Here is a 90,988-nt window from a genome sequence, read left to right as displayed (position 1 = left end):
GGACGTGATGGTGTCGGCAACAACGCTGACAATGACGACGATGGTGATGGGGTTGCTGACGAAGATGACCAGTTTCCATTAGACAAGACGAAAGCTGGCCGTCACACCATTAAACATGAAAGCTATATTGCGTTTAATGAAAACAGCTTTAATGATTTAGACGGAGAACTGAGTGCCTACGTGCTCTTTGCCCAGCATTCCATCATTCCTGCCGGAAACCACATTCAGGGCGACGTTCAACCACACCTAGTCGGGAACCGAAAAACACTCGTTATGGTGAAGCCAGACAAAGTCGCAGGGTCAGGGGACTCGCTGACGATGCAGGTGTTGGACAGAGAGGGTCAGGCGCGTTTATCCATCCCGATGGATTCTCCTCGCTGGCTTCCCCTAATTGCCGGGCAACTGGAAGTGTCTGCAGATTTTGCGTGGAGCGGGAGCATGTCCGATTTTGACCTTCCATCAAGCTTCGACGCGACAGTGCCAGGACAAGCAGCACTGAGTGAACTTGATGAGGCCAAATTTCTGGAAATCTTCGAAACGGCCGATACAGTAAAAGTCTCGACCTACAACGGTGGATGGCGGAGGTCGTTCCACCTGCCGAGCTCCAAGGAGCTGGACGGTAAGAAAATAGTTTTCCAATCATCAGCTGGCTATGATTCAACCATTTTCTATGGCCAATCAAGTGCGCTATTGCGTACCAATACCACAAAGGTTTTTGTCAATTACGCGGGAGTTTGGTTATCTAGCGCGGATGTTGAGCTGACTAAGGTGAAGTATGGTGAAAACTTCTGGTCGGCGTCGATCCCTGCAGAACTTATTAAACCCGGCATGTCTCTTCGTTTCTCCCATGCCGATTCCGACCTGGCTTCAACAACCGGAACGCTCAATGACATTAAAGTGGGTGCGCCAACAGAGGTGTTAATACATACCATTGACGTTGGCATGCTGACAAAAAATCGGGGTGAATTCAGGTTTCAGGATGACGAGGAGCATACCAGACAGTATTTCCACACTATACCAACCAGTCGTTTAGTGGTGTCGATTTATGAGCCGCAGCATTTTAAAGAAATTATGATGGCTGACGGTAGGTTGCTGAAAGATAAAGCGCCAGATAGCGGCGGATGGCATACAGGTTCAATGCGCGAAGTGATAGGAAAAACGCTGATTTCACTTGGCATAAATAACGCAAACTATGGCATTAACGTTTCTGACGTAACGCGGCAGAGGCACCCATACACCGTGGCACAGATGACCGCACACAACACTATCGGTGTATACAAAAATGGACCTGTCGTACACGGCGGCTCTGGTGGATCGGGGATGGTGACACTTGACTACAGTATTGGAAATGAGTGGAGTCATGAGATTGGACATAACTATGACCTCTGGCATTATCCGGGCGGATTTAATGGCTCAGTGCATAGACCCGCTGACCAAGTCAATTCAACGTGGGGCTGGGACAGCGATAACAATATCTTTATGGCAAATTTCCACAAATCTATTGGTGGACAGGCCTGCTATCAGGGACTGTGCCAAGACCCGTTTCTTAGATTTAGATTTGGTGATGATCCAATGGGAGGAGGCTCTCCGCATGTGCCTTCGTTCAATGCTTTCACGCTGCATACGCCTTTTTCCGCCCAGTTCCTTCAGGACTTCCTTGAAGAAAAAGCCGTATTTTCTGAGGCATCATCAACAGGCTTTATGAAGTGGGACAGCGACAGTCAGACCATGCGTGAATGGGAGCATAGGGTGCCAGTTAAAACGTACGCAGTTATCCCTCCGGCTGCCGCAGATGAAGCCTCTGTTGCCCGTAAAATTGCGCGATATGACGGCGTCAGCGTGCACTTTTGGGATGGTAAATGGACTCGACATATTCATATCCCTGCGGCGTCAGCCGAAAATAAAGAAAAAGTCGTTCTGGTTCAGCATTCTGCGGGCTATACCTCCATACTGCATATCAATGGCGGGACCGTTGAACTTAACAAAGGTTTTTCAAAAATATATCAATCAGACGGAAAGACGTGGGCGGAGTTAACCGATGAGCCTGATACAACGAAGCCGCGCAAGCCAATCCGGTTCGGTGTTCCTGTTACTACGCTGGTAGGGTTTTTCGATCCAGACAAGCAGCTTACCAGTTATATTTATCCTGCGTTGCATGGCTCGTATGGCATGGTTTACCCGGAGGATAAATTGTCGACAAGATTGCCCGATGATTGCCACCTTGAAGTGACAACAGCGAGTGGGTTGAAAACGTTTGAACTGGCTCGGTATCGATTGGTTGAAACACAAATGAACCAATTCCAGGTCAACATTGAAACGTCTTCTCAGCCATCAAGAGCAGAGATAATTTGTGGTGGAGAGAGGGTTGCCACGCGACTGTTGAAGATGCCGACAGAAGAGGCAAAAGAAAAGCTCAACACCTACGTGATGCCTAAGCCACAGTAAAAACCCAAAAAATAGCCTGCACCGCGGGCTATTTTCACTCAGAGTAAGGCTGAGCGTAAGGTTACCGGGTCACTTGGGTGGGGCAGTTAAACTGAAGAATAAAAAAGCGAAAACAGTTTTCTTTATTGGGAATTTTTGCGTAAGTAAATTTAAAGGAGGATTCATGCGTTTTATTTATCAAACAACCATCGCGCTACTATTAGCCACGCCCTCAGCAGTCACTTTATCTGATGATTTTATGAAAGACGCGTTGAGTGGTGACCGAATGGTCACCGTATTGGACGTGCACTGTGAGAGTGGTGAGGGCAAAGTCATGGCTGCTGTCATTCAATTCATAGGTGAAGAAAAATATTATGATGAAAAAGGTGAGGCATATGATTCGTTTGAAGAGGCAAGAGAAGCGGCGTGTGAACTGGCTGAGAATATAAAAATATATTAACAATTGCCGACGAAACTCCGAAAGATAAGGCACTTATTGTTCATAAAACGAAAAAAAGATGATGACGTAGATTTATAAAATCATCCCGGTATATGTTTTGTGGCTGTTTATGTCTTTGTCTGTTTTGTTCAGCCTGTCGCGTTCGGCTCGTTGAAAAAACAAAACATACTGATATTGAATATACGGCGATTTATCAAATAGTAAGCGGAACGCTTTCACTGTCGTTGCGTACAACGCCAAACTCTTTTGTCGACATTGTTGGTGACAGGAGTGGTGTTGCAAGATATTACCGGGTGGTATTGGCGAGTGTGAGAGCTGTGGTTAACTGCAAGATAAAAGGCTCTAAGTTTGAAAACGTAGAGCCTTGAGAAGTCGTTTGTTTGATCGTTCAGCCGATTATTTATCCCTTAACTGATCGGCATTAGACCTGAGTCTCTCTTTTACCGCCTAATTATCACGTTTCGGCTTCAACGAAATCAGCCGTCGATTTGCTCCGCTCATGGAGTACAAAGACCACCAATGAAAACGCCATACAAGCAGTCATTACGGTAAATACCGAAGCAAGGGTACCGTCAAAATATTTGCTACTGATATCAACCAGCACTGCCACCAATGCCAATCTGATCGATGTAACTAATGACGAACTGATACCAGTATGCTCTGGACAAGCTTCCATTGAGGCAGAGAAGAAAATACCACCGCATAGACCCGCCCCAACGCCAAAGATAGCCATCAAACCTGTCACCACATAGGCATTTTCCTGCCAAATATCAGGCAGCATATACAGTGCCAAATTAGCGAGTAGAGATATACCAAATCCGACATTTCTCAGCGTTTTTAAGCCTACCCTCTCCATTAACCGACTCGCATTAATGCTTGCCAATACGAATGAGGCAAGAATACCAAATTGGAAAAGAGGGAATACTTCTTTATCAATACCAAAGTGGTTGATGAACACCAGCGACATACTGGAAACAAACACCATATAACTGCCGAATATCATTCCACAAATCAGTGTATTAGCCCAGAAGCTGCCATTTTTTAATACCGTTAAGTAATTACGGGCAACCTGCCCTACCTTTAGTGGCTGACGCTTTTCTTCCGGCAGCGACTCTGGTAAATAAAAATAGCAAATCAGAGCAGTAACCAAACTCAAGACGGCAATAAACAGGAAGTTGTAGTGATAGTTGAACTGGATATTAATCCAACCGCCAAGCATTGGCGCAAAGGCTATCAAACTGACCACTAGAGTACTCAGGTCAGCACACATCTTTGCCGCTTTCTCAGCCTTGAAGAGATCAAAGATGACCGCAGTGCCAATAATAAAGCATGCAGCGCTGCCAAAGCCTTGAATAAACCTCAGGGCAATCAACACCTCAATGTTGGGCGCAATAGTGCAACCAAAACTGGCAAGTACAAACAGAAAATAACCAACATTTAAAACCCTTTTACGGCCAAATGCATCCGAAGCTGGCCCGTAAAATAATGATGCGATACACACGCCAAGAAAGTTAAAGCTCAGAATGCGCTGGACCATTATTTCATCGGTATTAAATGCCGTCATAATGTCTGGAAAAGAAGGCAAGTAAATATCAGTCTCGATAGCCGCTGCCAAAAAGATCATAATCATCAAAAATCGAAAGCCACGCTCTGTGACTGGAGAGTTTTGCATCACATATCCTTTATTTTTATGAGTAACTGAAGTTTCAAATCTTCAGAGTGAACAAGACAACCTATCTGGCTATACCCTAACGTTTGTCGATAGCAATTTTTGAATACCACGCACCGACAAACCTCATAGAAAGGTATGATAGTAAGTGGGTTAGACCAATAATAAGTTGTTTGAATGAAGACACTTACATCAAGCTTCAAAAGATAATGAAACGATGAAGTGTTTTGTCAGCGGGGTGAGTCCAGCTCCAAGAATGCATGAATTATTTGGCATTCCCATTACTTAACCTGACAACTATTAAGCTCTGTGGTTTTTCGATTGAAAAGATGTAAAAGCGAGGCTTTTATAGGACGAGCATTTTACTCGTTTATGTATAGAAAAATCAACAAGCTTATGGGTGTTTTTCTCTGAGAATAGAATATTTTCGAGGGGGGTCTTTTTTCCTCACGTTCAACAAAAATTGCTCGTTCTGGTCAAGACAATCCAGCTCAATATGAAAACACAACATCACAAGTAGTCACTGATACGTGTGCGAATGAAAGCAGCGAGCGAGTCATAATCTTATCGCTCACAATTAAAAGAAAGGCGTTAATTTCTTCTCACCGTCGACAAGGTGAGTCTGATACTGGGTTCAACAGTGCATTCTACGCCGTGTTTATACGAGGATTAACAATCTCCCTCGCTCACTTTTAAATCTGCGACGAACTGCCCGTTACGGTCATAATAGGAATAGCTGAATACAACACCGTTTCGAAGCAACTTTTTGCTTTGTTCTGCGTTACAAACATTATTTAACACAACAGTTTGATACAGGCTGGTGAAACGCGGCACATCAATATCGTCAATCTCATCCTCTATCAGCGTGTGAGTAAGCTGAAGCTCATTAGCCTTGTTGGCAGCGGAGTCAAGTCGCACTTCTTCAGAGATGTTCAAAGGAGTCGTCTGGTTTATCTGATCTGCCGCGAGTTTAACCATCAATGGTATCAACTGCTTTAGGGTGTTTTTCGTCGTGTATCCCTGCGTAAACATACAATAATGTAAATCGTTATAGAGGGTCTGGAATTCGCTGTCTAGCTGACCGTCTTGCCAAAATTCCCGACCGTCCAATTCTTCAATGTAACCATCAACAGATTTATCCCAATGGCAGGTTTTCTGCGCCTGCTCTACCGCATCCATTGCTGCAGGCTCTCCATATACTGTCACCCATGGCGAAGGTTTGGACGCGCAGCCAACAATAACTGCGCAAAATAACGTTAGGCATATATTCTTCAAACAACATCCCTCTGAAACCTTCTGAGCATAAATCAACCCAAAAAATAGGTAATCCAATTCAAATTACGTTTGGAACTATCAGCATCAGTGCAACCTGAAAATCTGATCTCGCCCGCTACGCATTGCTGTCTTCAACGCAACTCGTTAACGCAACTCATTACGGCGCTTTCCTTGTTGAGCTTATTTTGAGCGCTTATTTGTCGGCTTTCTTGGCTGACGTTTTTTTTGCTGGTTGCTGCGCTCAACTTTCTGAACATTTTTACCCGATGGAGTCAGGGACAAGTCATCTTCAAATCCGAGCATATCTACGTAAAAACGATCGTTTTCTGCAGCTTCACGTTTAGCAACGATCCTCTCATTCAAAACACGCAGTTTTTCCATAAATTTGTCTTCTGTTTCCTCTTTACTCGGTATAGCGGAGTCGGTTTGTTGATCTGCGATTGATTTAAGTGCGGCAGTATCACTGTCCAGTCCACTCCCCTCGCTGTTAGCGAGCATGATACTGCTTACCTCAGCGAGTGTTTTCTCAAAAGTGTCCTGCATTCTGTCCAATTGAGTGACGAAATCTTTTCCCGTCATCAGTCGCTGACGGAGCGACTTACTTGACCTCATCAGCGGTTGCATGGAGAGATTACCAGCAAGCCCAACCAAGGTATGACAGTGAGTTGCGGCGTCATCCAGCCGCCCCTCGTTGATTGCATCATTGATCATGTCCTGAGTTTCAACACCAGACTGGAAAAAATCTCCGAGCAACTTAACAAACAATGACTGGTTACCCATCAGGCGGTGGACACCTTTTCGCATATCGACAAACAAGTCTTTCGCGGGTTCTGTTTTATTACCCTCAAGGTTCCTGCGGGCGGCGCTTTTGTCTTCCGTCAAATCGAGATGATCACTTAGCGTCCCCAATAGGGTGTTTACATCAATCGGCTTTCCTACATGCCCATTCATCCCCCACTCAAAGCAACGTTCTTTATCTGCATCATTGTTGTTTGCTGTCACTGCTAATATGGGCAGTGTTTTTGCGTCAACCATGGTCCTGATAATCCGACTTGCTTCATAACCATTCATTACAGGCATTTCCAAATCCATCAATACAGCGTCGTATCTATCTGGGCTATTTTGGACGGCAGTCACGGCTTCCTCACCATTCCCTGCAAAGTCGATCTCAAAGGCATATTCGCTAAGGATCTGATGGATGATTCTCTGATTAATTGGCATATCATCAACCAATAAGATACGGAGACCCGCCCCGTTGATCTCCATGGAGTCAGTCGATAATGCTGCCTTTATGCGAGGATGTTGTGCGGGTAAGTGATTCGCCATGACAGACAGCGCACAGTCGAATATCGAGGATGCTGACAGCGGTTTAATCAACTGAGCGTCTGCAAAATTGAATGGGCAATTTACTTTGCGATTTTGCGTAACAATAATGGGGGGAAAATTGTTTGGATCATCCAGCGATTCCAACCTTTCAATGAGTAACTCGCTATTTTCACCCTGTAAATGTGCATCGAGGAAAATAAGGTCGATATTTGAGGTCTTAGCGCTATCATTGCCGTCCAAATCAAGAAAGGCCAGAACATCGTCATTACTGTCCATACCCACGCAATGAAACGACATGTCTTCCAGCAGTTGCTGGTGAGCGACACGAGAACCCTCATTATCGTTAATCAACAACACCTGTAGACCTGACATATCCACTGAAACGGCACACTCATTACTGTCAATAGAAACGGAGCGTTGCAGTGTGAGATTAAGACTCATGCCTTTACAGCTGTCTTCCTCGATACAAGAAAGCTCACCGCCCATCGTTTGGACCATGTAACTGGTAATGAACATGTTCAATGACTCCGACGGATCGGTCAGTGCAGATCCCACTCTGTTCACTACTTCAAATAGCGTCCCCTCTTCATCATTCAAACAATTTTCCATCATTGAAAAATTCAGTGACACCGAACGCTCATTGATACTTTCAGCATGCACAGAGAGAAACACCGTTTTTTCCCGTGAGCATTTGATTGCTTCAATTAATAAGTTGTAAAGCGTACGGCTGAGCCTTTCAGGGTCGCCGACCAGTGACCGGGGTACTTCAATAGGAATTTGAAATAATAATTCCACCTGATGATCGACCGCTTCCTGTGTTAGCCGTTTGCAGACATTGTCGAGTAACAGATCCAGATCAAACGGTGAGTTACTCAAATATAATTGGTCATTATTAATCTGGACACTGTCGCGCATATTGTTGAGTGATATCTGGAGGCGATTTAGATTCTGCTCAATAGCTTGTATGTAATTGTGCTGATTGGGTGTCAGTGATGACTGGATCAGTTTATGGACGAATGACTGCGTCTCCATGATTGCTGGTGGTGTTTCCTCGGACAATTCTGACAGGGTATGAAAACTGCGACTGATTGCGCTGGTACCACCAGAGGATCCCGAACGGGCGAAAGCATTAACTTTTGCGTACATTTCCTCCGGAAGAATTGGGTACACCATGTAATCGAATGCACCAGCAGCATAAGCCTCTTGCTTGTCTTCGTGAGAGAAGTCGTTGGCAGTAACGATTATCCTCGCGTTACGGCAGGTTTCGTACCGTCTCAGAAGCAAAATATCTCTCATCAGATCTTTATCTTCTTCCAATAAAAAATCGCTTCCGAGAATGAGGATATCGACAGGTAATTGGTTGAGAATAGGCTCCAGCTCTTCTTTCGTTGTCGCTGGACGCAGCCAGAATCCACTGTTCGACAGCACTTGTTGGTGAAAACTAATGTGTGAGAGCTCTGAATCTGCAAGCACGATGACCGGGTCGTTTTTCACCCAATTTCTCATGGTGTGTTCCCTTTTTATCGAAAGTAGCGCACGTAACGTACCGAAATCAAAACAAATATCATGCTTTAAAATTAGTGCCTTTGCGGTCGCTTCGCCAATTACGGCTGTATATTAAACGTGCTGGGCTGATGGTCATTCGCAATGCTGGCGATACGCTGATTCGGAGGGAGCAGGCTTTATTCTGATGACGGGGTTGCAAAAATACGTCTGGCGATTTCACGCGCGTGAATCGTGAGAGGTAAAAAGGAAAGTAACAATAACAATTGAGAGAAGGAGAAGTCTGTGGTGTTGAGGTTAACCACAGACCCTCGTGACAATGCTAGTTAGGCAATGCGATTAAAACCTTGTTCCAGATCTTCGATAAGATCGGTGACATCCTCAAGCCCAATATGCAGTCGAACCAGAGTTCCCTCAAAATCAACAGGGCCAGCGGGCCTGATCGCATTGAGCTCCTCAGGTTGATTGGCAAGAACCAGAGACTCATAGCCTCCCCACGAATACGCCATACTGAAGTGGGTGAAGTTATCCAGATAAGCGCAGTATTCATCATGCGTGAGTCGCTTTTTCAGCACGAATGAAAACAATCCATTACAGCCAAGGAAATCTCTGAGGTAGTGTTCATGACCAGGGCACTCCGGCAAGGCAGGATGGTTCACTCTCTCAACTTCGGGTCGCTCACTGAGCCATTTAGCCACAGCGATACTGTTCTCCTGATGTTGCTTGAGTCGAACGCCGAGAGTACGAAGCCCTCTTGCCGCAACATAAGCCGTGTCTGCATCCACCATCTGACCCATCAGATATGAACGCTCCCTAAGGGTTTCCCAACAACGGGCATTTGCAACGGCAGTCCCTAACATGGCATCTGAGTGGCCCACTATGTATTTGGTGCCTGCCTGTATAGAAATATCGATATCATGTTGCAAGGCAGGGAATAAAATACCAGCCGCCCAGGTGTTATCTATCATGATCACAAGATCTGGCTTTTTAGCCCGTGCTGCTTTGACAATGGCAGGAATGTCAGGCACTTCCATCGTGATTGAACTGGGGGACTCAAGAAAGAGCACCGACGTTGATTCTGTGATTAGGTCAGCCACTTTCTCGCCATCCAATGGTTGGTAGTATGTGGTCGTTACACCGAGATCTCCGAGGATATGCTGGCAAAAGTCCTGAGTGGGTTCATATGCTCCGCCCGTCATCAGAACATTGTCTCCCTGTTTGACAAAAGAGAGGATGGCATTGGATATAGCCGCCGCGCCACAAGGGTAAAGCACACAGCCTGCGCCTCCCTCAAGCTCAACCATTGCATCTTGGAACGAGAAATGCGTCATGGTCCCGCGCCGACCATAAAATAACTCACCGGTGCCTCGCCCAGCTGTTGCCTTTTTTTTCTCTTCGAATGTGTTGAATACAATCGAAGAGGCACGCTGAATTACCCCATTGACAGAGCCATGACAATATTGCTTCCCACGCCCGGCTGAAACCAGAACGGTATCCAGTTTTTCTTTTGACATATTGCCCAATCCTTCAAGCTCTTACTAATCTGAAATGCAGCACCAAGATGACATAAATCACCTTTGGAATACAGCTTGTAAGGATTCAAACGCAGAAAAAACCGCCAGCCATAACCCGTCACACAAAGTTCGTTTTCGTCATGATGTGTTTAATTACGCGCTGTATCTATTTAATGGGTTCAACCGTGAAGCAACCAACGTCGACTCGAGTGACTTTCACCTGAGAGCCTGGAGGAAGAGCGAGTGGACAATGTTTTTGTCCGAGTCGAAGTTTCCAGTTAATACCGGAGTGTTTGACTTCGGCATAGGTATCAGCATCAAGCGCTTTATCCAGCGTAAATGTCAACCCGATAAGATCGCTATGAATATTGTAATTAATTGGACGGCTGGGATGAAAACGACGCAAAGGACGCCATAGCACGAGAGTTAGCGTTAAAGAACTGATTAGGGAGAAGCTGACTACTGCTCCAAACGTTTCGGGCAACAAGCCTCCCCAGATCATTATTCCCGACAAAATGAACGAGATAGCGAGAGCCATAAAAATGACGGTTGAAAAGCTCAACAGCCAGACTTCTATGATGAGGAGTACCATTCCGATGATAACCGCTGACTCAGCAAGGTTGGTCTGTAAATATTCAAAAATCTGCATAATACGTCCCTGTATTTTTTTGAAATAACCTTGAATGTTTAACGACAGATATAAGCTCTGGGATAGTGTCAGATACAACAGAAATGCACGCTGTTATTCGAAATGAAAACAACTCTGGGTAATGCTGAAAATCCAGAATGAGTGAGCTAAATATCAGGTTTAAAAAATTTGTTATTGAATAGACTCTTATACCAGTGGCTGGAAAACGTGATGTGAGCAAGTGATCAACATTTACGTTTGCAATTCGACAATCGCCAAGGTCTATGTCATATGCTGGGACGGAAAGAGTAAATTGAACAGGTCAGTGAGAGGTTAAATTTTCTTTTTATCTAAAATGAAACGGCAGTCGTAAATATGGCATTAATAATATTTGTTTAACCTTGAGCGGTAGTTAATTTTCACCCGGACAAGTGCCTAAGCGATAAATGCTATCCGATAAGATTAAGGGTTAGTGAAATTTTAAACAGTAATTCTCATTTACCAGAGCCAAGCAGCACCGCGGACACCACTTGAATCACCGAACTTGGCTTTTTTTATTGGCGTTTCACATTCATTTCCAAAAACCCATTGGCTGACCTGATGATTCAACCCATCGTAAATGAGTTCAGCTTTAGATATTCCACCACCAAGAACAACAATATCTGGGTCAATAATGTTTACGACACTCGCAATTGCCTTAGCGAGTCTTTGTTGGTAACGCGATACAGAAGCCAATGCTTGCTTATCTCCCTGCTCTGCCAATTGCATAATTGCCTCACCTTTTAATTCTTGACCCGTTATCAAAGTGAAATCTCTCTCAAAACCCGTCCCAGATATAAACGTTTCAATACAGCCTCGTTTACCACAGTAGCAAGGGAATGCGTCGGCATGTTTGATGTCTCCTTCATTTTGCCAGGGCAAGGGGTTATGTCCCCATTCCCCTGAAACAAGGTTAAGCCCGGGATGAATATAATTATTCAGCACAATACCACCTCCGCAACCTGTCCCTAAGATCACGCCAAAGACCATAGGTAGTCCCATTGCAGAGCCATCAACGGATTCAGATACTGTAAAGCAGTTGGCATCGTTGGCGATGCGGACTGGACGGCCTATCAGCCTCTCGAGGTCTTTATCCATTGGCTTTCCAATCAGCCAAACAGAATTAGCATTTTTGACTAAACCCGTCTTAGGAGACAACACACCAGGTATACCAATACCCACGGTACATGTTGCAGATACAGATTTTTCCGCCTCATCAATTAAGGCCGAAATAACATTCAGAGTCGCTAGATAGTCGCCTTTTGGGGTAGGTACTCTTTTTCTGTATATGTCCTCGCCGCTATCATCAAGAACAACTATTTCAATTTTCGTACCGCCTAAATCAATTCCAATTTTCATAACCACCCTGTTTATATCTAGTGTCTTAAAAAAGCGGCTAGCGATAGTAAATACCTAAGTGATTATTTAAAACCGCTGTTTAATTTATGGCTATATTATCGACACCAAGGACTCATGACCAACTTCACAAAAATATGTGAGGTAACGAAAAGTGTTAAATTTACACGACAAACATATGCTATTGGATACGACGTTCTTATGAATTTTCACTTATTTAGCATCACAGGCATAAAAAGCGGGATATAACTCACTTTCTTTTTTGTCAAACCCGTCTATTTTTACTGTGTGAGTAAATTTATCTTAGAGTCCAAGATTCGACGGTATTTTTACATCACGATTAATGACATGGACGAGCAGTTTTTGCGAGACAAAAGGCAAATCCGTGGTAACATCGCTAGGCCTGTTTAATAGAGCAATTTATGCAGCAATTGAATATATACACTTCGTTACACCCTACCTTAGACCTCAAGTTAGTTGTCCTGAAGATATTCGCTACATTTGCCAACATAAGTGATTCATTATTCTGGCTAAACGCGCGTGCGCAAAGAATATATAGTTATTGATTCAGGAGACAACATGTCTAAATCTACTGGTACCGTTAAGTGGTTCAACGAAGAGAAAGGTTTTGGTTTTATTCAACAAGAAAATGGACCTGACGTTTTCGTTCACTTCCGTGCGATCACTGGCGAAGGCTTCAAAACTCTGGCTGAAGGCCAAAAAGTACAATTTGAAGTTGAGCAGGGTCAGAAAGGTCCACAAGCGGCAAACGTAGAAAAGCTACAATAAAGCTATTTCGCAAAATTGCTGACACATTTTAAAGGACGCTTTTGCGTCCTTTTTCCGTTATGGCGCCTATTTTGGTATGTCTTAAGATACAATGAATTTCCCTCTCCTATGTTTATGCCGTCAACAAAAACACTATTTTTATCAGGCTTACCAACGATAGATAAATTTACTTACACGACGGTGGGAATCTGTCTCGAATACTTTGCTTATTGGTTTATCGGGTAGTATGCCAAAAAATTAATTTCTCCCATATGAAATTAATGGCTTATTTTTTGCTTTGATATTTATGAGTAACAAGTCAACAAGCAACTGTGGTTTACTTCAGCCCGCCTATTTTTTGCGGTCAAAACCGTGATCAATGGTTGAAAAAAAGGCGAGGTAAGCTATTTGTTAATAAAGGGAAACTTCGGGAGCGAAGCCATAATGCTTGAGCGCTGTTTAATTGTCGATGATAACGAAATGATAAGAGACACCATAGCAGTTATGGCGACTTCGCTTGGTTTTCAAGAGTCTATCACGGCAACCGATGGCGCTGATGCCATGTCTAAGCTCTTCCATCGCAGCCCAAGCCTTGTTGTGACCGATCTGCAAATGGAACCCATTGACGGACTTGAAATGCTTCGCCTTATCAGAAGCGGCAGGTATGGCCTCAGGCACGATGTTCCTATTATTGTGCTCACCGCAAATGCATCTGAGCAAATCATTGCAGAGTGCATCTCGTTTGATGTAGACGCATTTCTTGTCAAGCCAGTGAGCAAGCAATCGCTTCAAGATCGAATAAATCAACTGTCGAGACAAGCAAAAAATAAGCGTGAGGCAGGGTATTACTTTTCGATGTATCAAACCCAGCCTATAAGAACGAACGGCTTTCAAACCAACGGTAACATTGCGTTTACTGAAGACATGAATCAGTTCGCTAATCAGGGAATGCCTCAACAAGGCATGCCACAGCAAGGTATGCCGCAGCAGCAGGGAATGCCTCAGCAAGGCATGCCACAGCAGCAGGGAATGCCACAGCAAGGTATGCAACAGCAGCAGGGAATGCCTCAACAAGGTATGCAGCAGCAGGGAATGCCTCAACAAGGTATGCCACAGCAACAGGGAATGCCTCAACAAGGCATGCCTCAGCAGCAGGGGATGCCTCAACAAGGCATGCCACAGCAGCAGGGGATGCCTCAACAAGGCATGCCACAGCAGCCTGAACCTCAGGCGCCTCCTGCAATGGAGATTGATGAAGGAAAGCAGTTTATACGCTGGCAAGATAGATTTTCTGTTGGACACGACAGACTTGACGACAGCAATAAAATGCTACTCGGGATCATCAACGAGACCTACCTATTGGTGTGTACCAATGAGCCCAAACGCCCACAATATCAGGAACTGGCCAAACGGTTTAATGACTATGTAAGTAGTCATATCACCATGGAAGAGGATATCTTGGAGGAAACGAACTATCCAAGATTTAAGATTCACTCTGAAATACACAAAAGGCTCATCAAACAAGCCAATCAAGTGTTAATGAAATGTCAGGCAGACCCAAGCTGTTACCCAACAGACTTCTTCAAATTCCTGCGATACTGGTGGGTTAAGCACGTTGTTCAAGAAGACACTAAATACAAAGAGTTTCTCGAATCAACAACGGCTTAATCTATAATTGAAGACCTTAAAGGTCTGAAAATCAAGACAACAAATAAATTCAAACATCTGTTTTATACCAAGAATGCTAAGTGAACCTCACATTTTCGCATTTGCTATGGGAAGCTATTGCATATTGCTCTAACGTTGTAGGTGTTAGAACTAAAAATACAAAATAAACAATAAATAATTTTTATAGAGAGTTTGCTATGCCATCTGTAATTGACTTCCCCAGCCGTTATCGGCAAACAGAGAGCGAGGATGATGAGATCACGGAGATGATTCGTGAAGAACTCAATCATCTGAGTTCAAATCAGTTTATGATTGAAACTATCCTGAGCAGAATGAAACCTTTCATTGAGACACTAGATTACGACCTTGAGTTGGACATAGAAGCCGATGATGAGGAAATGGATAGCATCACTGCTGCAATTCCTCACATTCAGTCATTACAAAGTAGATTTGATGAAGTCATCACTGCTGTGATCTCAGAGCGCATTTTGCATGAGATCCATCGCTTTCATATTGAGCGAGCCAACAAAGTAACTTAATACATTACTCAACCCAGCTTAAAAAGAGCCACATTCTGTGGCTCTTTTTTTATCATTTTAACAACCACTTACGTTAAGTGCTCCTCCTTGTGACGATTTGATCACAGAGGCCTGATTGCAATATTCCCCCGCCCTTTTTGTGGCCAATGAGACTACCATCAACTGAAAGCATTGTTACAAACTTGAAACCTCTTCCACCAGCCCCTACAATACTGTATAAATAAACAGTATTATTTGATTATGCTTAAATTAGTCAGCTCAATACACCCTGCTGTCTGGAAAGGGAGCAGCTTACAAGAGACACCCCGGAGGTTCGTATCAACAGGTATTGACCAACTTGATCAGTATCTGGAAGGAGGTTGGCCTGAATACGGTGCCGTTGAGTGCTGTGTGCCTTTTTTTGGTTTTGGAGAGTTGTCACTTCTGTTGCCCGCCCTGAAAAATGCTCAGAAGAAAGATCACATATCTTTACTGGTCGCGGCCCCTGGCGATCTTCATCCTCTTTGCCTCCACAGAGCAGGACTGGATTTAAGCAAGACTGTATGCATCCAATCAGAGAAAAAAATGAACCTCTGGGCGCTTGAGCAAGCGTTAAAAAGTGGCAGCTGCCAAGCCGCTGTTTATTGGAATCAGGGGCTTTCTTTTAAGCAGGCAAGGAGGCTACAAATTGCCGCATCCGAAAATAATTGTCAGCTATTTCTCATCAGTCTTAACGATGGTTCTCATTCTCTTCCCCTTCCTTTTCGGGCGAGATTATCCCCCGTTGATAACAAAATAAGGTTCGAGGTATTCAAACGACGTGGCAGCCCCTTGCCTCCCGTTTTTATCGAAAGCTCGCGACTGAGGAATAGGCTGGAACAACACCATGATCTGTTCATTAATAGGTATCTAGCCATAAAACCTAATAATGTCTTCAGGTTAAGATGATGATCTGGCTTTATTTACATTTTCCCCAGTTGCTTCTTGATACTCTCTCTTCAGATAACGTCGTTACGGGCCCATTAGCTATATTGACCCCAACCGATAGACTTGTCTGTCAGGCAAACCAAAAAGCCAGAGACACTGGCGTTTTACCGGGTACCGGTCTCGCCACCGCTTCCGCACTCTGTCGCTCACTTACCATATTTGATTATGTGCCTTCCAAAGAAACAAAGAGATTGCATGCGCTGGCGTCAACCCTCTACAACCTGACATCAGATATCCACCTTCACCCACCAAATGGCCTTATTTGTAAAGTTTCCCCAATGCTATTGTTATACGGTTCTGTCGAGCATTATTTAGACAATATTCTTGAACACCTGAAAAGCCAGAATGTAAACGTCAATTACTGCATATCTCACTATCCAGAAACGACCAAATACCTCGCACAAGCGGGAGAAAATTCAATAATCGATGACCCAGCAATCTCTTTATCCCGGTTAAAAACATTAAGCATCAGGCAGATTGGACTGAGTAACAGCCAATTATCAAAGCTTGAAAAAATGGGAGTGAACACGGTAAAGAAGATACTGGAACTTCCTCTAAAAGCTCTTGGCCAGAGGCTTGGTCAAGAGCTGACAAATACGCTTAGAGCCCTATCCAGTAAATCACTCACTACAGGTAATCTTTTTATCCCGCCGGAAAATTTTATTCGTAATGTGGAGTTACTGTATGAGATCGATAACTCTCAGGCTTTACTTTTCCCCATCAAGCGGGTTTTGAACGAGCTTAATGCCTTTCTGAAACTAAGGGATGTATTCGCGTCCTCAGTATTAATCAAATTGGAAAGTGCAGAATCCACGGAGACCAATGTTTACCTCACTTCTGCAACCCCTTGTCAGAAGGCTGAGTTGTGGTGGCACTTGGCACAGATTAAATGCGACCAAATCAAAATCGACTCGCCCATCAGAAAAATCACACTAGTCGCTGACACACTCACCCCTGCACAACATGTAAATTTAGATCTGTTTGACCCTGTTGAAACAAAACAAGACCCTCGCGAGCTTGTGAGTTTACTTCAGGCCAAGCTTGGAGACGAAGCTGTCTTTAGTCTGTCCTTTGATGCCCAACACAAACCCGAGGATACTGTTGTTAAAACACCTCCTCTGCAGTCATTTAATCCTCTTCCTGAAAATGAGTCCCTTATGTTTCGACCCGTGATCATGCATGAAACGCCTTATCCTCTCGACTGTAAACCCAACATCATCGGAGAACCTGAACGAATTTGCCACGGGTGGTGGCAACATGAACATGTTGAACGGGATTACTATGTCGCTCTTAAGCCAAATGGTCAGATTCTCTGGGTTTTCAAAGATAACAACGGCCAATGGTTCCAGCATGGGCTGTTTTCATGATGCAACGAGATGTGACAGCCCTTTCTGAGCAAATGAAATACGCTGAATTACACTGTAAATCGAATTTTAGCTTCCTCACTGGTGCCTCCCACCCCGAAGAGCTTATTTCACAAGCAGAGGAATTGGGCTTCTGTTCACTGGCCCTGACAGATGAATGCTCTTTAGCGGGTATCATCAAAGCGCATACTGAAATAAAAGAAAAACAACTCAACATCAAACTCATTGTGGGCAGCGAGTTTTCCCTTGGTAACCAAAAATTCACCTTACTATGTCCAGACAGACAGGCCTATGCAGAGTTATCAGCATTGATAACCAAAACAAGAATGCGCGCCCCCAAAGGTGAATATCGGCTAGAGCCTGAAGACCTCCGCGACATAAGACGTTGCTTTTGTATTTGGTATCCTGCGAGAACAAAAATTATTGAGAACAGGCCTTTTGCGAATTTCCTTGGCAACATTTTCCACCAGCGCCTTTGGCTGGGAGCCGAACGGCTCTTACTTCCGGCTGAACAAGGTTACATTGACCACATAGAGCAACTGTCCGCAACACTTAACCGCCCTATCGTGTGTTCTAACGATGTCCATTTCCACGATAAACAGCGAAAGCCTGTTCAAGATATTCTTACGGCAATCCGGCTCAGTAAAAAGCTCGAAGAGTGTGGCGTTTTGCTCCATCAAAACAGTGAGCAATGCTTAAAAGCTAAATCAACGCTTGCCAGACTTTATCCTGAACACTGGATAAAAGAGACAATTGCTATTTCAAAACGATGCAGTTTCAACCTCAACACGCTGAAATATGAGTATCCACAAGAGTTGGTTCCCGAAGGTCTCACCGCCAGCGAATATCTCAGAGAATTGGTAGAAAAAGGCAAAAAAATCAGGTTCCCCAACGGCATCAGCACTGAAGTTGAACGCACCATCGAGAAAGAGCTCTTACTGATAAAAGAACAAGAGTATGAATTTTTCTTCATCACTATCTATGACATTGTCCAGTATGCAAAGTCACAAGATATTCTCTATCAAGGAAGGGGATCAGCCGCCAATTCAGTCGTTTGCTTTTGCCTTGAAATATCCGCAGTGAATCCAGATAAAATCAACGTGCTTTTTGAGCGATTTATTTCGAAAGAACGGAATGAACCACCAGATATAGATGTTGATTTTGAACACCAGCGCAGAGAGGAGATCTTTCAGTACATTTACCGTAAATATGGCCGTGAGCGCGCCGCCATAGCCGCTACGGTTATTTGCTACAGGTTCAAAAGCGCATTTCGGGATGTCGCAAGAGCGCTGGGCATTGGTGAACTTCATATCGATCACTATATAAAAAACCTTAATCACAGAGATAAAGGCCTAGACAAACGAGAGCAATTGGAAACACTGGGCATGGATATCCACTCTCCAATCAGTAAGCTGCTATTTCAATTGGTCGACCAAATTCAAGGGTTTCCTCGCCATCTGAGCCAACATGTAGGAGGGTTTGTAATATCTTCCGGCCGTGCATCAATTAGTGCCGATTGAGAATGCGGCAATGCCAAACCGAAGCGTCATCCAGTGGGACAAAGATGATCTTGAATCATTGGGCCTACTAAAAGTCGATATATTGTCGCTCGGTATGCTCACCGCGATCCGCAAATCACTGTCGTATATTGAACAGCTGGAGGGGAAAACCTTATCTATTGCCAGTATTGCTGGAGCGGGTGATGATGAGAAAGTCTACAAACGCCTTCAGAAAGGGGACTCCGTTGGGGTATTTCAAATTGAGTCCCGGGCTCAGATGAATATGCTCCCCAGAATGAGGCCTGAATCTTATTACGATCTTGTTGTACAGATAGCAATTGTCCGGCCGGGTCCTATTCAGGGAGATATGGTTCACCCTTATCTGAGAAGGCGGTGGGGGCAAGAAATCGTGCGCTACCCGTCACCTGAAGTCGAAAAAGTCCTTTCCCGCACATTCGGTGTCCCCATATTTCAAGAACAAGTGATTCAATTGGCTATGGTCGCCGCAGGTTTCACCGGAGGCGAAGCGGATCAACTCAGACGAGCAATGGCGGCCTGGAAACGGAGTGGAAAGCTGACAAAATTTAAAAATAAGCTTGTCGAGGGAATGACTGCCCGAGGATACAGCACAGATTTTGCTGACCGCCTCTTCAGGCAGATTCAGGGGTTTGGCGAATATGGTTTCCCCGAGTCTCACAGTGCCTCTTTCGCCATCCTTGCTTACGTGTCAGCGTGGATTAAAACCTATCATCCTGCTGCATTTTATTGTGGTTTACTTAACAGCCAGCCCATGGGTTTTTATTCCGCCTCCCAGCTTGTTCAGGACGCCAGCAAGCATGGTGTCATTTGTCTTCCTGTGTGTATAAACAAAAGTGAATGGCAACATAAATGTGTCCTCGAGAAGGGTAAAGCAGCAATCAGGCTGGGTTTCAGGATTGTTAAGGGCTTACAGATAGAAAAGATAGAAAAACTCATCATGCATCGTCCCCTGTCTGGGTATGGAAGTGTCGCTGAGTTAAAGACCATAATCAGTAATCAGCAACTTGAAACCCTGGCAAGTGCAAACGTATTTCAGGTATTCAATACCGATAGATACAATGCAAGGTGGCATATTCTTGATGAATGCTCATCTCTGCCCGTTCATGAAAAAACGCCATATTATCAAGACGAGGATAGTATCAGGCTGCCATCACCCACTGAGGGCGAGAATACATTAGAAGACTTTGCTTCAATGGGACTGACACTGGGCCAACACCCAATCGCTCTTTTGGACAAGGCACAGAAGCTCGGTAAACATTGTTTAGCCAAAGATTTGCATAAAGTCAGGCACGGCAGTGTTGTTACTGTTGCAGGCTTGGTGACGTGTCGACAGAGACCGGGAACGGCATCAGGTGTCACCTTCATTACACTGGAAGATCAAAGCGGAAGTATTAATTTAGTGGTTTGGCAATCGACCGCAAGAGCACAAAATACTCCTTTTATTTCTGCCAAGTTGCTTAAGGTAAGAGGTATTCTGGAAAGGCATGGAGATGTGATTCATGTGATTGCAGGAAGATTAACTGATATGACATGGCTTGAGTTCTGACACCTTTCACTTTTGGATAAATTTAAATTCTGAGTATTAACGGAACAATACCCCTGGTACATCGGTACTCGGTGCCCTCCGTACCGCTTTATTTTTTCGGTTAACAGATAATTTCCCATATTTACTACGGCTCCGACGTTATAAAAGAAGATATCTAAAGCACAACAATGGTCAGAAAATTCGCTCTCTTGGTGGTTCACTCAATTACTGGTCATATCTGGTCAAACAAGGCATTTTAATATCTGAAAGCATATGGCTAAAAAATAAATAAACTTAGTGTTTTATCAATTCCAGCCCCTTGTTAATGATTATCCGCTACATCGAACCTCTCCAGCACTTATCCAAATTCAGCTATTTGAATTAAAATAAAGAGTTAAGAGGTGAATATTACAAAATCATACTCTGGATATCAGCATAAAAATGGCGATAACAAATCTCTTTTCATCCTCTGTACTTATCGCTGATGGTTTCAGTGTCGTTGAAGAAGACTGAATATATGCCGATAACGTAAAAAAGAATATTAATTTCAACCGTATCAGATTTGGCTGGGTAAACACTTTTTGTAGGAGTTTTGTCTAGACTGATGCAAAAAATTGAGTTATCCAGTTTGGATAATGTCACATTCGATGGATTTGATTTCACGTTCATTAATGAACATGGCATACCCATTGACGTCCCCAATGGCTTGTTTTTGATTGCCACAGGACAACTTGAAATTCATTTTAACGGATTGCCCGCCCCGCTATTCAAGCTGTTAGATAACTCAGGCATCTCCTCTGAAATATTAATTCAGAGTCTGAGTGTCATTCCCCCCTTTAAATCATCATTATTAGAGCGATATGAAGATGACCTTGTCCAGAGACGTAAAACGTTAGATGAACAGCTTGCGGTAATAGAGCAAAATCAGGCAGAAATGCGCAGTGACCGCTGCCAGAATATAGCAATTTGCGAGCAATTTATCGCAGAGTCAAAACGACAAATCGCCAAGCTCAACAGAGAAATAGAACAGCTTGAACAAAAGACTGAAGATGAAACTAAAGACATAGAGATATCAACGCAGTTAATTATCGAGTCGCTGGCACTGTTTCAATCCGATTTCAGCTACGACCCGGAACGCGCTGAAAAACGCCTATCAGAGAACCTTTAATACAACACCGCTGGAAAAATACAACAAAAAAACAGCCAGCAGAGAAGACATACAGACAGAAAACGCAGAGGACATTCCCGTTATTCTGCCTAACACAGAGATCTCTGGTCTTTATGGGGTATTCACTGTAGTTGGCGGCGTTGCAAAATACACCGAAAATACAGAAGCCATTATCCCCCTCAATCATGGGCAAGTAGTCTCTGAGACCTTTTCAGTCATCGCAAGCAATGGCTCAACCAAGACTTTCAGTTACTCGGTCACTGGCCTTGATGACCCCTGTATCGTAGACGGCGATTTTAACGGAAGTCTTCATGAAAGTGATGCTCACTCACATATAGATGGCGTACTGTCGATCCACGATCCTGACCCTAGTGATAATCCTGTATTCAATGATGTCTCCATGACGGGTTCTTACGGTGAGTTCTCTCTGGTGTCACATCAGTGGACCTATTCACCCGATCCCTTGTTACTGGAAATGCTTGCACAGGATGAAACACAACATGAAAATTTTCAGCTGACTGCCACCGACGGCGCGCAAGTTGAACTCTCCATCGCCCTGACCGGGCAAGATACCCAAACATACCTTCATGGTGAAACGCACGATACGCTGGAAGCGTCAGCAACCATCGCCCACGGAGAAATCCGTGCCTATGACCCTGACAACCCCATTCAACCGACTATCGACGACATCTCACTGCTCGGTCATTACGGGACATTTACCTTATCAAACGCTCCGGATAACCCTGCAGAAAAAGCCTGGGTTTATCAGGTTTATCCAGACAAACTCGTCCCGCTCGGCGGAGAAGAACTGGATACGGATGTCTTCACCGTGGCAGCCTCAGACGGCACGTCGCATCAAATTGCTATGACGGTAACCGGGACTGACGATACGCCCGTTGTCTCAGGCATCTTTTCCAGAGCGACAACAGAAACTGACAGCGATCAGGCGCCCGCTTCTACCTCTGGCACCTTACACATTGCCGATGCCGACCTGACCGATACCCCGAGCTTTGTCGATACCGAAATATCAGGACATTATGGAACATTGGTGTTAACCAACGGTCAGTGGACTTACACACTCGAACCAGACCGCTCAGGCCATCTCACCACGGGCGATTCTGTTACCGATACACTGACATTGATCGCAACCGACGGTACCGAGCAAATTATCACCATCGCCGTCAATGGCACAGATACCACCGCCATCATTCGCGGAGAGAGTCAGTCGACGTTACTGAAACATCACACCTCTGGTAACGGTATCGTCAACCTTTATGATCCAGACGCTGAAACGCAGCCTACCCTGCCCGACAAACAACACGCTGGTAACTTCGGTACACTGACGACCCACACTAGTGGCACCTGGCAGTACTCCGTTGCGCCAGATGATATCAGGCCATTAAATGATAATGAGCAGGCGCAGGATATTTTCACCATCACTGCTTCTGACGGCTCGCAGCATCAGATTGTGATAACAGTAACGGGTGCCGATGACGCGCCCGTCGTCTCTGGTCTTTTTTCCGAATCGGTCACCGAAACCGACAGTGATGAGACTGTCGCCTCGGTCTCTGGCACCCTGAATATCCTTGACCATGACACCGCCGACACACCGACGTTTGACGGAATAACCCAGCCAGGTCAGTACGGCTCTCTCGTCGTTAGCAGTGGTCAGTGGACATATACTCTGGATCGCGATAAATCCGGGCACCTGACAACCGGAGACACCTTACAGGATACCCTCTACCTCTCGGCGACAGACGGCACGCAGCAAATCATCACCATTGATATCACTGGCTCAGATACCACAGCAACGATCAGTGGCGACCGACAATCGATACTGCAAAAGACCGACACAACGGACAGCGGTACAGTTGTCTTTTTTGACCCCGATGCGACAACGCAACCTACTCTGCCAAACCAACAACATGCGGGTATCTATGGCACCCTCACCACCAACAGTGACGGTACATGGCATTATGCTATCAGCCCTGCTTCAGTTGCGACGCTCAACGATAATGAACAGGCACAGGATCCTTTTACCATCACTGCCTCTGACGGCTCGCAGCACCAGATTTTAATAACAGTAACGGGTGATGAAGACGCGCCAGTCGTCTCCGGTCTGTTCAGCGCAGCCACAACCGAAACTGACAGCGATGAAGCCGTCGCCTCAGTATCCGGGAGTTTAGCCATTAGCGATGCTGACAACGGCGATAACCCCAGCTTTGCTGATACCACAGTAAATGGCACCTACGGAGATTTAGTCCTGACTAACGGTCAATGGACGTATACCCTTGACCGCGCAGGTCAGGCGGGTCAGCTCACCACCGGTGATATTGTTAACGATACACTGACCCTGACGGCTACCGATGGGACTGAACAACAAATCACGATCACCATTACGGGTAGCGATACCACTGCGATTATCAGTGGCAACACGCAATCGACACTGCTAAAAACAGAGACTTCAGCCAACGGTACTGTGTATCTGTTTGACCCGGATGCCACGGCCCAGCCCACTCTGCCTAATCTCACTCATGCAGGCACTTATGGTAGCCTCACCACTAACAGCAACGGGTCATGGAACTATGCCGCCAATCCGGCAGCAGTCATCACGCTAGACAATAACGAGGAGGCATTGGATAGTTTCACCATCACTGCCTCTGACGGTTCTCAGCACCAGATAATCATAACGGTGACAGGTGATGAGGACGCCCCTATCATCTCCGGCTTGTTCAGCGCCGCCGTAACAGAAACCGACAGCGATGAGTCTGTCGCCTCAGTCACAGGCTCCTTGACTATCAGCGATGCAGACCGTAGTGATTCACCTGTTTTTACTGATACGACAGTCGTTGGCACCTATGGTGAGTTAGTCCTGACGAATGGAGAATGGGTATACACGCTCGACCGAGATGACTCCGGTCATCTCACCGCCAGTGATACGGTGACGGATGAGCTGACACTGATCGCCACTGATGGTACTGAGCAAGAGATCACTATTACTATCACTGGCACCGATACCACAGCGATCATTACTGGTGAGAGTCAGTCCACACTTCAGAAAACGGATATCACTGCCAGCGGCACCGTCAATCTTCACGACCCAGATGCAATAACACAGCCGACACTGCTGAATCAGCTTTACACCGGTACCTACGGCTCACTCACTACTAACATTGATGGAACATGGAGTTATGTCACCGACCCCATTGCAGTTGCAGCATTAAACGATAACGAGCAAGTGCAGGATGACTTTACCGTCACGGCCTCTGATGGCTTGCAACATCAGATTGTGATGACAGTGACAGGTGATGAAGATGCTTCAGTGTTTAGTGGCTCAATCAGCGGTGCAGTAACTGAAGATAGCCACAACCTGATCGCTCAGGGGCAATTGACGATCACAGATGATGACACTAATGACACACCAAGCTTAATAGATACCTCTCATAACGGGCAATTTGGTGAATTTACCTTCACAAATGGCAACTGGACCTTCACGGCCAACAACAGTGCATTACAGCCTTTAGATCAGGGCCAGTCTGCACAGGATATCTTCACCGTCAATGCGACTGACGGTAACTCAGAGCAGGTGACCATCACATTGACAGGTGTCGAGGACGCGTCATCCGTCGGCGGCACGCATACTGGCTCAATGACTGAAAATGGCCTCGGGCCTTTCTCAATCTCGGCGGAAACAGTCACCTCAGGTACGACAACAACAGGCACAACGTCAAGCCATATCCAAATCGCAGGCGTCCCCTACATACTGACAACTACGTTCAACTATGACGGGCTTGCTGCCCTCTTCAGGGTAGAAAACGATGGGTCACTAATAGAAACTGACCGAATATTTTATGACTCATCCCAAAGCACTGCTGTGACAACATCTTCAGGAGATATCTCAAGTAACGTGCAAAGCTATGGCCTTTCACTCGCCGCCTTGGGTAACGGCGTCACCATGTCGAACATGTATGATGTGGATGGTCAGACGACACTATTTCTCACCTCTCAAAACAACGGTGCTATCTCTGTCTGGCATGTGTCTGACGACGGAGCACTTTCATTCCATGGCGGGAAAACAATCGGTCACTCACAGCCTTCAGTTAACGGTGGAATAGTTAGCGAAAATATTCTTTATGAAGCACCCGATGGCACTTTTTATCTTTACGCTACGCGTCCGCAGAACGACCGTATCGATGTGCTCACTTACAACCCGACAACGGGCGCTATCAACGAAACTGGCTCCACTGTCTCTGCCGGAGACAATACATCCAGTGTGAATTTACTCACACACAACGGTAAAACCTACCTTGTCGCCGCATCAAACAATACGCTCAATGTCTATACCATTGATGACAACAATGGTGGGCTTGCGTTCGAAAGCAGCCACACGCCCAACCTTGGTAACAACCATTCCGTCAATGCGTATCAAAGCAAAAATGGCGATGCTTTCATTGTCGCCAGCGGCGCTGACAGCCAAACTTCACATCTCTATCAACTCGAAAATGACGGTTCAATCACCCAGTTAGACACCATAGATTCTGGCTTTTCATTTCACTCGTCTCCGACAGGAGTTGATAACCATGTGGTCTTTGTGTGTGAGAGCGAATCAGGCGGCGTAGACCTTTTCACCATCGGGGCAAATAATCGATTCCAGCACCTGAAGCACCTCTCAGGCTTTGACAATGATGGCGCTGTGCCGCAGCTGGTTATGTCGGAAAACGGCAATTACTATCTGGTGGATATCAACGGTGTGATCACCTCACAAGCGCTGACCATCACTGATCTCACGCCGCAAGCCACTGGAACACTCACCATTTCAGACGCGGATGATAACGATACACCGACATTTCAGAATACTGACGTCGATGGTACGTATGGCTCCCTATCACTGACAGATGGCACGTGGGTTTATAGCGCAACAGCACACAGCGTTGCGCCTCTGACTGACGGACAAGTGGTTCAAGATACCCTGACGCTCACCGCAACTGATGGTACTCAGCAAGATATCGTCATTACCCTCACTGGCGTTGATTTTAATACGGCAACATCTCTAACCACCCTTGCAGGTGACGGCATTATTAACAGCACGGAGGCCTCGGGTACCGTAAATATTGAAGGTCAGTTTGGCCATGCCATTGCTAGCGATACGGCAGAGTTCGTTGTTAACGGCAGTGTGTTCACTTACACATTCACTGAAACCGACATCCAAAATGGTGGCACGTTTACCATCGCAGTAAGTGGCCAAGATCTCGCTGCGGTTACCACAGCAACACTTATGCTGAAACGAGACGGTCAAACACTGCTTGAGAACGATTATAACTACTCGGTGGACATCGACGCCCCTCAGGCACCCGCAACATCTGTGGCGCTTTCACAAATCGGAAACTCAACAAACACAATTGGTGCCGCTGATCTAAACAATGGCAATATTACCGTCGCTGGCTCCGTTTCCGGCGAGTTTACCACGGGCGATACTGTGACAGTCTCGGTAGGCGGCAGTATTATCGCTACGGGAAATATCGCGTCGAACGGGGCATTTGATTTCTCAGTCGACAACAGTCTGTTGATATCTGACACATCACTGACCGTGACTGTCAATGCCACTGATGTCGCAGGAAATGTCGGCCAAATCACTCATACATCTGCTTACACCTTTACCCTCACAGACTTTCTCAGCATCAATCCAATCAGCGCTGACAACACTATCAACCTATCGGAATCAGGCACAACTCTCCCAATATCCGGTCAGTTCTCACTCGCTCAAGTGGGTGACATTGCTCAAACCACGATTAATGGTCAGCAGTACAGCCATACTTTGACTTCTGAAGACATCTCGAATGGCGGAGTATTCTCTATTGACGTGGCAGGCTCGGCGCTTACTAATAACAATAACCTTACGGTCGAGATCTTCCGAAGTTCACAGAAACTTTTCAGCAAACAACATAGCTACAGTACTGACTTGACGGCCCCCGGAGAGCTTGTCGAAGGCTCACAAGCAATAGCCAACACCTACACATATAACCAACAAATAAAGCCGACTATCGCCAGTTTTTCTGACGGCAGCTATATCGTTGCATGGCAGTCGTATGGGCAAGACGGAGACAGATGGGGAATATACGGACAGCGATACGACGCATCGGGCGCAAAACTGGGTAACGAATTCCAACTGCACAATAACAGCCATAAAGATCAGCAAAGAGTAAAAATCGCCGTTTTCTCTGACGATACATTTATCACGGTTTATGACACCAATGCTGGCAATGACACCAACATCGCGGCCAGAAGGTTCGGTTCAGATGGTACCCCACTAGGTCCTGAGTTCACCATTAATACCAACACCTATGGGTCACAAGCGGAACCGGATATTACAGCACTGGCGAATGATCGCTTTGTTGTCACATGGCGCATCGATGACGGTTCTGGAAATGGTGTTGCTTGCCAATTATTCAACGCCAATGGATCAACGGTTGGCAATGAAGCACTGGTAAACACCTACACAACCAGCGGCCAAAAATGGCCAAAAATTGCACCCTTTTCTGATGGTGGCTACGTCATCACCTGGCAATCTAATAATCAAGATGGTCATAACAAAGGCGTATATGCACAACGCTTTGATCACCTCGGTGACAAAGTCGGTGTTGAAACGCTTGTTAATACCACGACATCAGGTGAGCAAAGCTATCCTGCCGTCACTGTCCTTAATAATGAAAGCTATGTCATCGTATGGCGCGACTATGATACTGCCGCAGGTACCTATGATATTCAGGGGCAGATCTTTCTGTCTGATGGCACCCCCTTAGGCAGCGAGTTCCAGATTAATACCACCACGTCAAACGACAATGACGACGAGCAAATAGACGCCCCTCATATTACTCATTTAAGTGATGGTGGCTTTGCAGTGACATGGTCTGAAATCGCTTATACGTATAGCGGGAGAAATGTTTATCTCCAAAGGTTCTCTGCGTCAGGTGACAAGGTAGGCGATGAAATCGCGGTATCCGAGAGTATAGGTGCACCCCAGTCGTCAGATCCTTACCTGACCACCACAAACAACGGGCAATTATTAGTCACATGGAGCCTTGATACTGGCGGAACTGATGACATCGTTGTCAAAAACTATACCCTATCTACAAGTCTGTCGATAACTGAGGTCGCTGGCGCTGATTTCATTGTTACAGACAACGAGCTTGTCGCTGACAACGTCACCATCAAAGGTAAAGCGATTGGCGAGTTTTCTGATGGAGATGCCGTCACAATCTGGGTCACTGGCACACAGATTAGCACAGGTAACGTTGACGCTAATGGCGACTTCACAACAACAGTACCAATCTCGCGTCTTCTCGACAGCAGCACGTTAACAGTGAAATTGGCGGCATCTGATACGGCAGGCAATGTCAGCTCGATTTCATCAACCGCCGACTACTCTATCGATCATGACAGCTTCCTTACCATTGACTCGGTCACTCCCGATAACATTGTAAATATTGCTGAGTCGCAAGCGACTGTCGCAGTGACAGGTCAGTATTCAATTGCCAGTGCGGGTGATATTGTTGATGTAACCTTGAATGGTAAGACCTACAGCCATACCATTACCACGGCGGAAGCCAATGCAGGTGGGTATTTTACCCTCAGTGTGAATGGCTCTGATTTAGCGGCAGACAATAGCCTGCTAGTCTCTTTGAATCGTGACGGTGCGCAAATTACGTCACGAACAAGCGCTTACACCGTCGATGTTTCCGCACCAACAGCCTTAACAATAGGTAGTGAGCAAACCGCCAACACCCACCTCACAAACAATCAGCTCTACCCAACCTCAGCCTACTTTTCTGACGGCAGTTTTGTTGTGCTGTGGGAATCCGCATTGCAAGACGGTGACGGAATGGGCATTTTCGGCCAGCGTTATGACAACTCTGGCAATAAGCATGGAGGTGAGTTTCAACTCAACACCACAACAACAGACAACCAGTCTGGTGTTTCGCTTACTGTATTTCCTGATGATACATTTATTGCGGCATGGAAATCCGAGCATCCTACCAGTAGCAATGTGACAGAATTTCTTGGTAGAAAATTCGACAGTGATGGCACACCACTCACCGGTGAACTCATCCTTAAATCTTCATCGGAGTCTCAGCATCAACTCCAAATTACTGCCCTGTCAAACAACGGCTATGTGACCACCTGGATATCTGAGGAAAAAAGCAGTACGTATGACATCGTCTCACAGCATTTTGATGCCGATAATAACAAGCAAGGCAGCGAGATTATTGTCTCGTCAGACACAAGCCGCAACCAGTGGGATCCAAAAGTTGCTGTATTCTCTGATGGTGGCTACGTTGTCACATGGTATGCATGGAGTGTGTACGATGGCAGCCACCTAGACTATCGGGTCTTCGCACAACGTTTTGACAGCAGTGGTAACAAACTTGGTGGTGTTGACACCGTACACACCACACACAAAGGGGATAATCACTACCCTGATATCACGGTGTTAAAAGACGACAGTTACGTCATTGTCTGGCAAAGCGAAAACGATCGCTCTAACCCCACAACATACGACATTCATGGTCAACGCTTCTACAAAGACGGCACGCCTTATGGTAGCGAATTTAAAGCCAATGCTGTGACCGCAGACTATGGCCAAAATGAGAAACTACAACGCCCATCAGTCACTGGTTTCAATGACGGTGGCTTTGCTATTGCCTGGGAGTTTAAAGACACCTCACCCGATACCAGCAATATCCACCTACAGCGGTTCTCACCCCTCGGTGAGAAAATCGGTGATGAGTTGACCGTATCGACAGGCGAGGCTGGCTACACGGCACGACCAGACTTATCAAGCCATCCTGATGGCACCGTATTAGTTGCATGGGGCGAAAAAGTTGCTGGCCACGAAGATATTAAGATCAGAACCCTTACCATGACGACACAATTGTCGATCGAGGGTATTGGTAGCAATGATTATATTGTTGATAATGCAGACCTTAGCGCTGGCAATATTCCCGTTACAGGTAAAGCGATTGGCGAGTTTTCTGATGGAGATGCAGTTACTATCTGGGTGGGTGGTACTCAGATTGGTTCAGGCAGCATTGATGCGGCCGGCAATTTCTCTGTTGGTGTGTCAATGTCAGACATCTTGGCACATACCGAGCTATCGGCGAAACTATCTGCCTCAGACACGGCGGGTAACCTAGGTATTATCACAGCCTCCTCTGCTTACTCAATTGATATAAATAGCTTTCTACATATCAACGCGTTAACCACCGATAACACGATCAACATTGCTGAATCACAAGCCAATATCGATATCACTGGTCAATATGTTTTGGCCAAAGCTGGCGACACTGCTGATATCGTGGTGAATGGCAATTCCTACCTCCATACCTTTACCAATGCGGAAGTTGCCGCAGGCGGCAGTTTTTCCATTGCGGTAAGTGGCGCTGATTTGGCTGCCGACAGCGACATTACTGTCTCTGTTTCCAGTGGCGGATCAGAAATTATCAGTCGGACACACCAGTACGACGTAGACCTTTTCTCACCCTCTGTGCTCGGTGTCGGTGAAACAGTCACTGCCAACACGCATTTACCGAGCTTTCAAGGTATACCAACCCTTGAACACTTTTCTGATGGCAGCTATGTGGTAGCGTGGCAGTCTTATGACCAAGACGGCGATGATTATGGTATTTTCGCCCAACATTTCGATGCCAAAGGGAACAAAGTCGGCAGTGAATATCAACTAAACACGTCAACCGTCGATACGCAGTCGGATGTCAGCCTCTCCGTCTTCTCCGACGACACCTTTATTGCGTCTTGGCACAGCTATCACATCGGTGTGTCATCGCCAGACGATGTCATGGGAAGAAAATTCAGTCAGAACGGCACCCCACTTACTGACGAGCTCAATTTCAATGTTTCAACATCAAGTAATTATCAGACTCGGGTGACTGCACTCGCCGATGATAGCTATGTGCTCTCGTGGGAGTCTGCACAAGTTATCAAATCTCAGCGTTTTAATACCGATGACACCAAACTTGGAAATGAAACTACCGTCAGTACGTCATCGACCGCGCGTTATGCCGAGAGTGGAGCCTTCTCTGATGGTGGGTACGTCATCGCTTGGTTTGCGGGCAATGTTGACGGGAATTCTGATGGTATTGTCAAACAGCAGTTTGACAACAATGGTAACAAAGTCGGCAGTGAAACCGTCGTCAACACCCACGTTAGTGGTTCTCAACAATACCCATCCGTTGCCGTGTTAGAGGACGACAGCTATGTGATGGTTTGGTTGAATGACAATCAGTACTCCAACACCTCAGACATTTGCGGCCAACGTTTCAATCGGGATGGTTCAAAAATTGGCACCGAGTTTATCATCAACGCTGAAACCGCTGACGACAACCAAAATGAGGAAGTAAAATACCCTGACGTCACTCCCCTCAGCGATGGCGGCTTTGTTGTGGTATGGGAGTACCTTGAATCCAATATTGATAAAACACATGTCCACGCTCAACGTTTTTCCGCCGATGGGCAAAAAGTGGGTAGCGAGCTGATTGCCTCCCAAAATGCTCCTGAAACCTATAATGCCCGGCCACATATTTCTGCATCGGACAACGGAAAAGTGACCATCGCTTGGGGAGAGTATGTCGATGGCACCAAAGATGTCATGCTCAAAACCTACTCACTGCCCATTACCATAGAGGTTACTCACATAGCGGGCACAGATTTCACCCTCGACAACACGGACAAAACCACAGGCACTGTCACTATCGAAGGAAAAGTTTTTGGCGATTTCTCAGCCAATGACCCCTTCACCCTTTTAACCGGCGGCAATCAGATAGGCTTAGGCAACATAGATGCTCAAGGTAACTTCACCACAACAGTGGCCTTTTCCGACTTAAAAGATCACACAGCTCTGGAAGTCAGTGTGATCGCCACTGATGAATCTGGCAATATCGGCCCATCGTTATCCGAACAGACAGCCTATTCGATTGACCACGACAGCTTCCTCATCATCAATGCAGTGACGGCCGATAATAGCGTCGATATTACCGAATCACAAAGTGCCATCAATATTACCGGGCATTATGCTTTGGCAGAGGCGGGCGACATTATTGAAGTGTCTGCCAATGGCAGCAGTGTTAATCACACCATCACATCTGCTGAAGCTAATGCCGGCGGCTATTTCTCTGTCTCATTAAGTGGTTCAGATGTTTTTGCCGATGGTACGTTAGATGCGAGTATTTCAAGAAACTCTGCGACACTGGCAACGAAAACTCATGTTTACGACAAGGTGCCGATCGTCTCTTCAGTTTCAGATGTCACTGTCGAAGAAGGGCAGGATGCGATATTTACCATCACGTTAAGCAATACTTCGAACAACATTTCACAAATATGGATTGATGCGTGGAATGATTCAGCTGTCGGCGTCCATGACCACGCTGAAAACTTGTATGCCGATTTCAACGACGGACAAGGATGGCAAGACAAGGGGGACTTCACCTATGGTCGGTGGATTGACGTACCCGCTAACATATCGACATTCAGCGTGAAAATACCCACCGTGGATGACAATGTCTATGAAGGTGATGAGAGCTTTACCCTCCGCGCCAATGCGGAAGGTCAGTCTCAAGTCATCGGCACAGCTACGCTAACTGACAATGATTCACCACCGACCCTGCACGGCACTGGCGTGAAGATTCAAAACGGCGTCGAAAACGCGACAAGTCATGGTGAAGGACCCGGTTGGCAATTTACGACCACTCGCCCTTCAGACGAAGATATGAATGTCACTATTGCGTTCAACGATTATTTCTACTCTGGCAGTTTTGGTAACTTTGAGGCAACGCTTTACGCCGAAGACATTGATGGCAACCCTCTTTCTCCTGTTGGTGCTAGCAACGGACTCTGGAACATTGTCAGCTATGCATCAGGCGCTAACTTCTCTGTGACGCTGCCTGCCGGGCATACTGCCCTCCGCGTCTTTCTCAAACCGAAAGAGACAATGTGTTTGAGGGCAACGAGCAAATATTCCCCTTCGCATTTCTCAACGGCTCTCAGGGCAACGGGCAAATGGCCACGCTGAACGATGAGGCTGATAACCCGTTCGTTACATCGCTCACGACGCTCCTTCATCAGGGCGTTGAGGGCGGCGACTGGCCGGGCTGGACAATGAACCTGTCTAATACCTCGAACTCAGATACCGTAATTAGGCTCAATGTTGACGATGCACTTCATCAGTCCACCTTTCTCGATGACTACAGCGGCACTATCGATATTTACACAATGGCAGATGTGAAAATCGGGACCGTGACGCTTGAGCAGAGTAATAACTGGGAGGCTGACGTCGCCGTTCCGGCTGGACACACTGGCTTGAAATTCTACGCCCAACCCACCAACGACGACATTTTTGAAGGCAACGAGACGATAAAGCTCAAGGCGCGAGCGATCCAAACCCAGAGTAGTTATGTTATCTCTGAAGCCGCCTTTTTCAATGACGATGCTGATAAGCCAACAGTGGTATCTGTTTCCGATGTTACGCTTGAAGAAGGACAAGACGCCGCTGTCACTATTACGTTAAGTAACACGTCCACCACAACGACCCGGGTTTTCATCGATGCTAACTCGATCTCGGCCGACGAGGCAACGGACTGGAACAGTAATGATTTGTGGGTGAACTTCGATGGCGCTAACTGGGTGCAGGCACCGGGTGATTTCTATTTGGGAAATTGGATCGACGTGCCCGCCAACATCGCATCTTTTCAGGTGCGGATGGGTACCACAAATAACGATGTCTTTGAAAATAACGAGTCATTCGACATTAAGGTGCGCACTGAACATGAAGCCTCTCTTGCCCAATCAGGCACAGTCACCATTACTGATGTCGATGACACACCAAATGTCACCAGTGTCTCCAGCCACACAGTAAGTGAGGGGAGTTATATAGAACCGATTGCTGTCACTCTCAGTAATGCCTCGACATCTCCGATATCGATTGAGCTAAATCTGGACGGTGGCACCTCATCAGCGGAAGACTGTGATTATACTGGCAATGAATTTTGGATCCGATATAACGGCGGAAGTTGGCAAAAATACGAAAATGATGTGGTTTATGGCTATGTTTTCGACGTGCCTGCAAACGTCGATGCGTTTGAAGCTAAGTTAATAACAATTAATGACAACGTGTATGAAGGTGATGAAAACTTCTACGCGTGGTTTAGGGTTGACGGTGACACGTGGGATAGCGCGACTGACAAAGGCGTAATGACCATTACAGATGCTGACGATACACCGCGTGTTACAACCATCAACACGTTACAATCAGGTTCAGAGTCAAGTTCCCCCGGTTGGACACTCAACCTTTCTAATGCATCGACTACCTCCACTGTCATCCGGCTGAATGTCAACGACAGCCTGCACACCGCAGATATTCTCAGTGATTATTCCGGAAAACTGACTATCTGGAACAGTGCTGGCACTGTCCTCATCGGCGAATTGGTGCTCAATGCAAGTAACGCTTATACCGCAGACATTGCGATCCCAGCACATAACAGTAGCGTGCTGATCTATGCTGAGCCGATCAATGACGATATCTATGAGGGGACGGAAACACTGACCATACAAGCCCGGGCACTTAACAATCAAGCCAGCTACATTACGTCGCAGTCATCCGATATTGACGACAGCGATGACGTACCGAGTGTGACGTCAGTGTCTGACCATACAATTGCTGAAGGTGAGTATGCACAACCGATAAGTGTCACCTTAGGCAATGCGTCAACACAGACAACACGCGTTGAAATCTATCTGGACGATGGTTCGGCGACAGTCGCTGGCGGCGACTTCTCTGAAAGCGAGTTCTGGGTGCGTTTCGGTGGAAGTGGAGGAAGCTGGCAACACCATACTGGCAGCATTGGCAGCGGCTATACAATAGATGTACCAGCCGGTCATTCCTCCTTTGATCTAAGCTTTAAAACACATGACGACAACGTTTATGAAGGCAACGAGACCTTTTCAGTCTGGGCTCGTGTAGAGGGCGATAGCTGGAATTCATCATCAGGTAAAGGCGTTGTTACTATTAGTGATAATGATTCTTCGCCTGTACTGACATCAAACCTCAGTAACATTAACGCATGGGAAGGGCATACTCCTTTCCACACGTTCACAATGAGCAGCCAATCAGCCAACACAACTAATGTCACTCTTGAGTACCAAAACGGCACTGCAAATGCGGGCTACGATTTCAACAGCCAACTCAAGTATCGTGTAAGTGGCACATCCTCATGGTCTAACTATACGTCGTCCGGCATTAACCTTGCGGCCAATAAAAATTCGTTTGATGTATTGGTAGAAACGTATGAAGACAGCCATTACGAAGGCGGAGAAAAATACACCCTCAAAGCGTCGACACAATACCAAAGTGGTTGGGCATCTGCTGGCGTCACCATTTTCGATAATGATGCCGTAACGCGAAACAGCGAGGGGCTCTGGGATCTAAACGGTGTCAAACAGTTACAAATCAGAATGCAAAATCTCTGGAATGGTGGTTGGCCGCGCATGCAAAGTAGCCTTGGCTACTATGTGATGGACAGCAATGGAAATATCATTGATGTCGAGGTAATGATTTCAAGAATTGCCGACTACAATAACGGTAGCAAAAACGTCACCGCCTACGCCAACAATGCGGCATCCATGGGGCTATTTCTGATTCCAGATGGTGCCAATTTAGGTTACGCCACAGGTGATGCATCAATTTCACTGACCAGTGATGGCGCAAAAATAACCCAGGGCAATAAAACTCACTATGTCCTCCTCTCCGAAGGATATAAAAACCATGATGGCTTTGATAATGAGTTGATTTCAGGAACGGAGTCAAAATGGGAAGATATACCCGGCGGGTGGTTTGAACTGCCTTGGCCCCTACCGGCCCTTGGCCCTGATTACGCGGACGTAAGTCTGAACGTTGAGGTGAAAGCGTATGACTTTGTCACACCAGTTGTCATCGACCTCGATGGGGACGGCATTCAGACGTTATCGTCAGATGTTTCACACATTCATTTTGATTTAAACGCCGATGGTGTATCCAGAATCACTGGCTGGGTCAGTAACAGTGACGCGTTTCTCGTGTGGGATAAAAACCGGGATGGCGTAATTAATGATGGCAGTGAAATGTTCGGTGAAGGAACCCTACTCAGCAATGGCGAAAAGGCGCAGGACGGTTTTCAAGCACTTCGAGAGTACGATGTAAATACCGATGGAAAAATTGATATTGCAGATGCAATCTTCCCAAAACTGAATATCTGGATTGATAAAAACACCAACGGAATAACAGATGTTGGAGAGCTTATCTCTCTGGCTGACGCTAATATCGCTTCTCTCAATCTCGCATCTGAAACATCGAATACGATGAATAACGATAACCTCATCAGTTTAACTGGCAGCTACACGACAACTGACGGGGAAAAGTATGAGTATGCTGACGTATGGTTCCGACAAAGCTTATCAGAAATGGCAAATTTCGATAATGACGACATTGTCTCGCCAGATGACGGGATGCCAACTGAATTCGCCCCTCCTGACCTGGAAAAAAATGCGCCAGTCAGCGGGTTTGTACCTGATGATTTCTCTGCCAAGGCAGCGGTAAATGAACAAGAATCTGACACTTTCATCAACGCGACAGAAAGCCCTCGAATGTGGCCATACCCGGCGTTAGAAGAAGAACAGCAGGCGCTGGCGATATTAAATGGTACGACACAATCACGGGGTATACTGCCACCAATAGTCAGTTACTTTGACCCACAAACCGTTCAGACTTCACACCCAGTATTTGAAGGCAAAGCAGCTGCAGGCGCTGAAATTACCCTTGAGCTACTCGATCATCAACTACATACCCAAGCTGATGATAACGGTGAATGGATATTGACATTGCCAATCAATCTCTCGCTGGATGAGGGAGAAAATGGTTACTCGCTATCGATTCAAACAAGGGATGGTTCGCGTGAAATCATTCATGGCAACATACTCTGTGAGAGTGATGATGTCACCAGCACAGAGGGTTCAAGAGAGAATGCAATCCCAGCTTCGCTTGATAAAACGCAATCTACCCACGTACCAAAAGGGGCTGAGATAGTCAGTGATCCCTACCCCCTCTTTTGTGGCGAGGCCGAAGCAGGTGCGACGATCCGGCTTAATATCGTTGATAAACAATATATGACGCGCTCTGACACAGATGGCGACTGGAATATAAAAATACCCTGGACAGAGCCGATATCACCGGGAAACCACGAATATAATGTTGAGATCATGCTCAGTGACGGCAGCACTGACAACCGCTCAGGAATTATCTCGTTTTCAGGTAACCCACCTGAGATTCAACTTGAGCAATCTACACCTTCCAAAGATGTTGCAGATACACACAGTACTGCGCTGCGTGATGCACTCACAGACCAAACAGACTCCCCACTGGATACTGTTTACCTCTCAGCCAATGACACCTACTTCGACACGATGCGTGAACAAGAAAACACGCGCACAGACGACGGCCTCTAATTCACCTTCTCCATCACGAAATTGTTCAGCAGCATACCACGAACCTCAACCTCATTATCCTTGACAACATGAAAGCCCATACGCTCAAAAAATGGTCTGGCGGTTATGCTAACAAGAGAGTGAATTCGTTCAATACCGCGCGCTTCGGCCAATTCAAATATATGATTCATCAATGCATTACCGACTCCCTGCTTCTGGCATTGCCAGTGGCAAAAGAACTGATCAATCAGACCGTCATCCTGAAGATCCGAGTAACCTACAATCACATTCTCAATGGTCGCAACAAAAGGCTGGTTGCGTTTACACATGGCCACTAGCTTATCCACGTCATAGCTCTCCACTGCCCACGCCTCCACTTGCTGTTGACTGTAGTGATGAATACAAACATTGCGTACAGAGTGAAAAAACAACTCGCGCATTTCTATTTCCTCACCCTGTTGGTAAGGCCGGATTTGAATCACTGACATTTCTCTTTCCAAAATATTACTCTCTCGTGTTTCAACGCCGAACTCGGAGAAAAAGCATAGTAGTCGTACAGCAAAACAATGTATAAAAAAACCGCAGCATCAGGTTTGGTGAATCACCGATATCACAGGCGTTATTAGCGAACATTCAGTGATGTATTTATCTAAAAAGCAATTCACTCCGTCGTCTGCTCTAGCTAAGAGGGACATTGACCATTACCATAACAATAGATTTCAAACCAAGCGGAAACATTTATGCCAGAATCATCTTTTCTTTCTCGGGTTCATGATGCCTTACCTGATTTGCACCCAGCAGAGCGAAAACTGGGTGAGCTGGTTCGTGACTTTCCCGGTGAAGTGGCCAGCTATTCAGCCTCGGAACTGGCCAAGCTTGCAGATGTTTCTAATGCCACCGTTAGCCGCTTTGTCCGTCGTCTGGGTTACACCTCTTACGAAGAAGCGCGCCGCGATGCCCGTCTTGAAAAAACGCATGGCTCAAGACGCTTTCTGGCTGCAGTCAGAGACACGGCACCCCGCGATCCGCTAACCTATGCCGACACCGACACACTGAATGTATCCAAAACGATTGAAAGCATTCCTCAAGAGACCGTCGATGATTTAGCAAAGGTGTTGTTGAGCGCCAGAAAGGTGTGGGTGATTGGCTTCAGAGCTGGCGCGCCACTAGCACATTACACCCAGTGGCAACTGTTACAGGTTATAGAGAATATCGTCGCGCTGCCAAATCATGGTCAGACCATGGGGGAACATCTGGCGGGCATACAAAGTAATGATCTGGTCATATTCTTTGGGCTAAGACGCAGGATCTCTCAGTTCGATAACATATTGTCTCGATTAATTTCGTCAGGAGCCAGCCTAGCTCTGATAAGTGACGAAAGTTTACCACTCAACAAAGAAGTAACCTGGCATTTACGCTGTGCAACAGATTCTCCCGGTCCCTTGTTCAGCCATGTAAGTGTAATGGCACTGCTGAATCTTGTGGTCAACCGTACCATTGATTTAGCGGGTGAGTCAGGAAGGCAGAGGTTAGCAGCAATCGAAGCTGCAATGATGCCTTGGATGAACTGTAATCGCCAGTTTCCAATGAAAAATGAATTTCATCGTCAATGTTGATGATGAACAATGTCTATTTGCCATTTTTTATCTCGCCACTGACTGCCTGACTTTATCAAAATAGAGCTTATTTCAATTTTTACAGCGATTTAATTACTTACTCTCCCAGATACTCTCGCCGCTAATGACGCTTCTGAGCAGATTACTACGCATAATTTCTTAGTGAGATGACGTCTCGTTACTAATACTTTTTGACTATTATTTCATCAGTTCTGTTCATGCCCACCTATTTATGAAAATAAAATTTCATTAAAAGTAAAAATTACATAATTATGAAAATTAGTTTTCATAAAGATCGGTTGCGGACACTGATGGAAAATAGCGAGAGCCATTGCTGTCACTTGCGCAACACTTGTTTGAGCCGGGAACAAACCCGGTCTAATTGGGAGGGAAACCAGTGAAAAGAACATATATTGCCAAGGCGGCCCTAGTCGTCTCTTTATTTTCTGGTTCAGTGTTAGCAGAATCTGTTTCGCTGCGGGTGCTTGGACAGCCTGTGGGATCTGGTTTGATTCAACAGAAAAAAGAACAACCATTCTTTGAAATGTTTGCAAAACATTCAGGACTGGACGCCAAGATCACATACCTTCCTGTTGACGTTGCAGGTATACCAGATAACGACGGAATGCGTGTCGTCCGGACAGGTTTGTTCGATATTGTCTCGTTTCGTGGCTCTCAAATAAGCCGGGACGAACCCACCCTGCTTGGGCTCGATTTGGTTGGACTAAACCCCGACTATGAAACAGGAAAAGCCAATGTTGCGGCGTTCCTCCCGACTGTCGACAAAGCCGTTCAAAGCAGATTCAATGCCAAGGTACTCGGTGTTTGGCCAGCGGGACCACAGGTCATTTTCTGCAAACCCAAAATTGACAATCTGAACGCCTTGAAAGGGCTAAAAGTGCGGGTTGGCGATCAAACTGCATCAGCATTTGTGGCTCAGTTCGGTGCCACAGGTGTGCCCATGCCGTTTGGCGAAGTTCAACAGTCGTTGGCAAAAGGCGTTGTGGATTGTGCCATCACGGGTCCCGCCTCTGCCAATTCTGCGGGTTGGCCTGAAGTCACCACAACAGTTCTGCCGATTGCCCTACAGCTGGCAATGAATGGTTACGTCATTAATTTGAACACTTGGAACAAGTTGACGGCAACACAACAAAGCGAACTGCAAAACGCAATGAACAAACTCTCTGATGATATTTGGCACTATTCTGAAGCCCTTTATCAGGATGCTTTGAACTGCAATACCGGTAAAACACCATGTCTTCACGGTAAACCGTATGCGCTTGAAGCAGCGCCAGTCAGCCAAAGTGACTTGAGAGCAGTGTCAGACGCGTTAGTTGGCAGCTCTCTGCCGGGCTGGGCAAAACAATGTAACGCCGTTAATAAAGGGTGTGAAGACGCTTGGATGAACACTATCGGTAAAAGACTGGGGCTTTAAGCCCCCGTTACCGCACATCCAGAGGGGTAGTCTATGAAAACCTACGCGCGTATTTGTTCCGTGATCTTCGGGCTGATGATGATGGCATTATGTATTGTCATCGCCTTAGAAACCATCATTCGTAAGGTATTTAATTACTCACTCGGCGGCGTCGATGAGTTATCAGGTTATGCCATTGCGATTTGTGCGCCGCTTTGCTTTGCCATTGCCGCCATCGAACAAAGTCATATTCGAATTAACCTTTTTCACATGCGAATGCCGAGACTATTGCGGGCAAGCGTCAACTTGATAGCTGCACTATTACTGGCTGGATTGGCATTATATCTCTCTGTATTTACCTGGCGCACGGTTCAGGATACTCAGCTATTTGGTTCTGTCGCCCAGACGCCTTGGATGACCCCATTGATCTGGCCTCAGATTGCGTGGCTTGTCGCCATGCTAACCTTCACGTTCGCTACCTGTTTTCTGGCGTCCAAAGCCGCCTTATTTGCTTTTCAGGGAAACATGGATGGGTTACTGCGCCACTTTGGTCCTGATTCTGTGGAAGATGAACTCGCTGCAGAGCTTTCTGATCTGGAGGAAAGATCATGAGTATGGACGTTATACTCGCGGGTTTTGCCGCAATGTTGTTCTTAATGTTTCTCTCAATGCCTGTTTCGGTGGCGATTTTGGCGGTAGGCGGTATCGGCGGTTACCTCGCATATGGAATGCCCTTGGTTGAAACCATGGGAGGCGTCGTCTGGGGGACTCTGAACAATCCTGTTATGACCGCAATACCCCTGTTTATGTTGCTCGGTGAACTTCTACTCAGAGGCGGTATTGCAGACAAAATGTTCGATGCCTTCGCGGTCTGGCTGGATCGATTACCGGGTGGATTACTCCATACCAATATTGCTACCTGCACCTTATTTTCTGCCACATCAGGCTCCTCAGTCGCCACCGCAGCAACGGTCGGCACCATCGCCTTACCTGCACTTAAGGAGCGTCAGTATCCTGTTCGGCCTGCACTGGGCACATTGGCGGCTGGCGGAACCTTGGGGATCCTGATTCCGCCATCGGTCAATTTGCTGGTATACGGCTCTCTGGCCAATGTTTCAGTGGGACAACTGTTTCTGGCGGGTGTCTTACCCGGATTATTACTAACGGGCTGCTTTATGGTCTATGTTGCCCTCGCATATCCAACAGCGGCTAAGAACACCGTTAAGGTAAAGATCCCGCTAGCGGAGAAACGTGCCCTGCTCCGCCATTTAATCCCGCCCGGTGTCATTTTTGGCATTGTTATGGGGTCTATCTATGGTGGACTGGCAACGCCAACTGAGAGCGCGGCACTTGGCGTGTTGGCTGCCCTTTACTTTGTCTGGAGAAGCGGGCGGCTGAAATGGTCGTTACTTGAACTGTGCTTTGCCCAATCAGCCCGCACAACGGGCATGGTAGTACTGGTGATTGTTTGCGCTCTCTTGCTGAATGTGACGTTATCTATGACTGGCGGCACACAGGCGATCACCCGATGGATCACAGATTTAGGTCTGAGTCAGATATCACTGTTGCTGTTGCTTGTCGTCTTCTACGTGGTGCTGGGCATGTTCATGGATGCGATGTCGATGCTGGTACTCACTGTGCCTATCGCCGTGCCTATGGTCACCGTACTGGGTGTTGATCCCATTTGGTTTGGCGTCTTCATTGTCGTCATGTGCGAAATCGGCCTAATCACACCGCCCGTTGGGATGAACTTATTTGTTGTCCAAGGCGTGCGCAAAGACGGCGGTGATTTTAATGACGTCATCTGGGGCGCGATCCCGTTTGTGATCATCATGGTGTTTTTCGCGGGTCTGCTGATCCTGTTCCCTGATATCGCGATGTTGCTTCCCAATCTGGCGGCGGGGTAAATACTGTGAGCAACTCATCGAATAAATACCGCTTACTGGTTGTCAATCCGAACGCTAACCCTGCCGTGACAAAGCAGGTGCAAGAATCAACCGACAGTGTATTAGGTTCCGATTGGCATGCATTAGCCATCAATCCGGCTCAAAGCCCGTTTTCCATTCAAAGCCAATATGACCGGGAATTGGCGGAGCCCTCTGCAATAGAAATATTAAGGTCAAATCCAGACTATGACGCTTATGTCATGGCATGTTTTGATGATATCGCAGTCAATGCCGGCAGACAATTTCTTGATTCTCCAATCATTAATCCTGTTGACGCCTCCATTGCGATGGCGCGTTTAGTCGCCTCGCGATTTAGTATAGTGACAACGGTCGAGGCCATGGTGCCAGGGATAAGAACACACATTAAGAGGCTAAGGGCCTGTGAGGAATGTACAGTGAGGGCCGCAGGTATCGGTGTTGCTGAGGCGGCAGCCGCAACTGACGAGATTCTCGACACTCTGTATTACACCGTAGAGCAAGCCTGCTCTTCTGACGGTGCCGAGGCCATTATTCTTGGTTCAGGAGGCTTAACCGGAATGGCGGGACTGGTGTCTGAGCGGTTTGGTATTCCTGTCATAGATAGTGTCGAAGCCGCAGTGCTATTGGCAACGGCATTAAAGGGATGCCTGCCAAACTACAGTCGAATATCTACACGCTCTTAATATGAGTGTGCGGCGATTTTCGTCAGCTGAAATGATTGTTTAAACAAAAGCCTCGCCTCTACTGAGGCTTTTGATCCCCCATTGCCACGACAAATCATCTCCATCCTTGAAGACGCAGACAGTAATCTAGTGCTCCTGTATGTGTACCAAAACAGGTATTACTTTGGTTTTGCTCGTGCGTTACTGCAATAATGCGAGGCATTATCCAAAGACAGGGCAAGTTAAAAAGATCTCAGTCACTTACAATTTTAACGCACTGATATGTATGAGAATATGATGTTCCTATCATAGTGCGGCATATAGAACACGCATTAGGGCATCACTGTAAAAAGGTCGCACACACCATCACATGAACGTCATAAGGAACATGATATGTATGGCATGAATCACAAACACAAAATTCTTGTGGTAGAGGATGACGCCATTACCGGGGAAATGACGGTGGACGTGCTCAAAGATGAAGGCTACGACGTCAAACTGGCGACGACAGGGAAAATGGCTGAGCAACATGCCCAACGCTTCGAACCTGATTTGATCCTATTAGATTTAGGCTTGCCTGATATCGATGGTGCCCGCCTTGCTAAACAGCTTAAAAAAAACATCATCACCACCAATGCTCTGATTGTGGTCCTGTCTGCCCGCGACGACGATCTCGATATTGTGCTAGGCCTAGAATCCTACGCCGATGACTATTTGACCAAACCTTACAAACCCAAAATGCTGACGGCGAGATTGAAAGCGGTTCTACGACGTAAGCAGACCCAGAACAATGATCAGGTCATCGTATTAAATGATTGGGAATTGGACCAATCAACACTGTCAGTGAGAATTAGCGATGAGAGCATTGTGTTATCAAAAAATGAGTTCGACATTCTCTACACACTCGCTTCTTACCCCAACCGCATCTATTCCAGAGAACAGATTGTCACCTTGGCAAAAGGGGAAGGCTACCCCATCACCGACCGCGCGATCGATATGAGCATCGCGAGAATCAGAAAGAAGCTGGGCGACGCAGGAAAATATATCGAGACCGTCAGAGGGGCTGGATATCGCCTTTCACTCGCTTAATACAGGCATAGAAAAAGAAAAACAGACATAAAAATACGAGGCCGGGAGACAGCATGAGCATCAAACTAAAGCTCATTATCGGGTTTGCTATTGTATCCATTCTTGCCGCATTGAACGGCTTATGGGGGTTGGTTGAACTCCGGCAAGTCTTGAATACCTTTGATCGCGAAATTCCCAGAGGGATTTCACACCTTAAACATCATGCGGAAATGGACGGGCTCGCTAAAGATATCCGCTTCTATGATGAGGTGCTGTCACAAAGCGTCAGGAACTACGCCTACACTGAAAATCAAGAATGGAAACAGCGCTATCTCACTTATTCCCCGCAGCTCTCGGCAGCCATCAAACAAGCGATTGAGCAGGGTAAAGTCGACAAACAAAGCATTTTCGAACAGTTGGAGAAAACCAATCAGGCACTGGTTGCCGCAGAAACCGATGCGCTGACTTTGATTGATCAAGGAAAGGCATCAGCAGCCATTCGCCTTATCGAGGGCGAGCGCTATCAATCACTCAAACGTCTCTACTCAGATCAATTGGAAGCGTATCACTCCGACCGACAAATGAAACACAGTCAGGCCTTTATCGCGTCCATTGACGAATCGGCGCGAGCAACGCAAACCTTCCGTACTCAACTGCACGTCATCATGAAAGAAGTCACGATTATCGGAATCATTATTTTTGTGATGTCGTTAATCATCGGTCTGCTGATCACTCAGTCTATTGTCAAACCTATTCATCGCTTGTTGCTGCGGATCCAAACGGTAGACGATAGCGCAATCAAAAGATCAGCCCAAAGAAAGTCTGAAAGCGAGACCATTCGATTGCTACACGCTTTCAATCGTATGACAGACAACTTGGTGTCTGCCAACAAACAACTGTCACAATCCAAAGCTGAGTTGGAAGAACGTGTCGCGTTGAGAACTGAGCAGTTGCAACAGGCCAACGCGGCAAAATCGCAGTTTCTTGCTTACATGAGTCATGAAATTCGAACACCGCTCAACGCCATCATTAACCTGTCTTCTCACCTTACCCGCGTTAATCTGCCAATTGAGCATCAAAAGACGGTCAATACCATCAATGAATCCAGTCGACACTTGCTGTCTATTGTCAACGAGGTGCTGGATCTGTCTAAAATTGAATCAAAAAAACTGACCTTACACCCAGTGTATTTTGACCTTCACCTCGCCATGCAGAGCGTCGTCGATACCCTCAAAACGGATGCTGATAACAAAGCTATCGCACTGAATTTTGTTTATCCGGATACTGCCCCCCACTGGGTATATGCTGACAAAGTCAGGGTGAGACAGATCATCATCAATCTCGTCAACAATGGCATCAAATTCACCAAGCATGGCAGTGTTACCCTCACAGTGAGTTACCAAGCACCGGAGCCGTCATCTCACCCAGAGACCGGGACGTTTACCTTTACCGTGCAAGACACCGGGCCGGGTATAAATAACGAGGACCAGAAAAGGTTGTTCGAGAATTTCAAACAACTTCACAACCCGGTTACTCAGCAACACCAAGGGAGTGGTTTGGGACTGGCGATATGTAAAGAATTGGTCACATTAATGAAGGGGAATATTGAGATTGAAAGCCATGTAGGTTTTGGTAGCAAATTCAGATTCTCGCTATCGCTTCCATTGCCACCGCCCGACTATCAAGCGAGCAACCACAATGAGCAGACCGTCATATCGGACCATCTGCGCGGCCGGAAGATCATATTGGCGGAGGATAACCCTACCAACATCGCGGTAGCACAATTGTTTTTTTCTGAACAACAGCTCACCATCACCACGGTAGAAAACGGCCAGGCATTGCTTGATCAACTCAACCGAGAGCAATTCGATATTATACTGGTCGATTTGGAAATGCCGATAATGGATGGACTCACCGCGACCCACCATATCAGAACAGGGAAAGCCGGGCTTACTCACCAGCAGGCCCCCATTGTTGCGCTATCCGCGCACTCGACCAGTGATCATGAGCGACGATGCCAAGAAGCAGGCGTCGATATCTACTTGCCGAAACCTATCGACTTCCCACTGCTTTTTAAAACACTGGAAAACCTGTCTACCCAAACCTCATCCCATTCTGCTTCCACACCATCCAAGATAAAAGATGACGATAAATATGCGCGGCGGATGAAGAAATATCGTGCCCTGTTTTTGGCAGAAATACCGCTTATTGTGTCCGCCTTTGAGCAGTACATATCAAAAGATCAGATGTCGACGGAGCAGTTCACTCAGATCCAAAAAACGGCGCATAAACACAAAAGCTCCAGCGGTCAGTTAGGTTTTAGTGAGGTGTTCGAATACCTTCAACATATTGAACAACAAGCAAAAGAAGAAAATATTCAGGCCGTTAAGCAAACGTATTGTCTGCTGAAAACCGCTCTCAGGCGCGTCGAAGACGAACTCGTCGCCGAAGCCGCCTCACCTTAAACGTACGCAACACCAGTTGATATAAAATGATGATTGAGGTGGTTTGGCACCTCAATTTATAGCGATAACCGCCGTGGCAACATCCAGACCTTTCAGCTCTTTTCGTTATGGTTCTTATCGTTATGGTGCATGTCGTCATGGTCCTCATCTTTTCTGCTTTCATCTCCCTCAGTGCCACTCATACCCTCCCTCATCGCCAATATTTATTTGTCGAAAATTACAAAGTGACAGATGGTTACACGAAGTTATGTGCTTGTGACAGCCCAGTTACCAAGCGGGAATATTCTTTTACCTGAGCAAAACGCAATGACATCCCAATGAGCGGATGTTCGCCTGACAAATATCATTGATAGATGAGAAGGAAAAGCATATGACACGTTTAACTTCGATTGCAGCTGCTACCGGGTTAGCCCTGTTGACCATGACAACTGGCGCGCAAGCAGCCGACATTACACAATATTGCAACGTTAACCAAAAAGCATCGGCATCAGTCATCGGCAGCATTGACCCAGAACTCGAAAACGTTCTCTCTCAATGTTATGCCATTTCACCCGGGAGCTCTGTCGTTTCAGCCCTTACCAGTGAGATGAGCTTTGGCGACAACTTACAGCACATTCAACCAACTAGTCTGACTGTGATTAACTTTGATGACGGCGCGATAACAGTACCGAACCGCCTTAATGACTTATCAGCAAAGGCATTGTCTGCCAAATTGAAAAACAACGAAGTGCTGTTGTTAATCAATGCCGACCCCGCACTGCTTGGTGAACTGACGGGTGTTACGCTTGAGGGTCAAAAATATGCCATGGTACGACACTTTAAAGGTCATCCAATTGTAGAGTTTTTTAATGACGACCCAAGAGACGATACCCTCTCGGTCAATGCACAAGCACAGGATCTCCTGAACACCGAAGACGGAACCGAGATATATAAACCCTATACTGAGGCGGATAACACCCTTTTCGGCGACAACATGGTAGATGAACAACGGCTACCTAATCAGTTGGTCAGAGCCTCACTCAATGATGCTTTTCCACAGATCGAGAGTCGGATAACGACCAGCAGCAACGAAAACAGTTTGCCTGAAAAGCAGGTACACAAAGGGTATGTCACTTTCCATGACTCACGCTCCATAGATGGTGTGCAAACCTTCGATAACAACGTATCAGTAGAATTCACACTTTTAGCGTCACACAATCCCTATAACAAGTACCTTCGTCTTGTCACCATGGGCGCAGGATTTAACCCGACATCAGGGAAAGGGCTTTACAAAGACAACAGCTACGACCGAGGCATGTTCCACAACAACATCAGTCTCTCGATGAAACCCGTTTCAAACAATATGACCCTTGAAACCCACTCGCCGCTCAATGTCAATGGCGCCACGACCTACACCGCCAGTTCAGAAGTTTCTGTGGGAGTTGATGTGTCAGAAAACCCCGGGTTTAGCGCGTCTTACACCATCAGTAAATCGACCAGCGAAAACATCAGTGACTTTGATATCCAAAATCACACCAGTGGTAACCAAGCCAAGTGGGATTACAAATTCAGTCGCACTAAAGATAACAAATTTAATATGTTCTACGACGGTGGCTTTATGAGAAAAGGTAAAGTGTACGGTGTGCCGAATCTGGCAAAATTTAACCTGACGCCAGTTTCTACAGCAGTTTGGCGCATCCCGGGTGGGGACACAGGTCGCAAACAGGTCATCATGAATATGAACGCACAGTATATGCATGCATGGGTAACAGGTAACTGGGCAAGCTTCACTAAACACTGGAAAACCTATGATTTTGGTATTAACCGAGTTCCACAATTCGATTTCAGCAAAGTATCAAGTTAATCCAAATCCTCAAAAGTGAAAATGTGCGCCGCCTCGGCGGTGTACATTTTTGCTCCCCGACAACAACCTTAAACGTAATTAATGCCTCGGATAATAAAGATGCGCTATTGTAGATTTTTAAGATAACGCGAGCGGCAGGTCATATAGGAGATCATAGAAGCGCGGGTAGATGCAATCAGAGAATGAAGAATCACTCTGTAAACTGCGTTGTAGTAGAGAAATGGATTAATTCAGATGTTGGAAGTCGATACCCGGGCGACTAGCGGAGAAAAATACTCTCCAAATCCACTGTGCGATCCTTCCAGAACGATATGTTGAGGTCATCTTCAATCTCTTGAAGATGCGATTCCATCAACCTGATCGATTTTGATTTGTCACCGTCTGCAATTGCCTGAATAATGTTGTGGTGGTCGTGGCAACCACACACCACCTGCCCACCTCTTTGATAAAACGCAATAATCAGCGAGCTTCGCATTATAAGGTCATTCAGCATATCGGTGAGTACCTGATTGCCATTCAAATGGGCAAGCAAGAGATGAAAATCACCCGACAGTTTTATCACGTCACTGCGATTACCTTTACTTCTTGCCAGTTCCTCTTGTTGTACGTGCTGCTCCATCCTGGCAATGTCTGATTTCGTCGCAATACCGACCAGATTCTCAATGATGCCGCGCTCGATCAGTCCTCTCGCAGAGAGCACGTCTTTTGCTTCCTGTAAGGTTGGCTCTGAAACACTAGCCCCTTTATTTTGTGACACAGTCACAACGCGGCGAAGTGCTAAACGTTGAATCGCAGACCTGACATGATTTCGATTAGCTGAAAAAACCTCAACCAGCTGACTTTCTACCAGTCTGGTGCCGGGTGGCAAGCGCTGATCACTGATAGCCCGACTCACTGCCTCAATGATGCGGTTAATCTCTGACTCTTTATGTGATTTACCAAGAACTCCCATTGCGATCCCTTAGATTGGTCATTGGTTAAGAATTGCATACATTCGTTCATCCGCCAACCACTAAATTTTATCACCTTTGATGCGCGCTATAGTAGAGATTGTTTGCACTAATTTGTAGCAGGCATGCCTTATTAACAAGCATTAAAACTGAGTAAACATCTGTTATTAGTGATATTGATTAACTTGGCATATTACCTGCTGTACACGACTTAAGATTGTTAGCAATCTATCTTAGGAGTGAAGTATGAAAGGAAATGTCAGTCTGGTAGGCCTAACAAAAAAGTACGATAGCAGTCTTGCCGTTAGCGATATTAACCTGACAATCGAAGCTGGTCAGTACTGTTGCCTTCTCGGTCCCAGTGGTTGTGGCAAAAGCACCACATTGAGGATGATTGCGGGGCATGAGTCTGTTTCTTCTGGTCAGATTTTGCTCAGTGGCAAAGACGTGACCCACCTTTCACCACGTCAGCGTGGCACCGCAATGATGTTTCAGAACTATGCGCTTTTTCCACACATGACATGTTTGGAAAACGTGGCGTATGGGCTCAAAGTCGCTGGCAAAAACCGAGAGGACAGAACAAAAGCAGCGTTGGATATGCTAGCGTCAGTGGATATGCAGGACCACCAGCATAAAGTTCCCGCTCATCTCTCCGGTGGCCAACAACAGCGTATTGCGCTCGCACGGGCACTGATCTGTCAGCCCGATGTCATTTTGCTTGATGAACCACTCTCAGCTCTCGACCCATTTCTTCGTATCCAGATGCGAAAAGAACTCAAACAAATCCAGCGGCAGCTCGGGCTAACCTTCATTCATGTCACCCACTCTCAGGAGGAGGCTTTTGCTCTGGCAGACATTGCTGTGGTGATGAAGGACGGTGTTATCGAGCAAAGCGGCACACCCAAATCCATCTTCGAGAGGCCCGCATCCGCTTTTGTCGCAGACTTTATCGGCGGACATAATGTTATTTATCCAAGTCTTGCGCTCTCTGACTTCTCCTCCCCTTTTTCCATACGGGCAGACCATATCGAGATCACGCTACCTGACGGGCAAAACAGCGACGAAACGGTCTCGGTGCCCGCAGAAATTATCGATGTAGAGTTTCAGGCCCAGTTCTATTTCGTTGAAGCAGATATTGGCAATGGACAGCGCTGTATGTGCTTTATTCCAGAACACAAACTAAATCCCCTTCTTGTCTCATCCGGCCAGAAAGTCGACCTCAACTGGCGAAGGGATCACATGAACCCTTTCAATATCATCCACTAGCGACCAAGGAAAGGAATATGAAAGACGATAACACGACAAACACAAGCACAGATATCAACGATACAGATGTCAACAGCACAGACGCGCCCAAAAACAAATCACGCCGAAAGTTTATCAAGGGTGCATCTGTCGCAACGGCTGCCGCCGTCAGTAGCAGTATGATCACTGGCTTCCCGATGATTTGGGCACAGAACATCAAAAATATCACGCTGCGTCAGTTCGGTACTGGTGTATCCAATCTCAATGCCATTGCCGAGCAATGTAAAAAAGACTTGGGCTTCAACTTACAGCTCACATCACTGGACTCCGACAGCGTAACGCAACGAGCGGTGACCCAACCCCGTTCTTATGACATTGCAGACATTGAATACTGGATTTGTAAAAAGGTCTTCCCATCCAAAGTATTGCAGCCCCTAAATACCACGAGACTTAAACTGTTCGACAAGATCTCACCACTGTTTATCAATGGAAAGCTGACACCCAGTTCACCAATCGCACAGGGCACAGCACCTCATACCGTCGGCTTTGTTGAAGGAAAAGACTCTACGACGTTCGCCCCGTCACCCACCGACTGGATGACACTGATACCCACTATTTATAATGCTGACACGCTCGGTATCCGCCCTGACCTTATCAATCGCCCAATAAAGAATTGGTCCGACATCATGGATCCGGCATTTAAGGGTAAAGCATCAATATTGAACATTCCCTCTATCGGAATCATGGACGCCGCGATGATCTGTGAGTCCATGGGAGCAGTCTCATACGCCGACAAGGGCAACATGTCTAAAGACGAAATAGATAAAACAATTGCTGTGCTGATCGACGCCAAGAGACAGGGTCAGTTCCGTGCATTTTGGAAGTCGTTCGATGAATCCGTCAACCTGATGGCGTCGGGCGAAGTCGTTATTCAGAGCATGTGGTCGCCCGCTGTGGCTGCTGTTCGCAGCCGCGGTATTCCTTGTGTTTATCAGCCCCTCAAAGAAGGCTACCGCGCGTGGGGAGGCGGACTCGGCCTGGCATCTCATCTTTCTGGCCTTGAGCTCGATGCCGCCTATGAGTACCTGGACTGGTACCTGTCAGGCTGGGTGGGAGCATATCTCAACCGTCAGGGCTATTACAGTGCCGCACCAGAGACATCGAAAGCCTTCATGACAAATGACGAGTGGGGATTCTGGATCGATGGCAAACCGGCCTCATCCGACATCCTGAGCCCGACCGGGCAGCTGATGGAGAAGGCCGGTGCAGTTAGGGATGGCGGCTCTTACTGGGATCGGATGGGCAGTGTTGCTTGCTGGAATTCTGTGATGGATGAAAACAAATACATGATTCGCAAGTGGAATGAATTTATCGTTTCATAAATCACCATTCACAGGCTGGCTAGCCAGCCTGTATATTTTGAGGTTGAACTATGCAATCAGTGAGAACTACAGAGAATAATAGTTACTGGCAAGCAGCTCCTCTCGTTAGTGTATTAATGGCTTTTTTGGTTTTTCCTATTCTGGTTATCGTGGTTGTCAGCTTTTGGGATTACAACGAATTCTCAATTATTCCCGACTTTATCCTTGAGAATTATCAATATCTTCTCACCTCTCACGTCACTTGGCAGGCGTATCTCCAAACTCTGAAATATGCCTTCATTACTTGGCTACTTACGCTGACCATTGGCTTTTTTTGTCGCTTATTATCTGGCTTTTTTTGTGAAAAGTAACAATATGCAAACGATCCTATTCCTCGTTTGCACAATTCCATTCTTAACATCCAACATCATCAGAATGATTTCTTGGATCCCACTCTTGGGCAGAAACGGGCTTATTAACTCAGGACTTCAGTCTGCTGGTATCGTAGACGCTCCATTGGAATGGTTGCTATACAGCGATTTCGCCATCGTTCTAGCGTATGTTCATCTCTACACCATGTTTATGGTCGTCCCTATTTTTAACTGCATGATGCGTATCGATCGCAGTCAGATTGAAGCAGCCATTGATGCAGGGTCGAATAGTGTTCGTATTTTGACTGATATCATCATTCCACTGTGCAAATCCGGCATCATCATTGGCAGTATCTTTATTTTCACTCTCGTGATGGGCGACTTTATCACTGTCAAAGTCATGGGCGGCGGAATAAAAGCGAACATCGCCATCCTGATCTATAACGAAATCTCTCTGCTTCAATATCCTGCAGCTGCAGCTGGGGCCGTCGTATTACTGGTAACCGTTATCACCATGTTGGTCATTTTGCTCCGCTTGGTTGATATCAGAAAGGAAGTCTGACATGAAAATAAAGCACCGAACATTTATTGTTATGACGACTATTTTCTCCATATTTGTGTTGTTCCTTTACGGGCCGACGTTAACCATTGCAATACTGTCTTTTCAAGGAGAACAAGGCGGGCTGACCTTTCCCATGCGCGGGATATCAATGCATTGGTATGGACAACTGTTTGAGAAACAAGCCGTAGGTGATTTTGGCATGGCCTTGGTCAGATCAATAGGACTGGGCTTAGCCGTGATGATATCAACTGTCGTGATCTCATTAATGGCAGGTCTCGCGTTTCGCCGCCATTTCGTCGGAAGCGGGTTGGTATTTTATGTCACTCTTGCCAGTCTTATTATCCCCTCGATCTTGGTCAGTCTCGGTATTGGTCTCATGTTTGATCGACTAGGATGGAACGCTGACTGGTATAGCTCTGGGTTTGGCGCACATATGACATGGACCTTACCATTTGGCTTATTGATCATGTTTGCCGTATTCAATCGGTTCAACCCACATTATGAAATGGCATCGGACGATCTCGGAGCCTCGCAATGGCAGACTTTCCGCTTCATTCTTTTGCCGCTGCTCATGCCCAGCCTTATCGGTGTCGGCCTCTTTGGTTTTACACTGAGCTATGACGAGTTTGCTCGAACACTGATGACGTCAGGGAGCTTTAATACCTTACCACTCGAATTATTTGCAATGACCACCAATGTCACTACGCCAGTGTTGTATGCACTGGGAACATTAACCACCTTTTTTTCGTTGTTAATGATCATTCTTGCAGCAGTCGCCGTTCGTTCGTTGCGTTCAAAAACGCAATCAGAAGCCATTCATTAACGGAGCCGACCATGATTGACATTATCAACCCAAACGGATCTTCATCCATGACACAGCAACTGGCGGATAGCCTAAATAATACTGGTGTCACTACTCAACGATTACGGTTTCACTATTGTAAGGACGCACCGCTCAGTATCGAAGGATTTGAAGATGGTGTGCGGGCAGCATACTATCTGACAAAACTGATTAAACAGCGAGATGAAAGGGACAACCCAGCAGAAGGCTACGTTATCGCCTGTTTCGACGACACTGGCGTGGATGCCGCTCGCGAAATTACTGCCAGACCCGTGATTGGTATTGGTGAAGCATCAATGAAAGTGGCGACTTACCTTGGTAGTTCCTTTGTTGTTATGACAACGCTTCAGCGTTCCGTTTCTATTATCGAACGAAATGTCATGTTATATGGACTCCAAAGTCATTGTTCAGGCGTGATTGCCTCGAATATACCAGTCCTCAGTCTGGATACAGAGCCTGATGCTTATGACTTAATAGTTAGGAAGGCTCGACGTGCACTCGCATCCTCTTTCGGTGAAGTACTCGTTTTAGGTTGTGCTGGCATGAGTCACTGGCAAAAGAGGTTACAGAGTGAATTAGGTTTGCCCGTTGTTGATGGCGTACAAGTCGCTATAGCATTGATAAATGCCTTCTCTAATATTGGCCTGTCCACTAGTAAAGTATGCAGCTACGCCTACCCAGAGAAAAAGCAACCTTTTACTGATGACAAGTAAAGCTGGCGTGTTCGTTGATAACGATGATCCCTAATATCGACATTCAAACAAGATCAGCTAAACATCGATATTGTTAACTGATGACAAGGGGAGAAAACTAACCGTCAATATCGTCTGAATGAGTAAACGATCACTGCCGATCACCTAAATTTCAGCGCGACTATCAAAGCCTCTCTGCCTGAACAGGAAATGCCAGATATACTTTAGGATTAATGGCATAGTCTATGTAAATAGTCCGGCGATTCTTTAAGCGAGTTTCGGAAAATGTTTTAACCGACATTGTCACTTTTTAGATAATGAGAACCAATTAGCTTTTCTAATTTAAATAACTATACAGTAGGCCCATCTAAATCTGCATCGGGTATTCTGATGTAGCTAGGAATCGCCAAGCGATACATTTAGGCTGTGGGCAAGTGAATTGGATTAATTTTGAAATGGTAAATAGGTTCGGTGAAAACGTTACGACTATGATCGCCCCTGACAAAAAAAGGGCTCAGTACAGTACCGATGAGTGGGTCGATTAAAAAAGAGCGGGTAAAATGACAACAATCAACTAATATAAGTTGTTATGTTTACTATATAGACTTCCCTAAAACCTCTAATAATTTACATTATCAAAAAACAGATAATTATTTATTAGAAATAATTTAAAGGATAAACTCCTAATTATAAAATAAACTAACATGTAAAATTAAACTAGCTTTAATTTATATTAGTGATAATAAATGTTAATCAAAAATAAGTATGTGAACTTTATGAACAAAAAGAATAATAAATTTTTAAATAATATCTTTATTTACATTAAACGGTGATTGTTCTAAGTTAATACTCTAAGTCATATTCAAATTAATACAGATATAACAACGTCAGTTAGTCGAGGGTATGAATTATGAGTGATGTAAGATTAGATATAAAAGCCACAAATAGACAAAACTATAATGATAAAAGTGATAATGATGATAATGTAGGAAATAATAATAATAATAAGGAGAGAGAAGGAAAGGATAAACGCTCAATTGCTCACAACAAATTAAAATTACTAAAACAAGATCAACATACAGATAGTGTCGCAGAGAAAATAAAAAAACAGCATAAAAATAATAATGATCAATCTGAGAAATCTCTTAGCAAATTAAAAAATCTTACACAAGAAAGCCAATCAAATAAAAAAAGTATAGAGCCAAAAGATACTAACAAGCAAGCACAGAGTATAGAATCTTCTAATAGAAAACCTGATAAAGCTAACCAGTTATCTCGTTCAGCAAGAGCCGCTCCTGCATCGGGACAAGGAAAAAGTAAGCCTGAACCTGAAGATGATATATTATCTCAAGCAATTCTCGATAATGATCAGGTAAGTAAATTGCCTGGTCAAATGTTTAAAGCTCTTAAAAGAATTGAACATGCATTATTTGATACCAGGAAAGAAAACAAGGTAATTGATGATGTCAAAGCCGTCCTTAAAACCATTGCAAGTGCTCCTGTTGTAGCTAAAAGCGCTAATAAAATCCAAACCGATTTGAATTATTTTCATGAGGAATTTTTTAAAAAAGCAGAAAAACTTATCAAAAATAACAAAGCAAAGATTTCCAATTTGGAAAATAGAGACACCTGGGAAAGTGAAGATAGAGCTTACAAAGATTTACAAGATGTCAAAGATAAAGTCACCAATGAAAAGAATAACCGTCAATATGCATTAAGAAGTCTAAGGAATCAAGTAGACGAAAAAATAGAAAGACATAAGAAAATCCATCAAAGTGCAGTTAGCATAGAAGAAGCCAAACTTCTAAAAAGTACGAACGATTCAGAAGCCCTCAGAAAACATAACGCGAGATTAAAAGAATTAAGAGATCAACTTAATAAAAAGATAGAATCTGAAGAAGAAAATTTTACAAAGGTTTCTAAAGAATTAAACGAAAAATCAGATAAAACTATAAAGCGCATAGAAACACCGAAATTAATTAGAGATAAAATAGATGCATTAGAACAGGAAAATAAGCTTGCTAGAGCACAACTTGACGGAGATCAGAGAGATAAGCTTCAACTTGCAAGAAAACTTGTCAGGAGTGAGGCTTGGCGAACAGGTGAGGCTGGCGCTGCAGCGATGAACTTCATAGCCGCATTGGTTGATCCTGAGTCGTCCGATGCAGCCAAGGTGTCTGCTGGATTCACTTTCGTAGGAGAAACGCTTCGCAGTGTTTCGGCTGAAATAGACTTAAGAAGAGCTGCACAAGAAAAAGAATGGGAGTTGAAAAAAAAGGCGTTCGATGCAGAACAGAAATACATACCCAAAGACAAAAGAAAAATAAACCCCTTTATAGATAACCCTTATAAAAAACCTAAAAACTGTCGAGGAAATTAACAACGCTTATGATAAAAAATTGACCTCTACTCAGCTATTAAATAAAAATAAACAAGTACAAGCTCTTAAAGATCAATTTAAAAATAAAAACCCTAGTGGTATAGATCTTACTAAGGAACAAGCAATCGAAATCGAAAAATTAACATCTGATTTATACGAAGAGTTCTTAGGCGAAAAACAAGCACAGAAACGACAAAAAGATATATTTGAAAATGTAAGAGTAGCAGAAAATAAAGAAGATTTTGATCTTCATATGAAGACTCGTCAAGAAGCTGAGCAAGTTGTAATAAACCGTGAGTTTGAACAAAAGCTAAGCGATGATAAACGGAAGATTTTAGCTGGTAAGAGAGCTGAAATAACTGAAAATACTAGTGATCAAACTGAGAGAAATCAAAAGATTTTTAAACTTGAGAGAGAATTTCTTTCTAAGGAACTAGATCAAGATCAACAGCTAAGATATATCGAAAAAACAGAAAAGATAAAACAAGACCACAAACCGAACAGCGATTTCTACAAAGTAAGAACCAAGGTGCAGAATGCGGCAAAAATTGCAACCTTAGCAAACTCTGTAACTAACGCCATAGGAAATATTGTAGGTGCAGTAGATGATGCTAAAAACTTATATGATGAGAATGGAAATGTCGTTCCCCAAAGAGCCGTCTCTCTCGCATCGAATGTCGCTGGTGCCGCCGTTCAGACAGGATTAACAATCTCTGTTGCCGCTAAAACAATCGCCAGAGCAACCCAACACGCTAGTACGGCGCAGTTACTTACAAGGTCCTTTTCTACAGCAGGACAATTAACTGGCCTTCTGACTGGCCCACTTAGTATCTGGGCAGGCGTAGAAAGCGTCAAAAACGGGCAAATTACAACTGGTGCAGTCTCAATTACTAGCGGTACACTTTTCACTGTTTCGGGAGTAGCAGCAGTAGGATCTCTTGCAGCCGGTGCTGTAGGTGCAACGACAGCAGCAACGACACTCGGATTAATTTCGACAGGAGCTGGTTATCTTGCTGCGCCTGTCGCAGCGTTGGGGCTGTCAATCATGGCAGGCGATGGGGCTATTGATAATGAATTAAATCGGTTTCGATTGAACTCTGCAAAACGAGCATTCGCCGGCGAAACCTACTCACATAGTTATGAAGCAGAGCAAAAGAAAAATAAGGAAGATACGTTAGAACAAAAAGCTAACGAAGTTGCGAAAAAATATCGCGTCTCACCCAGAGTCGTTATTGCAAACGATCCCCAAGTGGATCAAATGTTAAATGCTCACCCGACTCGTCCTTTCGGCGACGCACATGATACAAATTACTGGAATAACTCACCAGGTTACGGTTATTCGGCAACAACGGGTGTACTTTCCTCACGAACTCAGGCCGACGGCTCTAATGAAATCGACACAGATATTGTTCCTCTTGCTGTCGATTTAGAAAACGGTGCTGACCAAATAGAACAAAATGTTTCGATACACAGGGTACGACGCGGTGGAGCATGGCAAGTTGGTACCCTTACGAATTGGGGCAACCAACCACAACTCCCATTCCGAGAGGCAGCGTTAGACTTGGCTATTAATGGCGAGCCTGCGCAAATAGAGACGGAGAAAGATTTCATCATAACTGAAATGAGCGGAACGCATAACGTAGTTCTGATAGAGGGATTACAACCAAGAAGGTCAGACATATATTCAAATGAGAAATCTCTGATGGACCAGAATGGAGAAGAGTTTGAATACAAAAGGTTGACAGAAAGTCAGAGAAAAACACTCCTAGAAACAGGCACCGTCACAATCAAACACAAGTCCTTCGGGGGAACAAGACAAGGCGAGGATCGAGTGCTTACTTTTCAGGTAAATCCTACAGAAAATAATAAAGACAACCATTTGGCCTCGACAACGGTCGGGCACATAGATAATCCTTTCACACCAAGGGTTGTAGCCACGAGTGCTCAGCATCCAAGTATCGTATCTCTGAATAATATTCAACGACCAACAGAGGTGACGATAAGGAACGGCGGTGATATTGTCGAAGTGTCAGGCCCACTTTCTAAGCCTATTTTGTTCGATGTGACACAGTTAAATCAGGCTGACGCCGACAAGTTTAACAAAATTGATTTGCGGGGTTACGCCCCTGACACAGGTAACGCTCAAACAACGACCAATGTGCTCAAAGGACCCGGCGTATCTCATTTCGATAGTTCAAGAGATGATGGCCTCAATTTCGAACAAGCACCTAACCAACAAGTCACTGGTGAGGAGATTCTCAGAATCCCCGTAGACGGCGGTGGCTTTATGCTCGTAAAAATGAGACCAGACCAGACAGTTGAAGATTTCTTTCTGGTGTAATTTCAAGCTTGCGTAAACAGATAAACACGTGGAACTCAGCGATTCAAAATAATTGAGTCGCTGTTCCTTCTAGAAACTCTATGTTTCTGTCAGGTTAAATTCGCTTTTACTGTTGCGATGGTGCCATATAGAAGATCACCGGCTTGCGCACCGTTCGGGGTGTTGGGGAATAGCCTTTTTTTCTTCCAATAACCAGCGATTTAATCTCCCACTCGAGACGGCTATCATCGATAAACAAATGCCCATCATCCAGATAGCGTATCAACTTCAACCACTGAGCACGGTATGATTACTTTACCGAGCTATGGTCAAATCTGGTGTATGGATTCATAATCAATGTCCTGCTGGTTTTCCTCAGCTTCGCGAACCCCATCCCGGAATTTCACTCTCTCATAACACCAGCTATTGGCAGCGATCACATAGATACGCTGCTATATCTAAAACATCTACACCACATTGTCAGTTAGGGTAAACGGTTGTCCAGCTGTTATCGGTCAGTGCATAGTTGGCGATTTTATATTCAACATCCTTCTACGGTTTTCTCTTTCGCACAAACTGCTTCGGCGTAGTGCGCGCAATCTGCTTACATTCACGCGTCATGTGTGCCTGATCGGCAAAGCCCTGCTCCAGTGCCAGATCCGCCAAAGACATATCTGGTTGTACTCGAAGCTGCTCTAAAGTCTGTTTCACCCGTGCGATACGCTGGTAATGTTTGGGCGTGATCCCCAGCCATTTTTGGAATTTACGCTCTCTCTGGCGTTGACTGATCGCCCCTGTCTGCGGGTGAATAATATGACCGACATCCCGAGGGTCACATTCTGCGATCAGAGCTTGGGTCCAGCGGTATAGCGTCGAAATTCTCGCCGACGGCGAACGTGCTGCTTGTAGAAATGCAAATGTCGGCAACGCTGAACAGGCAAGAGGATGATCGTCCACAATCCGCATCGACTGCTCTAAGCGTTTACCGAACAACTGATAACCGACTGCCGGATGAAAACGCACACCCGCCATTACTGTGCCAGGCGGCAGGCTGAACTGATGGGCCAGCGTGCTGACGGGCATTAGGTGAACGCCCGGTACCTGCCACTCGCCGTCCATCTGCACATCATTTTTCAAAATGAACGTCACTCCTGTACCGGCGTCACTGAGTAATTGTCTACGCACGGTTTGCGGTGTATCAGGATGCACGGAAACCGACCAGATTGCCTGAATATGGCTGGCTAACCTCCCCCGTGGTTTGAAAATCTCTAAGTCTAGCTTCAAACGTATTATCCTATATAAACTGAACTCAGATAAGAGAGTCGAATACATATATTTTTCAAAGTCTTAAGTAGATATGTAAGTCGTGGAGTACGGATTTGATTAGCCCTCGTTGAGCTATTTAGGCTGGTATACTCCCACCAGTGGCTTAAATGCTTTCACAATTCGGTTCCAACTGTTGATGGCATTGATAGAAATCGTCAGATTGACCATGGCTTTATCTCCAAAGGTGTTCAAAGTCAGCTGATAAGTCTCATCATCGACCGGTAGGCCTGACGTAAGTAATTCAGCCCAGCCAAGCGCAACGTGTTCTGCTTCGCTGTAGAACTGCATGTCTTTCCACGCACTAAGCCCCCAGATACGTTCAGGCCGTTCACCTAGTTTAAGAGCATCTTTACTGTGCATATCGATACAAAAAGCACATTGATTGATTTGCGAAACACGCAACTTGACCAGTTCCCATATGGTCATATTCATTGTGTCTGACTGGCGAAATTGCTCATGGAAGTATGCTTCCTGAGTAAACAGAATATTTATTGCCTTCGGCGCTATGTCAATGTAGCTGAGTCGTTTTTGCATGGTCTTTCTCCTTGTTTTTTCACATGATAAAAAACGCACTTGGCAATAGATTGAAGATTTTCGACACATGCTTGGCAAAGGTAGACGTTAGGTTCAGATTTTTTCTCAGCCACCCTACGTAGCTAGGCTCAAATTATGATGTTAGTGTTACGAAACCCAATAATAAACAGTATTTGTCAGAGTGGAATAAAGTCTCATACCAAATAATAAGGGTTCATACCGAATATTAAATGAATACCCAGCTCCTTGGAAACTTGGGATAGCTTTACTATACCCATCCTATTTACGTTCACCATCATTGCTTGCTCTATTTCAGTGATGGTATGAAACCACGAATATCTGTGCATGAGTTTAAGATTTTGTGGGAGCGGATATCGCCGGATTTTTTTTCAGTACAGAGGGTGAGAGTTAAGCCTGGCTCATTAGCTGTTTTGATTTTTTATCTGAATCCGGCTTTAACATCATATGAAACAGTTTTTTTCTAAGTAATTAATTTCAAAGAGTGCCATATTTTAACCTTCACCAAACGCCCCAAAGCCTGACGTGTATCAAGACTCCTTACCGTCAATAGATGAAAGAACCTTTTTGGCTGGGAAATATAAGGTTGGATATCTGGGTTTTATTCTCGGTGAAGGCAGAAATCGTTTTAGAGCACAGAAAGGGTTCGTAACAATGCATCGTTTTAGAGCTCATGAGTTTTCTTATGTTATAAACAAACGATGCCCTATTTGCTTGGTCGAACATACTCCGCATCGCCGTACCTTGTGTAGTTAACTATACACGAGGACTACGGAGACTTTTGTTTCGAAATATGCAGGTCTTAATGGCCTAAGGTCGATCCCATGAGCCGTATAGCTGACATTAATCGCCTTTGACGTGTCCTAATAAACGCATCGTCTCTCCTGTTCTCTAAGCTAACTTCTCAGTACGTACAATGTTGGCAAGTGCATTAGCGCCCCTTGAGGCAGAACTGGCAACTGTAGCGGCTACCTTGGTACTACGTTTACCTAGGGCAGCTTTACCTGCCGGGGATTAGGTTGAAAGCAGCTAACGCCCCATTTGCCACACCAATAGCCGTCGAAGCACCAAGCAGTACTGCTGCCTTCTCGGTCCCAGTGGTTGTGGCAAAAGCACAACATTGAGGATGATTGCGGGGCATGAGTCTGTTTCTTCTGGTCAGGTTTTGCTTAATGGCAAAGACGTCACCCACTTTTACGTCAGCATGGCACCGCAACGATGTTTCAGAACTATGCGCTTTTTCCACACATGATATGTTTAGAGAACGTGGCGAATAAGCTGAAGTAGCCGGCAAAATTCCAAATCGCCAATCACTGCATTTATGAAACGACCGACGACTGTAATGAGAATCGAAGATGTCTAAACAACAATCAATTGACATAAGTTACTATTTTTACTGTATGACCCTCCATTGAAAATCGCACAAACTATGTAAAAAAACAGACAAACATCCATTAAAAATAAATCCAATAGTAAATATATATAAACCAATAAATTAAAAAAACTTTTAATTTATATGAATAATGTTTCCTATAGATAAATAAAAAAAATGCATGAACTTAATGAACAAAAAGAATAATAAATTTTTTATATACAATTTATTTACATTTAAAATTGATCATTCTAACTTAAAACTCATGACTTCTTTTTAAAGAAAAGTACATAAAACAATGTCAGTTAGTAGAGGGTAGGAATAATGAGTAAAGTAGGATTAGACACAAAAATACCCAACAAATCAAACTATAATGATGAAAATGAAAATGATACTAGTGTAGAAAAAAATAGTAATGATAAGGAGAGAGAAACGAAGGATAAGCAATCTATTGCTCATACTAAATTAAAGTTACTAAAACAAGATCACCATACGAGCACTCTATCAGAGAGACTAAATAACCAACAAAAAAATAATAATGATCAATCTGAAAAATCATCTGATAAATTACAAAATTTAACACAAGAAAACCCATCAAATAAAGAAAGTAAAGAGCAAAAAGATACGAATACTCAAGCACAGAGTGTAATATCTTTTGACAAAAAAACTAATACAGCTAACAAGTTATCTCGAGCAGCAAGAGCTGCTCCTGCATTTCAACAAAGAAATAAGCAGTCTGACGGAGATATACTGGCAAACCCGGTAGCTCAACCAATTCTCGATAATAATCAGGCAACTAAAGTGCCAGGGAGAATGGTTGACTTAATTCCGAAACTGCAACATGCGTTATTTGATCCCACGAAAGAAGATGAGTGGATAGAAGAGTATAGTGGCGTTCTTGGAGTCGTTACAGGTGCACCTGTTGTAACTAAAAGTGCAAACAAAATTCAAACTGATTTGGATTACTTCAAAGACGAAATTATTAAAAGAGCAAAAAATAACATCAGTGATAACGAAAGAAAAATTTCGCTGTTAGAAGATAGAGATAACTGGAACAGTGAGGAGAAAGATTATAAAAATAATGATTATGTCAAAGAGCGCGTCGCTAATATAAGGCGTAACGATGAAGTCTTTTTAAATGCTCTTAAAGCTCAATCGCAACAAAAAATAGAGCGACATCGTAGAGAACATCAAATATATGTTAGAGAAGCCGAAGACGAACGTCAATTAGGTAAGAACGCATTAGAAGCCTTAAAAAGACAATTAATTGAAAATGGTAATTATGATGAGAGTTCACATCAGAATAGACTTGATAACCTCGATACAGAATATGATGATAAAGTAGACGTATCAAGAAGAAAACGTGATGATAAGATTTTAGCTGAAGAAGAACATATTGTCACTAGACATAAAGCAATAAAAGAGCAATCAGCTGAACAAATAAAACAATTAGAAACACCAGAATCAATTAAAAATAAAATAAAGGATTTAGAACAGGAAAATAGGCAAAATCAAGCAGAAATTGACGGAGATCAGAGAGATAAGCTAAGACTTGCAAGACGATTAGTGAAGAGTGAAAGTTGGCGAAAAGGTGAGGCTGGCGCTGCGTTTATAAACGGAGTAGTCACACTATTGGATCCTAAGGCGTCAGTAGAAGCAAAAGCGTCTGCTGCGTTGACTTTCGCAGGAGAAACGCTGCGCGGTGTTTCAGCTGAATTAGATTTGAAAAGAGCAGCACGAGAAAAAGCTTGGGAGTTGAAAAAAAAGGCGTTCGATCAACAACAGGAAAGTCTACCCGAGAACCAAAGAAAAGCAAATCCCTATGATGACAACCCTTACAAAAAACCTTCAAGTATTCAAGATATTGATAAAGTTTATGATAAAAAATTAACGTCTGAACAGCTATCAAAGAAAAATACCGAAATACAAGCCCTCAAAGATCGTTTTAAAGCTCAAAACCCCGCAGGTACAGACCTTACTGAAGGACAATTGCGAGAAATTGATGCGAAAAAGAATTCTCTATACAGCGAGTTATTAGGCGAAAAACAAGCGCTGCAACGACAAAAAGATATACTTGAAAACGGGGGAGTAACAAGAAATAGAACGACATTTGATGAAGAGATGAAGAAACGTCAAGAATTAAAGCAAAGTAAACTCAATGCTAAATTCAGACAAAGCTTAAGCCTTAATCAACAAGAAAGCTTAAGTGGAAAGATAGAAGAAATAAATAATAAAGAGGTAAGTGGCACAGAAAAATTTAGACAGATTTCTCAACTTGAGAATGATTTCCTCTCAAAGGAATTACCACGAGAGCAACAGCTTAAGTATGTCGGAGCGACAGAAAAGTTAAAACGAGACCACAGTCCGAATGGCGATTACCATAAACGAAGAACCACGGTACAAAATCAGGCAAAAGTGGCTACCTTGGCAAACTCTGTATTTAATGCCTTAGGAAATGTTGTAGGTGCAGTGGACGACGCTAGAAACCTATATGATGAGAATGGAAATATCGATGAAAAAAGAGTCTTTTCTCTCGTAAATAATGTCGTTGGTACCGCCGTTCAGACGGGATTAACCCTCTCAGTAGGCGCCAAAACATTCGCAAAAACAGCCGTAGCCGCTGCTACCGCGCAAACTGCCACAAGAACCCTTTCCACAGTAGGGCAAGTAAGTGGGCTTTTCTCTGGGCCACTTGGTATTTGGTCTGGCATCGAAGGCCTCCAAAACGGTCAACATGTATCGGGAGGACTCGCAGTTACTGGCGGTGCATTGTTAACTATACAGGGAGGAGCAGCATTAGGCGCTGCGGTAGCCAGTGCTACAGGTGCATCCACGGCAGCAGGGGTACTCGGAGCAGTTGCAACAGGAGCTGGTTGGATTGCTGCGCCCATTGCAGTCGCGGGGCTGGGGGTATTGGCAACTGACGCAACTATTGGCCGCGATTTTAATCAGCCTCGAATGGAATCTGCAAAAAAAGCATTCGCGGGCGAAACCTACTCACATAGCTATGCAGCAGTGCAAAAGAAACAAAGGGAAGATACGTTAGAACAACGAGCTAAAGCAATTGCGCAAAAACATGGCGGTATACCCAGAATAGCTATTACAAACGACCCTCAAGTGGATCAAATATTAAATGCTCATCCGTCCCGTACTTTCGGCGAAGCACATTTGGAGACCTGGAATAAGGACTCACACGGTTTTGGTTATTCCGCAACAACGGGTATACCTTCAACATCAGAAAGTCAGGGCAACGGCTTTTGGAAAATCAACACAGATATTGTTCCTCTTGCTGTCGATTTGGAAAACAGTGCTGCACAAATAGATCAACAGATTTCGCATCACAGGGTGCGCCGTGGAGGAGCATGGCAAGTTGGTACTCTTGCGGGTCTGGGTACTCAACAAGCAAGCTTATTCAGGGAGGCAACGGAAGAACTGACTGTTAACGGTCAGCCTGCAGAAATAGAAACGAAGAAAGATTTTATCGTAAATAATATGGGATTCGGCACGCATAACGTGGTTCTGATAGACGGATTACAGCCAAGAGAGTCAAGCGTATATTCAACAGGTGAGAAATCTCTGATGAACCAGCATGATGAATTGGTATCCCTCAGCAGATTGACAGACGAACAGAGACAAACACTCTTTAAAACTGGGACTGTCTCAATCCCCGGAGTGCGAACACTTGGGAATTTAAGACCCGGTAGTCCAGTGCCGGATGAAGTACTCACTTTCCGAGTAAATCATGCAGAGAATAACAAAAACAACGAGCTGGCCTCCACAACGGCCGGGCACAAAGACAATCCTTTCACACCAAGGGTTGTAGCCACGAGCACGAAGCACCCAAGTATTGTGTCACTGAGTAATATTCAGCGACCAACAGAGGTGACGATAAGGAACGACGGTGATATTGTCGAGGTGGAAGGCACACTCTCCAAACCTTTACTTTTGGATGTGACACAGGTGAGCAACACTGGCGCGTTTAACAAAATTGATTTGCGGGGCTACCGCCATGATGATGGTTTTAATTTTGAGACAACGTACAATGTTCTCAAGGGACCCGGATTATCTCACTTCGATAGCTCGAGGGAAGATGGCCTCAATTTTGGACAAGCACCTAACCAACAAGTCACTCGTGAGGAGATTGTTAGAATCCCCACAGATGATAGCTTCGTGCTCGTAAAATTGAGACCAGACCAGCGACTTCTCGATATCGTTTCAGTATAACTTCAAGCTTGTGTAAACAGATACAACAGTGGAACTCAGCGATTCAAAATACATGAGTCGCTGATCCTTCTAAAGATTCAACATTGCTATCCAGCTAAGGGGCTAATCTTTTCAGTATAAGCTAGCATAAAATTGGCGACTTAACTGGTCACTTGGCCTATCCAAACACAGAAATAAAGAGAAATAATGTCAGACCGCCCACTTAAAAAGGAGTAAGTTTTGCCGGGCAATCTGGCGTGTATTTGGACAGAAATGAGCTGGCGAGGTGAGCTACCAGACTCGACACTTGATAATAAAAACTAATGGTTTTTGGCTAAGTACAGCATGGTCTAGGTGTCGGGGAGCTGGTCAATATGGCATGCGCTTCTATGAAATAGGTTCTATTGATGAAATCCCATTTTGGTTCGTTTGTCAGATACTCTCTGAGAAACTCAACGTTTTTCTCTTTAATCGTATAGCAATCAAACATCGGGTTTTCTGTATTCGGTTCGTCGAATTCAACTTGAAATTTACTTAAATCAAAACTGCCCAAGTCATATTCGGCCAGCAGTTCCTCGGTTTCCAAAGAAAACTCTGTAAGATATCTTTTTACCGTAAATTCAGCTTCAACCATGCCTTTACCGTATAACACCGTTAGCAACGGCAAACTTATTATTGGCTAACCTTGTTACGTGTTTAGTCATGGAAGGACTCCAAACTTGACGCTTTTATATACGGCTTAAGAGCTTCCACGGCACCGTTGTCTTTATGCCAGATAATGTACGTGTAATCCCACTCTTCGCTTATGACACATCCTAATTCTGGAATTACTAACTTTGTGAATTTTGGAGCATATTTATTTATGCTTTCTTCATAACTCGAAAGAATTGAATTTATGTCTCTAACTTCTGTAAGTGACTGCAATTCACAGTTCACAACTTCAAAAGAAAAGTCTTTAGCCAGACGTCTCAACAAATCATTGAATCGGGACCATTCATTTTTAGTTACTTCATCGAGTTTATGGTAATCTTCTTTACCAAGCCAGCCACTCCAAAGGGATACAAACTCCTTGGAGTATTCAGTTTTAACTTCGCAATCTTCAAAATATTCGCTAAACATGATTTCTCGGTGAACTGTAACGCCGCGTTCTGCGGCAAATTTGTGGCGCAGCGGAAAATTTGTCTGGCAGCAGCGTCTTGTTAGAGGGCCTTTGACTCATAATCTTGTCGCCGTCTTTACGGTCTTATAGACAAGATTAGAGTCAGCACCAAGCTGCTTCAACTTAAATGGCTTTTTTGCATTCTTGGTTATTATCCAAACTTCTGGTACTCGATTGCCATTGTCGAACTCATCAGCGATGACAACATTCTCAATATCGTCTAATGGAATATTTATTTCTCTGAAAGGGTACGCCACCTTAATACTATTGTCAGTGATTTTGACGCCTGCTGCGGTTACCAGGTATTCATAGATGATAAAGACAACTAGAACGCTCATCGCACCATAGCCCAATAGAGGATTTCCACTTTTCCCTACATAGAGCCCTAATGCAGAAAATCCGATTACACACGCAAAACAAAAAAAATGGTAAAGCGGCCCTTTAGAGAAGCTGGACTTGTTAAGATCTTCGTTTTGCGCGCCAGCCCTTTCATTTAATACTTCCCTGAGAATCTCAAACCCCATTAGTTGATATTCAACTCTAAGCAATTCTTTGTTGTCGATGCCCAGCAGATCTAGGCGCTGTGCATACTGCCTCTCTTTTACTTTATGGATTTTCTCCCAAGCGATTAGTCCTTTGTCTTTTCCGACGTGCATATACCAAAGTCCGTCATCATCAGCTGCAACGTCTGCGAATGGTAGCTTTTTTAAAGCACGCCATGTAAGAATTGCAAAGAACCCAAAGACTGCTGTACAAAATACCGTAGCCATGAGTGTGCCATTTGGATTCCCTGCGTTCTCGTCAGGAAGGAAGGGCAAGGAAAATCCCAACGCCAAAAATACTGTAAAAACTACTAAGCATACTTTCATTAGCGTGATATATTTTTTGTCGAGCTTGAATTCTTGCATGTGCTTTCCGCTGCTCTCTAACGCCTGCCAGCACAGACAAAAAATGGCGGAGCGTTTTTTGTCCTGTCGCTGCATTTGTTAGCCTTTGTACCATATCTGTCGCGGCTTGCCGCCAGCTCCTTTTGAAAAAGCTACCGCATTTCGCTTTGCTGCAAACCGTGTTTATGCACAAAGAGACAACAACCCGAATGTGAATTCAAATGTGTGATTGGAATTTCAGACGCGCAACGCAAACAAAGGATGCTCAGTGACTTCGACACAAACCTGCCGCTATGAAAAAAGAGGAATTTGGCGATTAAATCTAAGGACTCAAAACTTTAAGCTTCGCATAAGCTGATTTTGGGCAAAAAGAGGCTCGAAGGTGTCTATTGAGTTGGTGGCTATTCAAGCATTATTAATTATTATTTGTCACCCCAACTAACGCGATTCACCGTTTAACTAAACACCTCTTCCACATCAACAATTTTTGCGCGGCTAACAGTTATCTTCCAACGTTGAATCGTTTCTTTTCCACAATGCTCCCGTTGACGAGTGACCAAATTAAACTGGTACCGTTTTTCAATAGATTCTCGCTTCACTTGCCCTTTGTTGAGGGTATACAACTTCTCATTGCCCTGATTCATAAGCCGAGCAAACATCCTGAAGTCCAGTTTCCAGATTTCTCGGGTCATTTGGTAGCCACTCAGAAAGCGCGTTGTGGACATTTGAGTAGAGGTTTTCAGCCGTAACACAAACTCCTCACGCTGTCTGAGTTTTCCTCTCCGCAGCTTGCGTATTTCAGCAGGGACTTTATCAAGGGGAATGTAATCCAACCACTCCAATTGATTACCGATCTTCTTTGCTGATGTTGGGTCTGTCAGCACTTTTCTCCATTTGGGCCGCCCTTTTCCAATCCAGTCACCAATAAAATCTCTCAGATCATCTTTAAAGATCTCTCTCAGTGCGTAAACGGCAGCCATCGCAAGTGCGAATGACATGGTGATTTCACCAAGCCATCCTCTCGTTCTGACGATCAAAACAGTCACAAATATCATTACCAAACCCGCAGCGACCCCTTTTGCAAACTTATTGAGGTTTGCCCCAAGCTTTATTGAACGCTGCCTTATGGTTATCGGGTACTCTATCAGCCTTCTTGCCAATCGCATTTTGTTGGTCATTCGTATTGGATCTTTCATGGCTTTTGCTGAGTTATATTTTTGTTCAACCCGATATAAAGACTCTTTTTCACATACCTCAATTAACTTTTCCCGCGATGCCTGAAACGCTTCACCCTTTGGCATGTGGGCAAGAAGAGACAAAAAACGTTGTTCAGTGAGCCAGGACAAATAGTTGTCAATATTGCTGTAATATTTAATGAGCTTTTCATCCTTGGGGACATAGCGTCTTAATCGACGTAGGATATCGACAGCCATCTCAGTGACTTCTTCTAGCTGCTCTACTGCCTCCTCTTCATCCAGCGCTTTTATGACGTCGAAAAATTTATGTGTGGTCTTTTCTAGCGATAAAGCGTACTGAAACGCATACAGGCTAAGAGAAACCCGGTATTGCTCAGAGGGTAATTTGTCTCTACTCGCCAGTCTTGAGTGAACCAGAGGCAAGTGATACTGAGAGGTGAAATAGGTTCGACTATTTGAAAATGCTGATTTGTACAGAGCATATTCATCAGCAATGCTTTTTGAAAAACTCAACTCCCCAGGAACAAAGAGAAAATACTCGACTTGATGTGAATTAACTTCTTCTGTGATAGTCGCTATACGAGCTACCAGACCATCATATTTTTCTACTGTGATCAAAGATACCTCCCGCGAGACTGGTCATAAAATGGCCGTAATATGGATGTATTTGAAATGAATACTCTCTCACGCTGAGGTGTGCAAACTCGGTGAGAACAGCGATGATCTTTCTTAATGCTGAAAAGTGCTCAGTGGCTGCCCCATAGGGGTAAAATCTCGGGGTAACTCAGTAAATCGATTAATTACGATGGTGTTGAGATATAAACGCTAAGCATTAATTTCTATACATTAAGCTTAATCGGTCTTTGCAAAAATGCGGGTTTTTATCGAAGAATCAGTGCAAAGAATCACAACATCTGACACGGATATACATATGGAAAAGAAAAAAGCAGCCAACGCTGCTTTTTTTGATGAGGGGGGTTGTGCCTACGCGGGCTCAGGATTCATTAAATCGCGCATACAGCCCTGCACGACATCGACCAATAAATCTGGTTGAAATTTGGAGATCAGCACATTACAGCCTACCTTTTTCACCATTGCCTCATTGAAGCTACCGCTTAGAGAGGTATTTAGTGCAACATAGAGATCACTCATTCTTGGATCGTTTCGCACCTCTGAAGTAAGTTTGTAGCCATCCATTTCAGGCATTTCGGCGTCTGTGATCATCAGTAATATCTCATCCTGAACACGTTTTCCTGCCTCACACCAAGCTTTAAGCTGACGCAATGCCTCTGCGCCATTCTTCATCTCTATACACTCAATGCCAAGTTGCTCAACGGTCTCTCTCACCTGTCGCCGTGCCGTCGCGGAGTCATCCACCAGCATGATTTTCTTTCCTGCCATGTGTGGCAGAAGACTTCTGTCGAGTACATCCTCAGAAATATTCACTCGGTAAGAGACGATCTCGGCAAGTACCTTCTCAACATCGATGATCTCTACCAGTTGAGGTTTACCCTCTTGCTCCACCCTTGTGATGGCAGTGAGGTAATGCGAACGGCCTGCTCCTTTTGGTGGCTCAGTGATCTCATCCCAACCCATATTTTTTATATAGACGACTTTCCCGACCATAAAGGCCTGAACAGTACGGTTATATTCGGTGACAATGAGATTGCATTCGCTGTCTCTGTTGATTGGTGACATTCCAATAGACTGGCGCAAATCAATAACAGGGATGGAGTTACCTCGAATCGTAGCAACACCGCAGACTTTAGGATGAGAGCCCGGTAACTGATTCAGTCTCGGGACTTTCATTACCTCTCTCACTTTAAAAACATTGATGGCAAACAGATGGTGGGTACCTAACTGAAACATCAAAAGCTCAAGACGGTTCTGGCCAACAAGGCGTGTTCTTGAATCAACAGTTGCTAAAATACTGGTCATAATTTTTCTCACCCATTAACGCTGGTTCCTGAATTTTTCTGGATACCATATGGTATCGGCCAGTTAACCATATTCTTAGCCATCATTGCTTAAAAGGATTCAAAAAAAAGACTTGTGTCAAAAGTAATGAAGTTGTCACACAAATCCGCTAACCGATTTCAGCGATTTGCAGGCAAAATCGGGTCTCGAAAGAGTGTAAAGTGAGAGAGAGCATCTCAAGGTACATCACTAAAGGGTGATTAACTTGTACCTTGTTTACATTGATAATGGCTAATAGATCGCTCCACCGTCCTTTAAACGCTACACTCAATGAATGAATGAGAAAAAGCAGCGAAGTCCAAAGATTTAAATTATGAAAAGTAAAGCGAATCAGTCGCAAGGCATGTTGATTTTTAGGATCACTCAAACGCAGATGTTTGCAATTGGTACCCTAAAAGTACGCGAAATCGTTCCTTTCTGTACTCTAACTGCGTTACCGGGTTCTCATCCGACAGTTGTTGGCACCGCCAATCTTCGCGGTGTAACAACGCCTGTTATCGATATGTCGTTAGCAATAGGTTATAAGCCGATCCCTGTCGAAGAACGAAAGCGCTGCTATATCATAGTGACTGATTGCCAACGTAAAGTGGTGGGATTCCTTGTAAGAGGCATCGAAAAGATCAGTGAATGCGACTGGAAGGCGATTTCTCCACCACCGGATACGCTAAGCACGAAAGCCCTGCTGACAGGTGTCATGAAAGTTGATAATCAACTTGTGCAGTTGCTTGACGTTGAATTTGTCATGGCTAATATATTCCCTCTACCTAACGACAAATTACACCCCATCATCGCTGACATCGACAGAGAAAAGATCAAACCAATGAACATCTTGTTGGTTGATGATTCAAAACTCGCCAGAAGACAGCTTTCTGATGCACTCGACAGTATCAATATCCCCTATTCTGTCAGTAACAATGGTATTGATGCGCTGCAACTGATGAAAGATCATGCGCAGAAAGGCAGGCCAGTCGATATCCTGGTCAGTGATATTGAGATGCCAGGCCTTGATGGTTATGAACTGACCTCTGAGGTGCGACGAAATAGTGGGTTGTCAGAAACCTACGTGATATTACACACTTCACTGTCCAGTGAAATCAGCGTAGACAGAGCGAAACAGGCGGGTGCGCATGAGGCGCTGACCAAGTTCGATGCAAATGAACTGGTGCAAGCGATGCTCAGAGGTTCACATGAAAAAGAACTGATAGAGCTTGAAAAAGAGAAGAAAAAAGAAGCACAGAATCAGTAATCGAATAAATTTTCCACTCCCTTTTCATTACTGCTCTTATCCAGTCGTTGGCGTCAGGCACACAGCTTGTCGCCTCATTTCCCAACGGACGTTAAAGGCAAACCTAACGCACTCAACCTTGATGGCGCAGTTTTCGAACGACTGTTTATCGGCTTTTTCTCATAAGAATGACTTTCTCTATCCAACGTAATGGCCTCTAATACCCATCGAACGCAATAACTTTTTACGCGATGAAAATTAATTCTATTTTCTATGATCCAAAGTGCTTTTTCCCTCTGGCTCCCTGTGGTTTAATGCCGATAGTTGGATAGTTTGCTGTAACCGATAAGGATTCTGCTATGAACAATGTGTTCGAAATCGTAAAGTTCTCACGCCAGAAAAATAAACTGAAACGTGAGATTCAAGATAATGAGAAAAAGATCCGTGATAACCAAAAGCGTGTCACTCTGCTTGAAAACCTTCTTGACTATATCCAGCCTGGTATGTCCCACGATGACATCGTAGAAATTGTAAAGAACATGAAGGCAGACTACGAGGACCGTGTTGATGATCACATCATCAAAAGCGCTGAAATTTCTAAGTCTCGTCGTGAAATCAGTCGTCAGATAAAAGAACTGACTCGCCTTGAGAAAGAAGGTAAAAAATAACCTGCATATGAAATGTGGCTGGAACCATAAGATGACATTTGGGACATAGTAAGTGTCATTTTGGACAGCTAAGTTGTCATGGTCTACTTATATGTTGTAAATTTACAACTTCGGGTAGGCCATGTATCCATGCAACATCAAAAAGCCGCACGCTAAGAAAGACAATTTCAAATGCATTAGTGTTAGAGACAACGCTGTCATCATGTGCGAATCATCACTCGAGTGTGATGCCTGTTTCCACCTCGAATGACATCCCAGCATTTCTTCATTCGAAAGTCAGCCTTTCTCCCTTAGTTACTCACTAGAGGATGGCTCTCACAGCTGTACACCGGATTTTCTCGTCACACTCAATAACTGTCAAAAGCAGCTACAAGAGATCAAAGAGTCAAATTAACGAAACCGCCGAACAGTCAGAGAAATAACAAAACCACTTATGATGGTAGTTTTGTTGTTTTTTATGTTTCGCACTTCGAACATAAGGCTGATGCCATACCAAATTAGCTGTGAGTAAAAATTTGCTCAAACTCGCGTCAGGCCAATTCTCTCTGGAACGGTTTTGCCCCAAAACGAGTTAGAGTTTTTACCCCCGATTACTTTCAACTTGAAAGTAATTCATTAGATAAAGTTATCCAAATATATCATTTCTAAAATTATCAGGTCACTTAAATAACCGACGGAGGTGATGTATGGTGACTGTTAGCAGCCCACAGCGGCATTATGGACAAAAAAAGCCTTTTAAGATTGAAGATATATGGCGTATCAGAACGCGCCTTGAGATAGAAGGCAATGTGATGGAGCTGGCGTTACTCAATCTGGCGATTGACAGTAAGTTGCGCTCTTGTGATTTACTGAAAATACGTGTTTGCGATGTTTCGTCTGCTGGAGCAATTTACCCGAGAGTGTTACTCACGCAAAGTAAAACACAGAAAGACGTGCAATTTGAAATCACACCGAAAACTCAACATGCACTCTCACAGTGGTTGTTTGCCAGTCAGAGATCGCCGCAAGACTTTCTCTTTCCCAGCCCACGTCTCATTGGAGCGGCAATGAGCTACTCATACTACTCAAATATCATCAAACGGTGGGCAGCAACCTTAGGTCTTGACGCATCACAATATGGTACTCACTCAATGCGAAGAACTAAGGCAACACTGATTTGTGCACCAACGAAAAATATCAAAACAGTGCAGCTTTTTCTGGGACATGTGAAACCGGATAACACATTTGATAACTTGGGGTAGAAATCGAAGGCGCTTTGAAGATTTCCGAGGACACAGATATTTAGACGAAAAGATATTGTTGCGGCCAACAACCCATTGGGTGTTGGCCAATCTGAGACTCACCCAAATGCGTACTCGCTCGTCTCACATAACCCGAAGCCGCCGCTAAATGGCTTTGTACACGAGTTATACATGAGCCTGACTTGGTTTGGGATGGAGAGTATTATCTGAATATGGCATTTATAAAGCCCATAGCTAATGCCCCCCACTTCCTTTCGACTCACGTTTGTGGTTTAGTCGAATAATAAGAGACGTAGTGTAAACGTACAAAAAGTGCGTGTTATAAGGCTTATTATCCTCTGTGCTCCATACCAGCCGAACAATGGACGTTGTCGCTAAAATGATTAGAGTGTCGATCTATGTTTTTTTGTCAGTGTTGACTACTGTGCTGACCGTGCAAGTTATCTATACCTTGGGTTATGGTAGGCATTGTGGCCCCCACTATGCTGACAGGCGTGTTTATTTCCATACTCACCACAGTTTGTCTAACCAATGGAGCTTTGATGTTCTTGGAATCGCAAGCCGCACGATGAAAGACTTAGTAGATAATCATCCTGAAGTATCTAAAGCTGCATTTCTTTCGTCCGGCAATATGCATAACCCTAAAGTTATGGAGTTTGGCCTAGTTTTTCGAAGCACAATTGCCAAACATGCTTTGCCTTTTATTGAAGTTGGCGATATTGAAAAATTGAGTATCGTAAAGTCAAACTGCAAGTAAGCCAGCTATAAAAAAGAAAGTATGGGTTTTAGAGTGGTCCTGAGGCTACCCTTTGAACTTGTTCAAATCAGCGCCAGCTCGTCTGGCGTAACTCAAAACCGCCCAAAATGGTGCCAGATAGTCTGGCGAAAATTTCAGCAAAAAAGGGTACAAAGGTGTCTACTGATTCGGCGGCTATTCACAGCGTATATTGCAGGTTGACCCAAAGCTTTGCACTCTCAAGTTCAAGCGTTGCGGCTTCAATTCCCTTCTTCACTAGTTTCTCAGGGCTGATACGGTCTGTCTTTCGGATTAATTTTTCAAGCATGGCATACTCACTCCACTTTCTCAGTGTTGCCGTCAGATGCGATTCCAACTGACCCAGTGCGTTTTGCTGTTCCGGCTCCGTCAGCGTTTTCCCAGCGATCTTGCACCAGCGCATCTGAAGCCTTCTCTGGGTAGGAAAAACCCAGGTGCCAAACGTGTAGAATGTCTTGTTATCGCAGTTCATTCTCTCCATCGCTTGGAGGTAACACCTAACGGCCTGTATGCCAAGCGCTGGATGATCTGTCGTGAGATTATCAACATTTTTTTGAACATCCAGTTTGATTTGCGCCAGCGTCAGCCCTGCGTTTTTTTCTCTGTCAATTGTGACTTGGTAACAGTTGAAGGTTCCTTTCATCTTGATCAGTGCATGAAAGCAGGCTTTAAAGTCGTCCAGTGGCACAGGGTCATCCACGACATCTTGGTCGCTGATCAGAAATGCTTGTGTCGCGTGATCGAACTGCGTCAGGAATATGGTGTGCTCGTATTCCAGTATGATCTTGTACTGATGCCGGGATGGAATATAACCCATATTGAAATCCACCAAGACTGGTGATCCTTGGTCAAATTGATCGCGGATATGTCGAAGCAGTCGGTCAAAATCCGTAAAAGGCAGGACATCAATAGAAATACCACAGCGCTCTGACAACAGATCGGCCATTTCGCCATAAACACCATCGGGGGTGACCATCAGATAGGGGTCTTGATGATGCCTGAAAAATCCAAATCGAGTGAACTCCGTCATGGGGTCAATGATTTGCTCGCTGGTATGATGATCATCCCAATATGAAAAGCTGTGTTCCGCAAAAAGCAACGCGATAGGTGGAACACCGTGTGCCATTTTGGCTAGGGTGTACAATCCAAAAACAAAGCAATCGGGTGGTAACTCAAAAGTATTTTTATCAAATTTAAACTTGGAAACTGGCAGTGATTGAATCAGGTGTTGTGACATCTTTTATGGGCCCTCAAAAAATGGAATAGCCACCGTCAATGGTGAGTGCGTCACCGGTTTGATAGCCACTTTCAGCTGACATCAAGTAAACGGCGGCTGGCGCAATGTCTTCAGGTTTGGCCCAATATCCCATGGGAATGCGTAAACGTTTAATTGATTCATATTGCCTTCTGTCTGCAAGCACATCCGCATTCATATCTGTTTCCACCCAGCCGGGAAGAATACAGTTGACCGTGATCCTGTCCGCCGCCAGTTCAACGGCCAGCGAACGACTCAGTGCGGTAATTGCCGCTTTACTGGCACCATAGTCGGCAAACCCGGCGTTCCCTTTGAGCGCAGCCACACTGGCGGTTGCAGCTAAGCGTCCCCCGACATTTTGTTGTTTCATGGCCTGAGCTGCATACTTCAACGTCAGAAATGTGCCGTTCAGATTCGTGTTGATATTTTGCTGCCAGCGATCCACTGACAGCTCTGTCACTGGCGTCCCAGAGCCTCGTTCACCTGCATTGGCGATACAGCCATTGATTTGTCCCCTCCAATTCACAACAGACTGTACGGTACGCTGAATTGATGTTTCAGACGCTATATCGCAGTTCAGCAACAGGACCCGCTCAGGGTCTGACACAAAATGCTGCATGAGATCTGGATAGTTGTCAGTTTCACGTGCCGTCACTGCCACATGAGCGCCCTGATGATGCAATGCTTTCGCCATCGCAAGTCCAATTCCCTTACAACTGCCGGTGATTAAAATGGTTTTGTCGGTTAAATCAAACATCAATCAGCTCCTTTAACTGGTCGCACTTTCATAATGGCGAAGCGCTTTTTTCCACATCAGCCGGGTCAAACAAAAAAGCATGATGGGCGCAGCCACTCCCCACATCATTTCAATCATTGACAGTTGATCGAGAATGAATAGAGGTGACCAGTTGGTGATCAAGAACAACGGGAAAACAACAGCGCCGATCAGCTGAACCGGGCGGAAGTGAATTTTGTGCGGCAGGTTATTGAAGTCCCACATCGCCCAATAAAAGCTCTGCAGTGCAGCGATGTTTTTAAATTTGAATGCCAGCAACAGCGGCAAAACAAACAACCCGTACATCGTCACAATACCCAGGGCAACATAAGCCATAAAGCCTAAAATATTCCCGACAGACACAGGGACATCAGACGCTTGCCAACCATAGGCGATCAGTCCGATACCAACGATCACATTGGGGATGGAGATCCAGGTATCGACATGCTTTAACGTCGCCATAAACTGTGATGAAATCGGCTTGGTTAGAATCAGGTCGAAGTCACCATCACGGATCTGCTGGTCAAAAACAACGATGTTAAATTGCAGCATGCTGACAAAGAAGACGGTCATGAGCATGTAGGTGCCAATGAACAGGTAGATGCTGTCAGGCGAAAGCCCTGCGATGTGTACACCGGTATCGTGGATCACGTAGGCATAAATCAATTTAACGAGCAAATACCCCATTTCTACCATGATGTTCAGAGCAATGTTGAGTCGGTATTCTAACTGACGCATCGCGTTTATTTTCAGCAAGAAGCCGTAGATTTTGACGTGCTTCATCAGGTCTTGCCACATATTAACCTCCTAATGCGATGAAGCTTTTGCAACCACGTTGCCAGACGAGCCGTGAGACTCCCCACAACACGCCGACCCAAAAAGCTGAAGCATAAAACCATGAAGGACTTCAGCATCTGAGACACGCCCCAGCACCACTTCGATCGGAAAGAAGATCACATATTGGAATGGCAGGTAGCTCAGGATCTGCATGCCCGTTTCACCAAACACAGTGAGTGGAAAAATCCCCCCAGACAACACCAACCCAACGATACGGACCGATTCAAACACACCCCAGACTTCGTGGGCCCAAAAAGCGACAAGGCCCACCATATAGAAGAGGAAAAACTGAATCATGAATGCCGCACACAGGACCAGGAGCAGACATAAAAAGGATTTCAGTTCGAACGTCATATCGAGCCAATAAGTTAAGCCAATGCCACACAGTCCGATCAAAACGAGCGTGACCAGAAAGTAGCTGATGTTGTTTCCCAGATACGCGGTCAAACGATAGCCCAGATACGACAAAGGCTGGATCAAAAATCGGTTGAGGCCACCGTCTTTAATGTCGGTTGCCACCTCATATTCAAACCCGGTACGTAATGCCTGGCCAATCAGCAGTGCAAACAAGGTATAAGCCATCATTTCAGGATAGGTATAGCCGTAAACCTTCTCCGCTCCTGTATAGGAGAACACGGCATGCCATAACATCACTTGCAATAAAATGGGAAAGGCCGAAGAAAGTATACTGATCACATAATTCAGCCGATAGGTTAGGGACATTTGCAGTCCCATCTTGATAATGAAAATGTACTTACTCATGCGGATACCTTCATGGTGGTATACAGGCGTTGCAAACTATCGTCTAAAGGGGGCTCTTTAATGTTGATATCCGCGACATCGGCTTGGGTTAAAATTTTGGATAGGATTGCATTTGACTCTGGTTTACTCACTTCAATGATGATCTCGTTCGGTCCGGACTGAACGATTTCCCCGTACGCTTTGAAGTCTGATGGCGATACTGGTGAGTGGGTATAAATGTGTAAATGACGCTTAGCGCCGACGACGGTATTCAGGTCATTTAGCTCACCACTATAAACTAACCCGCCGTTTTGAATCACCAGCGCCCGATCGCAGAGAGTAGAAATATCCACCATGTTGTGACTGGTCAGTAACATGGTGGTTTGACGCTCTTGAGAGAGAGTTTTCAGGAAAGATAAAATCGCCCGTTGGGAGAGAAAATCCAGACCCAGCGTCGGCTCATCGAGAAAAATGACGTCCGGTCGATGAAGCATCGCTGCAATCAGTTCCATCTTCATGCGTTCGCCTAATGATAACCGTCTCACCTGTATGTCGAGCAAGTGACGAACATTCAAAATCTCACTCAGTTCTCCCAGAGTGTTATTAAAAGCTGTCTCCTCAATCTCATAAATTCGTTTGTTCAATTCAAAGCTGTCAATGGCAGGCAGATCCGACCACAGTTGTTGCTTCTGCCCCATCACAATTGAAAAACGCATCTTGAAAGACTTTTGACGCTCCCAAGGCGTATACCCCATGATAGTTGCCTGACCCGAGGTCGGGTGCAAAATACCCGAGAGCATTTTCATTGTCGTGGTTTTTCCAGCACCATTCGGACCAATAAACGCGACGATCTCACCTTGCTCGATGTCAAAGGAAAGTGATTTGACAACCTCTTTATAATGTTCCTCACGGGACCATAAATTTTTTATCGATGCTTTCAGACCCGATGCTTTTCTGTAATAGGGAAAACTCTTACTGAGCGATTTTACTGAAATATAACTCATATCTACCTCTTATTTGGATCCGCATAATAACGGGCGCAGGAACCACAAATAGGGAATAAACCGCCCTCCCCTCTTAGCTTTTGCCGGAAGTTCCTCATCACACGACCATTCCAAATCTCAGACACCGATTGTTCATTCACATTACCTAGCGGGACGTCATAAAACGTATGGCAGGGTGTCACGCCACCGTTGGAGGCAACTTCCATATATATCCAGGGAAAGAAGCATTTATCTCTTTTATCAGTCAAATCTTCATATTGCTTGGTGAAATAGGCCTTGTAGTTATCGCTGGCAATTGTTTTTGGGTAACAAACAAAATAGATATCGCGTTTTTTACATTCTTTTTCCACCCAACTGATTTGTGATTCAATCGCCTTGAAATCCATCATTTCAAATTTACGGGCATCGTCGATCATGCCAGCAGCACACGGCGTTTCCTGAACACCAAATAAGCGTTTAAATAGATTGAGATGTTTTTCATGCTCATTGGCCGTTGCAACGTTTGAAACTCAATACTGATATGGTCGACCATTTCTAAATTCAGGCAATTCTCAAAAAAACCTTGGATGTAGAGGTGGGTCAAGGGTGTCACGATAAATGTGTAGCCAATTTTAGGTTCTTTCAGTCCTTTTGTTTCTCTCAGATCGAATAAGGTTTCAACACCCTCCTGAACCTTCTTGTAAACATTTTCGCCACGCTGAGCGTCGTTTATCTCCTCTGGTCCATCCAGTGACACCCACAATCGGTTGGGCGGTATTTCGATCAAAGATTCCGCTTTGCGCTTTAAGAAAGTTCCATTGGTCGGAACATCAACCCGTGCGTCGCCATGACGAATTCTTCCCACCACATCTTCGAAATGTGGATACATCATCGGTTCACCGCCAAAGAGTGCAAAATACGGTTTGACGGGCAAACATTCATCAATGACACGAAGGACAACATCCTTGTCCAGCTTTGATAGTTTTCGCCCATGATAGGCACCGTTTTCACCCCACTCGTAACACATTTTACATCGCAGGTTACAAGCGTCCGTGAGCTGGAGCGTGACCCAGACAGGTAACTTGTTCTGAAGGATATTGGTGTTTGATTTTGGCCGTTGTACAACAGTAATAGTGGATGTCTCTGACATTTAAATCCCTTACCCAGTGCTATAAAGTAGTGTGCATTTAGAACAAACAGGCATCAGCCCGCAATGAAGTTGCTTACGAAAGGCTTGGTAGGCTTGTCCGTGCCAAACGTCTTTGAGTGGAATCAGTTGTAAATTGCCGACATCCAGCTCCGGAAAAAACTTGCAACTGGAAACGTCCCCATTGGGTAATACGTCCAAGCGATTCCGAATGGCGGTGCAAAACGTTTTATTTTCAGCGGGGTGTGTACTGCCTTTGACAAACCTTTCCACTTCACTTTCATCTAAATTGGGATGAAATCGGACCCGGCACGCCCATGTTTCATCAGTAATTCGCTGAATATCTTTCAGCAGCGCTGGAATATTTTCCGGAGAGATATGGTAGGTATATCCATGCCAGCTATATTCATTGGTCGCCGCCAGCTTTTTCTGTTTCCAGGGCAAGTTTTCCCTGACCCAAACATCCATCTCCTCGGCAACATTTTTCGGGATATACCAAGGGAAAACCATATAAATACTATCGATACCTAAATGAGAAAAGTAGGAGACGAAATCATAAAGTTTGCCAATGGTATGGTCACTGATGGTTAAGCACAGTGATATTTTCCCGGCAAATTGATTTTCCTCTCTCAGTCTCAGCAGATTTTCAATGGTCTGTTGTACCCGCTTAAAAACCCCTTTGCCCCGTATCGCGTCGTTGTCTTCCTCAAGGCCATCCAGACTGATCAGCAGTGCTAAATGATCATCAATCCGTTTCAACTCATCCAAATGTTTATCAATTAACAGTCCGTTAGTGCAAATGGTGACCCATCTCGGATCTTGCTCTAAGAGATCCATTAAGCCTTTCATATTTCGATACATTAATGGCTCACCGCCCCATAAATAGAACGGTGCATTCGATACTTCTGTCGATTTCAGCAATTTTTTGACGATCGCAAGTGACACTTCATCACCACGTTCTGATTTACTCAGTTGGTGGTGATAACCATCATCATTCCATTCAAAACAATGTTTACAACGCAAATTGCAATGATTGTTCATTTTGATGCCCACCTGCTGTGGCACCTCCGCAGCCCAGTCGGGGCGCTCTTTTAAACCGCGGCGGGTTGAGGCAATTTGTTTCGCTCTTGCTGTGAGACGAGAAAAACCACCTTCATCTAGTTTCCGTGAGGTTTTTGTTTTCATATCGTTCTCCGTAAATTGATCGGTGGCGGCTTGCCATACGCAAATTTCGGTGACACTGTTCGATCACAGACATTGAAAAACGACTGGCTTCCCAGGTCTCAAACGTCACCGCAAATCCTCTCTCTAACCAACACTGGCCATTCTCTTTTTCGTAGTCACCGAACGGCGGTAACAGGACAAGTGGCGTACACGTAGCAAAACTATCAATCAGGCTTGCACCACCGGGTTTGGAAACCAAAGCTAATGATTTTGACAGCTGTTGCTGGAATAGGGATGTCACTGTCGTCGACTGTGAGAGCGTCCCGCTGCTTGTCTTCAGGCGTTGAGGCGGAAATTGTCCGCCATCAACACATCCATGGGACCAGGGCTTCCAGTCAGGATCAGACAAAATTTGATGATCGCTGTCCGTCGCATCCAGTCCGCCACGGATCAACAACACATATTGCTCTCTTAATTTGGGATAATATTGCTCAACATGGCCCATATGCCACCCACCGCCATGTACTGCGATCCTGTGATTGCGCTGCGCCCAGGGGGTCACTGGTGGCGGAGGAATCAGATCTTGTGTGTGGCCGGGATCCAACAACCATTGATGATTCAGCCCAAGTTCAGAAGCCTGAGCCCAGGAAAGAGAGCGGCCAACATCCAGATGTATTGCATCTATTTGAAGTGCAGGATCCGTCCTCAATGATGCGAAGCGGCGGTTGAGCAATAGCGTCCAGAACCCGCTGAAAACAATAAACCGACGTACCTCATTTTGCTGCCATAACGACAGCAAATTTTCTAGCTTGATGTCATCAATGGCCCCTTCAATGGACTGAGGGCTGTGAGATAGCCACCGCTGTGTCAGAATCGCGGTACGTAAGTCCTTCTGACATTGAGCCTGTGTTCTCAAAAAACGCTGGAGTGCTTCGGGGGTATAGAGCTGCTCTATTGCATGAAAACTCACCTGATGACCTTGCATTTGTAGCCATTTAGATAAGTTGACAGCAGGAATAAAGCTACCGAGGCCACTGCATGCGGTTAAAATCACCAAAGTTGATCGATTCATTGAACCATCGCACCCTGTGACTGAAATGCCTCGGTTAACACCTCAGATACCGCTGCCGCTGATAAACCCAGACTGATCATATAACAGCGTCCCATATTATTGGGCTCACCGTTGTCAGGTGCTTGTAAACAAAGGCTGTTCAGAGGAATGACGCCGCTTTTCATGCCTTTGTTGTACAAAGCATTCATTTCATTCAGGGTGTTGAGAAGCGCACCCATATCAATCGGTGCATCGTATTTGATGGTGTACTGCTGAAAGAGCGCTTCCGATGGGAGTTCAAGGCATTCAAACCAACGGTGGGCAAGGCTTCCCATTGACTCACGGGCATTGATTTCAACCACAGGGACAACTGTGCCGTCTTGCAGCAGCATCGAATCAATGCAAACCGCTCCCCAGTAACCGTCCTTAAACATTGTTGCAAGCAGCGGTTCAAGTTGCGCGCGGTAACCGACGGACTCGATGCGTTCAATCAGCGCCGATGATGGCTGTCTCACCCCGGAAAATTTTAAGTGTTCATTGAGGATCTCGCTATATGAGATAAACGTGACCGTACCATCCTCACTGATTTTCCATTGGCTCGAAAAATCCAACGCTTTCTCAAGAAATGGCTCGACCGTTAATGCTAACTGTTTGCCATGTTGCATTTGTTTTTTCAGGTGATCGCAGATTCTGGCAAGGATTGCGGGATGTTTGATCACTAAGCTGCCTTTGCCTGACACACCAAATGGTTCCTTCAGAATCAAGGGAAGTGAATGCGTTTCAAGCGCCGCGAGGCATGAAGACGACTGTAAGTTCGTCCCATAGCTTTTGATACCGAGCCGATGACAACAATCAACGGCGTAACGCTTGTCGTTTACTTTCACGACATCTTGATAGTCAGGCAGATGATCGGAGCTGAAGACCCCCTGATAAGCACTGGGGACATTGGCAAACGGGCTTTGTTTGCCCTGCGACATCGTTTCAGAAATCAACCCGCAGGGAACAGGTAGACTTCTCCAGTTCGGTGCACCGTTTTCTTCCCAACTCTGTAAATCTTCACACAGCGACTCTCGATAAAAACCAGCGCCGATGCTCTGATGATAAGACGACAACGATGAATCGGGTTTGACTAAGGTTAATATGCGGTCACCGGGTTGCTGCGGTACCAGTATTTCATCCAGAAAATGATGCTGTCGATCTTGTGCTTCATGGGTAAAAGAGGGCAATGACGTGAAGCACGCGCTTTTCCACAACGATTCGGCATTGAAACACGCCCACAGCGTTCTCACACTCATGCGGTTGCAGACCTTTCTTTTTCTTGTTCAATAAACGCCTGCAGTGCATGAATACTTTCCATCATTGAGAAGTCGATTTTGTCAAAATCAAACTTCAGATCAAATGCAACTTCAAGTTCTAATAAAAAATCAATAATATCCAGCGAATCCAAATTAAGGTCTTCAATCAGGTGGCTTTCTGGAGTCGCTATTTTTATCAGAGATGGATCATTTTTTATTTTTGAAATAATTTCAACAATAACGGAGAACATGGATTTTACCTGTTTTAATAAAATATGAATGGGTAAGATTAGGCTTCATTGGCCTTCGATTTCATAATTAATAAAATATAATTAAATCAGTATATTTTTTAAATTCATGTTTAACCGAACAAAAAGCAAGCACAATAATTAATCACCATTAACGTGATATGAGTCAATTTCGAGCAACTATAGTGACTATTCATGCGATCGGGTCTTTAAAAAAAAGCAACTCATTCAACCTGCGAAACTGTGCATCTGTAAAATTTACGAACTTGGATATGAAGCCAAGTTTGTTGATTTAGCTTATTTAGAGGTGCCAAATTTTGATAATGATATCACCTAAAAGAAGAAGGATACCTTTTAGGAGTAGAGCAAGTATATCGCCATGAGATTCAACACTGCGCAATAGATTTGAAATCATTCCACGACATTTCCAAAGAAATAAAAACCACAAAAGATTGCAAAAAAGAGTCAGCTAATAAATAAAATCAATCAAGAAGTAGCAGAAAATCAAGATATTTTCGATGTCTATACGGCTCATGGAGAGATTGAGTTAGTTAATTCTCTCTGAATAGCCACTGACTTGATAGACACACTTGAGTTAGACATGATGACTAACAGAGAGGTGTTTATGAGCGGTAAGAGATTTCCAGAAGAATTCAAAATCGAAGCGGTAAAACAGGTCACCGAAAAAGGCCACAGTCTTGCTGACGTTGCCAATCGTCTAGGGACAACAACACACAGCCTTTATGCGTGGATAAAACGCTATGGGCCTGAGGCTTCTCATCATCAAGCCAAGTCAGATGAAAGCGACGAAATTCGGCGCCTCAAAAAAGAGCTAAAACGCGTCACAGAAGAGCGCGATATATTAAAAAAAGCCGCGGTGTACTTCGCAAGCCAGTCCGACTGAGGTACGCCTTTATCCGTGCTCACCAAGCGATTTGGCCTGTCAGGTTGATGTGTCACGTCCTCGACATTCATCCCAGTGGTTATTACGCTTGGGTTCAACACCCTGATTGCCATCAGGAGCGGCGGCGGAAGTATCTTCTCGGACGCATAAAACAGTTCTGGCTTGAGTCTGGTGGCGTCTATGGCTACCGGAAAATTTACAGCGACTTACGAGATGACGGAGAGTCCTGTGGAATTAATCTCGTTCATCGTTTGATGAAGCAGGAGGGATTGACGTCTCAACGAGGATATAGAAAGCCTCGTTCCCGTGGAGGGTCTGAAAATATTGTCGCCGCCAACAAACTGGCACGAGCGTTCAATCCTACAGAGCCCAATAAGTCATTGGTGACAGACATTACGTACATTAAGACGCATGAGGGCTGGTTGTATCTGGCCGTTGTCATTGATTTGTTCTCAAGGCGTGTGATTGGTTGGTCGATGAAAAGCCGAATAACGAAAGAATTGGCATTGGATGCTTTGTTGATGGCCATTTGGCGTCGCTCGCCAATCGATAAGATACTCGTTCATTCAGACCAAGGAAGTCAATATACCAGCCATGACTGGGACAACTTTTTGTCGCAACATGACTTAGAAGCCAGTATGCGTAGAAAAGATAACTGTCATGACAATGCCGTTGCTGAAAGCTGCTTCCAGTTGTTAAAGCGAGAATGTATCAAGCGAAAAACCTACTCAACAAGAGAAGAGGCACGGGTGGATATCTTTGAATATATTGAGATGTTCTATAACGTAAAACGTCGGCACAGTTCCAATGATCAAATGTCACCTGTAGAGTATGAAAAGCAGTACAAAGAAAAGCTAAAAAGTGTCTAGTAAATCGGTGGCTATTCAGGTGGCGGTTCGATGAATCTTTCATTTCTTTTGGTAATGCTTGCACAATTATGGTTTCGTCTGAAAAAATGATTTGAATAAAAAGCAAACTCAAAAAGTGGCTTACTGGTTTTTAAGCCACTTGCCTCTCACTGAGGATCTAGGTAAATAGCCACATAATCAAATTTGTATATCTGTGAGCAAACTCAAATGCTGGATTCTTTGCTCTAAATCGAAATTGTCCAAATTTGCGCCAGCTTGTCTGGTGTAACTCGAAATCGCCCAAAAATGATTTGGCTTGGTGCCATAAATCGTTTATATCCTGAAATCAATTAGATTAAGTGCTCGAAAAAATCAAAGGGTGTTGATTTTCACTACAAAGCCTAATCCGATTAATGGGTGTAACCATCTCGTTTGGACCGTGATTAGGATGAAATTTACTCTTTTCGAGAGCACCGTAGTCATACTAAAACTCTAGGCAATATCTATAGTTCACATACTGGAAGCTAGCCGGTACTGATAGCTTGGCGAAAAAACGTAGGAAGTCAGGCTGGTCTGGTGAGTATCGATAAAAAGTGATTTTGTTAAAATCTATTCAGATTAGAATCTCGCCTTACTCCGTATATGCTCGCGGAATTTTGGTTTGAAAATAAAAAGTATTAAATCAATAAATAAAAGTATTGATAATGTCATTTTTTCAGTGATATTCTAATCTTTGGATAATTTGAAAATGAAGATTAGGAATATTATTTTGTATATAGGTCCTTTACCTGCATTTCTTTATAAATATGAGCCTGTTGAAGCGTTTGAAAAGTATTTTGGTAAGAGCTTACAATTCAGTCTTGGACGGACTTTTAATGATGTTTTTGATGGTGAGATATACCCTGGATTTGAGTCTGATGAAAGAAGAGGTTTAATTGATACAGTTAAGAAACAGTTCATATACTCTACTTCAAAAAATTGCCACAGTAATCTAATGTGGGGACTTTATTCTGATAAACACAGAGGCTTTTGTGTTGGGTATAACCCAATAGAACTGATTCGTTTAACAAATACGCACTGGGCTGACTCTGTGACATATAGCGATACTCCACTAAACGCTAACATTAACGAGTCACTTTCGGGTCGGATTATTTCGGTCGAAGGTAAAACTATATACGAGCCAATGCCTATATTCTTGAAAATTATGTTTCAAAAGGAAAAAGCTTGGCAACATGAGGAGGAGTTTCGTTTAGTACTTGCAGACACAAATGATGATGAGGAGGACTATAAGCGTATAGAAGAAGGCATCATAAACGCAGTAGATAAAATTATTTTTGGATATAAATCTGATGAAGAAAAACTTATTAAAAATTTCATGATAAAATATCATGAAACAAATATTCTCTTTTTTAAAGCATCACCAAGTAAAGATCAATATGATATAACAAGTGACATTTTTCTATATTTGGAAGACGGTAAAGTTAAAGAAAAGAAAGATCCGCTTTTGGTCGATTTCCTTAATAAATTCTTGATTGGCAGGCAAAGTGTTGACCATAAAATTGATGAAACTTATTTATGTACGAGAGAGCTTGGTGATGTTCTTATCAAACAATTAAAAAATGGTGATTTCCCAGAGGATATGCTGCCTTCTTGATACAGTAGATAATATAGCTGACGGTATTTTTTTACTTTGCCAGGTCTGTAATTATTCAAAGTTTTCTAACATAGTAAAGTCGCTAACATATTTATTTCCAAATCCGCGCCAGCTTGTCTGGCGTAACTCGAAACCGCCCAAAATTGAGTTAGTACAAAAGCACTATGCGAGTCTAATACAGAGGTTTTACATGAGAAGACTTTATCCAAAATTGACCGTCAATTTGGATGAAGAATTTCTCGATAATCGTTGTGTGAGATGGGGTAACTAGCCCATAAAGTAATACTGTGCAAATACCCATGTCAGCCTATTTGTCCAATATAATTCATATTTCCCATTTTGGTGTTTTTTCCCGCAAAGGATTTTGGACAATTCTCTTCACGCCAGAGGGTTCGGTGTGTGCAGACGATCGCAAATTTCACCCATGAATTATATTGGACAAATCGTAGGAATTATATTGGACACTTTGGGGTATATAGCACTGTTATAAATATATGAGCAAAGTATGAAGCATCATTTTGGAGACTTCTTAGATCGTGACTATTGGACAGTAGTGTCAAATAGAGAGCGTTATGCTTACGCGATTGGAGATGTTCCTGCTGGAAGTAAAGAAATTACAATAGTTACTATTGGTAGTGATGATGAAAACTGGGAGAGAATTTTTACACTGCCAAATCTGGAAGAATTAACTCTTTACGAGCCTACCAAGGAACAACTTCAGTCAATCTCAAAACTTACGGTGCTAAAAAGATTAAGAATCACTCATGCAAGACCGAAAGATATAGATTTTATTAGCTCGTTGGTAAATATAGAAGAATTGGTTTTAGAGTATGTCTCAGGTTTCTCGGATTTGTCACCGTTGCAATCATTAACAAAACTCCGCTCTTTGCACATGGAAAACCTCCGCAGAGTTAAAGAGTTTGATGGTCTGGCTGGTATAGAAAGCCTCAGATATTTGCGTATAGACGGAACACTTGATTGGAAGCAACCCATTTCTGATTTCAACTTTCTTAAAGGACTACCAAACCTAGAAGTGCTTTCATTTGGTCAAATAATTAATAAGTCTTCATATCCAGCTCTTTTGCCAGTTTTGGCTTTAGAAAAGCTAAAAAAGATTAAATTGACTTGGAATATGTTAGCAGCAGAAGAGTATGCTCTTATGGAAGTCGCATTACCTAATGTTGATGGAGCAGACTGGGGGCCATTTACTCGGTTTTCCTATTCTTCAATTCCTTTGCCTCGAGATGATGTTCGAGCTCATTTACCAGAAGATGTGATCAAATCAAACCATCCTGAAGTCTCAATATCCTACAAAGGAGAGAGGCTTATTAATGATCCTAAAGAAGAGTGGTTCGAGTTTACTGGCAAAAAGGCAGGCAGAGCCAAATGTAATAATTCCAAATCTAAAGAAAAGTGCGATGAGTACTCAAAAAAGTATCAGTTAATGAAAGAGGAAGCCCATAAAGTTATTTCGAGCATTAAGCAGCTCAGTGGGTAAAATTCCTAGCTTCAAGTTTGAAGTGCGACACTTAACCTGAT

General features: G+C 44.7%; 61 protein-coding genes and 3 pseudogenes. 37 read left to right on the top strand and 27 right to left on the bottom strand.

Features of this window, described 5'->3' with window-relative positions; all coding sequences use genetic code 11:
• A partial coding sequence (locus A8L45_RS11765) for a M66 family metalloprotease (protein WP_068902467.1) occupies nt 1-2,445 on the top strand: 2,445 nt, incomplete at its 5' end.
• A 73-nt stretch (nt 2,446-2,518) separates the two neighbouring features.
• Nucleotides 2,519-2,884 carry a hypothetical protein gene (locus A8L45_RS11760; RefSeq protein WP_139122367.1) on the top strand — a complete coding sequence of 122 codons (366 nt, stop codon included), beginning with the start codon at nt 2,519-2,521 and terminating at the stop codon, nt 2,882-2,884.
• 454 nt (nt 2,885-3,338) lie between these two features.
• On the opposite strand, the gene A8L45_RS11755 is transcribed toward A8L45_RS11760, so the two are convergent.
• The 6 genes from A8L45_RS11755 to mak form a co-directional block, all read right to left on the bottom strand.
• Nucleotides 3,339-4,556: a multidrug effflux MFS transporter gene (locus A8L45_RS11755; RefSeq protein WP_068902462.1), complete on the bottom strand. Its 1,218-nt coding sequence runs from the start codon at nt 4,554-4,556 to the stop codon at nt 3,339-3,341.
• Between the two features lie 666 nt (nt 4,557-5,222).
• On the bottom strand, nt 5,223-5,828 hold the full coding sequence (locus A8L45_RS11750; protein ID WP_139122366.1) for a hypothetical protein: 606 nt from the start codon (nt 5,826-5,828) through the stop codon (nt 5,223-5,225).
• Nucleotides 5,829-6,008: 180 nt separating this feature from the next.
• Entirely contained in the window at nt 6,009-8,660 is a 2,652-nt protein-coding gene (locus A8L45_RS11745; RefSeq protein ID WP_068902458.1) for a response regulator, read from the bottom strand.
• Nucleotides 8,661-8,983: 323 nt separating this feature from the next.
• The gene (gene metC / locus A8L45_RS11740) at nt 8,984-10,171 is read right to left on the bottom strand and encodes a cystathionine beta-lyase (protein WP_068902454.1); all 1,188 of its coding nucleotides are present in this window, start codon (nt 10,169-10,171) and stop codon (nt 8,984-8,986) included.
• A gap of 166 nt (nt 10,172-10,337) precedes the next feature.
• On the bottom strand, nt 10,338-10,820 hold the full coding sequence (locus A8L45_RS11735) for an NfeD family protein (protein WP_068902452.1): 483 nt from the start codon (nt 10,818-10,820) through the stop codon (nt 10,338-10,340).
• A gap of 477 nt (nt 10,821-11,297) precedes the next feature.
• Complete coding sequence (mak, locus tag A8L45_RS11730) at nt 11,298-12,197, bottom strand: fructokinase (RefSeq protein WP_068902450.1); 900 nt, start codon at nt 12,195-12,197, stop codon at nt 11,298-11,300.
• A gap of 576 nt (nt 12,198-12,773) precedes the next feature.
• Here mak and cspE point away from each other — a divergent pair.
• The 9 genes and pseudogenes from cspE (at nt 12,774) to A8L45_RS11685 (ending at nt 38,272) form a co-directional block, all read left to right on the top strand.
• Entirely contained in the window at nt 12,774-12,983 is a 210-nt protein-coding gene (gene cspE / locus A8L45_RS11725) for a transcription antiterminator/RNA stability regulator CspE (RefSeq protein ID WP_068902447.1), read from the top strand.
• A 423-nt stretch (nt 12,984-13,406) separates the two neighbouring features.
• Nucleotides 13,407-14,630 (top strand): bacteriohemerythrin, encoded by a 1,224-nt coding sequence (locus tag A8L45_RS23835; RefSeq protein WP_245680707.1) that lies wholly within the window; start codon nt 13,407-13,409, stop codon nt 14,628-14,630.
• A 197-nt stretch (nt 14,631-14,827) separates the two neighbouring features.
• Complete coding sequence (locus A8L45_RS11715) at nt 14,828-15,169, top strand: hypothetical protein (RefSeq protein ID WP_068902445.1); 342 nt, start codon at nt 14,828-14,830, stop codon at nt 15,167-15,169.
• A gap of 240 nt (nt 15,170-15,409) precedes the next feature.
• Nucleotides 15,410-16,096 (top strand): translesion DNA synthesis-associated protein ImuA, encoded by a 687-nt coding sequence (imuA, locus tag A8L45_RS11710; protein ID WP_068902443.1) that lies wholly within the window; start codon nt 15,410-15,412, stop codon nt 16,094-16,096.
• Nucleotides 16,093-17,502: a Y-family DNA polymerase gene (locus A8L45_RS11705; protein WP_068902441.1), complete on the top strand. Its 1,410-nt coding sequence runs from the start codon at nt 16,093-16,095 to the stop codon at nt 17,500-17,502. Before imuA ends, A8L45_RS11705 begins: the two co-directional genes overlap by 4 nt.
• Nucleotides 17,503-17,534: 32 nt before the next feature.
• Nucleotides 17,535-20,583, top strand: a pseudogene (locus A8L45_RS11700) (error-prone DNA polymerase).
• Nucleotides 20,584-21,166: 583 nt separating this feature from the next.
• Nucleotides 21,167-21,730: an SH3 domain-containing protein gene (locus tag A8L45_RS11695; protein WP_068902439.1), complete on the top strand. Its 564-nt coding sequence runs from the start codon at nt 21,167-21,169 to the stop codon at nt 21,728-21,730.
• Nucleotides 21,678-33,809, top strand: a complete 12,132-nt coding sequence (locus A8L45_RS11690; RefSeq protein ID WP_349266997.1) for a VCBS domain-containing protein — start codon at nt 21,678-21,680, stop codon at nt 33,807-33,809. Before A8L45_RS11695 ends, A8L45_RS11690 begins: the two co-directional genes overlap by 53 nt.
• The gene (locus A8L45_RS11685) at nt 33,731-38,272 is read left to right on the top strand and encodes an SPM autocatalytic domain-containing protein (RefSeq protein WP_139122365.1); all 4,542 of its coding nucleotides are present in this window, start codon (nt 33,731-33,733) and stop codon (nt 38,270-38,272) included. The genes A8L45_RS11690 and A8L45_RS11685 overlap by 79 nt, the downstream gene beginning before the upstream one ends.
• Here the strand turns inward: A8L45_RS11685 and A8L45_RS11680 are convergent.
• Nucleotides 38,269-38,733 carry a GNAT family N-acetyltransferase gene (locus tag A8L45_RS11680; protein WP_068902475.1) on the bottom strand — a complete coding sequence of 155 codons (465 nt, stop codon included), beginning with the start codon at nt 38,731-38,733 and terminating at the stop codon, nt 38,269-38,271. The two genes, A8L45_RS11685 and A8L45_RS11680, sit on opposite strands and share 4 nt — an antisense overlap.
• A gap of 258 nt (nt 38,734-38,991) precedes the next feature.
• Here A8L45_RS11680 and A8L45_RS11675 point away from each other — a divergent pair, with 258 nt between their 5' ends.
• The 8 genes from A8L45_RS11675 to A8L45_RS11640 all read left to right on the top strand — a co-directional run bounded on the left by A8L45_RS11675 (nt 38,992) and on the right by A8L45_RS11640 (nt 49,244).
• Nucleotides 38,992-39,867 carry a MurR/RpiR family transcriptional regulator gene (locus tag A8L45_RS11675; protein ID WP_139122364.1) on the top strand — a complete coding sequence of 292 codons (876 nt, stop codon included), beginning with the start codon at nt 38,992-38,994 and terminating at the stop codon, nt 39,865-39,867.
• Nucleotides 39,868-40,264: 397 nt separating this feature from the next.
• The gene (locus tag A8L45_RS11670; protein ID WP_068902434.1) at nt 40,265-41,302 is read left to right on the top strand and encodes a TRAP transporter substrate-binding protein; all 1,038 of its coding nucleotides are present in this window, start codon (nt 40,265-40,267) and stop codon (nt 41,300-41,302) included.
• 33 nt (nt 41,303-41,335) lie between these two features.
• Nucleotides 41,336-41,893 carry a TRAP transporter small permease subunit gene (locus tag A8L45_RS11665; RefSeq protein ID WP_068902433.1) on the top strand — a complete coding sequence of 186 codons (558 nt, stop codon included), beginning with the start codon at nt 41,336-41,338 and terminating at the stop codon, nt 41,891-41,893.
• A complete protein-coding gene (locus A8L45_RS11660) occupies nt 41,890-43,188 on the top strand; it encodes a TRAP transporter large permease (RefSeq protein WP_068902432.1) in 1,299 nt (432 codons plus the stop codon). The genes A8L45_RS11665 and A8L45_RS11660 overlap by 4 nt, the downstream gene beginning before the upstream one ends.
• A gap of 5 nt (nt 43,189-43,193) precedes the next feature.
• Complete coding sequence (locus A8L45_RS11655; protein WP_068902431.1) at nt 43,194-43,889, top strand: aspartate/glutamate racemase family protein; 696 nt, start codon at nt 43,194-43,196, stop codon at nt 43,887-43,889.
• A gap of 372 nt (nt 43,890-44,261) precedes the next feature.
• Entirely contained in the window at nt 44,262-44,957 is a 696-nt protein-coding gene (locus A8L45_RS11650) for a response regulator transcription factor (RefSeq protein WP_083228311.1), read from the top strand.
• Between the two features lie 53 nt (nt 44,958-45,010).
• Nucleotides 45,011-47,401 carry an ATP-binding protein gene (locus A8L45_RS11645; protein ID WP_068902430.1) on the top strand — a complete coding sequence of 797 codons (2,391 nt, stop codon included), beginning with the start codon at nt 45,011-45,013 and terminating at the stop codon, nt 47,399-47,401.
• Between the two features lie 370 nt (nt 47,402-47,771).
• Nucleotides 47,772-49,244, top strand: coding sequence for a hypothetical protein (locus tag A8L45_RS11640; RefSeq protein WP_068902429.1), 1,473 nt, complete (start codon nt 47,772-47,774; stop codon nt 49,242-49,244).
• A gap of 259 nt (nt 49,245-49,503) precedes the next feature.
• Here A8L45_RS11640 and A8L45_RS11635 read toward each other — a convergent pair whose 3' ends face one another.
• A complete protein-coding gene (locus A8L45_RS11635; RefSeq protein WP_068902428.1) occupies nt 49,504-50,196 on the bottom strand; it encodes a GntR family transcriptional regulator in 693 nt (230 codons plus the stop codon).
• A gap of 244 nt (nt 50,197-50,440) precedes the next feature.
• On the opposite strand from A8L45_RS11635, the gene A8L45_RS11630 reads away from it, so the two are divergent.
• The 8 genes from A8L45_RS11630 to A8L45_RS11600 all read left to right on the top strand — a co-directional run bounded on the left by A8L45_RS11630 (nt 50,441) and on the right by A8L45_RS11600 (nt 59,987).
• Nucleotides 50,441-51,460, top strand: coding sequence for an ABC transporter ATP-binding protein (locus A8L45_RS11630; RefSeq protein WP_068902427.1), 1,020 nt, complete (start codon nt 50,441-50,443; stop codon nt 51,458-51,460).
• A gap of 17 nt (nt 51,461-51,477) precedes the next feature.
• Nucleotides 51,478-52,821 (top strand): ABC transporter substrate-binding protein, encoded by a 1,344-nt coding sequence (locus A8L45_RS11625; RefSeq protein ID WP_083228310.1) that lies wholly within the window; start codon nt 51,478-51,480, stop codon nt 52,819-52,821.
• Between the two features lie 50 nt (nt 52,822-52,871).
• Nucleotides 52,872-53,171: a hypothetical protein gene (locus A8L45_RS25020; RefSeq protein ID WP_217492154.1), complete on the top strand. Its 300-nt coding sequence runs from the start codon at nt 52,872-52,874 to the stop codon at nt 53,169-53,171.
• Between the two features lie 4 nt (nt 53,172-53,175).
• Nucleotides 53,176-53,733 (top strand): ABC transporter permease, encoded by a 558-nt coding sequence (locus tag A8L45_RS11620; RefSeq protein ID WP_245680706.1) that lies wholly within the window; start codon nt 53,176-53,178, stop codon nt 53,731-53,733.
• 1 nt (nt 53,734) lies between these two features.
• A complete protein-coding gene (locus A8L45_RS11615) occupies nt 53,735-54,556 on the top strand; it encodes an ABC transporter permease (RefSeq protein WP_068902424.1) in 822 nt (273 codons plus the stop codon).
• A gap of 11 nt (nt 54,557-54,567) precedes the next feature.
• Nucleotides 54,568-55,287, top strand: coding sequence for an aspartate/glutamate racemase family protein (locus A8L45_RS11610; protein ID WP_068902422.1), 720 nt, complete (start codon nt 54,568-54,570; stop codon nt 55,285-55,287).
• Between the two features lie 889 nt (nt 55,288-56,176).
• Entirely contained in the window at nt 56,177-57,646 is a 1,470-nt protein-coding gene (locus tag A8L45_RS11605) for a hypothetical protein (RefSeq protein WP_068902420.1), read from the top strand.
• Nucleotides 57,647-57,665: 19 nt separating this feature from the next.
• Nucleotides 57,666-59,987: a hypothetical protein gene (locus tag A8L45_RS11600; RefSeq protein ID WP_068902418.1), complete on the top strand. Its 2,322-nt coding sequence runs from the start codon at nt 57,666-57,668 to the stop codon at nt 59,985-59,987.
• A 98-nt stretch (nt 59,988-60,085) separates the two neighbouring features.
• On the opposite strand, the pseudogene A8L45_RS24190 reads toward A8L45_RS11600, so the two are convergent.
• From A8L45_RS24190 to A8L45_RS11590, 3 genes and pseudogenes are all read right to left on the bottom strand, one after another.
• Nucleotides 60,086-60,264, bottom strand: a pseudogene (locus A8L45_RS24190) (IS66 family transposase); the annotation flags it as partial.
• A 254-nt stretch (nt 60,265-60,518) separates the two neighbouring features.
• A complete protein-coding gene (locus tag A8L45_RS11595; RefSeq protein ID WP_068902416.1) occupies nt 60,519-61,250 on the bottom strand; it encodes a helix-turn-helix domain-containing protein in 732 nt (243 codons plus the stop codon).
• A gap of 114 nt (nt 61,251-61,364) precedes the next feature.
• Nucleotides 61,365-61,826 (bottom strand): carboxymuconolactone decarboxylase family protein, encoded by a 462-nt coding sequence (locus A8L45_RS11590; RefSeq protein ID WP_068902410.1) that lies wholly within the window; start codon nt 61,824-61,826, stop codon nt 61,365-61,367.
• 1,144 nt (nt 61,827-62,970) lie between these two features.
• Between A8L45_RS11590 and A8L45_RS25615 the strand changes: the two genes are divergently transcribed.
• Both A8L45_RS25615 and A8L45_RS11585 read left to right on the top strand, forming a co-directional pair.
• Nucleotides 62,971-63,096 (top strand): hypothetical protein, encoded by a 126-nt coding sequence (locus A8L45_RS25615; RefSeq protein WP_349266996.1) that lies wholly within the window; start codon nt 62,971-62,973, stop codon nt 63,094-63,096.
• Nucleotides 63,097-63,540: 444 nt separating this feature from the next.
• Nucleotides 63,541-67,440, top strand: coding sequence for a coiled-coil domain-containing protein (locus A8L45_RS11585; RefSeq protein WP_068902408.1), 3,900 nt, complete (start codon nt 63,541-63,543; stop codon nt 67,438-67,440).
• Nucleotides 67,441-67,753: 313 nt separating this feature from the next.
• On the opposite strand, the gene A8L45_RS11580 is transcribed toward A8L45_RS11585, so the two are convergent.
• From A8L45_RS11580 to A8L45_RS11560, 5 genes are all read right to left on the bottom strand, one after another.
• Complete coding sequence (locus A8L45_RS11580) at nt 67,754-68,053, bottom strand: DUF7683 domain-containing protein (protein ID WP_068902401.1); 300 nt, start codon at nt 68,051-68,053, stop codon at nt 67,754-67,756.
• A gap of 62 nt (nt 68,054-68,115) precedes the next feature.
• Nucleotides 68,116-68,538 (bottom strand): hypothetical protein, encoded by a 423-nt coding sequence (locus A8L45_RS11575; protein ID WP_068902400.1) that lies wholly within the window; start codon nt 68,536-68,538, stop codon nt 68,116-68,118.
• Nucleotides 68,539-68,634: 96 nt separating this feature from the next.
• Nucleotides 68,635-69,561: a hypothetical protein gene (locus A8L45_RS11570; RefSeq protein ID WP_245680704.1), complete on the bottom strand. Its 927-nt coding sequence runs from the start codon at nt 69,559-69,561 to the stop codon at nt 68,635-68,637.
• Nucleotides 69,562-69,920: 359 nt separating this feature from the next.
• On the bottom strand, nt 69,921-71,279 hold the full coding sequence (locus tag A8L45_RS11565) for a hypothetical protein (RefSeq protein ID WP_068902399.1): 1,359 nt from the start codon (nt 71,277-71,279) through the stop codon (nt 69,921-69,923).
• A gap of 366 nt (nt 71,280-71,645) precedes the next feature.
• On the bottom strand, nt 71,646-72,599 hold the full coding sequence (locus A8L45_RS11560; protein ID WP_068902398.1) for a chemotaxis protein CheV: 954 nt from the start codon (nt 72,597-72,599) through the stop codon (nt 71,646-71,648).
• 352 nt (nt 72,600-72,951) lie between these two features.
• Here A8L45_RS11560 and A8L45_RS11555 point away from each other — a divergent pair, with 352 nt between their 5' ends.
• The 5 genes and pseudogenes from A8L45_RS11555 to A8L45_RS11540 all read left to right on the top strand — a co-directional run bounded on the left by A8L45_RS11555 (nt 72,952) and on the right by A8L45_RS11540 (nt 76,529).
• Nucleotides 72,952-73,884 (top strand): chemotaxis protein, encoded by a 933-nt coding sequence (locus A8L45_RS11555; protein ID WP_068902397.1) that lies wholly within the window; start codon nt 72,952-72,954, stop codon nt 73,882-73,884.
• 338 nt (nt 73,885-74,222) lie between these two features.
• On the top strand, nt 74,223-74,531 hold the full coding sequence (locus tag A8L45_RS11550) for a DUF496 family protein (protein ID WP_068902396.1): 309 nt from the start codon (nt 74,223-74,225) through the stop codon (nt 74,529-74,531).
• 259 nt (nt 74,532-74,790) lie between these two features.
• Complete coding sequence (locus A8L45_RS25720) at nt 74,791-74,925, top strand: TnsA endonuclease N-terminal domain-containing protein (RefSeq protein ID WP_139122370.1); 135 nt, start codon at nt 74,791-74,793, stop codon at nt 74,923-74,925.
• A 292-nt stretch (nt 74,926-75,217) separates the two neighbouring features.
• Nucleotides 75,218-75,816, top strand: a pseudogene (locus A8L45_RS11545) (tyrosine-type recombinase/integrase).
• A 317-nt stretch (nt 75,817-76,133) separates the two neighbouring features.
• Nucleotides 76,134-76,529, top strand: a complete 396-nt coding sequence (locus A8L45_RS11540; protein WP_068902394.1) for a hypothetical protein — start codon at nt 76,134-76,136, stop codon at nt 76,527-76,529.
• Between the two features lie 178 nt (nt 76,530-76,707).
• Here the strand turns inward: A8L45_RS11540 and A8L45_RS11535 are convergent, their stop codons facing one another.
• The 11 genes from A8L45_RS11535 to A8L45_RS11485 are packed head-to-tail and all read right to left on the bottom strand — an operon-like array spanning nt 76,708 to nt 86,046.
• Nucleotides 76,708-77,784, bottom strand: a complete 1,077-nt coding sequence (locus A8L45_RS11535; protein WP_068902392.1) for a BtrH N-terminal domain-containing protein — start codon at nt 77,782-77,784, stop codon at nt 76,708-76,710.
• A 13-nt stretch (nt 77,785-77,797) separates the two neighbouring features.
• Complete coding sequence (locus A8L45_RS11530; RefSeq protein WP_068902389.1) at nt 77,798-78,559, bottom strand: SDR family NAD(P)-dependent oxidoreductase; 762 nt, start codon at nt 78,557-78,559, stop codon at nt 77,798-77,800.
• Nucleotides 78,560-78,571: 12 nt separating this feature from the next.
• Nucleotides 78,572-79,375 carry an ABC transporter permease gene (locus A8L45_RS11525; RefSeq protein ID WP_068902387.1) on the bottom strand — a complete coding sequence of 268 codons (804 nt, stop codon included), beginning with the start codon at nt 79,373-79,375 and terminating at the stop codon, nt 78,572-78,574.
• Nucleotides 79,376-79,384: 9 nt separating this feature from the next.
• Nucleotides 79,385-80,176: an ABC transporter permease gene (locus A8L45_RS11520; RefSeq protein ID WP_068902385.1), complete on the bottom strand. Its 792-nt coding sequence runs from the start codon at nt 80,174-80,176 to the stop codon at nt 79,385-79,387.
• Nucleotides 80,173-81,159, bottom strand: coding sequence for an ABC transporter ATP-binding protein (locus A8L45_RS11515; protein WP_068902384.1), 987 nt, complete (start codon nt 81,157-81,159; stop codon nt 80,173-80,175). The genes A8L45_RS11520 and A8L45_RS11515 overlap by 4 nt, the downstream gene beginning before the upstream one ends.
• Nucleotides 81,160-81,161: 2 nt before the next feature.
• Nucleotides 81,162-81,575, bottom strand: a complete 414-nt coding sequence (locus A8L45_RS11510; protein ID WP_068902381.1) for an SPASM domain-containing protein — start codon at nt 81,573-81,575, stop codon at nt 81,162-81,164.
• Nucleotides 81,572-82,288, bottom strand: coding sequence for a radical SAM protein (locus tag A8L45_RS11505; protein WP_068902378.1), 717 nt, complete (start codon nt 82,286-82,288; stop codon nt 81,572-81,574). The genes A8L45_RS11510 and A8L45_RS11505 overlap by 4 nt, the downstream gene beginning before the upstream one ends.
• Before the next feature lie 9 nt (nt 82,289-82,297).
• Nucleotides 82,298-83,470, bottom strand: a complete 1,173-nt coding sequence (locus tag A8L45_RS11500; RefSeq protein WP_068902376.1) for a radical SAM protein — start codon at nt 83,468-83,470, stop codon at nt 82,298-82,300.
• Nucleotides 83,439-84,521 (bottom strand): hypothetical protein, encoded by a 1,083-nt coding sequence (locus tag A8L45_RS11495; RefSeq protein WP_068902374.1) that lies wholly within the window; start codon nt 84,519-84,521, stop codon nt 83,439-83,441. Before A8L45_RS11495 ends, A8L45_RS11500 begins: the two co-directional genes overlap by 32 nt.
• Nucleotides 84,518-85,795, bottom strand: a complete 1,278-nt coding sequence (locus A8L45_RS11490; protein ID WP_068902372.1) for an ATP-grasp domain-containing protein — start codon at nt 85,793-85,795, stop codon at nt 84,518-84,520. The genes A8L45_RS11495 and A8L45_RS11490 overlap by 4 nt, the downstream gene beginning before the upstream one ends.
• Complete coding sequence (locus A8L45_RS11485) at nt 85,792-86,046, bottom strand: phosphopantetheine-binding protein (protein ID WP_068902370.1); 255 nt, start codon at nt 86,044-86,046, stop codon at nt 85,792-85,794. The genes A8L45_RS11490 and A8L45_RS11485 overlap by 4 nt, the downstream gene beginning before the upstream one ends.
• A 622-nt stretch (nt 86,047-86,668) precedes the next feature.
• Here A8L45_RS11485 and A8L45_RS11475 point away from each other — a divergent pair.
• The 3 genes from A8L45_RS11475 (at nt 86,669) to A8L45_RS11465 (ending at nt 90,947) form a co-directional block, all read left to right on the top strand.
• A protein-coding gene (locus A8L45_RS11475) for an IS3 family transposase (protein ID WP_139122369.1) occupies nt 86,669-87,816 on the top strand; the annotation gives its coding sequence in 2 pieces (ribosomal slippage) (nt 86,669-86,906 and nt 86,906-87,816; 1,149 coding nt in all).
• A gap of 727 nt (nt 87,817-88,543) precedes the next feature.
• A complete protein-coding gene (locus A8L45_RS11470; protein WP_068902366.1) occupies nt 88,544-89,449 on the top strand; it encodes a DUF2971 domain-containing protein in 906 nt (301 codons plus the stop codon).
• 505 nt (nt 89,450-89,954) lie between these two features.
• Entirely contained in the window at nt 89,955-90,947 is a 993-nt protein-coding gene (locus A8L45_RS11465) for a leucine-rich repeat domain-containing protein (protein ID WP_068902364.1), read from the top strand.
• Nucleotides 90,948-90,988 lie beyond the last annotated feature (41 nt).

The organism is Veronia pacifica (assembly GCF_001707825.1).
Lineage (GTDB): Bacteria > Pseudomonadota > Gammaproteobacteria > Enterobacterales > Vibrionaceae > Veronia > Veronia pacifica.
Note: the sequence above shows the minus strand (reverse complement) of the source record. Positions and strands in the feature narration are given on the sequence as shown.

What these genes read in the sequence shown, in the direction of transcription:
- A8L45_RS11755 (WP_068902462.1), bottom strand. Translation starts at nt 4,556, where the DNA reads ATGCAAAACTCTCCAGTCACAGAGCGTGGCTTTCGATTTTTGATGATT.
- A8L45_RS11745 (WP_068902458.1), bottom strand. Translation starts at nt 8,660, where the DNA reads ATGAGAAATTGGGTGAAAAACGACCCGGTCATCGTGCTTGCAGATTCA.
- metC (WP_068902454.1), bottom strand. Translation starts at nt 10,171, where the DNA reads ATGTCAAAAGAAAAACTGGATACCGTTCTGGTTTCAGCCGGGCGTGGG.
- A8L45_RS11735 (WP_068902452.1), bottom strand. Translation starts at nt 10,820, where the DNA reads ATGCAGATTTTTGAATATTTACAGACCAACCTTGCTGAGTCAGCGGTT.
- mak (WP_068902450.1), bottom strand. Translation starts at nt 12,197, where the DNA reads ATGAAAATTGGAATTGATTTAGGCGGTACGAAAATTGAAATAGTTGTT.
- cspE (WP_068902447.1), top strand. Translation starts at nt 12,774, where the DNA reads ATGTCTAAATCTACTGGTACCGTTAAGTGGTTCAACGAAGAGAAAGGT.
- A8L45_RS23835 (WP_245680707.1), top strand. Translation starts at nt 13,407, where the DNA reads ATGCTTGAGCGCTGTTTAATTGTCGATGATAACGAAATGATAAGAGAC.
- A8L45_RS11715 (WP_068902445.1), top strand. Translation starts at nt 14,828, where the DNA reads ATGCCATCTGTAATTGACTTCCCCAGCCGTTATCGGCAAACAGAGAGC.
- imuA (WP_068902443.1), top strand. Translation starts at nt 15,410, where the DNA reads ATGCTTAAATTAGTCAGCTCAATACACCCTGCTGTCTGGAAAGGGAGC.
- A8L45_RS11705 (WP_068902441.1), top strand. Translation starts at nt 16,093, where the DNA reads ATGATGATCTGGCTTTATTTACATTTTCCCCAGTTGCTTCTTGATACT.
- A8L45_RS11695 (WP_068902439.1), top strand. Translation starts at nt 21,167, where the DNA reads ATGCAAAAAATTGAGTTATCCAGTTTGGATAATGTCACATTCGATGGA.
- A8L45_RS11675 (WP_139122364.1), top strand. Translation starts at nt 38,992, where the DNA reads ATGCCAGAATCATCTTTTCTTTCTCGGGTTCATGATGCCTTACCTGAT.
- A8L45_RS11665 (WP_068902433.1), top strand. Translation starts at nt 41,336, where the DNA reads ATGAAAACCTACGCGCGTATTTGTTCCGTGATCTTCGGGCTGATGATG.
- A8L45_RS11660 (WP_068902432.1), top strand. Translation starts at nt 41,890, where the DNA reads ATGAGTATGGACGTTATACTCGCGGGTTTTGCCGCAATGTTGTTCTTA.
- A8L45_RS11650 (WP_083228311.1), top strand. Translation starts at nt 44,262, where the DNA reads ATGTATGGCATGAATCACAAACACAAAATTCTTGTGGTAGAGGATGAC.
- A8L45_RS11645 (WP_068902430.1), top strand. Translation starts at nt 45,011, where the DNA reads ATGAGCATCAAACTAAAGCTCATTATCGGGTTTGCTATTGTATCCATT.
- A8L45_RS11640 (WP_068902429.1), top strand. Translation starts at nt 47,772, where the DNA reads ATGACACGTTTAACTTCGATTGCAGCTGCTACCGGGTTAGCCCTGTTG.
- A8L45_RS11635 (WP_068902428.1), bottom strand. Translation starts at nt 50,196, where the DNA reads ATGGGAGTTCTTGGTAAATCACATAAAGAGTCAGAGATTAACCGCATC.
- A8L45_RS11630 (WP_068902427.1), top strand. Translation starts at nt 50,441, where the DNA reads ATGAAAGGAAATGTCAGTCTGGTAGGCCTAACAAAAAAGTACGATAGC.
- A8L45_RS11625 (WP_083228310.1), top strand. Translation starts at nt 51,478, where the DNA reads ATGAAAGACGATAACACGACAAACACAAGCACAGATATCAACGATACA.
- A8L45_RS25020 (WP_217492154.1), top strand. Translation starts at nt 52,872, where the DNA reads ATGCAATCAGTGAGAACTACAGAGAATAATAGTTACTGGCAAGCAGCT.
- A8L45_RS11620 (WP_245680706.1), top strand. Translation starts at nt 53,176, where the DNA reads ATGCAAACGATCCTATTCCTCGTTTGCACAATTCCATTCTTAACATCC.
- A8L45_RS11615 (WP_068902424.1), top strand. Translation starts at nt 53,735, where the DNA reads ATGAAAATAAAGCACCGAACATTTATTGTTATGACGACTATTTTCTCC.
- A8L45_RS11610 (WP_068902422.1), top strand. Translation starts at nt 54,568, where the DNA reads ATGATTGACATTATCAACCCAAACGGATCTTCATCCATGACACAGCAA.
- A8L45_RS11605 (WP_068902420.1), top strand. Translation starts at nt 56,177, where the DNA reads ATGAGTGATGTAAGATTAGATATAAAAGCCACAAATAGACAAAACTAT.
- A8L45_RS11590 (WP_068902410.1), bottom strand. Translation starts at nt 61,826, where the DNA reads ATGCAAAAACGACTCAGCTACATTGACATAGCGCCGAAGGCAATAAAT.
- A8L45_RS25615 (WP_349266996.1), top strand. Translation starts at nt 62,971, where the DNA reads ATGATTGCGGGGCATGAGTCTGTTTCTTCTGGTCAGGTTTTGCTTAAT.
- A8L45_RS11585 (WP_068902408.1), top strand. Translation starts at nt 63,541, where the DNA reads ATGAGTAAAGTAGGATTAGACACAAAAATACCCAACAAATCAAACTAT.
- A8L45_RS11580 (WP_068902401.1), bottom strand. Translation starts at nt 68,053, where the DNA reads ATGGTTGAAGCTGAATTTACGGTAAAAAGATATCTTACAGAGTTTTCT.
- A8L45_RS11575 (WP_068902400.1), bottom strand. Translation starts at nt 68,538, where the DNA reads ATGTTTAGCGAATATTTTGAAGATTGCGAAGTTAAAACTGAATACTCC.
- A8L45_RS11570 (WP_245680704.1), bottom strand. Translation starts at nt 69,561, where the DNA reads ATGCAGCGACAGGACAAAAAACGCTCCGCCATTTTTTGTCTGTGCTGG.
- A8L45_RS11560 (WP_068902398.1), bottom strand. Translation starts at nt 72,599, where the DNA reads ATGACCAGTATTTTAGCAACTGTTGATTCAAGAACACGCCTTGTTGGC.
- A8L45_RS11555 (WP_068902397.1), top strand. Translation starts at nt 72,952, where the DNA reads ATGAAAAGTAAAGCGAATCAGTCGCAAGGCATGTTGATTTTTAGGATC.
- A8L45_RS11550 (WP_068902396.1), top strand. Translation starts at nt 74,223, where the DNA reads ATGAACAATGTGTTCGAAATCGTAAAGTTCTCACGCCAGAAAAATAAA.
- A8L45_RS11540 (WP_068902394.1), top strand. Translation starts at nt 76,134, where the DNA reads ATGGACGTTGTCGCTAAAATGATTAGAGTGTCGATCTATGTTTTTTTG.
- A8L45_RS11535 (WP_068902392.1), bottom strand. Translation starts at nt 77,784, where the DNA reads ATGTCACAACACCTGATTCAATCACTGCCAGTTTCCAAGTTTAAATTT.
- A8L45_RS11530 (WP_068902389.1), bottom strand. Translation starts at nt 78,559, where the DNA reads ATGTTTGATTTAACCGACAAAACCATTTTAATCACCGGCAGTTGTAAG.
- A8L45_RS11525 (WP_068902387.1), bottom strand. Translation starts at nt 79,375, where the DNA reads ATGTGGCAAGACCTGATGAAGCACGTCAAAATCTACGGCTTCTTGCTG.
- A8L45_RS11520 (WP_068902385.1), bottom strand. Translation starts at nt 80,176, where the DNA reads ATGAGTAAGTACATTTTCATTATCAAGATGGGACTGCAAATGTCCCTA.
- A8L45_RS11515 (WP_068902384.1), bottom strand. Translation starts at nt 81,159, where the DNA reads ATGAGTTATATTTCAGTAAAATCGCTCAGTAAGAGTTTTCCCTATTAC.
- A8L45_RS11510 (WP_068902381.1), bottom strand. Translation starts at nt 81,575, where the DNA reads ATGATCGACGATGCCCGTAAATTTGAAATGATGGATTTCAAGGCGATT.
- A8L45_RS11505 (WP_068902378.1), bottom strand. Translation starts at nt 82,288, where the DNA reads ATGTCAGAGACATCCACTATTACTGTTGTACAACGGCCAAAATCAAAC.
- A8L45_RS11500 (WP_068902376.1), bottom strand. Translation starts at nt 83,470, where the DNA reads ATGAAAACAAAAACCTCACGGAAACTAGATGAAGGTGGTTTTTCTCGT.
- A8L45_RS11495 (WP_068902374.1), bottom strand. Translation starts at nt 84,521, where the DNA reads ATGAATCGATCAACTTTGGTGATTTTAACCGCATGCAGTGGCCTCGGT.
- A8L45_RS11490 (WP_068902372.1), bottom strand. Translation starts at nt 85,795, where the DNA reads ATGAGTGTGAGAACGCTGTGGGCGTGTTTCAATGCCGAATCGTTGTGG.
- A8L45_RS11485 (WP_068902370.1), bottom strand. Translation starts at nt 86,046, where the DNA reads ATGTTCTCCGTTATTGTTGAAATTATTTCAAAAATAAAAAATGATCCA.
- A8L45_RS11470 (WP_068902366.1), top strand. Translation starts at nt 88,544, where the DNA reads ATGAAGATTAGGAATATTATTTTGTATATAGGTCCTTTACCTGCATTT.
- A8L45_RS11465 (WP_068902364.1), top strand. Translation starts at nt 89,955, where the DNA reads ATGAAGCATCATTTTGGAGACTTCTTAGATCGTGACTATTGGACAGTA.